Below are 115,343 nucleotides of genomic sequence, written 5' to 3'. Positions count from 1 at the left end.
CCCTTTAACGCCTGGCTGACGCTGCGCGGCGTGAAGACGCTGGGGATTCGCATGGAGCGCCACTGCGAGAACGCGCTGAAAATCGCCCGTTTCCTGGAAAGCCATCCGAAGATCACCCACGTCTGGTATCCGGGGCTTCCTTCGCACCCGCAGTATGAACTTGGCAGACGCCAGATGAGCCTGCCCGGCGGCATTATCAGCTTCGAAATCGCGGGTGGCCTGGAGGCTGGCAGACGCATGATCAATTCGGTAGAATTGTGCCTCCTCGCGGTCAGTCTCGGTGATACCGAAACCCTCATTCAGCACCCTGCGTCTATGACACATTCGCCTGTTGCGCCAGAGGAACGGCTTAAAGCAGGTATTACCGACGGGCTTATCCGTCTTTCTGTGGGTCTTGAAGATCCAGAAGATATTATTAACGACCTTGAACACGCCATCAGAAAGGCGACATTCTGACCATTACGGTCGGAGCTGGCCTGCGTCGGCTCCGGCTGTTGAGAATCAAGGCACAACGGCCTGGCTATACGCATCATCCTTCCCGGGGTGACGCGTATTTTGGGCAGGGGGCTCTATGCAGGACAACACATTACAATTAAGCAACAGTAAAGCGACCACCGCAGCGTTCTCAGGAAAACTACCGTTTACGAAATACGATTTTGGCTGGGTGCTGTTATGTATCGGCATGGCCATTGGCGCCGGAACGGTGCTAATGCCGGTACAGATTGGGCTAAAAGGAATTTGGGTCTTTATCACCGCGTTTATTATCGCCTACCCCGCAACCTATATCGTGCAGGATATTTACTTAAAGACGTTATCAGAAAGTGAAACCTGTAATGACTACACCGATATTATCAGTCATTACCTGGGGAAAAACTGGGGCGTCTTCCTCGGCGTAATCTACTTTTTGATGATTATCCACGGCATTTTTATCTACTCTTTATCCGTGGTTTTCGACAGCGCGTCGTACATTAAAACCTTCGGTCTGACCGATGCCGATCTCTCGCAGTCCATCCTCTATAAAGTGGCGATCTTCGCCGTACTGGTCGCTATCGCCTCCGGTGGAGAAAAGCTGCTGTTTAAAATCTCCGGCCCTATGGTGGTGGTGAAAGTAGGCATCATCCTGATCTTCGGTTTCGCGATGATTCCGCACTGGAACTTCAGCAATATTACGGCCTTCCCGCAGGCGTCGGTCTTCTTCCGCGATGTGCTGCTCACCGTCCCCTTCTGTTTTTTCTCGGCGGTGTTTATTCAGGTGCTGAACCCAATGAACATTGCCTACCGCAAACGAGAAGCCGACAGAGTGCTGGCGACGCGCATGGCCATTCGTACCCACCGCATCAGCTATATCACGCTGATTGCCGTGATCCTGTTCTTCTCGTTTTCGTTTACCTTCTCCATCAGCCACGAAGAAGCCGTTTCCGCCTTTGAGCAGAATATCTCCGCTCTGGCATTGGCTGCGCAGGTCATTCCCGGACAGATCATTCATTTCACCTCAACGGTACTGAATATCTTTGCGGTTCTCACCGCCTTCTTCGGTATTTACCTGGGTTTTCATGAAGCGATTAAGGGCATCATTCTCAACGTGCTGAGCCGGGTTATCGACGTGGAGAAGATCAATCCGCTGGTACTGACGCTTGGCATCTGTACCTTTATCGTTATCACGCTGGTCATTTGGGTATCGTTCCGCGTCTCGGTGCTGGTGTTCTTCCAGTTGGGCAGCCCGCTGTACGGCATTGTGTCGTGCATCATCCCTTTTTTCCTGATCTATAAAGTCACGCAACTGGAAAAACTGCGCGGCCTGAAAACCTGGCTGATTCTGCTGTATGGGATTTTGCTGTGCCTGTCGCCGCTCCTGAAGCTGATTGAATAACGCGTTCTGGGCGCCGTCGGCTCCTGGCGGCGCTTAACTTACCCCTTCCAGTTGGTAGCTGCGTATTTTATTCAGCACCGTCGTGTGCGAAACCCCCAACGCTTTTGCGATATGCCGGGAGGAGACATTCTCTTCCACCATCTGCTCAATCAGCTGCCGCTCAGCATGTTGCACCTGCTCTTTGAAGGGGCGGTCGGGATGCCCCGGCAACGCTTGTGACACCGTTGAAAGCCCCAAATCATCGCAGGTGATGACATCACTTTCTGACATCAGCATCAGACGGATAATGGTGTTCTCCAGTTCGCGAACGTTGCCCGGCCAGTGGTGGTGACGCAGTGACTCAAAACAGGCTTTGTCCAGTATCAGCCGCCGTTGAAACTCTTTGGCATATTTCTGTACAAAATGGCGAATCAGTAAAGTGATATCCGAAGGGCGCTCGCGCAACGGCGGAATCGTGAGTGTCAGTACGTTAATGCGATACCAGAGATCGGCGCGCAGCAGGCGCTGTTCGACCATCTCTTCCAGGTTCGCGTTGGTGGCGACAATAATACGCGCGTTAACCGGAATCACCTGCGCCCCGCCGACGCGGCGGATGCCGCCGTCCTGAAGCACCCGCAGCAGCTTGGCCTGTAAATTCAGCGGCATTTCGCCAAATTCATCAAGAAACAGCGTTCCCTTATCCGCCATTTCAAACAACCCTTTTTTCCCTCTGCCGTCCGCACCGCTGAACGCCCCTTTTTCATAACCAAAAAGTTCGCTCTCCATCAATGCCTCAGGCAGCGTTGAGCAGTTGACGGGGATAAATGGATAAAAGCGCCGCTGCCCGGAATTATGAATGGCGCGCGCCAGCAACTCTTTACCCGTGCCGGTCTCACCACGGATCAGGACGGTATATTTGCTGTCAGCGATTTTTAGCGCTTTTTCAATCAGCACCTGCATACTCTGGCTGCTACAGATAATGTCGGAGAAATAGCGCGGTCGCGTCAGTTCGGGCGTGGCCAGTTCAGAAAGATTCTCTGAGAGATAAGCGACATTAATAATGTCGGCATGTTGATTGAGGCAGGTCTGGACGCTGGAAATATCCTGCAAATGGCGGCACCAGGATTTAATCAGAATCCGACCCGGCGTGACCTTCATGGAGATAATATTAATATCGCGGCAGGAAAACTCCTTGAGGACATCCTCAACCATAGACAGACGATCGATTGTTTTAATATCCCAGCGTATCGTGACCACGTTGGCTCCAGATATTTCTGTGGCAATCAGAAATCTGCTTACATTCTAGTCGCTATGGGATAATGTTCTGCCGATGGACTCACATTGTGGAGCCAAAAAAGGAATATAAAAAAACCGGAGCACAAGGCTCCGGTTATGAGGCAATAACCAACAGTTATTGCTGTCGGTTCTCATCCTGATCGACGGCGAAACAGGCCACCAGTTGACCGCCGTAATCTTTAAGCTGCGGCTGCAACTGGGTGCAGGGGCCAAAGCGACGACGGCAACGGGCGTTGAAGGCGCAGCCCGGCGGCGGATTCAGCGGGCTTGGCAGCTCGCCGGTCAGCTTGATGCGCTCGCGGCGGTCATCCGGGTTCAAACGCGGCGTCGCGGAGAGCAGCGCCTGCGTATACGGATGGCGCGGGTTGGTAAAGATCTGCTCCTTCGTCCCTTTCTCCACGCAGCGGCCGAGATACATCACCATCACCTCATCGGCAATGTGTTCGACCACCGACAGGTCGTGCGAGATAAAGACGTAAGACAGCCCCAGCTCCTGCTGCAAATCCATCATCAGGTTCAACACCTGCGCGCGCACGGAAACGTCCAGCGCGGAGACCGGTTCATCGGCGATCACCACGTCCGGGTCAAGCATCAGACCGCGGGCGATAGCAATACGTTGACGCTGGCCGCCGGAAAACATGTGCGGGTAGCGATCGTAATGCTCGGTTTTAAGGCCGACTTTCGCCATCATCGCCAGCGCTTTTTCACGACGCTGCTCTTTGCTGAGCGAGGTGTTGATCAGCAGCGGCTCTTCCAGAATCTGCCCCACTTTCTTACGCGGGTTCAGCGAACCATACGGGTTCTGGAACACAATCTGGATTTTCTGCCGACGCAGTTTTTGCGCCTGCGGATCGTGCCTGAGCAGATCCTGCCCCTGATAATACAGTTCTCCGCCGGTCGGCGTTTCAATCATCGTCAGCAGGCGGCCCAGCGTGGATTTCCCGCAGCCGGACTCGCCCACGACCGCCAGCGTTTTACCGCGCTCAAGGGTGAACGATACGCCATCCAGCGCTTTTACCAGGCGCTCGGGCGCAAACAGCCCCTTCTTCACCGGGTAGTGTTTTTTCAGGTCGATAGCCTGCAACAGCGGCTGTTGCAAGGTGGCCTCGTGCGTACTCATAGTGTGGGCCTCCCGGCATCATCGAGTGGATAGTGGCATTTGGACTGGCGGCCGTCGCCGAGCAGATTCAGATCCGGCTCTTCGCTACGGCACTTATCCGTGGCATACGGGCAGCGCGGGTTCAACAGACAACCGTTCGGGCGGTCATATTTTCCCGGCACCACGCCCGGCAGCGACGCCAGGCGCGCTTTATCCTGCGCGAATTCCGGCAGTGCGCGCAGCAACGCCTGCGTATACGGATGACGCGGCGCGCGGAAGATATCGTGCGCCGCCCCTGTCTCTACCACCTGTCCGGCATACATTACGATGATTTTATGCGCGGCTTCCGCCACCAGCGCCAGATCGTGAGTAATCAGCACCAGCGCCATATTTTCTTTTTGCTGCAATTCCAGCAGCAGTTCGATGATTTGCGCCTGGATGGTCACGTCCAGCGCAGTGGTCGGTTCATCGGCAATCAGCAGTTTCGGACGACAGGCAATCGCCATGGCAATCATCACGCGCTGGCTCATCCCACCGGACAACTGGTGCGGATAGACATCCAGACGCGACGCCGGATCGGGAATCCCCACCTGAGTCAGCAGGTCAATCGCCCGCTGCCGACGGGTTTTCCTGTTGCCGCCCTGATGCACCTTAATCGCTTCCATAATCTGGAAACCTACGGTGTAGCACGGGTTCAGGCTGGTCATCGGGTCCTGGAAGATCATCGCCACTTCCGCGCCCACCAGGTTGCGGCGCTCTTTCTCAGAGATGCGCTGCAAGTCCTGGCCGTTGAATTCCAGTTTTTCCGCCATCACGCGGCCCGGGAAGTCAATCAGCCCCATAATCGCCAGCGAGCTAACCGATTTACCGGAGCCGGACTCGCCGACAATACCAACGACTTCGCCCTGATTTACGCTGTAGCTTACGCGGTCTACCGCGCGAAACGGCGTACCTTCGTCACCGAAGTGCACCGATAATTTATCTACGTTTAATAACGCCATCTCGAACCTCTTACTGCTTCAGTTTGGGATCGAGCGCGTCACGCAGACCGTCACCCATCAGGTTAAATGCCAGCACCGTCAGCAGGATCGCCAGACCCGGGAAGGTCACGACCCACCAGGCACTTTGTGCGAACTGCAACACGTCGGAGAGCATGGTGCCCCACTCCGGTGTCGGCGGCTGCGCACCCATGCCGAGGAAGCCCAGGGCGGCCATATCGAGAATGGCGTTAGAGAAACCGAGCGACGCCTGAACGATCAGCGGCGCAAGGCAGTTCGGGAAGATATTGACGAACATCTGGCGCATCGCGCCTGCGCCCGCCACGCGGGAAGCGGTAACGTAATCGCGGTTCACCTCCACCAGCACGGCGGCGCGGGTCAGACGCACGTAGTGCGGGAGCGCCACGAAGGTCAGCGCCAGCGCGGCGTTACCGATAGAGGGGCCAAAGATCGCCACCAGCACCAGCGCCAGCAGCAGGCTTGGCAGCGCCAGCATGATATCGACGACGCGCATGATGATGTTATCAACAATGCCGCCGAAGTAACCCGCGACCAGGCCGAGCACAATCCCCATCACCAGCGACAGCACCACCACCAGGCAGCCCACCAGCAGCGACAGACGTGCGCCATACATCAGGCGCGACAGCACATCGCGACCGACATCATCCGTTCCCAGCAGGTGCGCGATACTGCCGCCTTCCTGCCACGCAGGCGGCGCCAGCAGCACATCGCGGAACTGATCTGCCGGGTTATACGGCGCGATGACGTTCGCGAACACCGCAATCAGGATCATGATGACGACATACGCCAGACCGACAACCGCACCCTTGTTGCGTTTAAAATAGTGCCAGAACTCCTGCAACGGGGTCATCGGCACCGGTGCAGAGATAACTTTATTTTCAGTAACCTGTGACATGATGGCCCCTTACTTCTTATGACGAATACGCGGGTTCACCACGCCGTACAGCAGGTCGACCAGCAGGTTGACGAGAATAATCATCGTCGCTACCAGTAACACCCCGCCCTGTACAACCGGATAATCGCGTCGTTGCAGCGCATCAATCAGCCAACGGCCAAGGCCAGGCCACGAGAAGATGGTTTCGGTCAGGATCGCCCCTGCCAGCAGCGTCCCTACCTGCAAACCGATCACGGTCACGACCGGCAGCATCGCGTTACGCAGCGCGTGTACGATGATGACGCGCATCCTTGTGAGACCTTTGGCGCGCGCGGTACGGATATAATCTTCACCCAGCACTTCCAGCATGGAGGAGCGGGTCATACGCACGATAACCGCCAGCGGTATCGTACCGAGCACCATCGCAGGCAGGATCATGTGCGCGACAGCATCAATAAAGTTGCCCTCTTCGCCCCAGATAGCCGTGTCAATCAGCATAAAGCCGGTTAACGGATTGGAGTCATCAAGGAACACCATATCGCTGACGCGCCCGGAAACCGGCGTCAGGTTCCATTGCACCGATACCAGCATGATCAGCATCATGCCCCACCAGAAGATAGGCATAGAGTAACCGGTCAGCGCCAGGCCAACAGCGGTATGATCGAAAATGGAACCGCGCTTCACGGCGGCCAGCACGCCGACCGGAATCCCTACTGCGGTGGCGAAAATCATGGCGCAGACGCCAAGTTCCAGCGTCGCTTTAAAGCGAGGCACGAACTCGTCCCACACCGGCAAACGGCTTTTCAGCGAGATGCCCAAATCGCCATGCATCACCCCCCAGATGTAATGGAGGTACTGCTGCCACATCGGTTTATCCAGACCGAGTTCAGCCAGCAGTTGAGCATGACGCTCAGGAGAGATACCACGCTCACCTGCCATGATCATGACCGGATCGCCCGGGATCATATGGACGAAGGCAAAGGTGAGAAGGGTGATACCGATAAACGTGGGGATGACGAGTCCCAAACGTCGGAGGATGAACTGCAACATAACCCGGATTCTCTCTAATGACGCGCCGCCTGGTGACAGTGCGTCTGTATTGCTCACAAATCTTATCCCACGGCATACACCGCCGTGGGGTAAAGCATTACGCCGGGTGGCGATGCGCTTACCCGGCCTACGATCGTAGGTTCGTGCAAACGCAGCGCCGCCGGGCATGGGGTGCTCAGGCACCCCTGGCTTTTAATTATTCGACAGAGACGTTTTCGAAGTGGTGTTTGCCCAGAGGATCAACCACATAGCCTTTGACTTCTTTACGCACAGGTTCGTACACGGTGGAGTGAGCGATGATCAGCGCAGGCGCCTGGTCATGCATCACCACCTGAGCCTGTTTGTAGAGTTCAACACGCTTGTTGTGATCGTCAGTGGCGCGCGCCGGTTGAATCAAGTCTTCAAACGGCTTGTAGCACCAGCGAGAGTAGTTAGAACCGTCTTTCGCCGCAGCGCAGCTAAACAGGGTCGCGAAGAAGTTATCCGGGTCCCCGTTATCACCGGTCCAGCCCATCATCACCGCCTGATGTTCGCCTGACTTCGCACGCTTGAGGTATTCACCCCACTCGTAGGTGACAATCTTGGCCTGTACGCCAATCTTCGCCCAGTCAGCCTGAATCATCTCAGCCATACGGCGAGCGTTCGGGTTGTACGGACGCTGTACCGGCATCGCCCACAGTTCAACGGTGAAGCCTTTATCCTGGCCCGCTTCTTTCAGCAGCGCTTTGGCTTTTTCTGGATCGTAGTTGTAGTCTTTAACGTCGTCGTTATAGCCCCACATGGTCGGCGGAATCAGATTCTTGGCTTCAACGCCCGCGCCCTGATAAACCGCTTTAATGATCGCCTCTTTGTTCACCGCGTAGGTCAGCGCCTGACGGACTTTCACGTCATCAAACGGTTTCTTCTCGGTGTTGAAAGAGAGGTAGCCGACGTTCAGACCCGCCTGCTCCATCAGGTTGATGTTTTTGTCCTGCTTCATGCGCGCGATGTCCGCCGGGTTCGGGTACGGCATCACCTGGCACTCATTTTTCTGTAGCTTGGCGTAACGCACGGACGCGTCAGGCGTAATGGAGAACACCAGACGGTCGATCTGCGGCTTGGTGCCCCAGAAACCATCAAACGCTTTATACAGAATGCGGGAGTCTTTCTGGTACTGCAACAGCTGGAACGGCCCCGTACCGATTGGGTTCAGATCCACTTTCTCCGGAGTACCGGCTTTCAGCATGTTGTCAGCATATTCTTTAGAGAGGATGGAGGCGAAGTCCATCGCCAGGTCAGCGAGGAACGGCGCTTCTGGACGGGTCAGCACGAACTGAACGGTGCTATCGTCCACTTTCTTCACTTCGCTTATCAGGTCTGGCAGACCCATCCCTTCGAAGTATTCATAGCTGCCGCCAGACACTTTGTGGTACGGGTTTTCAGCATTTTTCTGACGATCGAACGAGAACACCACGTCATCGGCGTTGAAATCGCGCGTCGGTTTAAAGTCTTTGCTGTCCTGCCACTTCACGCCCTGACGCAGGTGGAAGGTGTAGGTTTTGCCGTCTTCGCTGACATCCCACTTTTCAGCGAGGCCTGGAATAACTTCGGTTGTACCGATTTTAAATTCCACCAGACGGTTATAGATAGGTACTGAGCTGGCGTCATAGGTGGTGCCGGAGGTAAACAGCTGCGGGTTGAAGCCTTCTGGAGAACCTTCTGAACAATAAACCAGAGTTTTAGCCTGTACACTTGCTGCGACGGTCATGGCCACCAGGCTCAGACCAAGCTTCAGCATCCCTGACTTCTTCAAGGAAATACTCATTCTTCTGCTCCAAATGTGATGTTGTTGTTTTACCCTTTGCAGTGGGTTTGCACCGCCTGGCCTTTTTTGTTTTTTACCCGGCCGGGTCGGCGTTAAGAGGATGGGGATTCCGTTCACATAAGCGCCTGAGTTGCAGTGCGGATTCTCCATGAAATGCCCCTCATGCCCTACAATCTGTCAACAGAATGTGAAAACGTCAATACAGGCAACCATGATTTACAACAACGGTGAGAATTCACAAACAAAGATTAAAAAAACTTCAAACGACTATTTTCAGCAGGGAAATTTGTGCTACTCCGTTAACACCAGAATTAATCGCTTCATATTTCGCAACATTTGGTGATTAACGTTTGTGCAGATTGTGAAAAATTTCTGACGAAATGCTGCATATCTGAGCGATTAATATCACGAACGCTAAAACGCACAGCGGAAAATGCTGGGCTCAGCCATAAGTAACGCAAAAAAAAATTTAAGCAAAGATAAAAAAAGACAATGGAATATGTCACAAAAACGTGAACAAACAGTGAGAAGTGATGCACATTTTTTGCCAATGGCGAAATCGCCGTAGGCCGGATAAGGCGCTTGCGCCGCCATCCGGCGTTACCGAAAATGAGCGACCGATCCTGCCTGATGGCGCAGGCCTACAATGCTGAGCCGTAGGCCGGATAAGGCGCCTGCGCCGCCATCCGGCATTGCCGAAAGTGGGCTACCAATCCTGCCTGATGGCGCTGCGCTTATCAGGCCTACAATGCTGAGCCGTAGGCCGGATAAGGCGCCTGCGCCGCCATCCGGCGTTACCGAAAGTGGGCGACCGATCCTGCCTGATGGCGCTTCGCTTATCAGGCCTACAATGCTGAATTCCAGGCAGCAAAAAGCCAGCCCGTAGGCTGGCTTTTCTGAATTGGTCGGTGATAGAGGATTCGAACCTCCGACCCCTTCGTCCCGAACGAAGTGCGCTACCAGGCTGCGCCAATCACCGAATGCGGGGCGCATCTTACTGCTCAGGTGCGCGCCCGTCAATCCCTTAGTTTGAAAATGCCATTCAATCGGCGAGAAAGTCAGCAGACCGCTTACTGCACCGCTGCATTCTGTTCAGCCGGAATATGGCACCAGTCGTTGTTTTTGTTAATTCCGCCATCTGGCGAGGTGTAGCCGAGACATCCCATCACCGTGTCATACAGCTCCACATGACGGCGCGGCGTTTTCATCGCCGCCGCCTGTTGCAGGCGCGCAAGCATCTGCGCATGCTGCGGGTTCTCCAGATACTTATCCGACATCCACACCAGCATTGGCACCCGGAACTGTTCTGGCGGCGCCATCTTGCGCGGCGTGCCGTGCAAATGCTCGCGCTCATTGATCGACTCGCCGTGATCGGCGGCGTAAAACACAATGGCTTTCTTATCGCGCAGCTGATCGAACACGCGGGTAATAAAGTGATCAACATAGCTCACCGAGTTATCGTAAGAGTTGATCATCTCCGCTTTTGTGCAGCCATCGTCAACGCCGACACACTCCGGCGTCCACTGCGCAAAACTGCGGGGATACCGCTGCGTATAGTTATAATGCGACCCTTTGGTATGCATTACGATCAGGTGTTTCCCGTCAGGGGTTTGCGCTAACGAACGCTGCATTTCATCCACCAGCAACATATCATCAACCGTCTTACCCCGGTTGCGCGGCTCTGCGCCGATTTGCTCGCGGTAGGCAATGTTATCCGCCATCGTATTGCTGTAGAACCACATTTCGCTCTGCATCGCATACAGATCGGCGCTAAACCCTAACTGCTTCAGCACCGCAAAAATGTTTTGCTCTTTCAGCGTACGCTGTGGATTCTCCGACGCGCCACCCTCGCGCACAAACATACAGCGCAGCGAAAGTTTGGTCGCGGTATCACACGACTCACCCCGGAACGCCGCGAGATTTTTTTCCTGCGCCAGCTTCGGCGTCGTGTTCCGCTCGTAGCCGAAGATGCCCATATGATCCCAACGCGTGGTTTCGCCGATGATAAACACAACATACGTGTCATCAATGCCTTCTGGCGCAACATAGGTAAACTTCTTCGCCGGGTTCATCAGCGAGTTATTATCCGACGACTCATCCACCTGCGCCCAGGCGTACAGCCCTAAAGCCGATAGCCAGTTCGACGGTAAATAAGAGTTCGCCACCACGCCGCCATAGCTCGGCAAATCGATACCCGTTGTTCGTTCAACACTCTTTTGCTGAACGTCGAGCAGACGAATCGGCGCCCACACCATCACCCCAGCCAGAACCACCGCCGCCACGCTGCGAACGCGCTGGCCCGGCGTGCGTAACTGCCGCAGCAGGGTGTAACGACAGCGGTTACTCCAGATAAAGACCAGCGGCAGAATGCTCACCGCCACCAGCCACAAAATGAAGTGCCAGCCGACGACCTCTTTCGATAAATCGATATCCGTGGTCATCACGGAGGCAATAATGCCGTAGCCGATCACCACGTTCAGGAGGGTCATGTAATAGCTGGCGCTCGCGGAGAAGAGCACCACCAGCGTAGCCAGAACCCGCCAGACGCGGCGACCAAACAGGGAAAGCAGACGGAGTAAGAAGAACGTGGCGAGAACCGTGGCCCCAAGTTCAACCACTGCCGAGAGGCCTTTCCAGACGGTAAATTCCTGCGCATAGCTGCCGAACCGGCGGTAAAACACTGCGCAATTCATAAACAGGCCGATATAGAGCGCAAGCAAGAAGCTCAGCTTCTGCTGCGTCATCGATTTAATGTATTTCATGCAAGCAAACCCTGGAAATCGGGATAAAAACCACCCGCAAAAGGCCATTCCAGACCGGGCAGGTGGATAAATGCGGTAACAGCAGATGTCAGACAGTCTACACGCGCGGGTATGTAGACCACAGGGAAGCGTAAAAGTGTCGGAAGAATAAGCAAGCGGCCCGGATATTTACAAAAATATCCAGGCCGGGAAGTGGTTAAATGATGAATAAAATCAGGCGTGAGCCTCTTTAAAGACGCGGCGCTGAGGCTGGCGAATCGTGGTCGAGAGCGCCAGAGAGAGGATCAGCAGAGCGAAAATAACGCAGAAGGTGACGTAGAACCCACCGAACAGCGAGGCGATAATCGACCCGCAAATACTGCCAATCCCAAAGCCCAGGTAAATCACGCCGTAGTTTTTCGCCAGGTTGTTCAGGCCGAAGAACTCGCTCACCAGCGACGGGAATACCGTGATCGTACCGCCGAAGTTAAAGGCGACGCAGGCAATCGCGGCAAAGAACGTCACATCATTCAGCGGCGCGAACAGTAACGCTGCCATCCCGACCAGCGAGACAACCTGACCGAGGGTAATCACGCGGATACGGGCGATTTTGTCAGACAGAATGCCCAGCACCAGGCGGCCTGACAGGTTAGCGATGGAAATCACCGTGACCGCGTTGGCCGCCGAAGCAACATCCATATGCGCCAGCCCCTGAGCAATGTCTTTCGCCACGCCGATGACATACAGACCGCTCATGCAGGCCGTCAGGAACATCACCGCCAGCATCCAGTACTGCGGTTTACGCATGGACTGCGCCAGGGTGAAGTCGTTTTCCACCACCCCGTTTACCGCTTTAACATCCTGATTCGGCGCGTCTTTCATCAGCGTTGAACCAAAGACAATCATCACCAGCACAATCGCGCCCCAGATCATAAATGTCTTTTCCAGACCGACCGCCGCCAGCAGCTGGCTGTCGATGAATTTGAAGCCGAGGCTACCGAGGCCATAAGAACCAATCGCGAAGGCGGAAATCAGCCCTTTACGTTCCGGGAACCATTTTACGCAGTTAGACAGCGTTAACAGGTATCCCGCCCCGTCCGCCAGGCCAACCAGCACCCCGGCGCTCAGCCACAGCATCATAAGGTTGTTGGAATGCGCCGTTAAAAAGAAGCCGATGCCCAGTAAAACACCTGACGCCATCGTGACGCGTTTTACGCCGAAACGTTCCTGTAATTTACCCGCCACGGAAGAGGAGATCGCCAGTCCCAGGCTCAACAAGCCAAATGAAAAGGCCACCTGGCTGACGGGTTCATCCAGTTTCGCAGAGAGCGCGCCATTAAACAGGCTCCAGGTGTAAACAGAACCTAACGCAAATTGTGTGATGATGGTGCCGATAAGCGTCAGCCAACGGGTACGCTGATAATCAGAAGTTTTCATGGCAGTCTTCCTGCATAAACAAAGGAGAAATTCACTGCCGACAACAATAACGAAGTGCTTTTTATGCAGGGGAAAAACGGCATGAAATGCCATCAGAGCGGAATGAAATGCCTGGATTGCGGAATGAATGACGAGACAAAGACTGCGTGGCGTGATTTTTTTAATGTCAGTTAGTACCTACTATCGCTGTACGTCTTGTTATTAAAGAGACTTAATTGTAAAAAACTTGTTTTTATTACGTGCGTATTCTCGTTAAAATCTGGCGCTAACGCCCAGGGTGTACAGATAGTCGCTATTACTTGCGCTGTTATCTGCCTGAGAGAGCGCCGCATACGCCGCGATATGCGGGTTCAGTAGCATATCCGCCCCCACCGTCACATCCAGCCAGTTGCCATTCTGATCCGCTGCCGTCATTCGACTCAGCCCCGACTGCGCTTTCCAGATGTTCTCGCCGTATTGCTGGTTATAGCTGATTTGCGCCCAGGGACGGATCTCGCCAAACTGCGAATTCACCCGCCAGCCCAACGTACTGACGCTGGCATGCCACAGAGGGTCGGTCAGCGCCTGCGCCGTCACGCTGTCGCCAAATTCATTAAACATCGAGGTGGTTGAGCCGTCGTAATGCAGGCTGGCGACCGGCCCGGTCGTCACGCGCCCGGCAAGCGGAAAATTCCAGCCCATGCTCATGCCGCTGGTCGCATCCAGTGGCGTTTGATCGGCCAGGCTCAGCACAGGGCCAGGCGCATTCTGGCTGGACCGAATCCGCTCCGCCAGAATATCGTTGTAACTTGGTTGGTGATCGCTGTCCCATGTATAGCGTTCTGTCGTATGACCCGATACGGCATCAGCGATATATTCTTGTTGCCAGGCATATGCTGTGTTAGTGAAAATTGCACAGACGATAACGCTCGCCAGGCAGCACCACACCTGGCGACCACTGCATTTTTTTATAATCATCAACGCGACTCCAGAGAAGAGCCGAATTCGGCGATATTATTGTCATTGTTTGGCGGTTCCAGGGCTTATTAGCCCTGTATTAAATATTGTCTTTTTAGCTGGCGCGTCAAGGCGGGCCGAATGAAATTTTTGCGGTAGTCAAAACAGCGAGGAAGAGTATGCAGCGTTGCGGATGGGTCAGTCAGGACCCACTATACATCGCCTATCACGACAAGGAGTGGGGCATTCCCGAAACCGACGGCAAAAAGCTGTTCGAGATGATCTGCCTTGAAGGCCAGCAGGCGGGGCTTTCCTGGATCACCGTGCTGAAGAAACGGGAAAACTATCGCGCAAACTTCCACCACTTTGATCCCGTCCGCGTCGCGGCGATGCAGGAAGACGACGTTGAGCGTCTGTTGCAGGATGCGGGCATTATTCGCCATCGGGGGAAAATTCAGGCCATCATCGGCAATGCCAGGGCGTATCTCGCGATGGAGCAAAATGGTGAACCGTTTGCTGAATTCGTCTGGTCTTTTGTCGAAAACCAGCCGCAGGTAACGCGAGCCGCCAGCCTGAGCGAGATCCCCACCTCAACCCCCGCGTCGGATGCGCTGGCAAAAGCGCTGAAAAAACGCGGCTTCAAGTTCGTCGGCACCACCATTTGCTACTCCTTTATGCAGGCGTGCGGGCTGGTCAACGACCATATCACGGGCTGTTTCTGCCATCCTGGAGGTCAGCATGATTCGCGAATCCCAGACTGACGATATGGCGTCAATTTTGACGCTCTGGATGGAAAGCACGATCTATGCCCACCCGTTTATCGAAGCGCGCTACTGGCGCGAAAGCGAACCGATAGTGCGTGACGTGTACCTGCCCGCCGCGCAGACCTGGGTGTGGGAAGAAGCAGGTTTACTGAAAGGCTTTGCCAGCGTGATGGAAGCGCGCTTTTTGGGCGCGCTGTTTGTCACGCCGGACGCGATCCGCCGCGGGATTGGCAAGGCGCTGGTGCAGCATGTTCAGCAGCGCTTTACCGCGCTCAGCCTGGAGGTTTACCAGAAAAATCAGTCGGCGGTGAATTTCTACCATGCGCTGGGTTTTCGTATCGAAGACAGCGCATGGCAGGAAGATACACAGCATCCGACATGGATTATGGGCTGGCAGGCGGATTAAACGCCGTAAGCGTCAGCGAAGGGCCGGTATACTTTTCAATCCACGCCAGCGCGGTGTTGCCCGCACAGCCGTTCCCCAGTCGCGAGCTGGGGAGATCTTTGGTCAACACGTTTACCGCGCCATTTTTACAGATGCCGCCAGCCGACACCTCTAAATCCGGCCATGCCCCTTCATGAATGCAGATAACGCCGGGTCTAATGCCCTCCGTCACCACCGCGCCCGCCAGAATTTGTCCTCGGTGATTCCAGACCCGCACCGTGTCGCCGTCGGCAATGCCCCGCGTCTGCGCATCCTGCGGATGCAGAGTAACCGGTTCGCGCCCCGCCACCGCATACTGTTCACGAAGCTGGCTGTAGTTAAGCTGGCTGTGCAGACGATGCGCCGGATGGGCGGACAGCACCTGTAGCTGACCGGGTTCGGCATTGCCGTGCCATTCGTCCGGCTCCAGCCACATTGGGTGTCCTGGGCAGTCCGCATAGCCGTAGTCCGCAATTCGTCGGGAGTAGATCTCTATCTTGCCGCTGTCCGTTTTCAGTGGATGCGCGTCGGGGTCGCGGCGGAAATCCGCAAAGCGGATAAACTGCGCGTTGGCCGCATTCTCCGGCATTTCAATCAGATCGTTGGCTTCCCAGAACTGTGCAAACGGCGGCAGCGTCACCTGCTGGCTGGCGCCGCGTTGCCCGGCGATGTTGTAGAAGGTTTCCAGCCACTCAAGTTCGCTTTTCCCTTCGGTAAAGCGCGCATGACCGCCCGTTTCCCAGCGCTCGCTCAGTTCGGCAAACACGTCAAAGTCATTACGGGCCTCATCACGCGGCGGCACAACCTGCTTCATCGGCACCAGATGCTGGTTGCTGTAGTCGCCGGTCATGGTTAAATCGTTACGTTCATAAGAGGTCGTGGCAGGTAACACGATATCGGCATGTTTCGCCGCAGCGGTCCAGAAACATTCGGAGATCACCACCAGTTCCGGCTTTTGCCAGGCGCGAATCAGACGGTTGGTATCCTGATGATGCGTAAAGTTCGCGCCACCGGCCCACCAGACGAAGCGGATATCCGGGAAATGGCGGTTCATACCGTTGTGCTGATAGGGCGCGCCGGGATTCTCCAGCGCCTCGACAATGCGCGCCACCGGAATTTTGTCTACCGCATCGGTGCCGCCTGGCAGACTGCCCTGCATTGAAGCCAGTACGGCGGCGCGGCGCGTCGGGTTTCCCCCGTTGGCGAAATGGTACGAGAGGCCAAAACCGCCGCCGGGCGTGCCAATTTGCCCTAACATGGCGGCAAGCGTTACCAGCATCCAGTGTTTTTGCTCGCCGAACTGCTGACGCTGCATCCCCCAGCCAGACATCAACATAGTGGTGTTTTTATGGAAGAGTTCCGCCAGTTCGTGAATTTTAGCGGCGGATATGCCGCAAATATCTGCGGCCCATTCCGCCGTTTTCGCCACGCCGTCGCTCACGCCCAGCAGATAGTCGGCGAATGTCTCGTAACCGGTCGTGCAGCGCGCCAGAAACGCGTCATCATGCCAGCCGTTTTTCACCAGCGTATGCGCAATCCCCAGCATCAGCGCCACGTCAGTCCCCATATGCGGGGCGATCCACTCCATCTTATCGCCAAAGAACGCCGCGCTTTCCGATCGCATTGGATCGATGCAGATCAGTCGTTTCCCGCTGTTGCGCAGCGCGGCAAAGTAAGCAATGCCCTGCTCATCCGACGCATTCCAGGCAATTTTTAGCGTATTCAAAGGGTTGGCGCTCCATAGCACCACCACGTCACTGTGTTCCAGCACAACCGGCCAGCTGGTCTGCTGCTGGTAGACTTCGTTTCCGCCCACCACATACGGCATGATGGCCTGCGCCGCCCCCGTGGAGTAATCCCCCAGATGCCCGGTATACCCGCCCGCCAGCGCCATATAACGCTGCAACAGGGTGGAAGCTTTATGCAGCACGCCATTCGAGCGCCAGCCATAAGAACCGGCAAAAATCGAGGACGGCCCATATGTTTCACGAATACGTTTGTGTTGGGTATGGATCAGATCCAGCGCCTCATCCCAACTCACCCGCACAAATTCATCCTGACCGCGCACGCCCTGTGGCTTCTCTGGCGAGGCGAGAAATCCTTTACGCACCATCGGGAAACGCACCCGGGTAGGGCTGTGAACCTGGTCGCGCACGACGGTTTGCAGGGAATTGAGATGCGAAGTGGGCAGCGCCCCGCGAGACGCGAGAATCGTCTCGCCGTCAGTGTCGACCCGGACAGGTCCCCAGTGGGCGGCGGTTAATACCGAATAGTGCGATGGTGCGTTGATCAAAATGCGCTCCTGAATGCGATGCAGGTGTGACGGCTTATTTATTATGCCGCTCAATGTTACTTACAAATTTAAGAGTCTTCCCTGGAATTTTCTTCATGTTCGCACGTCATAATCAACCGCCACCGTCGCTGTGGCGAAAAAATAAAAAAGTCATTAAGGAACTAAGATGAAAAAACGTGTTTTGGTCATTGCTGCTATCGTGAGCGGCGCCCTGGCAGTATCTGGCTGCACAACAAACCCTTACACCGGCGAGCGCGAAGCGGGTAAATCCGGCATTGGCGCGGGCATTGGTTCTCTGGTCGGCGCAGGCGTCGGCGCACTCTCCTCTTCCAAGAAAGATCGCGGCAAAGGCGCGCTGATTGGCGCAGCGGCAGGCGCGGCGCTGGGCGGCGGCGTTGGCTATTACATGGACGTACAGGAAGCGAAACTGCGTGACAAAATGCAGGGAACGGGCGTGAGCGTGACGCGAAGTGGCGATAACATCATCCTGAATATGCCGAATAACGTCACCTTCGACAGCAGCAGCGCAACCCTGAAACCGGCAGGCGCCAACACGCTGACCGGCGTGGCGATGGTGCTGAAAGAGTACAACAAAACCGCCGTTAACGTAGTGGGCTACACCGACAGTACCGGCGGGCAGGATCTGAACATGCGTCTGTCGCAGCAGCGCGCGGACTCCGTGGCCAGCGCGCTGCTCACCCAGGGCGTTGCCGCCAACCGCATCCGCACCAGCGGCATGGGCCCGGCGAACCCGATCGCCAGCAACAGCACCGCCGAAGGTAAAGCGCAAAACCGCCGCGTGGAAATCACCTTAAGTCCGTTGCAGTAATCGTTGTGCCGGGTGGCGGCTTCGCCTTATCCGGCCTACATTCTTATCCGGCATGAAGCGCTTGCCATCGTTGATTTTCGCGTTAAGGTGTTGTCACCAAATTCAGGGAAATCAGCGATGAGCAAATCAACACGGGCAACCATCAGCGATGTGGCGAAAGCCGCTAAAACCGGAAAAACCAGCATTTCACGCTACCTCAACGGTGAGAAGCATTTGCTGTCCGATGCCCTGCTGGCGCGCATTGAAAAAGCCATTGCCGAACTCGACTATCGCCCAAGCCTGATGGCCAGAGGCCTGAAACGCGGTCGTACCCGCCTGATTGGCCTGATCATCGCCGATATTACCAACCCCTATTCCGTTAACGTGTTGAGCGGCATTGAAGCCGCCTGCCGCGAGAAAGGGTTCACTCCCCTGGTCTGTAACACCAACAATGAGGTGGATCAGGAACTGCACTATCTGGATCTGCTGCGCAGCTACCAGGTGGAAGGCATCGTGGTGAACGCCGTCGGGATGCGCGAGGAGGGGCTGAACCGCCTGCAACAGTCGGCGCTGCCGATGGTTCTGATTGACCGTAAAATCCCTGATTTCGCCTGCGATGTCGTGGGTCTGGATAACACCCAGGCGGCAACAACCGCCACCGAACATCTCATTGAGCAAGGGTTCGAGGCGATCCTGTTTCTCAGCGAACCGCTCGGTATGGTCAATACCCGCCGCGAGCGCCTGAACGCATTTCGTGCGACGCTGGCGCGTTACCCTGGCGTGGTGGCGGAAAACGCCGAGGTGCCGCTGGCGGAAAATACGCAACTGGATAACACCCTGCGCCAGTTTCACCAGCAGCACCGGGGGATGCGCAAAGCCGTGATCTCCGCTAACGGCGCGCTCACATTGCAGGTCGCCCGTTCGCTCAAACGCATTGGTCTTAACTGGGGCAGCGACATCGGCCTGCTCGGTTTTGACGAACTGGAATGGGCAGAGCTGGCAGGCGTCGGCATCACCACGCTGAAACAGCCGACCTGGCAAATTGGTTTTGCCGCTGTCGAGCAGGTTGTACGCCGCATTGAAGGGGGCAGCGACGCGATTCACGAGCAGGTTTTCTCCGGCGAGCTGATCGTTCGCGGCTCCACCGCCCGCTAATTTTCCTTCGTGATGGTGATCATAATTTCGACACACTGCACTTTTCTTTGGAACCGGTTCCATCTAGCGTAATAGCAAGAGCGATAGATTTGGAGTTCCCATGCAAAGAAAAATTATGGTGGTCACCGCCGCCTATGGCTACGACCAGGTGCGTGCCGCAGGCGGGCAAACCGCGATGCTGCCCATCATTGCCGGAGCGGGGGCGGATGGCGTCGAGATTCGCCGTGAAATGTTCACTGACGCCGAGCTTAACGCGCTCCCGCTGCTGGCGGCCGCCATTGACATTTTCGGCCTGCTGGCCTGCTATTCCGCGCCGGAACCGCTGTTCCTGGAGGATGGCAGCCTCAACCCCCACCTTCCCGACCTGTTACAGGAAGCCCGTACGCTGCAAGCGCTGTGGCTGAAAGTGTCGCTGGGTCATTTTGAACGCCAGGATCAGCTCGACACCCTGCGTGACTGGCTGGAGAGCAGCGGCATGGCGCTGGTGGTGGAAAATGATCAAACCGCCTGCGGGAAATTGCGCCCGATGCAACGCTTCAATGCCGCCTGTCAGGTACAGAACCTGCCCATCAGACTGACGTTTGATATGGGGAACTGGCTGTGGGTAGGCGACTCGCCGGAAGACGCCGCACGTTACCTGGCGCCCGCCGTCGGCTATATCCACGTTAAAGCCGCCACGCCCCATCACGACAGTTTCCGCGCCGTTGCGCCGGATGACGCCGACCCCCGCTGGCTGGCGCTGCTGAACGCGCTGCCTGTTGATGTACCGCGCGGTATTGAGTTCCCACTGGAAGGGCAAGACTTGACGGCGGTGACTCGTCGCTACGTCGATTTGTTACGTGAGGAGTAACGCATGAAAAATTCTCTGGATGTCATCACGATTGGTGAAGCGATGGCGATGTTCGTCGCCACGCAAACGGGCGATCTCGCGGACGTAGACGCATTTATCAAACGCGTCGCCGGGGCCGAACTTAACGTAGCGACCGGCCTGGCGCGCCTGGGGTTAAACGTCGGCTGGGTAAGCCGCGTCGGTGATGACAGTTTTGGCCGTTTTGTCCTTAAGTCGCTTGAAAAAGAAGGGATTGATGCGCAGGGCGTCACGCTGGACGGACGTTACACAACCGGCTTTCAGCTTAAATCTAAAGTCGAAAATGGAACCGATCCCATTGTGGAATATTTCCGTAAAGGTTCCGCTGCAAGCCACCTTTCCGTGGACGATTACCACGATGCGTACTTCTCCGGCGCACGTCATCTGCACTTAAGCGGCGTTGCGGCGGCGCTTTCCGCCAGTTCTTATGAACTGCTGGCGCATACCGCCCGCACCATGAAAGCGCAGGGCAAAACGATTTCATTCGATCCGAATCTGCGCCCGGTGCTGTGGAAAAGCGAAGCCGAAATGGTGGAAAAACTTAACCGCCTCGCCTTCCAGGCTGACTGGGTGCTGCCCGGTCTGAAAGAGGGAATGATATTAACCGGACAGCAAACGCCTGAGGGCATTGCCGATTTTTATCTGCGCCACGGCGTGAAAGCGGTGGTGCTGAAAACCGGCGCGGATGGCGCCTGGTACAAAACCGCTGAGGGCGAGCAAGGCTGCGTCGCACCGGTGAAAGTGGACAATGTGGTCGATACGGTTGGTGCGGGCGATGGCTTTGCCGTGGGCGTGATCAGCGCCCTGCTGGAAGGCCGCACGCTGCATCAGGCAGTGACGCGAGGCAATAAAATTGGCGCGCTGGCGATTCAGGTTCAGGGCGACAGCGAAGGATTACCCACTCGTGAAGCGTTAGGCGAATAAACTTCACGCAATGATAACAGCCCCCTGTACCCTACATACAGCGGCGGCATAGTGACAGAGGCAGGCCTATGACAAGCTCAACAAATGCAGCAAAACGCTGGTGGTACATCATGCCTATCGTGTTCATCACGTACAGCCTGGCGTACCTGGATCGCGCAAACTTCAGCTTCGCTTCCGCAGCGGGGATTAACGAAGACCTCGGCATCACGAAAGGGATCTCCTCCCTGCTGGGCGCCCTGTTCTTCCTCGGTTATTTCTTCTTCCAGATCCCAGGCGCGGTGTACGCCGAGCGTCGCAGCGTACGTAAACTAATTTTTATCTGCCTGATTTTATGGGGGGCATGCGCATCGCTGACCGGGATGGTGAGTAATATCCCAATGCTTGCCGCCATCCGCTTTATTCTCGGCGTCGTGGAAGCGGCCGTTATGCCCGCCATGCTGATTTACATCAGCAACTGGTTCACAAAGTCAGAGCGTTCGCGCGCCAATACGTTCCTGATTCTCGGCAACCCGGTGACGGTGCTGTGGATGTCTGTGGTTTCAGGCTACCTGATTCAGGCGCTCGGCTGGCGTGAAATGTTCATTATTGAAGGCTTCCCCGCCATCATCTGGGCGTTCTTCTGGTGGGTGCTGGTGAAAGATAAACCGTCACAGGCCGGATGGCTGACGGAGTCAGAAAAAGCCGCGCTTCAGGCGCAGCTGGAAAAAGAGCAGCAGGGCATCAAAGCGGTACGCAATTACAGCGAGGCATTCCGCTCACGCAACGTCATCCTGCTGTGCATGCAGTATTTCACCTGGAGTATCGGGGTGTACGGGTTTGTTCTGTGGCTGCCGTCCATCATCCGCAGCGGCAGCGCGAATATGGGCATGGTGGAAGTCGGCTGGCTCTCTTCAGTGCCATACCTGGCGGCGACGATCGCGATGATCGTTGTCTCCTGGGCATCCGATAAACTGCAAAACCGTAAACTGTTCGTCTGGCCGCTGCTGTTGATTGCCGCCTTTGCCTTTATCGGCTCATGGGCCGTTGGCGCGAACAACTTCTGGCTCTCTTATACCCTGCTGGTTATCGCCGGTGCGGCGATGTATGCCCCTTATGGCCCATTCTTCGCCATTATTCCTGAAATGCTGCCGCGTAACGTCGCGGGCGGCGCAATGGCGCTGATCAACAGTATGGGCGCGCTGGGCTCTTTCTTTGGTTCATGGTTCGTCGGCTATCTCAACGGCGCAACCGGCAGCCCGGCCGCCTCGTACATTTTTATGGGGGTGGCGCTTTTCGCCTCAGTATGGCTAACTTTAATTGTTAAGCCTGCTAACAATCAGCAATTACCGATTGGCGCACGCCACGCTTAAACCTTAACTCACGGAGATCCGCATGAAGCCGTCCATTATTCTCTACAAAGCGTTACCTGACGATTTACTGCATCGCCTGGAAGAACATTTCACCGTCACGCAGGTGCCAAATCTTCGCCCGGAAACGGTAGAACAACACGCCCAGGCTTTCGCCAGCGCGGAAGGTTTGTTGGGCTCCAGCGAAACCGTCAATAGCGCACTGCTGGAGAAGATGCCGAAACTACGCGCGGCATCGACCGTCTCCGTGGGTTATGACAATTTTGATGTGGCTGCCCTCAACGCGCGCAGCGTATTGCTGATGCACACGCCGACCGTGCTGACGGAAACCGTTGCGGATACGGTAATGGCGCTGGTGCTAAGCACCGCCCGCCGCGTGGTGGAAGTGGCCGAACGCGTCAAAGTGGGGGAATGGACAAAAAGCATCGGGCCAGACTGGTTTGGCACTGATGTACACCACAAAACGCTGGGGATTGTCGGGATGGGGCGCATTGGTCTTGCGCTGGCGCAACGCGCCCACTTCGGCTTTAACATGCCGATTCTCTACAACGCCCGCCGCCATCATCCTGAGGCGGAAGAACGCTTCAACGCCCGGTACTGCGATCTGGACACCCTGTTACAGGCGGCGGATTTTGTCTGCCTGATCCTGCCGCTGACGGAAGAGACGCATCACCTGTTTGGCGCGGCGCAGTTTGCCAAAATGAAGTCCTCCGCCATTTTCATTAACGCAGGGCGCGGCCCGGTCGTGGATGAAAACGCGCTGATTGCCGCCCTGCAAAGCGGTGAAATTCATGCGGCGGGTCTGGATGTGTTTGAACAAGAACCGCTGCCGGTCAATTCGCCGCTGCTGTCGCTGCCGAACGTTGTGGCGCTGCCGCACATCGGCTCCGCCACCCATGAGACGCGCTACAACATGGCCGCCTGCGCGGTGGATAACTTAATTGATGCGTTACAAGGCAAGGTGGAGAAGAACTGCGTGAACCCGCAGGTCGCAGGATAATAAATGGCCGGGCGGCGGCGTTGCCCAGCCCGGCCTACAACGTTGCTTAGCCGTATGCCCGATCGACGCCAGCGCCATCGGGCATAAACAGCGTTACTGGATCGCGTTTACCGCAGTGGTCCAGGCCTGATTAAATGCCTGGTGCTGAGACGCCAGCGGCCCAATCAGCGTGTTGTACTGGCTGGCCTGCTGTGACGTCGGGAACTGAATGCCGTTCGCGACAAAGCTCACCTGCGTATCCTGCTGCGCCACAAAGTCGCCGACCTGCACCAGTTGCTGCGTGAAAATTTGCGCAGCCGGAATCAGCGGCTGTAACGCCTCCGAAGGCGCCGTCACCACTTTACTGTAAACCTGATCAAAGACCGGTTTCAGGTCGTCGGACTGTTTCAGCGCGCTGTGCGCGGCATCTGCCTGCAATTTCGCATTCTGCAACTGCTGACCCAGCACGCCCAGAGAACCATTTGCCTGACGCAGCGGCTCGCGCTGAGTGACATAGTCCTGAGGAACGCGGATCGCATTGACGCTATCCACAACCGGACGCAGACCGGAATCCATCGCCTGATTCACCTGCTGCGAATAGCCATACAGGATCGCATAATCAGACACGAACGGACCAAATTGTTTTTTCTGATCGGCGGTCAACGTCGGCAGACGCTCCCCGCTACGCATCGCAGTATTCTGCAGGAAATCAATAAACGCTTTACGCTGATCACCTTCTTTATCAAAACACCCGCTCAGGCTAACTACCATTAATAACGCCATAACAGGCGCAAACCAGCGAGAGCAGGACTTACCTGTCGCCATTTTAATACTCCTTTCACCCAAAAATGCGCACAACGATGCCGCGTGCCTGACGCTGACAAGGATAGTCCAGGACAGCCTTGCAAGATACCCTTTCTGCGTAATCTTGCCGTGGAATATTATACGAAGAAACGGCCAGCTTTTTTACGTGATAAAATTTTTGTTATCTTTACAATTGCGCGCCGTCGATCCGATATGTCGGCCTTTTTCAGATCCTTAGCCAACGCGCGATCCTGACCGGAATGCGCTGAAACGAATCCACTTCTTTGCCGCTTCCAACCGGCTTCACGTTTCCCGACTATTCTTAATGAGCTTCGATGAAATTCACGATCCCGCTGTGTGATTTATAGGAGTTCTCAATGGAATACAAAGATCCTATGTTTGAACTGCTGAGCAGTCTGGAACAAATTGTTTTTAAAGATGTATCGCAGACGATTATCCTGACAAACAAGCCCAACCCTTTTACAGAGTTTGAACAGTTACGAAGAGGAACCGGGCTAAAAACAGATGATTTTGCCCGGGCGATGGGCGTAACCGTTGCCATGGTGCAGGAATGGGAATCCAGACGGGTAAAACCGTCGAGTACCGAGTTAAATCTGATGCGCCTGATCCAGGCCAACCCAGGTTTAAGTAAGCAGTTGATGAAATAGATTATTGCCTGATTTTTTCGTTTAACGGTCCTGTTAAGGGGCCGTTTCCCGACAGACTTACCCGAAAGAAGTAAAATAAAAGTTGCATCCACAAGCGTTACATGAGTTAATGCGTCCAACGGTTTGACGTACAGACCATTAAAGCAGTTTAGTAAGGCAGTCCCCTTCAAGAGTTATCCGTTGATACCCCTCGTAGTGCGCATTTCCTTAACGCTTAAAAAATCTGTAAAGCACGCCATATCGCCGAAAGGCACACTTATTTTTTAAAAGGTAATACACTATGTCCGGTAAAATGACTGGTATCGTAAAATGGTTCAACGCTGATAAAGGCTTCGGCTTCATCACTCCTGACGATGGCTCCAAAGACGTGTTCGTACACTTCTCTGCTATCCAGAACGACGGTTACAAATCCCTGGATGAAGGTCAGAAAGTTTCCTTCACCATCGAAAGCGGCGCTAAAGGCCCGGCAGCTGGTAACGTAACCAGCCTGTAATCTTAGCTTTATAAGCTCAGAATTGAAGATCCCTGCCAATCGGCGGGGATTTTTTTTACCTTTTTCCCCATAAAAAAACCTGCCAGATGGCAGGTTTTTTTATTGCGACGAACTTACTGCAACAGGGAAATATCCGCTACTTGCAGGAACAGCTCGCGCAGTTTCGCCAGCATAGAGAGGCGGTTGATGCGCAGATCTTTGTCATCAACCATCACCATCACTTTTTCAAAGAACGTATCGACCGGTTCACGCAGCTCAGCCAGTTCGACTAACGCTTCCTGGTAACGACCTTCAGCAAACACGGGTTCAAGTTTGTCACGCAGAACCACAACTTGCAGAGCCAAAGCAATTTCCTCTGGTTCCTTCAACGTTGCCGCATTGACACGATCGTTCAGCACTTCGTCGGACTTCGCCAGAATGTTGGACACACGTTTGTTCGCCGCCGCCAGCGCGGAGGCTTCTTCCAGCGTGCGGAAGTGCGACACGGCCTTCATACGGGCATCGAAATCCGCCGGACGGGTCGGACGACGCGCCAGAACCGCCTGAATGGTGTCCACGGTGTAACCTTCGTCCTGATACCAGGCGCGGAAACGACCGAGCATAAAGTCGATAACGTCATCAACCACATTCGCGTTGGTCAGCTTGTCGCCGTACAGACGCGCCGCTTCTTCGGTCAGCGTTTGCAGATCCAGATTCAGGTTCTTCTCAACGATGATACGCAGCACGCCCAGCGCGGCACGACGCAGCGCGAACGGGTCTTTATCGCCTTTCGGATGCTGACCGATACCGAAGATACCCGCCAGCGTGTCCATCTTGTCGGCAATCGCCAGCGCGCAGGCAACCGGGTTAGACGGCAGGTCGTCACCGGCAAAGCGCGGCTGATACTGCTCGTTCAGCGCGACAGCCACATCTTCCGCTTCGCCGTCATGGCGCGCGTAGTGCATCCCCATGACGCCCTGCGTGTCGGTGAACTCAAAGACCATGTTGGTCATCAGGTCACATTTCGACAGCAGGCCCGCACGGGTGGCGTGGTTAACATCCGCGCCAATTTGTTCAGCAATCCAGCCCGCCAGCGCCTGAATACGGTCGGTCTTGTCGCGCAGCGTACCCAGCTGTTGCTGGAACAGCACGGTTTGCAGACGCGGCAGGTTATCTTCCAGACGTTTTTTACGGTCGGTATTGAAGAAGAACTCGGCATCTGCCAGACGCGGACGCACCACCTTCTCGTTACCGGAGATAATTTGCTGCGGATCTTTAGATTCGATGTTCGCCACGAAGATAAAGTTCGGCAGCAGTTTGCCGTCTGCGGCGTAAACCGGGAAGTATTTCTGGTCGCCCTTCATGGTGTAAACCAGCGCTTCAGACGGCACCGCGAGGAATTTCTCTTCGAATTTCGCCGTCAGCACCACCGGCCATTCCACCAGCGAAGTGACCTCTTCCAGCAGGCTCTCGCTCAGGTCAGCGTTACCGCCAATCTGACGCGCCGCTTCTTCTGCATCGGCTTTGATTTTCGCTTTACGCGCTTCGTAATCAGCAACAACTTTACCGCGCTCCAGCAGGATTTGCGGATACTGGTCAGCAGTGTCGATGGTGATTTCCGGCTCGCCCATAAAACGATGGCCGCGAATGACGCGATCGGACTGGATACCCAGAATCGTTGCCGGAATGAGCTTGTCGCCCAGCAGCAGCGTTACGGTGTGTACCGGACGCACGAAGTGAACGTCAGACGCGCCCCAGCGCATCAGTTTCGGAATCGGCAGTTTCGCCAGAGAGGTGGCAATCATGTTCGGCAGCAGCGCTTCTGCGCTTTCGCCTTTCACATGCGCGCGATACAGCAGCCATTCGCCTTTGTCTGTGGTCAGACGTTCAGCCTGGTCCACGGTGATGCCGCAACCTCGCGCCCAGCCTTCCGCCGCTTTGCTCGGTTTGCCTTCCGCGTCAAATGCCTGGGCAATCGCCGGGCCGCGTTTTTCAACTTCGCGATCGGGTTGAGAAGCAGCAAGATTCGCCACTTTCAGCGCCAGACGGCGCGGTGCGGCGAACCACTCTACGTTGCCGTGTGCGAGGCCAGCGTTATCCAGCTCCGCAGTAACGTTCGCAGCAAAGGACTCCGCCAGGCTGCGCAGGGCTTTTGGTGGCAGCTCTTCAGTGCCGATTTCCACCAGAAAAGTTTTCTCAGACATGGCCGCCTCTTATTTGTCTTTGTTGCACATCGGGAAGCCAAGGGCTTCACGGGAAGCGTAGTAAGCTTCTGCCACTGCTTTGGTCAGGGTGCGAATGCGCAGAATGTAGCGCTGACGCTCGGTAACGGAGATGGCTTTACGCGCATCCAGCAGGTTAAAGCTATGGGCGGCTTTCAGAATACGCTCGTAAGCAGGCAGCGGCAGCGGGTTTTCCAGCGCCAGCAGTTGCTGTGCTTCTTTCTCATACTGTTCGAAACAGGTGAACAGGAAATCCACATCGGCGTATTCGAAGTTGTAGGTGGATTGCTCCACTTCGTTCTGATGGAACACGTCGCCATAGGTGGTTTTACCCAGCGGGCCGTCGCTCCAGACCAGGTCGTAAACGCTGTCTACGCCCTGAATGTACATAGCCAGACGTTCCAGGCCGTAGGTGATCTCACCGGTAACCGGCTTACACTCCAGACCGCCAACCTGCTGGAAGTAGGTGAACTGAGTCACTTCCATGCCGTTCAGCCACACTTCCCAACCCAGACCCCAGGCGCCCAGCGTCGGGTTTTCCCAGTTATCTTCCACGAAACGGATATCGTGGATAGTCGGGTCCATCCCCAGCTCTTTCAGAGAACCGAGATACAGCTCCTGGATGTTATCCGGCGATGGCTTAATCACCACCTGGAACTGATAGTAGTGCTGTAAACGGTTCGGGTTTTCGCCATAGCGACCATCGGTCGGACGACGAGAAGGCTGCACATAGGCAGCCGCCATCGGCTCTGGCCCCAGCGCGCGCAGACAGGTCATTGGGTGAGAAGTCCCCGCGCCGACTTCCATGTCCAATGGTTGAACAATGGTGCAGCCCTGGCGAGCCCAGTAATCCTGTAAGGTCAGGATCAAGCCCTGGAAGGTCCTGGTATCAAACTTTTGCATATTATTTCGTGCTGGATACGTGTGGATTTAAAGGAAGGGATCAGTATACCCGCTGACCGCAAGATATACAGTACGAAACGGGAAAAAGGGGGAACTTAGCGCATGGAAAGATGTAAAAACTGCCCTTCTGCGTCAAAAGAGCAAACAAAACTCTCTTTGCGGAAAGTATTGCCGCGCATCTCATAGCTACCCTGGTATTGCTCAAAACCGGTCACATCAATTTTCTGCGTGCCGGTGTTATAACGCCGCGCCGCCTGCGCTTTGCACAATGCTTCCATATCCAGTGAGCGTTCCGGGTTTACGTTGACCTTCTGCGCCTTCTGAACCGGCTGCGCCGTCGTCGCGCATCCCACCAGCAGGAGGGTTAACAGCGCCGGAAAAACAGACTTCATCATCATTTTTATTACCGCCTTATTTGCCGGCCGCTCTTATTATTATTAAGGTTAGGGTTTACCCAAAAGACAGGCGCATTTTGCGAATCTCGCTGAGCCATCACAAGCTTTAGCGTAAAAACTCAGAATATTCCAGTGAGATACCGCGCCAATAAACAAGTCAGACCCTATTTAAAACGGAAGCAGAGGCACTGATGCAACCCAAAATATACTGGATTGATAATTTGCGAGGGATCGCCTGTTTAATGGTCGTAATGATCCACGCCACCACCTGGTACGTCACCAATGCGCAAAGCATCAATCCGTTTAGCTGGGATTTTGCCAATGTCCTGAACTCCGCCTCACGCGTCAGCGTACCGCTGTTTTTTATGATCTCGGGCTATCTCTTTTTTGGCGAACGTAGCGCCCAGCCGCGACATTTCCTGCGCATTGCGCTCTGCCTGCTGTTCTATAGCGCCGTTGCGTTGGTATATATCACCCTTTTTACGTCGATTAACGCAGAGCTATCGCTGAAAAACCTGCTGCAAAAACCGGTGTTCTACCACCTGTGGTTTTTCTTCGCGATCGCGGTGATCTACCTGGTATCGCCGTTAATACAGGTTAAAAACGTCAGCGGCAAAATGCTGCTGGTGCTGATGATCGTCATTGGCGTTGTCGCCAACCCCAATACCGTGTCGCAAAAAATCGGCGGATTTGAGTGGCTCCCCGTTAACCTGTATATCACCGGCGACACGTTTTACTACATCCTCTATGGCATGCTGGGTCGGGCGATTGGCATGATGGAGACACAAAAACGTTCGCTGACCTGGATAAGCGCCGCGCTTTTCATTACGGCGGTATTGATTATTTCGCGCGGAACGCTACATGAACTCAACTGGCGCGGAAATTTTGCCGATACCTGGTACGTCTATTGCGGCCCAATGGTGTTTATTTGCGCCGCGTCGCTGCTCACGCTGGTCAAAAATACCCTGAATACGCGCACGGTTCCCGGGCTGGCGCTGATTTCCCGCCACTCACTCGGTATTTACGGGTTTCACGCGCTGATAATCCATGCGCTACGGACGAATGGCGTGGAGTTTAAACGCTGGCCGCCGCTGGATATCGTATGGATTTTTACCCTCACCCTGGCCGGAAGTTTGCTGCTGTCGATATTGCTACAGAAGATTGATACGCGCAGGCTGGTCAGTTGACCGGCCCTTATTCGTCATCAGAATACGTGGCGTACATATCCGTACCCAACAGACTTACGCCCAGCCCCAGAAGGCACATCACTTTGACGGCGACCGGTAAATCAATATTCCATAGACCGACAAAAAGCATACCTGCGGCGAGAAGTAACAGATATTTGCACCGGGTGAGCAGACGCTCATTTCCCGTCGGCTCCTGGCGTATTAACAGGGGAAAGCCACTCATCACCATTATCGCAAAAAAATAGCCCTTGTCGCTCAACGAGTGGCAAGCAGGCCACAGTCCTGTCAGATAGACCAGCGCACCGCCCGCCAGCATGATTAAACCGGCCAGACGCTTCCTGCGCACAACCTTATCGTCCATATCACTCTCCTTATGCTTTGCCGATTCACATTAAGACAAGAAATAAGAATGGAAAAGACGATAACCGGACAATAACGTGAAAATCAGAAAACACACATATTGATTTCGATATATATCGAGGCAATCAATATGAAATAAGAATTCCTTCCGGCCACTGCCGGAAGGAATAGCGGATTAAGACATGAGCGGTAATAACTGCTGGTAAATGCGGCGGAACGTTTCGCGACGTTCAAGGTAACGCGCATGGCGTTCAGCATCAGGGAAATGAGCCTGCTCCAGCGGAAGTTGCGGTAATAAATCAGATAATGGTTGCTCTTTATTCATCGCAATTTGCGCCAGACGCGCGGCACCCAATGCCGGGCCTACATCTCCGCCGGTACGGTAATCAAGCTGTAGCCCGCTGATATCCGCCAGCATTTGTCGCCAGTATTCACTTCGCGCCCCGCCGCCGATCAGCGTCACACTGCCGGGTTTCACGCCACAGGCATGCACAACATCCATGCCATCCGCCAGCGCATAACCGACGCCTTCCAGCACCGCCCGCGCCAGCTCTGCGGGGCCATGCTGATGCGTAAGGCCAAAGAATACGCCCTTCGCCTGTGGATTATTATGCGGCGTGCGTTCGCCGGAAAGATAAGGCAGGAACCAGACGGCATCCGCGTTATCATCCGCCTGGCGTGCCGCGTCAATCAGCGCGGGAACAGACGCCTGACCGGTCAATTTTGCCGCCCAGTCCAGGCAGGATGCCGCGCTCAGCATGACGGACATCAAATGCCAGCGTTCGGGCAGCGCGTGGCAAAAACTGTGTACCGCACTTTCTGGTTTACTGAGAAAACCGTCGCTCACCGCAAAATAGACGCCTGATGTTCCCAGCGACAGCATGGCCTGACCCGCATTGATCATTCCCACGCCCACCGCGCCCGCCGCGTTATCTCCGCCCCCTGCAACAACAGGCACCGCAGGCATCCCCCAGGAGTGCGCCACCTCAGGCAACACCGTACCGGTGATGTCGCTGCCTTCGTACAGAGCGGGCATGTGCTCACGGGTTAGCTGACAAGCGTTGAGCATGATGTCGCTCCAGTCGCGCGCTGCGACATCCAGCCACATCGTTCCCGCCGCGTCCGACATATCGCTGGCAAAATCCCCCGTCATACGCAGACGCAGGTAATCTTTAGGTAGCAGCACCTTTGCAACCTGGCGGAAGATATCCGGCTCATGGCGCTGAACCCACAGCAGTTTTGGCGCGGTAAAGCCGGGCATCATCAGATTGCCGGTAATGGCGCGAGACTGCGGAACCTGCTGCTCAAGCAGCGCGCACTCTTCACCACAGCGTCCGTCATTCCATAAAATCGCCGGGCGTAGCACCTTCTGGTGTTTATCAAGCAACGTGGCACCGTGCATCTGCCCGGCAATCCCCAGCGCCTTTACATCACGCAATGAATGCTCTCGCCCCAGCGCTTTTACGGCGCGATCCGTCGCCAGCCACCACTGTTCGGGATCCTGCTCCGACCATAATGGATGCGGGCGAGAGACGGACAGTTTCTCCGTCTGCGAGGCCAGCACGTCTCCCTGCTCATTCAGCAGGATGGCTTTCACACCGGACGTGCCCAGATCTATCCCGATATACATCGTGACCACTCCTTTATCGATGCGCCGCGTTGGCTAAACGCGGCGCAATGGCGATTACTTGTCGAACAGATAATGATTCACCAGATTTTCCAGCAGTTCCTGATGGCCGCTTTGATGCACCGGCGCCAGATTACGCTGTTCAGCATAGTGCGCGACGTCGCTCAGGGATAACTGGCCTTTCAAAATTTGCTGGCCCAGTTCGCTATTCCAGCCGGAATAACGTTTCGCCACGCGTTTATCCAGTTCGCCATCTTCAATCATGCGCGCTGCCACTTTTAATGACAGCGCCATCGTGTCCATCGCGCCAATATGACCATAGAACAGATCGTATTTGTCGGTGCTCTGGCGACGAACCTTCGCGTCAAAGTTCAGGCCGCCGGTCGTGAAACCGCCCGCTTTCAGGATTTCATACATCACCAGCGCGTTCTCTTCGACGCTTACCGGGAACTGGTCGGTATCCCAGCCCAGCTGCGCATCGCCACGGTTGGCATCCACAGAACCAAAAATGCCCAGCGCAATGGCGGACGCAATCTCATGATGGAAAGAGTGGCCCGCCAGCGTAGCGTGGTTGGCTTCAATGTTCACCTTGATCTCTTTTTCCAGGCCGAACTGCTTGAGGAAGCCGTAAACCGTTGCCACATCGTAGTCATACTGGTGTTTTGTCGGCTCCTGCGGTTTTGGCTCGATCAGCAGCGTGCCCTGGAAACCTGTTTTATGTTTATGTTCCACCACCATCTGCATAAAGCGGCCAATCTGCTCGCGCTCCTGGCGCAGATCGGTATTCAGCAGGGTTTCATACCCTTCACGGCCCCCCCACAGAACGTAGTTTTCGCCGCCCAGTTTGTGCGTGGCGTTCATCGCGTTCACCACCTGCGTCGCCGCCCAACTGAAGACTTCCGGGTCCGGGTTCGTCGCCGCCCCGGCGCCGTAACGCGGGTTGGTAAAGCAGTTCGCGGTGCCCCATAACAGCTTCACGCCGCTCTGTTCTTGCTTCGACTCCAGCACATCGACCATCTGCGCAAAGTTGTTTTTATACTCTTTCAGCGAGGCGCCTTCCGGCGAAACATCCACATCGTGGAAGCAGTAGTAAGGCACGTTCAGCTTATGGAAAAATTCAAACGCCACATCCGCCTTGCGCTTCGCCAGCTCCAGCGCATCGCCGGGCTGTTGCCACGGACGGTTGAACGCGCCTACGCCAAACATATCCGCGCCGTTCCAGCAGAAGGTATGCCAGTAGCAGGCCGCAAAACGCAGATGATCTTCCATGCGTTTACCCAGTACGATTTCATCTGGATTATAATGGCGGAAAGCTAACGGATTAGTGCTTTTAGGGCCTTCATAACGAACACGATCGAGTTGGTCAAAATAAGCCTGCATAATGAACTCCATAATCAGGTAATACGGCGAGGGATGGGTAATGGCGTAATATTGGTTACTCGATTCACATTGCTCAATTATGTTATTTCACTCTGCTATTTAGATAATTCGTAAGTGTGCGCTGCCTCGCAAAATAAAAGTAACCGTCTGCAAAAAATGGTTATTCATCAACAACGAAATGTAACGGGCGTAATGCGTCATTAAAAGTACGATCTCGGTCATAATTCCCGAAATAAACCAAAAATCGTAACTGCAAGATAAAAATCTATAATTGCCTTCCGCGTATTAACTGCTAAAAATCTGCTACGTCTCACGCTGTGATTGTTACTTTTACCGCTGTTCCCTCTAACAAAAGGCATCACGATTATGAAGATAAAAAACATCTTACTCACCGTCTGCACTTCACTCCTGCTCGCCAGCATAACGGGACATGCCAAAGAAGTTAAAATTGGTATGGCTATCGATGACTTACGTCTGGAACGCTGGCAAAAAGATCGCGATATTTTCGTGAGCAAGGCCGAGTCCCTCGGCGCAAAAGTATTTGTACAATCTGCCAATGGTAATGAAGAAACCCAAATGTCGCAGATTGAAAACATGATCAACCGTGGCGTTGATGTTCTGGTCATTATTCCTTATAACGGGCAAGTATTAAGCAATGTCGTAAAAGAAGCGAAACAAGAAGGAATAAAAGTATTAGCGTACGACCGCATGATAAATGATGCCGACATCGATTTTTATATTTCTTTTGATAACGAAAGAGTCGGCGAATTACAGGCTCAGGCGTTGGTCGATAAAGTGCCTGAAGGGAATTATTTCCTGATGGGCGGCTCGCCGGTAGATAATAATGCAAAATTGTTCCGCGCCGGGCAAATGAAAGTATTAAAACCTTATATCGACTCAGGAAAAATTAACGTCGTCGGCGATCAATGGGTGGACGGATGGTTGCCTGAAAATGCGCTGAAAATTATGGAAAATGCGCTGACCGCAAACAATAACAAAATTGACGCGGTTGTCGCTTCCAATGACGCAACCGCAGGCGGTGCGATTCAGGCGCTCAGCGCTCAGGGATTATCGGGAAAAGTCGCTATTTCCGGTCAGGATGCCGACCTTGCGGGCATTAAACGTATTGTCGCAGGCACGCAGACCATGACGGTTTATAAACCCATCACGCTACTGGCGAATACCGCCGCCGAGATCGCCGTCGAGCTGGGTAACGGGCAACAACCTAAGGCCGACGCCACGCTGAATAACGGTCTGAAAGATGTCCCTTCCCGTCTGCTTACTCCAATTGATGTTAATAAAACCAATATTGACGAAACCGTGATTAAAGACGGGTTCCACAAAAAGAGTGATCTGTAAACGTTGCGCCCTCTACAACAGCGGAGGGCGTCAAACCCTCCATGCCGGGTTCTCGCATTGGCTTATGTGGAGTAGTTATGCCCTATCTACTTGAAATGAAAAACATTACCAAGACCTTCGGCGCAGTGAAGGCAGTTGATAACGTCAGCCTCAGGCTTAATGCCGGGGAAATCGTTTCATTGTGCGGTGAAAATGGTTCGGGTAAATCAACGTTAATGAAAGTGCTGTGCGGTATTTACCCTCATGGCTCTTATGAAGGTGAAATTCTGTTTGCGGGAGAAACACTGCAAGCCAGCCATATTCGTGATACCGAACGTAAGGGCATTGCTATTATTCACCAGGAGTTAGCGCTGGTTAAACACTTAACCGTGCTGGAAAATATCTTCCTGGGCAGCGAAATCACCCGTAACGGCATTCTTGATTACGACATGATGACGCTACGCTGCCAGAAGCTGTTAGATCAGGTCAGCTTGTCTATCTCACCGGATACCCGCGTGGGCGACCTGGGCCTGGGGCAACAACAGCTGGTAGAAATTGCCAAAGCGCTTAATAAACAAGTTCGGCTGCTGATTCTCGATGAGCCGACGGCCTCCCTCACGGAACAAGAAACCACCGTGCTGCTGGAAATTATTCGCGATCTGCAACAGCATGATATTGCGTGTATTTATATCTCACACAAGCTCAATGAAGTTAAAGCTATCTCGGACACAATCTGCGTGATCCGCGACGGCCAACATATTGGCACCCGCGCAGCCGCCGGAATGGAAGAAGACGATATCATCACCATGATGGTCGGTCGCGAGCTGACGGCGCTCTATCCTAATGAGCCACATGCTACCGGGGAGGAGATTTTGCGCGTTGAGCACCTTACCGCCTGGCACCCCGTCAACCGTCACATCAAACGCGTCAATGATGTCTCCTTTTCGCTGAAACGGGGCGAGATTCTCGGCATTGCAGGGCTGGTCGGCGCGGGCCGCACGGAGTTAGTGCAATGCCTGTTCGGCGTCTGGCCCGGGCGCTGGGAAGGAAAGGTCATGATCGATAATCAGGCCGTGGATATTCGTCATTGCCAGCAAGCGATCGCTCATGGCATTGCAATGGTGCCTGAAGACAGGAAACGCGACGGCATTGTGCCGGTTATGGCCGTCGGGAAAAATATCACGCTGGCGGCGCTCGATCGGTTCACCGGGAAGATAAGCCATCTTGACGATGCCGCAGAGCAAAAATGCATTCTGGAATCGCTGCAACGCCTGAAAGTGAAAACATCCTCGCCTGATTTAGCGATTGGGCGCCTTAGCGGCGGGAACCAACAAAAGGCCATACTGGCGCGCTGTCTCCTGCTGAACCCGCGTATTCTCATCCTCGATGAACCCACCCGAGGAATCGATATCGGCGCGAAATATGAAATCTACAAACTCATTAACCAGCTTGTTCAGCAAGGTATTGCTGTCATCGTCATCTCGTCGGAACTCCCCGAGGTTCTTGGATTAAGCGATCGCATCCTGGTGATGCACGAAGGAAAACTGAAAGCCAACCTGGTGAATCATAACCTGACTCAAGAACAGGTGATGGAAGCCGCATTGAGGAGCGAATATCATGTCGAAAAACAATCCGTCTGAAGTGAAACTCTCAGCCCCTCTGACGGGCGGTTTTCCTGGGTTAAAATCACTGAACCTACAGGTGTTCGTCATGATCGCGGCGATTATTGTGATCATGCTGTTCTTTACCTGGACCACGGAAGGCGCATACCTGAGCGCGCGCAACGTCTCCAACCTGCTTCGTCAGACGGCGATCACCGGTATTCTGGCCGTGGGGATGGTTTTCGTGATTATCTCTGCGGAAATCGACCTCTCCGTTGGCTCAATGATGGGGCTATTAGGCGGCGTCGCGGCAATCTGCGACGTCTGGCTGGGCTGGCCATTGCCGCTTACGATTGTTGTCACGCTGGCGCTGGGTTTACTGCTCGGCGCCTGGAACGGGTGGTGGGTCGCCTACCGGAAAGTCCCTTCGTTTATCGTCACCCTGGCCGGGATGCTGGCTTTCCGTGGCATTCTCATTGGCATCACGAATGGTACGACCGTCTCGCCCACCAGCTCGGCGATGTCGCAGATTGGTCAGAGCTACTTATCCAACGGTCTGGGCTTCACAATAGGCGCCATCAGCTTAATGGCGTTTATCGGCTGGCAATGGCGCGGGCGTATGCGTCGGCAGGCTCTGGCGCTTAGCACCCCGGCTTCTACTGCGGTAGTCGGTCGCCAGGCGCTGACCGCCGTCATTGTCCTGGGCGCAATCTGGCTGCTGAACGATTATCGCGGCGTTCCAACGCCCGTACTGCTGCTGGTATTCCTGCTGCTTGGCGGTATGTTTATGGCGACGCGAACGGCGTTTGGCCGGAGAATTTATGCGATTGGCGGCAATCTGGAAGCCGCTCGTCTCTCCGGCATTAACGTTGAGCGAACCAAACTGGCGGTTTTCGCCATCAACGGCCTGATGGTGGCGATTGCAGGGCTGATACTCAGTTCGCGCCTCGGCGCCGGATCGCCTTCCGCCGGGAACATTGCCGAACTGGACGCGATTGCCGCCTGCGTGATCGGCGGAACCAGCCTGGCGGGTGGCGTGGGTAGCGTCGCGGGCGCCGTCATGGGGGCGTTTATTATGGCCTCTCTTGATAACGGAATGAGTATGATGGACGTGCCCACATTCTGGCAGTACATCGTGAAAGGTGCGATCTTGTTACTGGCAGTATGGATGGACTCAGCAACTAAACGTCGTTCCTGAATTCCAGAAAAGGGGTCATGCTCAATGCCGGTCAACACGTACCGGCATTGTCCTTTATGACTGATTCAGCAGGGAAAGAACTATGTTTGAGAAACGCCACCGTATCACACTGTTATTTAATGCAAATAAAGCCTACGACCGTCAGGTAGTGGAAGGCGTGGGTGAATATTTACAGGCATCGCAATCGGAATGGGATATCTTCATTGAAGAAGACTTCCGCGCGCGAATTGATAACATCAAAGAGTGGTTGGGCGATGGCGTCATTGCCGACTACGATGACGATGACATTGCTCAGGCGCTTGCCGATGTGGATGTGCCCATTATCGGCGTCGGCGGTTCTTACCACCTTGCTGCACACTATCCATCCGTCCATTATATCGCCACCGATAACTACGCTCTGGTGGAAAGCGCCTTTCTGCACCTGAAAGAAAAAGGGATCAATCGCTTCGCCTTTTATGGCCTGCCCGCCTCCAGCGGCAAGCGCTGGGCGGCCGAGCGTGAATACGCATTCTGCCAACTGGTTGCACAAGAAAAATACCGTGGCGTGGTCTATCAGGGGCTGGAAACCGCACCGGAAAACTGGCAGCACGCGCAAAACCGATTGGCGGACTGGCTGCAAACCCTGCCGCCGCAAACCGGGATTATCGCCGTTACCGACGCCCGGGCGAGACATGTGCTGCAAGTTTGCGAGCATCTGCATATCCCGGTTCCCGAAAAGCTGTGCGTCATCGGTATTGATAACGAAGAACTGACCCGTTATCTGTCGCGGGTCGCGCTGTCATCGGTCGCTCAGGGAGCCAGGCAGATGGGCTATCAGGCAGCAAAACTGCTACACCGCCTGCTGGATAAGGAAGTGCTGCCGCTGCAACGTATTCTGGTTCCGCCTGTGCGCGTCGTTGAGCGTCGCTCGACGGACTACCGCTCATTGACCGACCCGGCCGTCATACAGGCGATGCATTTCATCCGTAACCATGCCTGCAAAGGTATTAAAGTCGATCAGGTGCTGGACGCGGTCGGTATCTCCCGCTCGAACCTGGAGAAACGGTTTAAAGAAGACGTCGGGGAGACCATTCACGCCGTTATTCATGCTGAAAAACTGGAAAAAGCGCGCAGCCTATTAATTTCAACCACGCTGCCGATTAACGAAATATCACAGATGTGCGGCTACCCATCCCTGCAATATTTCTATTCTGTTTTCAAAAAGGAGTATGACACGACGCCAAAAGAGTACCGCGATCGGTACAGTGAAGTGTTGTTGTAGCGGAGTCTTTTGTAGGCCCGGTAAGCGAAGCGCCACCGGGCGTTTGTGCCGGATGGCGGCGCAAGCGTCTTATCCGGCCTACAAAATCGGGTCATTACATATGCGCGGCGATTAAACGCTGGTTATCCTGATACATCGCGAACAGATAGTTGTTGTAGCTCTGCCCTTTCGTCGAATAACCCTTCAGCTTATGAATCATCGCGCTTGCGGTAACTTCCTGATCCGCCTTACGCAACTGGGCGCGAGACTTACGGAAAGACGAGTAAGCAGGATGCGTGTTCAGATTAATCACGTACGCGTTAACCGACTCTTTAACCGAGCCGAACTGCGAGTAACCTTTCACTTTACCCGGCGCATTGGTACAACGCCCTTTTCCGCATTTCATGCCGAACAGGTTATTGTTGTTGCGAGCCAGTTTAGAGGTTCCCCAGCCGCTTTCCGCCGCCGCCATCGTCGCAACCATACTGGTCGGGATGATGTCTACGCGTTCCAGCAAGGTATTCCACGGAATGTTACGCGTGTTGCCAGACCACTTTACCTTGTAGCGCGCTGCGATATCTTTCATACGCGTACGCTCAGAAGGCGACCAGCGGTTCTGATACTGTTTTGAAATCAGCCAGTTACGATCCGCAGTAATCGCAGCATTTTGACTGGTGATAAAAGGCATAACCGTCCGGAGAAACGCTTTTTTCCTTGGTGTTCCGGAAGGGTATTTTCGCAAATCAGGAAGTGAACTACTCTTTGCACTATTGCGAGAATACTCTTGTTTACTGCTTACCTGTTTATGACCTGTCTTGGTTACGTGGGACTTTTGACTCGTTGTTGTCGTGTGCGCCTTCGCCAGCACCTCACCCGAAAATACTACGGTGAGTAACATAAGAATCATTGCCCCATATCGTCGTATGGGCGTCAATATCATTAGGTCTCCTGGTCGGATTTATACATTCCAACGCCTTATATTTTTCAAAAAAATGAGAGATGAATCTCAAATCATATCAAAAATAACCGTCAAGAGCACCCCAAGGAATAGTCCAATTCCGAAACCCTGTCACGCAATAATGGCGAAGAACGCTATTAATACGAAGAAAATGTGGTGGTTATCGCAAAACATGGCTATTTTCTGCGCACGATCGCTCACCCTCGCGCCTCAGCCTGGCGGAATACGCCAGAGGGATGAGTTATCCGCTATCTTTCAACGGCATACTGGCTAAAATCGCAGCAATAAGGAAAGCGTAATGAAACTTACCGCTTTTGCGCTGGCGCTCATGCCCGGCATCGTATTCGCCTCATCATGGACATCTCAGGGATTCCCGCCCTTTACGGCGGAAGGTACGGGTAAGTTTGTCAGCCATGCCGCGTTGACGAAAGGTACGCGCCCTTTGACGCTGCATATTGACCAACAGTGCTGGCAACCTGCTGATGCCATAAAACTTAATCAGATGCTGTCGCTCAAACCGTGTGAAGGCACGCCGCCGCAGTGGCGACGGTTTAAAGACGGCGACTACTCGCTGGAGATTGATACCCGCTCCGGTACGCCAACGCTGACGCTGTCGATAAAAAGCACCGCCGATCCCGTCGCCAGCACGGTGCGCCAGTGCCCGACGTGGAACGGCTCGCCGCTGACCCTGGAGGTGAGTCACACCTTCCCGGAAGGCGCGATCGTGCGCGATTACTACAGCCAGCAAACCGCTACCGTTAAGAACGGTCAGATTACGCTACAACCCGGCGCGACCAGCAACGGGCTTTTGTTGCTTGAACGCGCGGAAACCAACGCGCCCGCCGCATTCAACTGGCATAACGCGACGGTCTACTTTGTGCTGACAGACCGTTTCCAGAACGGCGATCCGACGAATGACCAAAGCTATGGCCGCCACAAAGATGGCATGGAGGAGATTGGCACCTTTCATGGCGGCGATTTACGCGGACTGGCAAACAAGCTGGACTATCTGCAACACCTGGGGGTGAATGCCCTGTGGATCAGCGCGCCGTTCGAGCAAATCCACGGCTGGGTCGGCGGCGGTACGAAAGGGGATTTCCCGCATTATGCCTACCACGGCTATTACACCCAGGACTGGACCACGCTGGACGCCAATATGGGCAGCGAGGACGACCTTCGCGCGTTAGTCGATGGCGCACACCAGCGCGGCATCCGTATTCTGTTTGATGTGGTGATGAACCACACGGGCTACGCCACGCTGGCGGACATGCAGACATTCCGGTTTGGCGCGCTGTATCTGCAAGGCGATGAGCTGAAAAAGACGCTGGGCGAACGCTGGACTGACTGGAAGCCCGCCGCCGGGCAAAGCTGGCACAGCTTTAATGACTACATCAACTTCAGCGACAAAGCGGCATGGGAAGCATGGTGGGGGAAAGAATGGATTCGCACGGATATTGGCGATTATGACAATCCAGGCTTTGACGGTTTGACCATGTCGCTGGCCTTCCTGCCCGATATTAAAACGGAATCCACAACCCCTTCCGGCCTGCCGGTGTTCTATAAAAACAAACCGGATACCCATGCAAAAGCCATTGAGGGCTACACGCCGCGGGATTATCTGACCCACTGGCTCAGTCAGTGGGTGCGTGATTACGGCATCGACGGGTTCCGCGTAGATACCGCCAAACACGTCGAACTTCCGGCCTGGCAGCAGTTGAAAACCCAGGCCAGCGCGGCGTTGACCGAGTGGAAACAGGCCAACCCGGAAAAGACGCTGGACGACGCGCCTTTCTGGATGACTGGTGAAGCCTGGGGCCACGGCGTCATGCAGAGTGATTATTACCGCCACGGCTTTGATGCGATGATCAACTTTGACTACCAGGAGCAGGCGGCAAAAGCGGTCGATTGTCTGGCGGATATGGACGCCACCTGGCAGCAAATGGCAGAGAAATTACAGGATTTCAACGTGCTGAGTTATCTCTCCTCGCACGACACGCGCCTCTTTCGGGAAGGCGGCGATAAGGCCGCAGAGCTTCTGCTGCTGGCGCCCGGCGCCGTACAGATCTTTTATGGCGACGAATCCGCACGTCCCTTTGGCCCGACGGGTTCCGATCCGCTGCAAGGCACCCGTTCTGACATGAACTGGCAGGATATCAACGGTAAATCCGCCGCCACCGTTGCCCACTGGCAGCGAATCAGCCAGTTCCGCGCCAGACACCCCGCCATCGGCGCCGGTAAGCAAACCACGCTCTCGCTGAAGCAGGGGTACGGTTTTGTGCGCGAGCACGACGGCGATAAGGTCATGGTCGTCTGGGCGGGTCGCCCTTAATCCTGCCTGACGTCCGGCGTGCCCATCCGCCGGACGTCTCATCAAAACAAAACACCAGCCAGATAAAAATCTTCAGCATAAAGCATCACCCACGGCGTTAACGCCTGATTTGCACCCTGCCATAGGTAGCGCTATGGTTAGCCACTTTGATAATGAGTTCGACAGACCACCTGCTATGACATTCTCACTTTTTGGCGACAAATTTACCCGCCATTCAGGCATTACCCGCCTGATGGAAGACCTCAATGACGGCTTACGCACGCCCGGCGCAATCATGCTCGGCGGGGGTAATCCAGCGCAAATCCCGGAAATGCAGAATTACTTCCATTCGCTACTGGGCGAAATGCTGGAAAACGGCAAAGCCACTGATGCGCTTTGTAATTATGACGGTCCGCAGGGAAAAACGGAGCTACTGACAGCGCTCGCGTCGCTGCTGCGTGAGAATCTGGGTTGGGATATCGAACCACAGAATATTGCACTAACAAACGGCAGTCAGAGCGCGTTTTTCTACTTGTTTAATCTCTTCGCCGGACGCCGCGCCGACGGGACGACTAAAAAAGTGCTGTTCCCGCTGGCACCGGAATACATTGGTTATGCCGATTCCGGGCTGGAAGAGGATCTTTTCGTTTCCGCTCGCCCGAATATCGAGCTATTGCCGGAAGGTCAGTTCAAATACCACGTTGATTTTGAACATCTGCGCATCGGGGAAGAGACCGGCATGATCTGCGTGTCGCGCCCGACTAACCCAACAGGCAATGTGATTACCGACGAAGAGCTGATGAAGCTGGATACCCTTGCCAATCAGCACGGCATCCCGCTGGTGATCGATAACGCCTACGGCGTTCCCTTCCCGGGCATTATTTTCAGCGAAGCGCGCCCGCTGTGGAATCCGAATATCATCCTGTGCATGAGCCTCTCTAAACTGGGGCTGCCCGGCAGCCGCTGCGGCATCATTATCGCCAATGAAAAAATCATCACCGCCATCACCAATATGAACGGCATTATCAGCCTGTCACCTGGCGGTATTGGCCCGGCAATGATGTGCGAAATGATTAAGCGTAACGACCTGCTGCGCCTGTCGGAAACGGTAATAAAACCGTTCTACTACCAGCGCGTACTGGAGACAATCGCGACCATTCGCCGGTATTTACCGGAAAATCGCTGCCTGATCCATAAGCCGGAAGGCGCTATTTTCCTCTGGCTGTGGTTCAAAGATTTGCCGATTTCAACTGAATTGCTGTACCAGCGTCTGAAAGCACGCGGCGTATTGATGGTTCCCGGCGACTACTTCTTCCCGGGGCTGGACAAACCCTGGCCGCATACGCATCAGTGCATGCGGATGAACTACGTTCCCGATCCGCAAAAAATTGAGGCAGGGGTGAAAATTCTTGCTGAAGAGGTTGAGCGCGCCTGGCGCGAAGGCTGACAGCCCCCCCGGTCATCGCCTGACCGGGGTGACACTCAGACGGGTTGCGCGTGCAGTCGTTGTCGCTGCACGTTTTCCACATCAAGGCACTGCAACGCGTCAGTCGGGCAAGCCTCCACGCATGCCGGGCCCGTTTCACGGTGCCAGCAAAGATCGCATTTAATCGCCTGTACGCGTGAGGTTCGCGACACAACGTTCATCGCGCCGAACGGGCACGCCAGCATACAGCTTTTACACCCGATACAGCGCGCTTGTTCCACGAAGATGTGCCCATGATCGCGACGAATTGCCTGCGTTGGGCACACGTTCGCGCAGGGGGCATCTTCACACTGGCGACATGCCGCCGCCGTGGTAAACGCATCGTCTTTAATGACCCGGATGCGGGAGACAAATTCCCCGGACGACACCGCCGCACAGTCCTGGTTCTCCTGATGCGCCACTACGCAGGCAACCTCACAGGTACGACAGCCGATACATTTCGCCGCATCCGCCATGATAAATCGGTTCATTGCCCTCTCCACCTGCGTAAAACCCCAGAGTGCCAGAGAGGGCGCGATCGCTGCTTTGATCCGACGAGGGAAACGATTAAATTTTGTCAGATGCCCATCATCTTCCGGGCGCCTGCCTTAATCGCGCACGGTAAAACCCAACTCATTCGAGATCGCCTGCGCGGTGTCACGCAGGGGCTTGAGCAGATTCTTCTCGCCGATTTGCTTGAGCCGGGACGTCGAAAGCGAAATAGAGATGGCGTATGGCACCCGATGGTGAATATCAAACACCGGCACGGCAATGCAGGAAACGCCCAGCTCATTCTCTTCGCGATCCATCGCCATACCGCTTTCACGAATTTGCGCCAGCTCGTCATACATCGCCGGCAACCCGGTAATGGTGTTACGGGTCAACGGCTGGATCTGATCCTTGTGGCTTTCCCAATAGGTTTCCACATAGTCAGGATGGCCGAACGCCATGTAAATCTTCCCCATCGCAGAGCAATACAGCGGCATATGCTGACCGATATAGGCGCGGGTGCGCAGCATGCCGGTGGTCGGCTCCAGCTTATAGATCAGGATGGCATGATCGTCTTCACGGCTGGAGAAGTTGACGGTCTCGCCAGTAGCGATATTCAGCGTCTCAAGATGCGGCGCAGCCACATGAATGATATTCAGCGATGACAGGGCTTTCTGCCCGACAGCGATAAATTTAGTGGTCAGACGATAGCTTCCGGCGGCAGGCGCGGGGGTGACATACCCGCAGGACTGCAACCCCTGTAGCAGTCGATGCACGGTACTTTTGTTCAGCCCTGCCAGTTCAGACAAGTGCGCCAGCGGGCATCCGTTCGGGTAGTTACTGAGGATCTCAATCAGCATCAAACCACGGAACAGGCTCTGACTACCGGCTGGCCTCTCTTTTTCTTGCGTCATTTCGCTCTCTTTTATGCCCATCGCTTCCGCTCCCCTTTTCGTCGCGCTCTGATGGTAGCGCAAAGTGTGTTTCAGTTCACGATCTGAACCGAAAAAACACAACTATTTGATTTTGATGATTTTAAAAAATAGACCACCCCGTTGATCTGTCAAAATTTGATCGCTATATTTGAAATCAGATTTCGCATAGTGAAATTTAAAGATAAAAAAGCGGTCAAAAATAAACGGGAGAAGCAGGAATGAAAGTAACTTTTGAGCAGTTAAAAGAGGCGTTCAATCGGGTGCTGCTGGCGCGCGGCGTTGCGGTGGAAACGGCTGACGCCTGTGCAGAGATGTTTGCCCGTACTACAGAATCCGGCGTCTATTCGCATGGCGTGAATCGCTTTCCCCGTTTCATTCAGCAACTGGATAATGGCGACATCATTCCTGATGCCAGACCGCAGCGCATCACCAGCCTTGGCGCCATCGAGCAGTGGGATGCTCAGCGAGCCATCGGCAATCTGACGGCGAAAAAAATGATGGATCGCGCCATTGAACTGGCTTCCGACCACGGCATCGGCCTGGTGGCGTTACGCAATGCCAACCACTGGATGCGCGGCGGCAGCTACGGCTGGCAGGCGGCGGAAAAAGGCTACATCGGCATCTGCTGGACCAACTCTATCGCCGTGATGCCGCCGTGGGGGTCAAAAGAGTGCCGCATTGGCACGAACCCGCTGATCGTCGCCATCCCTTCATCGCCAATCACCATGATCGATATGTCGATGTCGATGTTCTCCTACGGCATGTTAGAGGTGAACCGGCTGGCGGGACGTGAGCTGCCGGTAGACGGCGGGTTCGACGATGAAGGAAATTTGACCAAAGAACCTGGCGTGATCGAAAAAAATCGCCGCATTTTGCCGATGGGCTACTGGAAAGGGTCAGGTCTGTCGATTGTGCTGGATATGATCGCCACCCTGCTTTCCGACGGCGCTTCCGTTGCCGAAGTTACCCAGGAAAACAGCGACGAATACGGCGTTTCGCAGATCTTCATCGCTATTGAGGTCGATAAGCTGATTGATGGCGCCACGCGCGATGCCAAACTCCAGCGCATTATGGATTTCGTCACCACCGCCGAGCGCGCCGATGAGAACGTGGCAATCCGTCTGCCAGGCCACGAATTTACCCGGCTGCGGGATGAGAATCGCCGCAACGGCATCACCGTCGATGACAGCGTATGGGCCAAAATCCAGGCGCTGTAAGGAGGCATAGCATGATATTTGGACATATCGCACAGCCCAATCCGTGTCGTCTGCCAGACGCGATTGAAAAGGCGCTCGATTTCTTACGCACCACCGACTTTCGCACGCTGAACCCTGGGGTGGTGGAAATCGACGGCAAAAATATTTTTGCCCAGATAATTGATTTAACCACCCGCACTGCGGCTGAAAACCGTCCAGAAGTTCATCGCCGTTATCTGGATATTCAGTTTCTCGCCTGGGGTGAAGAAAAAATAGGGGTTGCCATCGACACCGGTAATAACCAAATCAGCGAATCGTTATTAGAACAGCGCGATATTATTTTCTATCACGACAGTGAACATGAATCTTTCTTTGAAATGGTTCCGGGAAGCTACGCTATTTTTTTCCCGCAGGATGTTCATCGCCCTGGCTGCAATAAAACGGTCGCGACACCCATACGGAAAATCGTCGTTAAAGTGGCAATATCCGCTTTATAAAACGTTATCTTTGGAGCACAACATGAAAACGAACAATACCGGTTATATTATCGGTGCGTATCCCTGTGCACCCTCATTTCACCAAAAGAGTGAAGAGGAAGAGAAGGAATTCTGGCGGCAACTCTCCGATACTCCTGATATTCGTGGGCTGGAGCAACCCTGCCTTGAACATCTTCACCCACTCGGCGACGCGTGGTTATTGCGCCATACGCCAGGCAACTGGCAAATCGTCGTGACGGCGATTATGGAAACCATGCGCCGTCGCGGTGAAAACCGCGGCTTTGGGCTGGCCTCCAGCAATGAAGATCAGCGTCAGGCCTGTGTGGCGTACTATCGCCACCTTTACCAGAAGATCACGACAATCAACGCGGCAAGCGCCGGGAAAGTGATCGCGCTTGAGCTGCACGCCGCACCGCTGGCCGATAACCCAAACGTCGCGCAGGCAACGGACGCATTTGCCCGTTCAGTGAAAGAGATCGCTGGCTGGGACTGGCCGTGCGACCTGGTGCTGGAACACTGCGACGCGATGACCAGCGCCGCGCCGCGCAAAGGATTCCTGCCTCTGGACAACGTGCTGGAGGTAATTGCCGACTACGACATCAGCGTTTGCATTAACTGGGCGCGTTCCGCCATTGAAGGACGCAACACCACCCTGCCACTAACCCATACGCAGCAGGTAAAACAGGCCGGTAAACTCGGCGCGCTGATGTTCTCCGGTACAACGCAAAGCGGTGAATACGGCGAATGGCAGGATTTACATGCGCCTTTCGCGCCTTTCTGCCCTGACAGCATGATGACGCAAGAACATGCCCGTGAATTACTGACCTGCGCAGGAACAGACGTTCTGCAATTCATGGGTATTAAGTTACTGGAAATTAACGCTAATGCCGACGTCAGTCACCGCGTAGCGATATTACGCGACGGCATTACGGCATTAAATAACGCCAAATAATAAGACGTTGCCGGATGGCGGCGTAGGTCTGATAAGCAAAACGTCATCAGGCATTAAATAATTTACTTTTCATCGCCAGAATACTTACTTTACGAGAATACGAAGATGAATATGACCTCTCGCCCTACAGAAAAAGATATACCTCGTCAGCGTTGGCTGCGAATTATTCCGCCCATTCTGATTACCTGTATTATTTCTTATATGGACCGCGTGAATATTGCTTTCGCGATGCCTGGCGGAATGGATGCCGAATTAGGTATTTCCGCCACTATGGCCGGTCTGGCTGGCGGGATTTTCTTCATCGGCTATCTGTTCTTACAGGTTCCCGGCGGCAAAATCGCCGTTCACGGCAGCGGCAAGAAATTTATCGGCTGGTCGCTGGTTGCCTGGGCGGTCATTTCCGTCCTCACAGGCTTAATCACCAACCAGTATCAATTGCTTGCCCTGCGTTTCTTACTGGGTGTGGCGGAAGGCGGCATGCTGCCCGTCGTACTGACGATGATCAGCAACTGGTTCCCGGATGCTGAACGCGGTCGTGCGAACGCCATTGTGATTATGTTTGTGCCGATTGCCGGGATTATCACCGCCCCGCTCTCCGGCTGGATAATCACCGTACTCGACTGGCGCTGGCTGTTCATTATTGAAGGTCTGCTCTCTCTCGTCGTGCTGGTGCTGTGGGCGTACACCATTTATGACCGGCCGCAGGAAGCCCGCTGGATCTCCGGGGCGGAAAAAAACTATCTGGTGGAAACCCTCGCCGCAGAACAGAAAGCCATTGCCGGAAGCGAAGTCAAAAACGCCTCTCTCAGCGCGGTCCTTTCCGACAAAACCATGTGGCAACTTATCGCCCTGAACTTCTTCTATCAGACCGGGATTTACGGTTACACCCTCTGGCTGCCAACCATCCTCAAAGAGCTGACCCACAGCAGCATGGGGCAAGTCGGCATGCTCGCCATTTTGCCGTACGTCGGCGCGATCGCCGGGATGTTCCTGTTCTCTTTCCTATCCGACCGCACGGGTAAACGCAAACTGTTTGTCTGCCTGCCGCTGATTGGCTTCGCCCTGTGCATGTTCCTGTCGGTGGCGCTGAAAAACCAAATCTGGCTGGCCTATGCCGCGCTGGTCGGCTGCGGCTTCTTCCTGCAATCGGCGGCGGGCGTTTTCTGGACGATCCCGGCACGTCTGTTCAGCGCCGAGATGGCGGGCGGCGCACGCGGCGTTATCAACGCGCTTGGCAACCTCGGCGGCTTCTGCGGCCCCTACGCGGTTGGCGTACTGATCACGCTGTACAGCAAAGATGCGGGCGTCTATTGCCTGGCGATCTCCCTGGCGCTGGCCGCGCTGCTGGCGTTGTTGCTGCCCGCGAAATGCGATGCGGGTTCGACACCGGCAAAGACAATGAGTCCGCGTAAACACGCCGCGTAACACCATGCCCGGGGCGCAGCGCTTACCGGGCCTACAAAACCCGTAGGCCGGATAAGCGTGGCGCCATCCGGCAAAAATGAGACATGAAAGATGAGAGAGAAAGAGGCCTTCTGGCTGGGCATCGATTGTGGCGGTACTTATCTGAAAGCCGGTTTGTATGACGCCAAAGGTCATGAGCATGGGATCAACCGGCAGTCGTTACAGACGGCAACGCCACTGCCGGGTTACGCCGAACGCGACATGCACCAGCTCTGGCAACAGTGTGCAGCCACCATTACCGGGCTTTTGCAGCGTACAGGCATCTCCGGCGAGCAAATTAAAGGTGTCGGTATCTCCGCTCAGGGTAAAGGACTGTTTCTGCTCGACAGGCAGGAGCAGCCGCTGGGCAGCGCCATTCTCTCTTCCGACCGCCGGGCGCTGAAGATTGTCCAGCGCTGGCAGCAGGACGGCATTCCTGAACAGCTTTACCCCGTTACCCGTCAGACGCTATGGACCGGGCATCCCGCTTCTCTGCTGCGCTGGATTAAAGATAACGACCCTCAACGTTACGCACAAATTGGCTGCGTGATGATGGGGCATGACTATCTGCGCTGGCGCTTAACTGGCATAAAAGGGTGCGAAGAGAGCAACATTTCTGAGTCCAACCTCTACAACATGAGCAGCGGGCAGTATGACCCGCGCCTGACCCAATGGTTGGGCATCAGTGAAATCGACGATGCGCTGCCCCCCATTATGGGGTCAGCCGAAATATGCGGGGAGATCACTGCTCAGGCAGCCGCCATCACCGGTCTGAAGGCGGGCACGCCCGTCGTCGGCGGTCTGTTTGACGTGGTTTCCACCGCGCTCTGCGCCGGTATTGAAGATGAATTTACCCTCAACGCGGTGATGGGCACCTGGGCGGTGACCAGCGGGATCACCGAGGGGTTGCGCGACCACGAAGCGCACCCTTATGTCTATGGCCGCTACGTCAACGACGGGCAGTACATCGTTCACGAAGCCAGCCCTACCTCATCCGGCAATCTTGAATGGTTTACCGCCCAGTGGGGCGAACTCTCTTTTGACGAGATCAACCAGGCCGTCGCCAGCCTGCCGAAAGCGAGCGGCGAACTCTTTTTCCTGCCGTTTCTGTACGGCAGCAATGCCGGGCTGGAGATGACCTGCGGCTTTTACGGCATGCAGGCGCTGCATACCCGCGCGCATCTGCTACAGGCCATTTACGAAGGGGTGGTGTTCAGCCACATGACCCATCTCAACCGTATGCGCGAACGCTTTACTGAGGCGCACACCCTGCGCGTAACCGGCGGCCCGGCGCACTCCGACGTCTGGATGCAGATGCTGGCGGATGTCAGCGGCCTGCGCATCGAACTGCCGCAGGTTGAAGAGACCGGCTGCTTTGGCGCCGCGCTCGCCGCCCGCGTCGGCACCGGCGTATACCGCAGTTTCAGCGAGGCTCAGCACGCCTTACGGCACCCGGTACGCACGCTGATGCCCGACATGGCCGCGCACCGTCTTTATCAGCGCAAATACCACCAATACCAGGATTTGATTCAGGCATTACAGGGCTACCACGCCCGCATTAAGGAGCACGCATTATGAGCCGACCATTACTGCAACTGGCGCTCGACCACACCAACCTTCAGGCGGCGCTTCGCGATGTCGCCCTGTTACAGGACCACGTCGATATCGTTGAGGCTGGCACCATCCTCTGTTTAACCGAGGGGCTTGGCGCGGTGAAAGCGCTGCGCGCCCAGTGCCCGGATAAAATCATCGTTGCCGACTGGAAGGTGGCCGATGCGGGCGAAACGCTCGCGCAGCAGGCTTTTGCCGCAGGCGCCAACTGGATGACGATTATCTGTGCGGCACCGCTCGCCACGGTGGAGAAAGGCCATGCCGTCGCGCAATCCTGCGGCAGTGAAATTCAAATGGAGCTGTTCGGCAACTGGACGCTGGACGATGCCCGCGCGTGGTATCGCACCGGTGTGCGCCAGGCGATTTACCACCGTGGGCGCGACGCGCAGGCCAGCGGACAGCAGTGGGGAGACGCGGATCTGGCACGAATGAAGGCGCTTTCTGACATTGGCCTGGAGCTGTCGATTACCGGCGGCATTACGCCTGCCGATCTGCCGTTGTTTAAAGATATTCGCGTCAAAGCATTTATCGCCGGGCGCGCGCTGGCAGGGGCGGCGCATCCGGCACAGGTTGCTGCCGGGTTCCACGCGCAAATTAACGCCATCTGGGGAGAGCAGCATGCGTAATCATCCGTTAGGTATCTATGAAAAAGCGCTGGCAAAAGACCTCAGTTGGCCGGAGCGCCTGGTGCTGGCGAAAAGCTGCGGCTTTGACTTTGTCGAAATGTCGGTGGATGAGACCGACGAACGCCTGTCGCGCCTGGACTGGAGCCCCACGCAGCGGGCGTCGCTGGTGACCGCCATGCTGGAAACCGGCGTGGCCATCCCGTCAATGTGCCTGTCCGCGCATCGTCGCTTTCCCTTCGGCAGTCGCGATGAGGCCGTACGCCAGCGGGCGCACGACATCATGACCAAAGCGATTCACCTGGCGCGCGATCTGGGTATCCGCACCATTCAACTGGCGGGTTATGACGTCTATTACGAAGAACATGACGAAGGTACGCAACAACGCTTTGCCGAAGGGCTGGCGTGGGCGGTGGAGCAAGCCGCAGCGGCGCAGGTGATGCTGGCGGTGGAGATCATGGACACCGCCTTTATGAACTCCATCAGCAAATGGAAAAAATGGGACGCGCTGCTCGCCTCGCCGTGGTTTAGCGTTTACCCGGATGTCGGCAATCTCAGCGCCTGGGGCAACGACGTCGCCGCTGAGCTGAAGCTCGGTATTGACCGCATCGCCGCCATCCACCTGAAAGACACGCAGCCGGTGACAGAGAACAGCCCCGGTCAGTTCCGCGACGTGCCGTTCGGCGAAGGGTGCGTGGATTTTGTAGGCATCTTCAAAACGCTGCATGAGCTGAACTACCGTGGCGCGTTTTTGATTGAGATGTGGACGGAAAAGGCCAAAGAGCCGGTGCTGGAAATTATCCAGGCGCGGCGCTGGATAGAAGCGCGTATGCAGGAAGGAGGATTCACATGTTAGAGCAGTTAAAAGCCGAGGTGCTGGCAGCCAATCTGGCGCTTCCGGCACACCATCTGGTGACATTCACCTGGGGTAACGTCAGCGCCGTAGATGAAACGCGAAAACTGATGGTCATTAAACCTTCCGGCGTTGAATATGACGTCATGACCGCCGACGATATGGTGGTGGTGGAGATCGCCAGCGGCAAGGTCGTTGAAGGCAGCAAAAAGCCCTCGTCCGATACGCCGACGCATCTGGCGCTCTATCGTCGTTATCCGCAGATCGGCGGAATTGTGCATACCCATTCCCGCCATGCAACGATCTGGTCACAGGCGGGTCTTGACCTGCCCGCCTGGGGCACCACGCATGCCGACTATTTCTATGGCGCAATCCCCTGTACCCGGCTGATGACCGTGGAGGAAATTAAAGGGGAATACGAATACCAGACGGGCGAGGTAATCATCAAAACCTTTGAAGAACGCGGTCTGAACCCAATGCAGATCCCGGCGGTATTAGTCCACTCACACGGGCCATTCGCCTGGGGGAAAGACGCCGCTGACGCCGTGCATAACGCCGTGGTGCTTGAGGAGTGCGCCTATATGGGGCTGTTTTCGCGCCAGCTCACGCCGCAGCTACCGGATATGCAGCCAGAATTGCTCGACAAACATTATCTGCGTAAACACGGCGCGAACGCCTATTACGGGCAGTAAGACAATAAAAAAATCCCTGGGCGTAAAACGTCCAGGGTAAGAATCCGAAGGCGACATCACGCTACGGAATAAACGGTTACTGACCTCAGCGATATCGGTATTGATAATCTACATTGTCCACCACACTATAAAGCGGTTGAATATCATCCAGTGCCAGTATGTACCCACTTCCTTTCACGCAGACAATTGAATTCTTCGGTAGCCCCAGCAGACTTAATTTATTATTTAGATTTTTGACGACTTTAGATAAACGCTGCGTGGAAGCACATAATTCATTTTTTTCCCAAACGTTGATGAGTAATTCATCCTTTGAGACATATTGAGAACGTGCATTGACCAAAAGGTAAACAAACAGATGGAGCATTGTCCGATTAAAAAACACTCCACAGAAAGAGATGACGCTATCCATTTTATTAACCGGCAGCCGGAAAATTCGAGCTTCGTTAATATCAAGGAATATTTCCCTGCCAATCATAAATCCATGTAACTGATATTCCATACTTTAGATACTCACGTTGAGCTAAACCAGAGATACCTGCTCATGTTCACCTCCTCCTTGATTATTGTGTAAGCCTCAAGTGTAAAAAAAAGCAATTTATTTTCAATAGTTAACCGACACAACTCTTTTCCCACACCTTTCTGATGGGGTATAGGTTTAATAGCTGAAAAAAATATTTGTATAAATTAATGTAATTACTAAAGACAAACGATTAGCAGTATAAGCTAAATAGACAGGGCCGGTGCATGTGACAATTAAATATTATATATTTATCTCAAATTACAGTTAATAATGCTGCGCCGGGTTCCCAACGACCGAACAGCGGCTTCACTCTCTCCGGCAAATCTGCCCGATGGCGCTACGCTTATCGGGCCTACATGTGCGGTTTTCCGTAGGCCCGATAAGGCGAAGCCGCCATCCGGCAACGTGGTTATACGGCGCTTAAAACAGCCCCAGCGGTTTATCGGAATAGCTCACCAGCAAACATTTGGTTTGCTGATAATGCTCCAGCATCATTTTGTGGGTCTCGCGGCCAATCCCCGACTGCTTATAGCCGCCGAACGCAGCATGCGCCGGGTAAGCATGATAGCAGTTGGTCCATACGCGTCCCGCCTGAATACCGCGCCCCATTTTGTACGCCAGGTTGCCGTTACGACTCCAGACTCCGGCGCCAAGCCCGTACTGGGTGTCGTTAGCCAGTTCCAGCGCTTCCTCCATCGTCCTGAAGGTCGTCACCGCCAGCACCGGGCCAAAAATCTCCTCCTGGAAGACGCGCATATTGTTCTTACCAAACAGGATGGTCGGTTCGAGGTAATAGCCCTCTTTCAGCTCTCCTTCCAGCTGCTTGCGCCGCCCGCCGGTTAACACATCCGCGCCTTCTTTCTTACCGATATCAATGTAGTTGAGGATGGTTTCCAGTTGGCCCTGGGAGACCTGCGCGCCCATCTGCGTAACGCTGTCGAGCGGGTTACCGCTGCGAATGCTTTCGACGCGACGAATGGCCCGCTCCATAAAGCGCTCATAAATGGACTCCTGTACCAGCGCGCGGCTCGGGCAGGTACAAACTTCGCCCTGGTTAAAGGCAAACAGCGCAAAGCCCTCCAGCGCCTTGTCGAAAAACGCATCCTCTTCATCCATCACATCGGCGAAGAAAATATTGGGGGACTTACCGCCCAGCTCCAGCGTTACCGGGATAATGTTTTGTGTCGCGTACTGCATGATCTGTTGCCCGACTTCCGTCGAACCGGTAAACGCCACCTTCGCGATCCGCTTCGACGTCGCCAGATATTCGCCGATCTCTCCGCCCGCGCCGTTCACGACGTTGACCACGCCCGGCGGGAGCAGGTCGCCAACGATTTCCATCAGCAACAGAACCGAAAGCGGCGTCAGACGCGCAGGTTTGAGCACCACGCAGTTCCCCGCCGCCAGCGCCGGGGCCATTTTCCAGCTCGCCATCAGCAGCGGGAAGTTCCACGGGATGATCTGCCCCACCACGCCCAGAGGTTCATGGAAGTGATAGGCCACCATTTCGCTGTCAACTTCGCTGATACCGCCCTCTTGTGCGCGGATACAGGACGCAAAATAGCGGAAATGGTCGATCGCCAGCGGCACGTCGGCAGCGCTGGTTTCACGGATGGGTTTGCCGTTATCCCAGGTTTCCGCCGTTGCCAGCAGTTCCAGGTTTTGCTCCATGCGATCGGCAATCTTAAACAGAATTGCGGCGCGATCCTGCACGGACGTATGCGCCCACTGTTCTTTCACTTTATGCGCGGCATCCAGCGCCAGATCGATATCTTTTTTGCCGGAAGAGGCGACTTCACACAGCAGTTGCCCGGTCACCGGCGTCAGATTCTGGTAATACTCGCCGTCTACCGGTGCGACCCAGTCTCCGCCGATAAAGTTGTCGTAGCGGGCTTTTAATTTCAGAGGAAAACCATACTCGCCGGGCTGAATACGCGTTGAAGGGGGATTATTGGTCATGACCGTCTCCTTACTGTAGGGGTACTACAAAGGTTAGACGGGACTGGCGAAATCTTCGCCAGCCTTTTACTGCTTTACGACTGCGGTCACGATATAGACAAGCGGATGTTTAAGCCGTTTCACCTTACAGCACAGTGTAGGCCCGATAAGCGCAGCGCCATCGGGCATGACGCCGGAATGACACGATGCGTATATCCGGCAATCACTCAATTACATCGCCGCGTGGTAAATCGCCATGATCTCGTCGTGGGTCGCCTGAATAGGGTTGGTCAGGCCACAGGCGTCTTTCAGCGCATTGGTCGCCAGCACGGAAATATCTTCTTCTTTCACATTCAGGTCGCGCAGACCCGCTGGAATGTTGACCTGCTGCGCCAGCTGACGGATAGCGTCAATGCACGCTTTCGCGCCGTCGGCTTCACTCATCCCGGTTACATTAACGCCCATCGCAGCCGCACAGTCACGCAGACGGCCTGCCGCGACCTGGCTGTTAAATACCTGAACGTGCGGCAACAGCACCGCATTACATACGCCGTGCGGCAGATTGTAGAAGCCGCCGAGCTGGTGCGCCATCGCGTGGACATAGCCCAGAGAAGCATTGTTAAACGCCATACCAGCCAGGAATTGCGCATAGGCCATCGCTTCGCGCGCCTGCGCGTTGCTGCCCTCTTCCACGGCAATCGCCAGGTTTTCCGCAATCATAGAGATGGCTTTCAGCGCGCACGCATCAGTAATCGGCGTTGCGGCAATAGAAACATAGGCTTCAATGGCGTGGGTTAACGCATCCATGCCGGTCGCGGCGGTCAGCGATTTTGGCATCCCCATCATCAACGAAGAGTCATTCACGGAGAGCAGCGGCGTAACGTGTTTATCCACAATCGCCATCTTAATATGGCGCGCTTCGTCGGTAATGATGCAGAAGCGGGTCATTTCTGATGCCGTTCCCGCCGTCGTGTTGATAGCAACCATCGGTAGCTGAGGTTTCGCGGAGCGATCCACGCCTTCATAGTCGCGGATGTCGCCGCCGTTCGCCGCCACCAGCGCGATGCCTTTCGCGCAGTCGTGCGGGGAGCCGCCGCCCAGCGAAATTACGCTATCGCACCCGTGTTCTTTCAGGAGTTTCAGCCCGGCAGCCACGTTTTCGGTGGTCGGGTTCGGCTGCGTGCCATCATAAATAACGCTGAAAATATCGCGTTCCTGCAACGCTTTCTGAATATCTCCAGCCATGCCTAATGTTGTCAACATGCTATCCGTGACAATTAATGTACGGCGAAAACCATATTCCGCCATAGTATTCATTGCTTCTTTTAATGCACCAGCGCCGATTACATTCACGGAAGGAATAAAAAATGTTGAAGCAGCCATTGTACCATCCTTAATTACTGAAATAAGGCTGGCAGCATACGGATGAACCTGTCGTGAAAATATGATCGCTGTTGTTATTTTCCCATTATAAAATATAAAAAAGCACATTAGGTTCATCGCCTGCTGTGCTTTATATAATTCAAGAAAACAATTGTATTAATTCATTTTCTATTTTAATAATTCGTATCATTCTTTTGCCGGAAATAATAACGCATCGCGTAATAAATGATCGTTTCCGCGACGGCGCGTGAATCCTGTCCGGTCAAAATATTCCAGAATCTGAATGGCGAGTTTTCGTCCAACATTCAACCGATCGCGAAAATCAGCGGCGCAGGTCGAGCCTCTCTCCTGATCCAGTTCGCGGATCAGGTTCGCAAAAGCGACAATCCGATCGTTACGGTAATAACGATCTTTCACGATCGCGGTAATCATGCCCTGCTGTGCCGCCTGTCGCAGCACCTGCCGCATAACCTGCTCGTCCACGCCCTTTTCTTTCGCCAGATCGCGCACCCACCAGGGGTCATCGCCAAACAGCGGCTCAATGTTTTGCCAGACGGCCTGCTGCTCGTCGCTGAAACCGGCTTTGTGATCCGGTAAATGCAACCAGCCGTGGTGGCTGTGAATCACGCCGCTTTCACGCATACGGTCGATAAGCAGCAGCACCAGCGCTTCGTCTTCCATCGGGAGCGCCATACGCCGCAAACGCTCGCGCCCCGGGCCGGGCTCATCGCGATGGTGTTCGTGGTACATCGCGAGCGTATCCAGAATCTTACGCTGCCAGCGCGCGGCGACAGGGGCGTTCAACAGGCTGTAACCCGCCTGAATAAAACCATGCTGTTCAATAAGCTGGCGCATACCGTCGCCGTTGAGCTGCCGCGCCCACACGAAATCAGGAATATTCACCGCGCCGCGTTCGAGATGCGTCGCCAGCGCGGCGCTGTCATCCCTGGCGTTTTCCAGCGCCGACAGCCATTGCAGATATTCCGGTTTACGTTTACCGCGACGCGGCGAGTTGAGCGTCACCACACGTGCGCCAGCAAGCGTGGTACGGGCAGAAATATCGCGTAATACCAGCCGGTCGTTATCGGCAAGCCATAGCGGCGTATCGAACACCAGTTCCGCCAGCGTGTCCTCCAGCAGGGAAATACGTCCGGTGACATGGCTGGCGGCGTGGTGAATATGCAGCGGTTGCCATTGCACGAGCGGCGCAGCATGTTCTAACGAAACGATGACGCGTGAAAAGGCATCCGGCGGTACGTCAGAGAGAAGCCAGTCGCCACGGTTAAGCTGCTCTTTTTCCGCATCGCCCGCGATATTCAGCGCAATACGCTGTCCGGCATGAGCGTGTTCAGTCGCCTGATTCTGCGCATGCAGGCTGCGCACGCGCATGGGCTTATTCACACCGGTCAGCCACAGCGTATCGCCAACGTTCACTTCGCCGCTGAGCGCCGTACCGGTCACCACCAGCCCTGCGCCTTTCACCGTAAACGCGCGATCGATCGCCAGGCGAAAGCTCTGATGGCCGGGATGCGCGCGGCCCGTCAACTGCCGTAAATGCTCGCGCAATGCCTCAATACCGCGCCCTTCATTCGCGGCGGTGACAAACAGCGTCGCGTCGGCAAACCCGTAATGGCCCAGCGTCGCCAGAATCTCTTCCCGCACCTCTTCGATTCGCGCTTCGTCCACCCGGTCGGCTTTGGTCAGCGCAACCGTAAGCTGCGGATTGCCCGTCAGTTGTAAAATTTGCAGATGCTCGCGGGTCTGCGCCATCACGCCGTCATCGCAGGCGACAACCAGCAGCGCATGATCGATACCGCCCACGCCCGCCAGCATGTTGGAGAGAAACTTTTCATGACCGGGAACGTCGATAAATCCCAGTACGCGGCCATCCGGCTGCGGCCAGTAGGCATACCCCAGATCGATGGTCATACCGCGTTTTTTTTCTTCCGGCAGGCGATCGGCATTCACGCCGGTAATCGCCTGTAATAGCGTTGTTTTTCCGTGGTCAACGTGTCCGGCGGTTGCAATAATCATTTCAACATCATCTCCATAAACCGGGTCTCGTCTTCAAGGCAGCGGATATCCAGCCACAGGCGACCATCGTAAATTCGGCCAATGATCGGGACGGGCAGCGCGCGCCAGCGAGCCGCCAGCGCCTCAAGACGGCTTCCGCGCCCGTCATGCGGTGTAAAGGTCAGCGCCGCGCTGGGCAGCCGATCAACCGGCAGCGAACCGCTGCCAATCTGCGACAGGCAAGGCATCACGTTTACCGCGAACTCCGCGCTAAAGCGTGCGGCAAGCGCCGCCTGTAGCCGCTGCGCCTGCGCCTGAATCGCCGCTTCACTGCGGGTTAACAGCCGCAGCGTCGGCAGTTTCTCCGCCAGCGCTTCCGGGTGCAGATAAAGCCGCAGGGTTGCCTCCAGCGCCGCCAGCGTCATTTTGTCGGCACGCAGGGCCCGCTTCAGCGGGTGGCTTTGCAGTTGCGCAATCATCTCTTTCTTGCCGACAATGATCCCGGCCTGCGGCCCGCCCAGCAGCTTGTCGCCAGAGAAGCTGACCAAGCTGACACCTGCGGCAATCAGCTGCTGCGGCATCGGTTCTTTCGGCAAGCCGTACTGACTGAGATCCACCAGCGAACCGCTGCCCAGATCCGCCACCACCGGGATATCCAGCTCCAGCCCAATAGCGGCCAGCTCTGCCTCATCCACCGCTTTGGTGAAGCCTTCAATACTGTAATTACTGGTATGCACTTTCATCAACAGGCCGGTGTTTTCATTCACCGCCTGACGATAATCTTTCGCGTGAGTCCGGTTGGTGGTGCCTACTTCATGCAGCGTACAGCCCGCCTGACGCATCACATCAGGAATACGAAACGCGCCGCCAATCTCCACCAGTTCGCCACGCGATACCACCACCTCTTTACCGTTCGCCGTCGCCGCCAGCATCAGCAACACGGCCGCCGCGTTGTTGTTCACAATACAGGCGTCTTCCACCCCGGTAATGCGACATAACAGGTCCGCCAGCGCCCGATCGCGGTGCCCGCGCCCGGCGCCATCCAGATCATATTCCAGTGTGACCGGAGCGCGCATTGCCTGCGTCACCGCGTCAATCGCCTCTTCCGCCTGCTGCGCACGCCCCAGATTGGTGTGCAGCACCGTTCCCGTCAGGTTAATCACCGGACGCAGCGCGCTTTGCGCCTCTTTTGCCAGCCGGATATTCACCTCTTGCGCCCAGTTCTCGCACCACGCGGGCAGCGCCTGCGTATCGCGAATCGCTTCCCTTGCTTCATCCAACATCTGGCGAAGCAGATCCACCACCCTGGTGTGCCCGTGGGTGTCACGTAAAGAGAGAAAAGTGCTGTCACGCAGTAAGCGATCGATAGCAGGAAGCTGGCTGTAGAGTGAACGCGTTTCGGTTGTCATGAAAAAGGCCTGGCTGTTGGTGGCCCCCTCCGGTGCGGAGAGGGATATCGACATGAGGGGGATTGTACCGTGAGTTTGCTCAGGCGGACATAATACGCATCAAGCCTTTGGCGGTTCCGTGCGGGCAAAGCTTTCGCGTTGAAAGAGCGTTTCCACCAGTTTGACTAAGTGCGGTCTGTCCACGCACCAGCCCGGCGCCACGCGGCGGAAATTGAGGTAGCCCACGGCGCAGGCAATGGCGATGGTTGCCAGATTCACGGTATCGGTCTTAATCGTCCCGTCCACCAGATAGCCTTCCAGCACGTCCAGGCTACGGTTGATTTTCTCGCGCTGGCGCAACAGTTCCGTTTCAGACTGCTGCGCCGCCGGGCGCGCCTGCTCACGCACGGAAACCAGACCGGCATCCATAATGCCGTCCGCCAGCGCTTCAATCTGCCGTACTTTCAGTGAGGCCAGCGGTTCACGCGGAATCATCACCGGAGCAATATCCAGTAACTCAATATATTCGGCGATTATCGGGGAATCGAACCAGCACTCTCCCTTATCCGTCACCAGCGCGGGGACTTTGCCAAGCGGGTTGTACTGCGCCACGCCGTTTTCCGCGTTGTAGGGAAGTTCATTCACAAATTCGAAAGTGATGCCCTTTTCCAGCAATAAAACCGAAATCTTTCGCACAAAAGGGCTGGTATAGCTGCCGATGAGTTTCATGCCGTGTCCTTTTTGCCAACAAAAAATAAAGTGGTATCAATAAATCTTGCCTTAGTTTTGCCGGATGGCGGCGCAAGCGCCTTATCCGGTCTACACATTGCAGACATTGTTTCTGTCGGTCTGATAAGCATAGCGCCATCAGGCATTTTTACTAAAAAGCAGGTGACGACCCGCTTAATGATCCAAATAAAGATAGTGCATCCAGCTGGTCATGCGCAGTAACACCTTACGCATCACGGAGACATGGGCGAAGTGATCGGAGTAAACCGCAACCTGGGCGTAAATGCCGTCAGGCAGGGCATCCACATCGCTATTCGGCTCCAGCTCAATCAACGCAAGCACGCCGTCCATCCCCGGCGTTACGCTTAAGGACTGTAATGTTCCCTGCGCCTGGTAAGAACCGCCGGGCACGACCGGTAAAATACTCAACAACTTGCCCTGGAATACCTGGCCGGGCAGCGCATTGAACACCACTTCGGCCTCATCTCCCGCCTCAAGACGTAATAATGAGTTCTGCCGGAACTGGGCGACAATTTGCCGTTTTTGTTCGGGAATAAAAACCATTACCGGGCGCAGCGGCAGCGCGGCGGCATAGCTACCGGGCCGGATAAGCACCTGGGTCACATAGCCATTGCTCGGCGCGCGAATAACCGTCTGTTCAAGATTGTATTTCGCCTCGGCCAGTTGCGCCCGCAGGCTGACGATTTGCGACTGCTCGCCATCGACCATGCTGTCCAGTTGGCTCTGGATCTGCGTTTGCTCAGCAACAGAACCTTTTACCATCGCATCCTGCGCTAAATAGTTTTGCCGCGCGTTATCGATATCGCTTTCAGAAAACGGATTCACCCTCGCCTGACTGCCTTTCAGATAGCGCTGATAATCCTTATAGAGGCGGTCGCGTTCTGCGGACACCCGCGTGGTATTGGCCTGAGCCTCCGCTAATTGCGCCTTCAGGGTATGTATATTATGCGTGGCCGTGACCAGGTCAGCCTGTAACCTGTCGACCCGCGCCTGATACCGCACAGGATCGATTTTGAATAAAACATCGCCTTTTTTAATCAGCTGATTATTTTTATCCGTTACCTCACTCACAATACCTGTTACCTGCGGCGTAATGGGAATAGAAATAACCGCTTTCTGCGCCGTAAAAGTATAGGGGTGGTTATAGTTCATTAATAATATAAGTCCGCTAACTAAAAATACCCCGCCTAATGCCGCCGTGGAAAGTGTCCATTGATTCACCGGAATCCTGAATATTTTAAATACCGCCCAGGCTAATGCTACGTAGGTCAAAACAATCAACAGATCCATGATTAGCTCTCCGACGGGGGAATATCAGGGGACTGTACCTCAGCCAGCTTTCGCTCCAGCGCTTCCACACGTTTCGACAAGGCGATAAGTTCCGGGTCAGGCTCCGGTTCTGGCCCCGGCTCAGGTTCCTTTTCCTGCGGTGAAACATGCGCTTGCATGCCCCAGCCCCGTTCGGGCTGATAAAGCGTGGCCCAAATCCACAGAAACGGCCAAATAACATGCAGCGTAAACAGGCTGACCCAACCAGCAGTATGAATAGCATCAGCATGGGGGTGGTTTCGTTTTTTAGCGATCAGATAAGGGATGTCATGAATCATGATGATTCCATAAAAAATCACCAGAAAAACAAAGATCAATACTCCTAACGCGAAATAATTTAGAAACATACCTGCTCCGGCTTCACGCTAATAAGAGTGTTAAATGACAGGCGGCGTATTACGATTCCACCGATATTTTGAACATAATTCGAGTCCGCCATTTTCGCCATCAAACCAAAAGATAATTTTGCACGGCGAGAGGTTGCTCAATTACACATCAGAATGAAGCATGAGGCGGAATCTGCTTAAGATCACACCACACAGGTTTCGGATGAAAATATCTTGTGATTTAGATCACAAAAATTCAACAAACCCTCAAATCAAAAATGTGAAACAGTTCACATTTAAACGCTATTTCCATCGGTGATTCCGGGTTTGTTGTTTTTTTACACAGCTGTTTTGTGATCAATATCACATCAATAACCACCATCTACCCTATATTCATGTGATCTAAATCACACAACAAGCCAGCAACTGGACAGTTGAACGATTCAGTGCCAGATTTCGCACTATCTACAGGGTCCGGCTACCTCTGCCGCTACATTAACAAACCTCGGGCTTCGAGCCTGCGCGACAGCAAACATAAGAAGGGGTGTTTTTATGTCATCCGATATTAAGATCAAGGTGCAAAGCTTTGGTCGTTTCCTCAGCAATATGGTGATGCCAAATATCGGCGCGTTTATCGCGTGGGGTATTATCACCGCATTATTTATTCCAACAGGGTGGTTGCCTAACGAAACGCTGGCAAAGCTCGTTGGTCCGATGATCACCTACCTCCTGCCGCTGCTGATCGGTTATACCGGTGGTAAGCTGGTAGGCGGCGAGCGCGGCGGCGTGGTCGGTGCTATCACCACGATGGGCGTTATCGTCGGTGCGGACATGCCGATGTTCCTCGGCTCAATGATCGCAGGCCCGCTGGGCGGCTACTGCATCAAGAAATTCGATAGCTGGGTAGACGGTAAGATCAAATCCGGTTTCGAAATGCTGGTGAATAACTTCTCCGCTGGCATCATCGGGATGATCCTCGCGATTCTGGCGTTCCTCGGCATTGGCCCGGCGGTTGAAGTCCTGTCCAAACTGCTGGCAGCCGGCGTTAACTTCATGGTTGTCCATGATATGCTGCCGCTGGCGTCTATCTTCGTTGAACCGGCGAAAATCCTGTTCCTCAACAACGCGATCAACCACGGTATCTTCTCGCCGCTGGGTATTCAGCAGTCCCATGAGCTGGGTAAATCCATCTTCTTCCTGATCGAAGCTAACCCAGGCCCGGGTATGGGTATCCTGATGGCGTACATGTTCTTCGGTCGCGGAAGCGCAAAACAGTCTGCTGGCGGTGCGGCAATCATCCACTTCCTGGGCGGTATCCACGAAATTTACTTCCCGTACGTGCTGATGAACCCGCGTCTGATCCTGGCCGTTATCCTCGGCGGTATGACTGGCGTGTTTACGCTGACCATCCTGAACGGCGGTCTGGTTTCTCCGGCGTCTCCGGGTTCTATCCTGGCGGTACTGGCGATGACGCCAAAAGGCGCCTACTTCGCTAACATCACGGCGATTATCGCTGCTATGGCGGTCTCCTTCATCATTGCCTCCATTCTGCTGAAAACCAGCAAAGTGAAAGAAGATGATGATATCGACGCGGCAACCCGTCGCGTGCAGGACATGAAAGCGGAATCTAAAGGCGCATCCGCGCTGTCCGCTGGCGATGTGACCAACGACCTGAGCCATGTACGTAAAATCATCGTTGCCTGTGATGCCGGTATGGGTTCCAGCGCAATGGGTGCGGGCGTACTGCGTAAAAAAGTTCAGGATGCGGGTCTGAGCCAGATTTCCGTCACCAACAGCGCGATCAACAACCTGCCGCCGGATGTCGACCTGGTCATCACTCACCGTGACCTGACCGAGCGCGCCATGCGCCAGGTTCCGCAAGCGCAGCACATTTCGCTGACCAACTTCCTGGATAGCGGACTGTACACCAGCCTGACCGAACGTCTGGTTGCCGCGCAGCGCCACAACACCAACGAAGAGAAAGTACGCGATCATCTGAAAGACAGCTTTGATGAAGGGGATAACAACCTGTTCAAGCTGGGCGCAGAAAACATCTTCCTGGGTCGTAAAGCCGCCACTAAAGAAGAAGCCATTCGCTTTGCGGGCGAGCAACTGGTGAAAGGCGGTTATGTTGAGCCAGAATACATCGACGCCATGCTGGAACGTGAAAAACTGACCCCGACTTATCTGGGTGAGTCTATCGCCGTACCGCACGGCACCGTGGAAGCCAAAGACCGCGTGCTGAAAACCGGTGTGGTGTTCTGCCAGTACCCGGAAGGCGTTCGCTTCGGTGAAGAAGAAGACGATATCGCCCGCCTGGTCATTGGTATCGCGGCGCGTAACAACGAGCACATCCAGGTCATCACCAGCCTGACTAACGCGCTGGATGATGAGTCCGTGATCGAGCGTCTGGCGCATACCACCAGCGTGGATGAAGTGCTGGAACTGCTGGCCGGTCGTAAGTAAGTCCGTTGCCCGGTGGCGCTCGCGCTTACCGGGCCTACGATGTGCAGTTCCCGTAGGCCGGATAAGGCGTTTACGCCGCCATCCGGCATCATGTCCGGTGGCGCTGCTACCGGGCCTGCGGTGTACGGTTTCCTCTCCCGCAAGGGAGAGGGTTTGGGTGAGGGGGGAAGCCATGCGGTCCCTCACCCCAGCCCTCTCGGGTAAAAACATTAATGAAGGTTAACACTATGAAAGCATTACATTTTGGCGCAGGTAATATCGGTCGTGGATTTATCGGCAAACTGCTGGCTGACGCGGGGATACAACTGACGTTCGCGGATGTAAACCAGGTCGTGCTCGACGCCCTGAATGCCCGTCATAGCTATCAGGTTCATGTGGTGGGTGAAAATGAGCAGGTTGATACGGTTTCCGGCGTTAATGCCGTGAGCAGCATCAGCGATGACGTGGTTGAGCTGATTGCGCAGGTCGATTTGGTCACCACCGCCGTTGGGCCGGTGGTACTGGAACGCATTGCTCCGGCCATCGCCAAAGGCCTGGTTAAACGTAAAACGCAGGGGATTGAAGCGCCGCTTAACATCATTGCCTGCGAAAACATGGTGCGCGGCACCACGCAATTGAAAGGTCATGTGATGAACGCCCTGGCGGATGAAGACAAAGCCTGGGTTGAACAGCATGTCGGTTTTGTCGATTCCGCCGTCGACCGTATCGTGCCACCTTCTGCCTCCGCCACGAACGACCCGCTGGAAGTCACCGTGGAAACCTTCAGCGAGTGGATTGTCGATAAAACGCAGTTCAAAGGCGCGCTGCCAGATATTCCAGGTATGGAATTAACCGATAACCTGATGGCATTTGTCGAACGTAAACTCTTCACGCTGAACACCGGGCATGCTATAACCGCGTACCTCGGAAAATTAACCGGTCATCAGACCATCCGTGACGCGATTCTCGATGAGAAAATCCGCGCTGTGGTAAAAGGGGCGATGGAAGAGAGCGGCGCGGTGCTGATCAAACGCTACGGTTTTGATGCCGACAAACATGCGGCATACATTCAGAAAATCCTCGGTCGTTTTGAAAACCCGTATCTGAAAGATGACGTTGAGCGCGTTGGCCGCCAGCCGCTGCGTAAACTGAGTGCGGGCGACCGTCTGATCAAACCGCTACTGGGCACGCTGGAATACGGCCTGCCGCACGTTAACCTGGTCAACGGTATCGCTGCCGCGATGCACTTTACCAGCGAAGACGATCCGCAGGCCCAGGAACTGGCTGCGCTGATCGCAGAGAAAGGGCCGCAGGAAGCGCTGGCGCAAATTTCCGGGCTGGATGTAAACAGCGAAGTGGTAGCGGAGGCGGTTAACGCATACAACGCGACCAAATGAGGCAAAATACGGCGCAGGTCATCCTGCGCCCGAATGACAGATTGTCAGATATGCAGGCAATAATGGAACAAACCCAGGCCTTTGAAAACCGCGTGCTTGAGCGTCTGAATGCTGGCAAAACCGTACGAAGTTTCCTCATCACCGCCGTAGAGTTACTCACCGAGGCGGTGAATATTCTGGTACTTCAGGTGTTTCGCAAAGACGATTATGCGGTGAAATACGCAGTGGAACCGTTGCTCGACGGCGATGGACCGCTGGGCGATCTCTCGGTACGTCTGAAACTGATCTACGGTCTGGGGGTACTCAGTCGCCCTGAATACGAAGATGCGGAACTGCTGATGGCGCTGCGTGAAGAACTGAATCACGACGGTAATGAATATGCGTTCACCGACGACGAAATTCTCGGGCCGTTTGGCGAACTACACTGCGTGACGGCGTTACCGCCGCCGCCGCATTTTGAGACCTCTGACCCGGGTTTATACGCCATGCAAATTCAGCGCTACCAGCAAGCGGTACGCTCAACGATGGTGCTTTCCCTGACCGAGCTGATTTCTAAAATCAGCTTAAAAAAAGCCTTTCAAAAATAGACCGTCAACCACTTACTGTTTTTCTTCCGGCTGCGGCTGATAGAGCTGGCGATAATATTCCAGACGTTGCAGGTACATCTGCGCATTTGCCTTCGGCACCTCATCAGGAACCATATCGCGCGGCGGCGTTTTATTCAGATACTCCCGAAATGCCTGACTCGAAGCCATAAAATCTACAGCCTTATCAATAAGAAGCGGAACGTTGTCACCTATTTTAACCATGATGATATCTCCATGTATTCTCCGCGTCGGGGAATGCGCGGCCGCTAATTTTAGTTTAGGCTCAGACAGGGTTTTCTATTGAGGAAAACGTGCTTAATCGCAAACCACCATACAGAAACCGTTAACATCACGTTTTGTTTATTAAATAAGTATTAAATCAAGACGTTACACAATCAATTAGCATTATAATACTTGCCTTATTTGATTATTTTTATCCCATTAGTTGTGAATAATCCCGCTCTGCGCGCATACTATAGAAAATTCATCCTGGTTCCATCAGAAGCTATCCCATGAAAGAAGTCGAAAAAAACGAAATTAAACGTCTGAGCGATCGCCTGGACGCCATCCGCCACCAGCAGGCCTCGCTATCCCTTGTCGATGCCGCTGACAAATATGCCGAGCTGGAAAAAGAGAAAGCCACGCTGGAAGCCGAGATCGTGCGCCTGCGTGACGTTCACAGCCAGAAGCTGAGTAAAGAAGCGCAAAAGCTGATGAACCTGCCGTTTCGCCGCGCGATTACTAAAAAAGAACAGGCCGATATGGGCAAGCTGAAGAAAAGCGTGCGCGGTCTGGTTGTCGTCCACCCAATGACGGCATTAGGCCGTGAAATGGGTCTGAAAGAGATGACCGGTTTCGCAAAAACCGAGTTTTAACCTTCTGCCGGGTACGCACACGCTTGCCCGGCTCGCCTTTTCCCTCCCCTCCCTCAATTGGCCCAACCAATTATCCCTTAATCCGATCACTGGTTCACAGTTCATTAAAATTCACCTACACTAGCGTTGCCAATAAGCAACATTTGATTAACCATTCATTGTCATTACCCCTACATCCCAATATTGGCAGGGCCACTTTTACACATAATGTGACAAAGAGATGAGCAAAAGACTCATTGCATTATGCGTGTGACCCTCAGGAGACCTGCAATGAATCTCTGGCAACAAAACTACGATCCGGCCGGTAACATCTGGATTTCCAGCCTGATCGCATCGCTTCCGATCCTGTTCTTTTTCTTCGCGCTGATTAAGCTCAAGCTGAAAGGCTACATCGCCGCCTCCTGGACGGTCGCAATCGCGCTGGCTGTCGCGCTGCTGTTTTACAAAATGCCGGTGGATAACGCTCTGGCTGCGGTGGTGTATGGCTTCTTCTATGGTCTGTGGCCGATTGCCTGGATCATTATCGCCGCCGTCTTTGTCTATAAAATCTCTGTCAGAACCGGGCAATTCGACATCATCCGGTCATCAATATTGTCGATTACCCCTGACCAGCGTCTGCAAATGCTGATCGTCGGCTTTTCCTTCGGGGCATTCCTTGAAGGGGCAGCGGGCTTTGGCGCGCCAGTAGCGATTACTGCGGCTCTGCTAGTCGGCCTGGGCTTTAATCCGCTGTATGCGGCGGGTTTGTGCCTGATCGTCAACACCGCGCCAGTCGCGTTTGGCGCGATGGGGATTCCGATTCTGGTGGCCGGTCAGGTCACCGGGCTGGACAGCTTTGAGATCGGCCAGATGGTCGGCCGTCAACTGCCGTTCCTGACCATTATCGTACTGTTCTGGATTATGGCGATTATGGACGGCTGGCGCGGCGTGAAAGAGACCTGGCCTGCGGTGATGGTGGCGGGTGGTTCATTTGCTATCGCCCAGTACCTCAGCTCTAACTTTATCGGCCCGGAACTGCCGGACATCATCTCGTCGCTGGTCTCGCTGGTCTGTCTGACGCTGTTCCTGAAACGCTGGCAGCCGGTACGTATTTTCCGCTTTGGCGATATGGGCGCTTCACAGGTCGATCAGACGCTGGACCGCACCCATTACACGGTTGGTCAAATCGTTCGCGCATGGTCGCCGTTCCTGTTCCTGACAGCGACCGTTACCCTCTGGAGCGTCCCGCCGTTTAAAGCGATGTTTGCCCCAGGCGGCGCGCTGTACGACTGGGTGATTAATATTCCGGTTCCGCATCTCGATAAGCTGGTTGCCCGTATGCCGCCGGTGGTGCATGAAGCAACCGCCTACGCTGCGGTCTATAAGTTCGACTGGTTCTCCGCTACCGGTACGGCCATTCTGTTCGCTGCGCTGCTGTCCGTCGTCTGGCTGAAAATGAAACCGTCTGCCGCAATCCAGACATTTGGCAGCACGCTGAAAGAGTTAGCGCTGCCGATTTACTCCATCGGGATGGTACTGGCATTCGCGTTTATCTCTAACTACTCCGGGCTCTCCTCTACGCTGGCGTTAGCGCTGGCGCATACGGGCAGCGCCTTTACCTTCTTCTCGCCGTTCCTTGGCTGGCTGGGCGTATTCCTGACGGGGTCTGATACCTCATCAAACGCGCTGTTTGCCGCCCTGCAGGCGACGGCCGCCCAGCAAATCGGCGTCTCTGACGTGCTGATGGTGGCGGCGAATACCACCGGCGGCGTAACCGGTAAGATGATCTCTCCGCAGTCTATCGCCATTGCCTGTGCGGCAGTGGGTCTGGTAGGGAAAGAGTCCGACCTGTTCCGCTTTACCGTTAAACACAGCCTGATTTTCACCTGCATGGTGGGTGTGATTACCACACTTCAGGCCTATGTCTTAACCTGGATGATTCCGTGATTGTGATGCCAAAACGCCTGTCAGACGAGGTTGCCTCTCGTGTGCGGGCGCTGATTGAAGAACAACAGCTGGAGGCGGGTATGAAGTTGCCCGCCGAGCGCCAGCTGGCCGTACAACTGGGCGTGTCGCGCAATTCTCTGCGCGAGGCGCTGGCGAAACTGGTCAGTGAAGGCGTGCTGATAAGCCGCCGGGGCGGTGGAACGTTCGTTCGCTGGCAGCATGAAACCTGGTCCGAACAGAATATCGTTCAGCCGTTGAAAACGCTGATGGCGAACGACCCGGACTACAGCTTCGACATTCTGGAAGCCCGCCACGCCATTGAAGCCAGCACCGCCTGGCACGCCGCGATGCGCGCCACGCCCGCTGATAAAGAGAAAATTAAGCTCTGCTTCGACGCCACGCTCAGTGAAGACCCGGACCTCGCCTCCCAGGCGGATGTTCGCTTCCATCTCGCGATTGCGGAGGCCTCGCACAACGTCGTGCTGTTGCAGACCATGCGCGGCTTCTTTGATGTCCTGCAATCATCCGTGAAGCAGAGCCGCCAGCGTATGTATCTCGTTCCGCCGGTGTTTTCAAAACTGACGGAACAACATCAGGCGGTGATGGACGCCATTCTGGCCGGTGATGCCGACGGCGCACGTAAAGCCATGATGGCGCACCTCAGTTTCGTCCACACCACCATTAAACGATTTGATGAAGACCAGGCCCGCCAGGCGCGTATTACCCGCCTGCCCGGTGACCATAATGAGATTTCCAGGGAGAACAAAGCATGATCATTTCAGCAGCCAGCGATTATCGCGCCGCAGCCCAACGCATTCTGCCCCCTTTCTTGTTCCACTACATCGACGGCGGCGCCTATGCGGAATATACCCTGCGTCGTAACGTGGAAGACTTGTCAGAGGTGGCGCTCCGCCAGCGCGTGCTGAAGAATATGTCCGACCTGAGCCTGGAAACCACCCTGTTTAACGAAAAGCTGTCGATGCCGGTTGCACTGGCTCCGGTTGGCCTGTGCGGAATGTATGCGCGTCGCGGTGAAGTTCAGGCCGCCGCCGCCGCCGATGCGAAAGGGATTCCGTTTACCCTCTCCACCGTTTCTGTCTGCCCCATCGAGGAAGTCGCGCCGACGATTAAACGCCCGATGTGGTTCCAGCTGTACGTCCTGCGCGATCGCGGTTTTATGCGTAACGCGCTGGAGCGCGCCAAAGCGGCGGGCTGCTCCACGCTGGTCTTTACCGTCGATATGCCAACGCCTGGCGCGCGTTACCGTGACGCCCACTCCGGGATGAGCGGCCCGAATGCCGCCCTGCGCCGCTACTGGCAGGCTGCGACCCATCCGCAATGGGCCTGGGATGTCGGCCTGAACGGTCGTCCGCACGATCTGGGCAATATCTCTGCCTACCTCGGCAAACCGACCGGGCTGGAAGATTACATCGGCTGGCTGGCGAACAACTTCGATCCGTCGATTTCCTGGAAAGACCTGGAGTGGATCCGTGAATTCTGGGACGGCCCAATGGTGATCAAAGGGATCCTCGATCCCGAAGACGCCCGCGACGCGGTACGCTTTGGCGCTGACGGCATCGTGGTCTCTAACCACGGCGGCCGCCAGCTCGACGGCGTACTCTCCTCCGCCCGCGCCCTGCCCGCCATTGCCGACGCGGTGAAAGGCGATATCGCCATTCTGGCGGACAGCGGAATTCGTAATGGTCTGGACGTGGTACGCATGATTGCGCTTGGAGCCGATAGCGTACTGCTTGGCCGTGCGTATCTGTACGCGCTGGCGACGGCGGGTCAGGCTGGCGTGGCGAACCTGCTGGATCTGATCGAAAAAGAGATGAAGGTCGCCATGACGCTGACCGGCGCAAAATCAATCAGCGAGATCAGCCGTGATTCGCTGGTGCAGGAACTCGGTAAGTCTGTTCCGGCTGCGCTGGCGCCACTATCGCAGGGTGATGCGGCGTAGGCTGGATAAGGCGTCAGCCGCCATCCGACAATGTAATGTGCATCAGGGAGCCTGATGGCGCTACGCTTATCAGGCCTACTACAGGGTGAGGGTGAACGTATTTTCTGCTATTCTGCCCCCCGCACTTAAGGGGGCAGTTAAGCATGTTGAATATCGTATTATTCGAACCAGAAATCCCACCAAACACCGGCAATATTATTCGTCTTTGCGCCAATACCGGTTTTCGTCTGCATATTATCGAGCCGATGGGCTTCACATGGGATGATAAACGTCTGCGCCGCGCGGGGCTGGACTATCACGAGTTTGCCGCCGTACAGCGCCATCACGATTACGCCGCCTTTGTCGCCGCCGAAAACCCACTGCGTCTGTTTGCTCTGACCACCAAAGGCACCCCTGCCCATAGCGCGGTGAGCTATCAGGATGGGGACTACCTGATGTTTGGCCCGGAAACGCGCGGTTTACCGGCGACCATTCTCGACGCGCTGCCCGCAGAACAAAAAATTCGTATTCCAATGATGCCGGACAGCCGCAGCATGAACCTGTCGAACGCGGTGTCGGTCGTGGTGTATGAGGCATGGCGCCAGTTGGGGTATCCTGGCGCGGTATTGCGTAGTTGATTTTTGTCGGATGGCGGCTGACGCCCTATCCGACCTACGGATCTGGTAGGCCCGGTAAGCACAGCGCTACCGGGCATAAAGTCAGATGCCGTCGCCGTATTCGAACGTATGGTGAATCCCGTTAAAATGCTGATCCATATCCATTGACGGCTTATCGCTGTCGGGCTTGCCGACAATCCGCGCCGGAACGCCCGCTGCGGTGGTGTGTGGCGGTACAGGCTGCAAGACCACGGATCCCGCGCCAATCTTCGCGCCGCGCCCCACTTCGATATTGCCAAGGATCTTCGCCCCGGCGCCAATCATCACGCCTTCACGAATTTTGGGATGACGATCGCCGCTGGTTTTCCCGGTCCCGCCAAGCGTGACCGATTGCAGGATCGAGACATCGTTTTCGATTACCGCCGTTTCACCGACCACAATCCCCGTCGCGTGATCGAGCATAATGCCGCGTCCAATTTTCGCCGCCGGGTGAATATCGACCTGGAAGGTGACAGAAACCTGATTTTGCAGGAATATCGCCAGCGCGCGGCGGCCTTCATTCCATAACCAGTGGCCGATACGGTAGGCCTGGAGAGCATGGAAGCCTTTCAGATACAGAAGCGGCGTCGAGTATTTGTCTACCGCCGGGTCGCGGGTGCGTACCGCCTGAATATCACAGGCAGCAGAGGCGATCATTTCCGGGTCGGCGGCGTAGGCCTCTTCCACCACTTCACGGATGGCGATGGCAGGCATAATCGGAGACGCGAGTTTGTTCGCCAGCATATAGCTCAGCGCACTGCCCAGGTTTTCATGCTTGAGTAGCGTCGCGTGGTAGAAACTGGCCAGCATCGGCTCACAGTCCGCCAGAGCCCGGGCTTCGGCTTTAATATTGTTCCAGACGATATCCAGTTCTTCACATGACATTGCTGACTCCAGGTATCAGGCTAACGACCGGCCCGTTCTTCGCGGGCCGGGTCATTTAATAAAACAGATCCTTACGGCTAGTGGCGACTACGCTCGTCCTTGCGTGCACGACCTAATAACGTCAATGCTGCCTCGCGCGCGTTTTTTCCGCAATACAATACTTGATAAATTTCCTCGGTTATTGGCATTTCGACACCAAAACGGTGCGCCAACTCACGAACTTCTTTTGTATTACGGTAGCCTTCAACCACCTGACCAATTTCGTCCTGCGCACTCTGAACATCCATGCCCTGACCGAGCATCATGCCAAAACGACGGTTACGCGACTGGTTGTCGGTACAGGTCAGAACCAGGTCGCCCAGACCCGCCATTCCCATAAAGGTAGTCGGATCGGCCCCCAGCGCCGCGCCAAGACGCGACATCTCCGTCAGCCCACGCGTGATCAGCGCGGTACGTGCGTTTGCGCCAAAACCGATGCCGTCAGACATGCCTGCGCCAATCGCAATCACGTTTTTCACCGCACCGCCCAGCTGCACGCCGATGAAATCGGGGTTGCTGTAGACGCGAAAACTCTTACCGCAGTGCAAAAGTTCCTGCAAATCATCCGCGAAGGTTTCGTCCGTCGACGCCAGAGAAATTGCCGTCGGCAAACCCGCCGCCAGTTCTTTAGCGAACGTCGGGCCGGATATCACCGCCAGCGGGATGTCATCGCCCAGCGCTTCACGGGCGACATCCTGCAACAGGCGCCCCGTTTCCGCTTCCAGACCTTTGGTCGCCCAGACCAGGCGCGCATCAGGACGCATCAGCGGTTTAATCTGTCGCAGCACCTCGCCAAAGACATGGCTTGGCACCACCACCAGAATGTTACGGCTGGCCGCCAGCGCGGTGGCTAAGTCGCTTTCAAGGCGTAGCGTATCGGGAAAAGGCACATCAGGGAGGAACGCGACGTTGCAGCGGTCTCGCTCAAGGGTCGCGACATGTTTAGGATCGTGGCCCCACAGGACAACCTGGTGGCCGTTTCTCGCCAGGGTGATGGCAAGAGCGGTGCCGTACGAGCCAGCACCGATCACAGTCATTGAAGCATTACTTTGGTTCATCAGGCATCCTGATGTTCTTCAGTACCTTCGCCAGCTTGCTGCTGTAAATAGTTCATGAACAGCGCATCGAAGTTAACCGGCGCAAGATTCAGTTGCGGGAACGTGCCGCGTGAAACCAGGCTGGTGATGCATTCGCGGGCATACGGGAACAGAATGTTCGGGCAGTATGCACCCAGGCAATGCGCCATCTGAGTTCCTTCAATACCACTGATGGAGAAAATGCCGCCCTGCTGAACTTCGCACAGGAAAGCGGTTTCTTCGCCCAGGGAAGCCGTTACGGTAACACGCAGTACCACTTCGTATACGTCATCTGCCAGTTGAGTAGACGCCGTATCAAGATCAAGTTTAACCTCTGGCTGCCAATCTTTCTGGAAAACATGCGGCGCATTTGGCGCTTCGAAAGACACATCCTTGGTGTAGATACGTTGGATCTGGAAAGCCATTTCGGTGTTATTTTGTTCTGACATGTGTAGAAAACCCTTTAGTGTTGTCCTTAAAATACTTGCGGCATGTTTTAACGCAGCAGGGGATCCAGTCCACCACGTGCATCCAACGCATACAAGTCGTCACAGCCGCCAATGTGCTGTGCATCAATAAAAATCTGCGGAACCGTCGTGCGGCCACTACGCTTGATCATCTCTTCACGTTTTACGGCATCGCCGTCAATCGGAAGTTCCTGGAAACTCACACCCTTACTGCTCAACAGCGCTTTTGCACGATGGCAAAACGGGCAGGTTGCTTTGGTGTAGATCTCGATGTTGGCCATGACTTATCTCCCGTGTTGAGTAACGCGTTATTTCCCGCGCACTAATGGCAGGTTCTCACCGCTCCAGCCCGCAACGCCTTCTTTCAGCACAAAAACTTTCTCAAAGCCCGCTTTGATCAGTGCGTTTGCGGATTCCTGACACTGCATACCGGAACCATCAACCACGATCAGAGGCTTATCTTTGTGCTTTTCAAGCTCGCCAACGTTGTTGGCCTTGATTTCGCTCGGCAGCAGGTTAGTCGCGCCCGCGATATGGCCTTTGCGGAAGTCGTCACGCTGACGTAAATCCACCACAACGGCGTCTTCTTTGTTGATAAGACGCGTCGCTTCGCCGCGAGTAATAACCTTAACTTTAGACATCAGGCCTTTGAAAGTGGTGAACAACACCGCCACCAGTAGCGCAATCCAGGCGATACTCAGTATGGGATGGCGGCCAACAAATTGCATAATTTCTTGCATGGGGGGTAACAACTCCCGACTCAGTGATTAAAAAACCAGGAAAGGAGTATACCTGCGCGTTGGCGCAAATACAGCCAGAGCGTGCAATGGATTGCATTTTTGCGGGGCGCTACGGAAAAAAAACGTCGATCCGCGCCGTCCCCGGCTCGCTCTCTGCCCCATTCTTTGATCTTCTGAGGCTATTTTATCGATTCAGCTGTAGTAAAATTACGCAATTATTTTGTCTATTGAGTGTGAGGTTGTCGCAATGTCGGTTTCTAAAAAACCTATGGTACTGGTGATTCTGGATGGCTATGGCTACCGTGAAGACAGCCAGGATAACGCCATTTTGAATGCCAAAACCCCGGTAATGGATGCTCTGTGGGCAAAACGTCCGCATACCCTGATCGACGCTTCCGGTCTGGAAGTGGGTCTGCCGGACCGTCAGATGGGCAACTCCGAAGTGGGTCACGTTAACCTGGGCGCGGGCCGTATCGTGTATCAGGATCTGACGCGCCTGGATGTTGAAATTAAAGAACGTACCTTCTTCGCTAACCCGGTACTGACGGCGGCGGTCGATCAGGCGAAAAATACCGGTAAAGCCGTGCACATTATGGGCCTGCTGTCTGCGGGCGGCGTGCACAGCCACGAAGATCACATCATGGCGATGGTCGAACTGGCCGCAGAACGCGGCGCAGAGAAAATTTATCTGCACGCCTTCCTTGATGGCCGCGATACCCCGCCACGCAGCGCGGAATCCTCGCTGAAAAAATTCGAAGACAAGTTTGCCGCGCTGGGCAAAGGCCGCGTAGCGTCCATTATTGGTCGTTACTATGCAATGGACCGCGACAACCGCTGGGATCGCGTTGAGCAGGCCTATGACCTGATGACGCTGGCGCAGGGTGAGTTCCAGGCCGATACCGCCGTTGCTGGCCTGCTGGCCGCTTACGCGCGTGACGAAAACGACGAATTTGTGAAAGCGACTGTCATTCGTGCGGAAGGTCAGGCCGATGCCGCGATGGAAGACGGCGACACGCTGATTTTCATGAACTTCCGTGCTGACCGCGCCCGCGAAATTACCCGCGCGTTCGTGAATGCTGATTTCGACGGCTTCGCCCGTAAGAAAGTGGTTAATCTGAACTTCGTCATGCTGACCGAGTACGCCGCTGATATCAAAACCGCCGTGGCTTACCCACCGGCATCGCTGGCAAACACCTTCGGCGAGTGGATGGCGAAGAACGACAAAACCCAACTGCGCATTTCCGAAACGGAAAAATACGCCCACGTCACCTTCTTCTTCAACGGCGGCGTAGAAGAACCGTTTGCAGGCGAAGAACGCATCCTGATCAACTCGCCTAAAGTGGCGACCTACGATCTACAGCCGGAAATGAGTTCCGCAGAACTGACCGAAAAACTGGTTGCGGCTATCGGGAGCGGCAAGTATGACACCATCATCTGTAACTACCCGAACGGTGATATGGTCGGTCACACTGGCGTGATGGAAGCGGCGGTTAAAGCGGTTGAAGCGCTGGATCACTGTGTTGAGCAGGTTGCTAAAGCGGTTGAGTCCGTTGGCGGCCAACTGCTGATCACCGCAGACCACGGCAACGCCGAGCAGATGCGCGATCCATCCACTGGTCAGGCGCACACCGCGCATACCAACCTGCCGGTTCCGCTGATTTATGTCGGCGCGAAAAGCGTAAAAGCGGTCGAAGGCGGCAAACTTTCTGATATCGCACCGACGATGTTGACGCTGATGGGTATGGAAATCCCGAAAGAGATGACTGGTAAGCCGCTGTTCATCGTGGAATAATCCTTCCCCATGAGGGGAAAGGCGTTTAATTCCATTACACGGGCCGTGAAACCACGCAGGTTTTCAGTCAGGCCCATGATTTACGCCAGCGTGTTGAGCGCTGGCGTATTGTTGTGCGCCTTTTCCGCCCATGCGGATGACCGCGATCAGCTCAAATCCATCCAGGCGGATATCGCCGCCAAAGAGCGCGCCGTACGCCAGCAACAGCAGCAACGCTCCAGTTTGCTCGCACAGCTCAAAACGCAGGAAGAGGCCATCTCCGCCGCCGCGCGTAAACTGCGTGAAACCCAGAATACCCTTGCCCAGTTGAATAAGCAGATCGACGCAATGAACGCGTCTATCGCGAAGCTGGAACAACAAAAAGCCATTCAGGAACGCAGCCTTGCCGCGCAGCTGGATGCAGCGTTTCGCCAGGGCGAGCATACGGGGATTCAGCTCATTCTTAGCGGTGAAGAGAGCCAGCGCGGGCAGCGTTTACAGGCCTATTTCGGTTATCTGAACCAGGCGCGCCAGGACACCATTGCCGAACTGAAACAGACGCGTGAAGAGGTGGCGTCTCAGAAAGCGGCGCTGGAAGAGAAACAGAGCCAGCAACAGACGCTGCTGTATGAACAACGCGCCCAACAGGCGAAGCTGGAGCAGGCGCGTAATGAGCGTCAGAAAACGATCGCCGGTCTTGAGTCGTCAATCCAGCAGGGGCAACAGCAGTTAAGTGAATTGCGAGCGAACGAATCCCGCCTGCGCAACAGCATCGCGCGCGCAGAGGCGGCCGCCAAAGCCCGGGCGGAGCGAGAAGCCCGCGAAGCGCAGGCGGTGCGCAATCGTCAGCAGGAAGCCACCCGCAAAGGCACAACCTACAAACCAACCGAAAGCGAAAAATCGTTGATGTCCCGTACCGGCGGTCTGGGTTCACCGCGCGGCCAGGCATTCTGGCCTGTTCGCGGCCCAACGCTGCATCGTTATGGCGAACAGCTGCAAGGTGAGCTACGTTGGAAAGGGATGGTTATCGGTGCGTCTGAAGGTACTGAAGTCAAAGCAATTGCGGACGGTAGGGTGATTCTGGCGGACTGGTTGCAGGGCTACGGTCTGGTCGTCGTCGTGGAACACGGTAAAGGCGATATGAGCCTTTACGGGTATAACCAGAGCGCACTGGTCAGCGTTGGCACACAGGTTCGCGCAGGCCAGCCTATTGCGCTTGTAGGCAGCAGCGGCGGTCAGGGCCGACCGTCACTCTATTTCGAAATTCGTCGCCAGGGTCAGGCCGTCAATCCACAGCCGTGGTTGGGAAGATAAGTTTTGCCTCACTTTCGTCGCACAATACTCTCACTCGCCAGCCTGCTGGCATTCGCCTCCCCTGTTTTTGCTGGCAAACTCGCCATCGTAATCGACGATTTTGGTTATCGTCCGCACAATGAAAATCAGGTGCTGGCGATGCCGTCCGCCCTCTCCGTTGCCGTCCTGCCCAATGCCCCACATGCCCGTGAAATGGCAACCAAAGCGCACAACAGCGGGCATGAGGTGCTGATCCATCTGCCGATGGCGCCGCTGAGCAAGCAGCCGCTGGAGAAAGATACGCTGCGCCCGGAGATGAGCAGCGACGAAATTGAACGCATTATTCGCGATGCGGTGAATAAGGTGCCGTATGCCGTGGGTCTCAACAACCACATGGGCAGCGCGATGACCTCCAGCCTGTTTGGCATGCAAAAAGTGATGCAGGCGCTGGAGCGTTATAATCTTTACTTCCTCGACAGCATGACCATTGGCAACAGTCAGGCGATGCGTGCCGCCTCCGGGACGGGCGTGAAGGTGATTAAGCGCAAAGTGTTCCTTGATGATACGCAGAACGAAGCGGATATTCGTCGCCAGTTTAATCGCGCCATTGAGTTAGCCCGTCGCAACGGGTCCGCTATCGCGATTGGGCACCCGCATCCATCAACGGTGCGAGTCCTTCAGCAGATGGTCTATAACCTGCCTGCGGATATTACGCTGGTGCGTCCGAGCAGCCTGCTCAACGAGCCGCAGACAGATACCTCTACGCCAAATCTGACGCCGCCGAAAAACGGTACGCCGGATTCGCCGCGAAATCCGTTCCGCGGCGTGAAGGTGTGTAAATCGAAGAAACCGTTAGAACCTGTCTACGCCAGCCGGTTCTTTAGCGTGTTAAGCGAAAGCATTACGCAGAGCACGATGGTGAACTACTTCCGGCATCAGTGGCAAGGCTGGGGCAAGATCGCTGCCCCCCAGAACGCTAACGCGGATTAATCGCTTTACGGGCAACGCGGTGGTGCGAGGCCGTTTTATCACGCCACCGGTATAACCGACCCGACCACAACAGCGCCTGATAAGCCGCCTTCGCGCTTCGTATGTTAAGCATCATGCGCTTATACATGCCAGAGGCAAATATTTCGGCGATCATCCGCTGGCGAATAAGCGTGTCCTGCTCCTTACGCACCGCATGACACACCCGCAGCGCTTCCCAGGTAATTTGTTGCTTAAATTCAGGATAGACGGGAATGCGATCCGCATAATCACTATTCAACTTTTCTAATAAACGCGTGATTTTAATGTAGTGTCGCTGGTAATGCAGATTACGCTCACCTTGTCGTTTCAGGCGGCTAACAGACTGATCGTGAAGAAAATACTTATACAACGCCTGTTCGGTATAGCGTACGCGCGTGGCATTGAACATCACTTCCGTGGTCCACAGAATATCCTGATGATGTAATCCTGGAACAAAGCTAATCGCGTGTTTTTCAATAAGGGCGCGCCGATAAACGCCCATCCAGACAACATGCGTCCAGCGGCGTGAAGCCAGCCCCATACGCAGCCAGTCCGGGCCGGTTAATACCCCTGTCGACCGAATGCGATCCGTGGGGATGGATGGCCAGGTATGCCCCGTCTCAAGAATGCACCAGTCTGCATTACACTGCGCCACATCCAGGTCATCCTGTAGCGCCATGGTCATCAGCGTTTCATACATGTTCGGATACACCAAATCATCGGCATCGACAAAAGCAACGTAGTCGCCGGTCGCCGCGGCCAACCCCCGGTTGCGGGCCACGGACGCGCCTGCATTATCCTGATGCAACAGGTGAACATGTGAATAGGTATCGGCAAAATGCCTTGCGATATCAACGGAGTTGTCGGTAGACCCGTCGTTAACAATGATGATCTCCAGCGCATTCCATGTTTGTGCAATCAAAGATTCCATGCATGCCTGGAAGCTATTACCCGCATTGTATAACGGAATAATAACACTCAGTGTACTTGTGCTGCTTTTCATAGAATGGCCCGTCAGTCTTTAATACATTGGCCCTTTCTACCGTGCTTTCATTAAGAAATTATTAAGTCCAGTGGAGATGATGGTTAAGGCGCACAAAACACCCTACAGATGAGAAGCCTCACCATGTATACTACGCCTTCGTATTATACGTATTTAGAATACTTATCTTGAGGGAAGTGATGACCATCAGTAAGACACATGAAAAGGGCTATACGGTCTATTACAAAGAGGAAAATAAAGACCTTAAGTCCCTGATGGATAAGTATATGAATAACGAAATCAGTGGCAAACCGCTGAACAGCGGCAACGAATTCCGCAGCGTAGAACTTGTTGAATACCGGTCACGGAAGTTCATCATCAAAAACGATCGCGAAATAGACCCACGATTTGAGAAAAAGATTCAGAATTTTCTCTCCGGGCCTTTTTATTCTCGGCTGATCCAAAAACTGGACAGCCTGGCGCCACAAGTGCGTGCCTGTACCGCCGATCTCTACTGTGTGGCCGAGAAAACACGTTTTCGCCAGTGCTATGATGTGTATACCCTTCATGAATATATTGAAGGGGAGCCATTAAATGATATTAATGAAAGCAATAAAGAAGATATTAAGGCGTGTATTCAGCAACTGCACCGGGCAGGTCTGGCCTCCAATGATATTCATGCCGGAAACTTTATCCGCACACCTTCCGGGGAATTGCGCATCATCGACTTATCCTGCAAAGGAAGTCTGAAAATTTGCCAGGCAAATGATATTTTAGTATTACAAAATAAATACCATATGAATATTGAAGGTCAGGGTCTGGTTTATAAACTTATTCAGCTTAAAGAGAAATTCAGACGCTTATCCCGCAAGATGCGCGGAAAATAAAAACGCCATTTTACGGCCAGGTTCGGGAAAACCTGGCCGCCAGCAGGATGCTATCAGTCCCAGCTCAGAATCACTTTTCCTGACTGGCCTGAACGCATCGCATCAAAGCCTTTCTGGAACTCATCGATGGAGAAACGGTGGGTGATGATCGGAGACAGATCCAAGCCAGACTGAATCAGCGCCGCCATCTTATACCAGGTTTCAAACATCTCACGACCGTAAATACCTTTAATAAACAGCCCCTTGAAGATCACCTTCGTCCAGTCGATAGACATATCTGAAGGTGGAATCCCCAGCATCGCGATACGACCGCCGTGGTTCATGGTATCCAGCATGGCGCGAAACGCAGGCGGCGCACCGGACATCTCCAGGCCGACGTCAAACCCTTCGGTCATGCCCAGATTAGCCATCACGTCGGTCAGATTCTCTTTCGCGACATTCACCGTGTGGATGATGCCCATTTTACGCGCCAGTTCCAGACGGTACTCATTCACATCCGTGATCACGACATGACGCGCGCCCACATGTTTCGCTACCGCCGCCGCCATGATGCCGATCGGGCCGGCACCGGAAACCAGCACATCTTCACCGACCAGATCGAACGACAGCGCCGTGTGTACGGCATTGCCGAAGGGGTCGAAGATAGAGGCTAAATCATCGGAGATGTTATCCGGGATCTTAAAGGCGTTAAACGCCGGAAGTACCAGATATTCCGCAAAACAACCGGGACGGTTAACACCGACACCCAGAGTATTGCGGCACAAATGCGTACGGCCACCGCGACAGTTACGACAATGGCCGCAGGTAATATGGCCTTCGCCGGAAACGCGATCGCCAATCCTGAAGCCTTTAACTTCCTGACCGATACCGACCACCTCGCCGACATATTCATGCCCTACCACCATCGGAACCGGGATGGTTTTTTGCGACCATTCATCCCAGTTATAGATGTGAACGTCAGTGCCGCAGATGGCTGTTTTACGGATTTTAATCAGCAGATCGTTATGCCCGACTTCCGGTACCGGAACGTCAGTCATCCAGATGCCCTCTTCCGCTTTCAGTTTGGATAACGCTTTCATCTCACATCCTCAGGCAATAACGCCCAGTTGTTTACCAATACGTGTGAACGCCTCAACCGCACGCGTGATTTGCTCAGGGGTATGCGCCGCAGACATCTGGGTACGAATACGCGCCTGACCTTTCGGAACAACCGGATAGAAGAATCCGGTCACGTAAATCCCCTCTTTTTGCAGTTCTCGGGCAAATTGCTGCGCAACTACCGCATCACCCAGCATCACTGGAATAATAGCGTGATCGGCGCCAGCCAGCGTGAAGCCCGCAGCGGACATTTGCTCACGGAACTGACGCGCATTCGCCCACAGGCGATCGCGCAGCTCGCTCCCCGCCTCAACCATCTCCAGCACTTTAAGGGAGGCCGCAACAATGGCAGGCGCCAGGGAGTTAGAAAACAGATACGGACGGGAACGCTGACGCAGCCACTCTACCACCTCTTTACGCGCCGCCGTATAACCGCCAGATGCCCCACCCAGCGCTTTGCCTAACGTACCGGTAATGATGTCCACGCGTCCCATTACGTCACAGTATTCGTGAGAACCGCGACCGTTCTCCCCGACAAAACCGACAGCATGGGAGTCATCAACCATCACCAGCGCGCCGTAAATGTCTGCCAGGTCACAGACGCCTTTCAGGTTGGCGATAACGCCGTCCATCGAGAACACGCCGTCGGTGGCGATCAGCACATGACGAGCGCCAGCTTCACGGGCCTCTTTCAGACGCGCTTCCAGTTCCTGCATATCGTTGTTGGCATAGCGAAAACGCTTCGCTTTACACAGGCGAACGCCATCAATAATCGAGGCGTGGTTTAACGCATCCGAGATAATCGCATCTTCTGCGCCCAGCAGGGTTTCGAACAAGCCGCCGTTGGCGTCGAAGCAGGAAGAGTACAGAATAGCGTCTTCCATACCGAGGAAGTCCGCCAGTTTTTGCTCCAGCTGTTTATGGCTGTCCTGAGTGCCGCAGATAAAGCGCACTGAAGCCATGCCAAACCCGTGAGAATCCATTCCCGCTTTTGCTGCCGCAATCAGTTCGGGATGGTTAGCCAGCCCCAGGTAGTTGTTGGCGCAAAAGTTGATGACGTGGCTTCCGTCTGCCACGGTGATGTCCGCCTGCTGCGCAGACGTGATAATGCGCTCTTCTTTAAACAATCCTTCCGCACGGGCGGTTTCCAGATCGTTGGTTAACTGCTTATAAAAATCCCCACGCATTGCGATTCTCCAGACTGGGCAAATTTCAGCACATATTACCCAAAGCTATACATTGATACGAGATGACGCATCATCACTTCTTGAAAATGCAGCATAAATCACGCGTACCCGCACAGCTTATCGGTGAATGGCTGAAGCCTGGGCCGTGTAGTGATATGATAAGAAGTATTCGTGTCTGAGATTGTCTCTGACTCCATAATTCGAAGGTTACAGTTATGATCATCGTTACCGGCGGCGCGGGCTTTATCGGCAGCAACATCGTTAAGTCCCTGAATGATAAAGGCATCACCGATATCCTGGTGGTGGACAACCTGAAAGACGGCACCAAGTTCGTCAACCTGGTGGACCTGAATATTGCTGACTATATGGATAAGGAAGACTTCCTGATCCAGATTATGGCCGGAGAAGAGTTCGGCGATATCGAAGCGGTTTTCCACGAAGGCGCCTGCTCTTCCACCACCGAGTGGGACGGCAAGTATATGATGGACAACAACTATCAATACTCCAAAGAGCTGCTGCACTACTGCCTGGAACGTGACATTCCGTTCCTGTATGCCTCCTCTGCGGCAACTTACGGCGGTCGCACCTCTGACTTCATTGAGTCTCGGGAATATGAGAAACCGCTGAACGTTTACGGCTACTCTAAGTTCCTGTTCGACGAGTATGTACGCCAGATCCTGCCTGAAGCCAGCTCGCAGATTGTAGGTTTCCGCTATTTCAACGTTTACGGACCGCGTGAAGGCCATAAAGGCAGCATGGCGAGCGTCGCTTTCCATCTGAATACTCAGCTCAACAACGGTGAAACGCCGAAACTATTTGAAGGCAGCGAAAACTTCAAACGCGATTTTGTCTACGTCGGCGACGTGGCTGATGTAAACCTGTGGTTCTGGGAAAACGGCGTGTCCGGCATCTTTAACCTGGGCACCGGGCGCGCGGAATCCTTCCAGGCCGTGGCGGATGCCGCGCTGGCTTATCACAAGAAAAGCGACCTTGAGTACATTCCGTTCCCAGAAAAACTGAAAGGCCGTTACCAGGCGTTCACGCAGGCGGATCTGACCAATCTGCGCGCCGCAGGCTATGACAAACCGTTCAAGACCGTTGCCGAAGGCGTAACGGAGTATATGGCCTGGCTGAATCGCGACGCGTAAGAAGAAACATGAAAATACTGGTGATTGGTCCGTCCTGGGTAGGCGACATGATGATGTCGCAAAGTCTCTATCGCACGCTCAAGGCGCGCTATCCCCAGGCGATAATCGACGTGATGGCGCCCGCGTGGTGCCGCCCGTTATTGTCGCGTATGCCGGAGGTCAACGACGCGATCCCCATGCCGCTTGGCCACGGGGCGCTGGAAATTGGCGAGCGGCGCAAGCTCGGTCATCGTCTGCGTGAAAAGCGCTATGACCGCGCCTATGTTCTGCCGAATTCGTTTAAATCCGCACTCGTTCCTTTCTTTGCCGGCATTCCGCATCGCACCGGCTGGCGCGGCGAGATGCGCTACGGCCTGCTCAACGACGCGCGCGTGTTAGATAAAGAGGCCTGGCCATTAATGGTGGAACGCTATGTGGCACTGGCCTACGACAAAGGCGTTATGCGTACTGCCCAGGATCTGCCGCAGCCTCTGTTATGGCCGCAGCTACAGGTGAGCGAGGGCGAAAAGTCCCTCATCTGCAACGAATTTTCTCTTTCCGCTGAACGTCCGATGATCGGTTTTTGCCCCGGCGCGGAATTTGGCCCGGCGAAACGCTGGCCGCATTATCACTATGCGGAACTGGCAAAGCAGCTCATCGATGAAGGCCACCAGATCGTCTTGTTTGGCTCAGCAAAAGATCATGACGCCGGAAATGAAATTCTGGCTACACTGAATACTGAGCAGCAGGCCTGGTGCCGCAATCTGGCGGGAGAAACGCAGCTGGAACAAGCTGTTATCCTTCTATCTGCCTGCAAAGCCGTTGTCACGAATGACTCTGGTTTAATGCATGTCGCCGCTGCGCTGAACCGTCCGCTGGTCGCGCTGTACGGCCCCAGCAGCCCGGACTTTACTCCCCCACTTTCGCATAAAGCGCGGGTTATCCGTCTGATTACGGGTTATCACAAGGTGCGCAAAGGGGATGCTGCGGAAGGGTATCATCAGAGCCTGATTGACATCACGCCGACGCGTGTCCTGGAAGAACTCAATAGTCTGTTATTACAAGAGGAAGCCTGACGGATGCGGGTTCTGATAGTCAAAACATCATCAATGGGGGATGTGTTACACACATTGCCCGCACTGACTGACGCACAGCAAGTCATCCCGGGTATTCAGTTTGATTGGGTGGTAGAAGAAGGATTCGCGCAAATTCCATCCTGGCACGATGCTGTCAATCGCGTGATTCCCGTCGCTATTCGCCGTTGGCGTAAGGCCTGGTTTTCCGCGCCCATCAAAGCTGAACGTAAAGCCTTTCGCGATGCCGTACAGGCACAGCAATACGATGCGATTATTGATGCCCAGGGGCTGGTAAAAAGCGCTGCGCTGGTCACAAGACTGGGACGCGGCGTAAAGCACGGCATGGACTGGAGTACGGCCCGGGAGCCCCTGGCCAGCCTGTTTTACAACCGAAAGCATCACATCGCTAAAGCGCAGCATGCCGTTGAACGCACCCGCGAGCTGTTCGCCAAAAGCCTGGGGTACAGCAAGCCACAGTCCCAGGGCGATTATGCGATTGCGCAACATTTCCTGAGCAATCTGAATGCAGACGCAGGGCAATATGCGGTATTTTTACACGCGACCACCCGAGACGATAAGCACTGGCCGGAAGCAAACTGGCGAGATCTGATCGGCCAACTGCGTGATGCGGGTGTACGCATTAAGCTGCCCTGGGGTGCGACCCATGAAGAAGCACGGGCAAAAAGATTAGCGGAAGGATTTGATTATGTGGATGTTTTACCACGAATGAGTCTGGAAGAGGTCGCACGCGAGTTGGCGGGGGCAAAATTTGTAGTGTCCGTTGATACCGGGCTTAGCCATTTAACCGCCGCCCTTGATCGACCTAATATCACGCTGTATGGCCCGACCGATCCGGGACTGATTGGGGGATATGGGAAGAATCAGTGCGCGCAAAAGAGTCATTCAGGGAAGATGTCAACTCTGAGTGCGGATGCCGTCAAAGTATCATTGCTTGATTTTAATTTGCTATAACTTTTAAAGAGATTAATCATGCTTCGTGGACACACGTTTTCTCGCTTTATCCGCAGCACGCAAAATAATCCGTTTAACGTTATCTATTTTTTATTTTATGCCGGGTGCCTGACGACCCTGGCGATGCTGCTGATCAATCCAGACGAAGCTTTAAAAGTTTTTATTGCATGTGCGGTTCTGTCGCTACCGATTATCGGTAAACACAGCAAGTCACTTCTGAGTGATAAGAAAAACCTGCTGTTACCCGTGATGCTGCTGCTCTTCGGTTTAGTACAAATTATTTGGGTTGAGATCTTTAAAGAACCGGGCTCATCCTTTACTGGCGCTTATCGCTCATACCAGAACGGCGGTAAAGTGATGATCTTTGCCGCATTGATTGTCACAGCCCTGCAATCGCCAATCGCATGTGCGATGAAAGATCGTATAACCCGCTACTGGGTGATTGCGACGGCTGTTGGTTTGTATCTTTTTGCGGGTTATCAACTCCTCACCTCACCAGATCCGCTTAACTACCGTGTCGAACTGGGTTTTGAACATCCGACAGGAGCGGCTTATGCGTTGACGTTTGTCGCATTGCTTGCGTCCCAGGCCATCATCAACTTGCGGCTGAAGCATACAATCCTGCTCTATTTATTACACTTTTTGGTATCACTGGCGGTTATCACTATAACGCAAACCCGCGCCGCCATTCTGGTCTATCCGGTTCTGAGCATAGGGCTATTTTTCTTACACTATCGGCATAACCGTACCGTTTTGCTGCGTACGTTACTGGCCTTTATTGTTCTCGCGGGGCTGGCGGCAATCCCTTTAAAATCGGTGATTGAAAAGCGCTATAACAGCTTCGTAACCGATATGCATTCTTACAGTAAGAAGAACAGTAATACCTCGATTGGCGCCCGACTCGCGATGCAACGGGCGGGTATTGATGCTGGAAAAAACCACTACTGGGGCCAATCACTTGAACAACGCGATGCTGGAATGCGGGATTTTGCCCGACAGGATACCTCGTTAAGAGGAGCACTTGGGTTCGTCGACATCCATTTGCATAACGAATTCATTGATACTTTTTCTCTTAAAGGGATTTCTGGCGTCATCGCTCTGCTCTTTTTGTATCTGGCGATGTTTTTAAAAGCTTATACACAACGTAGCCCTCTGTTATTCATCATTTCCAGTGCTATAGTTATCTATGGTTTAAGCGACTTATTATTATACGCCAAAGGTGAAACTCTGAGCAGTATGCTGGCATTATGCGCGGCGATGATGCTGACACCAGGCACGATGAGAGAGTTATGCCATGATTAACGCTTCAGATTATTTGCTGAGCATTATTATACCGGCATACAACAATGCCGAATTCATTACGGATACGCTGGCGTCTTTACATCAGGGCATCACTAATGAGGTAGAAGTAATCATTATTAATGATGGCTCAACGGATTTGACTGAAGAACGCATAAATGCGTTTTATCGCGAACATCATTGCAACAACGTGAAATACATCTACCAGGAAAATCATGGTGTTGCGATTACCCGCAACGTCGGGCTTTCACATGCGACAGGGAAGTATATTGGCTTTGTTGACAGCGATGACATTATTAGCCCGGATTATTTTTCGGTTCTTCTCCCTAAATTAAGAGAAGAGAAATATGATATCGTTGAATTCAACTTAACCCGTGACATTAATAATCTCTATCAATGCCAAAAAGATAAGCCGGATGCAGTAAAACAGAGTGAAATCACGTTAACTGATGAAAATTTAACGCAGTTATTACCCACTTTCCGTGCGGGTCAATGGCACCTTGTAACAAAATTCTTTCGCCGTGACATTATTGGGCAAGACCGCTTTGAAGAACATCATCGTTATGAGGACATTATTTTTTGTCCATTTCAATACTTTAAATGCCATAAGATCTTAAAAATAGATAACAAGCTATATTATTATCGAATAAACGATCGGAGCATTACCGAGAATATTCTTGAAAATGATGCACAATATATTTTCTTCGCCATGCGTAAAATGTGTGACTATATAAAAGAAAATGATGAAAAACGAACTGTAGCCACATTAATGATCATTAACTGCTTCCTTGAAGGACGCAAGTTGCTGCGCAAGAAGAAAGGTTATTATCGCTACGAAGAAGATATGATCAGTGACATTCAAGATGCACTGACATGCTGTGATACAAGCATCGTTAAAAGAAAAGTTATTTATAAAATGAAGTACCCACACATTGATCGTTTTATTTCAAAAATACGATTTAAAGCCATAAACGCTTGCAAAATGTTATTTGTTAGCAAGGAAAGTTAATATGTTTGATAAAGTAGAAAGAATTCTTATTTGCAAGCTTAAGTTTTATGGCGATGTTCTGCTCATTACCCCTGTTATTGCCAGTCTCCAGGCACGTTATCCGCACGCAAAAATTGATCTTCTTCTTTATAAAGACACCAGGGCAATTTTAGCTGCTGATGAGAGAATCAACAACTTTTACCTTATTGAAAAAAAGAAAGGTCTGCTGGAAACCATTAAAAATTATATATCGGTACGCCGCCAGCTGAAAAAAAACCACTATGACCTTATTGTCAACTTAACCGAGCAATGGCCTATTGGCGCACTTATCGCTTCCCTACGCCGCCCCTCTATTGCCTTTAAAAGGGACAAGAAGCAGTGGAATTGCCTTTTTACAAAGGTCACACCAACAACCGGAACTCATATTGTTGAGCAAAACTTATCCATTCTAAAAGGCCTCGACTTTAGTGAAAGCGAGCTCAAAAAAGAGATGTTGCTCTGCTATCGCGAGAGTGACTATCAATATTTACTGACTCAGCTTCCCGCGCTTCCCACGCAAAAATACGTTGTGATTCAACCCACTGCAAGACAGTCGTTTAAGTGCTGGGATGACGAGAAATTTGCACATGTCATAGATTATTTGCAGCAACGCGGTCTGCATGTTTACCTGACCTGTGGGCCCGCAGTACAAGAACAGCAGCAGGTAGCGCGTATCGCCGGACTGTGTCAATCACCACCAGACCTGACGGTGGCAGGTAAAACGACTTTCCTGCAATTGGCGGCGTTAATCGATCATGCAGTACTGTATATCGGCGTGGACTCCGCCCCCATGCATATGGCTGCCGCATTAGGTACGCCGCAGGTATGTTTGTTTGGCGCCACAAATTATCAACAGTGGAAACCCTGGTCAGATAAAGCTGCGCTGATCTGGGCAGGTGATTATCATCCAATGCCGACCCGGGCAGAACTGGACAGATCCCGGAAATACCTGACCTGGATACCAGAACACGCAGTTATTGACGCTATCGACACTGTGCTCCATGATAGCAACCCGGTTGAAGGAAATGAGACAGCGTAAATGGATAATAAAACTAACGTAATTAATATTGCCTACTGCACAGATGCTAATTATCTGGAGTATGTTGCCGTATCCATTATGTCTGTCATAATGAATAACCCTGAGCAATCTCTCGCATTTTTTGTCTTTGTCTATGATGTCAGTGATGAAGATATTGCGAAGCTACAGTCGACCAGCAATAAAATTCAGGTTATCACGATCGATAAGGCTGATATTGAAAAATATAACAATGATTTTGCGATAAAACATCTCAATCGCTCAACTTATATGCGTCTGGCTGTGCCCCGTTTACTTAAAGACAAAGTAGAGCGTTTTATCTATCTTGATGCCGATACGCTATGCTTTGACTCACTCAGTGAGATTAATAGCGTTGATATTGATGATGTTGTTTGCGCCGTCAGCCATGACTCTCTCAACATTCATGATAATAAACACGCCCGGCGATTAGGGCTGAGCATCGATCACTATTTTAACGCTGGTTTCCTCTATATTAATGTCGCGAACTGGATTAAGCATGACATTGAGCATAAAGCAAATACCGTGTTATTTGAGCAAGGAAAATCATTGCCTTACTTTGATCAGGATGCCCTCAACATTGCAATGAATGGAAATATTACGTTTATTGATAACCGCTGGAATTTCCTGTTTAACTGGTTTACTGACGAACAGAAAGAAAATTTCTTCTATCACAGTGACACGCTGCCAAGAATCATTCATTTTACGGGCGGAAGAAAGCCGTGGTATAAAGAACATACGGGGCTGTCGCAACAGCTTTATGTTTTCTACCACCATTTCACGCCCTGGCGGAATGCAGAGTTACGCTCTTATGCCCCTCGCATGAGACCTACAGATTATCGGGTGTACTCCCGTCAGGCGGCAAAAAAAGGTAATTATTTTACCGCCATAAAATGGTACGCAAAGTACCTCAAAACCAAGATTCATTAAAAAAAGCTCCCCTCGGGGAGCTTTTTTACTTACCTTTGACTTTTTCGGCCAGATAGCCTATGTAGCTGATAATTGAAGAAATATATTTACCCTGTAGCCTTTCATGACGTGACTTCTTCTTATACTGCTTTGGCGTTCTGGCAGGCAACAACGGCACATTCGCCCATGGTGAAGCCTTCCATGCCTCCACAAAATACTGTGCAGACGGATAATTTGCCCAGGAATTCCAGGGTTTAGTTACCCCAATATAGTGAATAAGAATGGTATCTGCCGTTATATATTCTTTATAGCGTGATATATCTTTGCTTTTTAACTCTTGTTTTATACCATATATCGCATTGTAGATACGCGGTAAAAAGATCACTTTATTTAAGAAAAGAATATTTAAAACATCCTGATCGGGGAAAGAGAGTTTCTGATTTTTATCCAGGAGGATATCAAATGCAGCACCAATAAAGTTCTGCTCTTTCCACTTTTTAAGATTCGCATAGATCACACCAGAGTTAAAATAATCACTATTTTTCTCAATATCTCTGGCAGGACTATCATCGACGTCCCTTACTACCGCAGCAACATGCTCATCAAGGTTGAGATGACTCAATTCAACAAGTGAGCCTTTACATATCACGTCTGCATCAATGTACAGGAGTGAATCAACTTTTTCGCCTAAATATTCAAATGCGATAAAGCGGAAATACATTGCATGAGACCAGGCATTACCGCTGGGCAATACCTTTAGCCCCTCGGCATCCATAACATATATTGAGATGTTAGTAGAGAATTGCTGCGCCAGCATACTTATTTTCTGTTGATAATCATCATCCACATAATCAGTAAAAAGATGGAAATGGATATTGATGTCTTTATTATGTATCAACACTGACGTCATCGAAATCGCGGCGCCAAACATGAAATTTTTATCAACACCCCAGGCGATATTGAGCTGTGGACTTTCCCCGGCTGGTGCTTGATTAAAATCAAGTATCTTTTTTATAGACTGATGGCAATCAAAAATCATTCACTACACCTATTTAAATTTATTTTCAACAAGCCACTCAATGCACTTTAGCGCCGTGTAGCTTATTTTTAATGTACATTATATGGCTAAATATAGAACGAATATATTTTCGCTGTATCCTTTCATGGCGTGACTTACGCTTATATAATTTTGCCGTATTTGCATTGAGTAACGATTTTTCGGCCCATGCCGATTTTTTATAAGCCTCAATAAAGTACTTAGAAACCGGATAGTTAGCCCACGTATGCCACGGTTTTGTCACGCCGACATAATGAATTAATACCGTACTCTCAGTGATAAAGTCCTGATAACGATATTCATTTTTATTCTTCAGTTCCTGGTCTACGCCATAAATACAATTAAAATCACGCCTCAGCAGGATCACATGCCCAACAAATAAGATATTCAGGATATCCTGGTCAAAATAAAGCAGTTCTTTCTGACGCTCATGCAAAACTTCAAAGGCTTTGGATAACAGTTTTTTTTCTCTCCAGACATGGAGATTAGCGAATACCACCCCTGAATTAAAATAGTCACGAGCTAACTCAGGAATACCCAGTCTCTGCCCGGATTTTAAACGTACTCGATCAATATCATTAACAACAGCCGCATATTCTCCGGCAAAATGAATATCCGTCAGTTCCCGCAGCGAATTTTTACAAACGATATCGGCATCCAGATACAGCACAGAATCCAGTTCACGACTTAAATACTCGAACGCAAAATAGCGATAGTACATCGCATAGGTCCATGCTTTAGTACTCGGCAACTTGCGAAACGCCTCATTATCAAAAACTAAGACCGTTACCGTTGTACCATACATTTGCGTGAGTCGTTCCACGCTTTCCAGGTACTCATCATCAACATAGTCCGTCACAACATAGAAATGGATATCAATATCAGGGTTGTTCACCAACACTGATGTCATTGAAATTCCAGAGCCAAATAAAAAATTTCGATCTACACCATATGCAATATTCAACTTTTTGCTTTTCTGGTGTGTAGCGTTGTCGATAACCTTTTTTTGAATTATTACGTTTTCAAAATCAATGTTCATGATGAGATCACCTCAAACCCTGTATGTGATTTTATAACGCTTTTCTTATCGTTCTTTGTTTGATTTTTTGTGCTTTCGCCGCCGCTTGCTCAAGCAAACTGGCTTCCTTGCGAAGAATTTCACGCAGTGGCATCGAGAAATAAACGCGTAAAAAACGATAAATATCTCTCGAGGTCAGGCCAATTTCGAGTGAGGAGAAATAGAGTCCAATCAGATCCTTATCACGCCAGCGACGCGGCACCCGGCGACGAATTTGCGCGCGATGCAGATCAATCACGGAAAGTTTTATATCAGCCACATCAGCCGGTAATGGTTGCTGTAGTAAAAAATGGCAAATATAACAATCCCGATGATTCACCCCGCCACGATGCATTTTCCCCACCATCTCCGCCAGTCGGGTGATAATGGTTCGTTTTAAGGTGAGATCAGGACGTTCTTCACTCCACCTGGCGCAAAAGTCTTCAAGGCTTATTGCCGGCGAGAGATCTTCCGTGATGATAAACGATGTCCGCTGCAACGGATTAAACCCTTTTTGCCCAAACGCGACGCCGGTCATGGTATCAACATTCAGTGATTGCAGACGGTGAATAGCCAGCCACTCGCGATCCGCGCCAAGAACGGGCATACGCAAGGAAATGAGGTTTTTTAGCACTTCTTTCAGCGTGGTTCCGTGATGGTATTTCAGGAAATACCCTTTACCCATCATCTCAAAACGCAGCGTCCTCCGGGTCTCCAGAGCGCGGAAAACCTCTCCGTCCAGTTTCGTTACTTCGACAAACGGATCTTTACCTTGCCACTGCGTAGCGAATGGCTCTTTTAATTCAATCATTCTCAAAACCTAAAATGATATCAGCCGCTTTATCAGCCAGACTGTAGAGATCTTCTGTATCGGCAAAGTGTCTTGCATGACTTGCCCATTCACTTCGCTGCTCACCTTTCTCCAGCGCATCGCAGAGGGAAGCATTCAGGACTTCCTGTGCAAAAGGCTCCGGTATAACAACGCCACACTGCGCAGCATTGATATAGTGCGCATATCCACAAACTTCGGTGGTCAGCACGGGTAGCCCGGCGACAATCGCCTCTAATAATACGATTCCGGCCGCTTCCTGAACGGCAGGATGAAGCAGCAAATCAGCAGCAGACATCAGCGCTGAGATATCATCGCGCCCTGAAAAAAACTGCACCTGCTTCTCAATCCCTAGTTGACGCGCCTGGGCCTGATACCGGTCGGCCTTGTCTTGCCCGACAACCATCAATCGCGTACGTTGACGTATTGCTTCAGGTAAAGAAGCTACCGCCAGTAACGTTCTTGGTACGCCTTTGCGTTTAAAATCCGAACCTACCTGCAAAAGCAGGAACTGATCTAACCCAATGCCATTTTTTTCTCTGACAATCTGTCTGCTGTTTTCAGGTTGCTGGCTGTATTTCCTGTCCGGGTATATCCCTGGCGGCAAAATATGAAAACGGCGATCCTCAGTATGATAATGATGCTTAAAGTCACCGATTTGCTTATTTGTTAACATCAAAAGCTCGGTATGAGCACCTTGCTGGAAGGTCGCTTTTTCAAAAGCTGCATAGTGCTTATAACGACTGGTCAGCTTATAAAAGAAACCCTTTTCACGGGCGACTTTTTCCGCGTAGCACACATCTGCCGCATAATAGACATCAAGCCCGGGCATTTTATTAAACCCAACGACGCGATCGACGGGATGTTGGCTCAGGTAACTCTGAACCCACTGATAATACTGCTCATTTTTTCCATGATTAGTTCTGGCAGTCACCGGAACAAGGATAATTTCAAGGTCGGAGGGACGTTCGCCCTGCCACTGTTGAGTCAATACCTGAACATGATGGCCACGCGCCGCAACCGTATGCGCTATTCGCAGGAAATCACGCTGCAACCCGCCATAGGGAAAATATTTGTACAAACAAAAAGCAATGGTCATGCAATAATATCCGCGTTACGTCGCCAAACATCCCAGGCCAGGCAGGTAAAAGCGCCGTAATCCTTGTCTGCAAACAAAGACTACCCTCCATATTCCCGGCGCCCTGAAGGCTGATGGCTGCCTGAATTTGCGCAGTAGTATACCATTGATTAGCTCCCGAACCGAAATGAATGTTTTTTAAGCAAAAAGTTAATTTTTAATTTCAAAACAATAAGATGTAAACCATTACTACTGAAGGACAGAGCACAATTTCACGCGTTATTCGGCGTTAACAGCCTGTTTTGATGTATCTGGAGAAAAACACCTACCGCAAATAATGTATTGTCAATTCAGGTGTTTTAGTGCAACAAGGATAAAAATGATGGTAAAGCCCAGGCTAAATACATAGAATCCCCAGCACATCCATCAGTCAGCTATTTACTATGCTCGAATTGCTTTACACCGCCCTTCTCTACCTTATTCAGCCCTTGATCTGGATACGGCTTTGGGTGCGTGGACGTAAAGCGCCAGCCTACCGTAAACGCTGGGGCGAACGTTACGGTTTTTACCGTCATCCGCTTAAACCTGGCGGGATCATGCTGCATTCCGTCTCTGTGGGTGAAACACTGGCGGCAATTCCTTTAGTTCGCGCCCTGCGACACCGTTATCCTGATTTGCCGATTACCGTCACCACCATGACGCCTACCGGCTCAGAGCGCGTACAGTCTGCATTCGGCAGCGATGTTCAGCACGTCTATCTTCCTTATGATTTGCCCGATGCGCTCAACCGTTTCCTGAATAAAGTTGACCCTAAACTGGTGTTGATTATGGAAACCGAGCTCTGGCCGAACCTGATTGCCGCGCTGCATAAACGTCATATTCCGTTGGTTATCGCCAACGCGCGCCTTTCCGCCCGGTCGGCTGCTGGCTATACAAAGCTGGGGAAATTTGTTCGCAGACTGCTGCGCCGCATTACGCTAATCGCGGCGCAAAATGAAGAAGATGGCGCGCGTTTTATCGCGTTGGGTGCGAAAAATAACCAGCTCACCGTCACCGGCAGTCTGAAATTTGATATTTCCGTGACGCCACAGCTTGCTGCAAAAGCGGTTACACTGCGTCGCCAGTGGGCGCCGCACCGCCCGGTGTGGATCGCCACCAGTACGCATGACGGCGAAGAGAGCATTGTTATCGCCGCTCATCAGGCATTGCTGCATCAATTCCCTAACCTGTTGCTAATTCTGGTTCCTCGCCATCCAGAGCGGTTCCCGGATGCGATTAACCTCGTGCGCCAGGCAGGGCTCAGCTATACCACGCGTTCTTCAGGAGAGGTGCCGTCCGCCAGTACCCAGGTTGTTATTGGCGATACAATGGGCGAATTAATGCTACTGTATGGTATTGCGGATCTCGCATTTGTCGGCGGTTCGCTGGTTGAACGCGGAGGACATAACCCGCTGGAAGCTGCCGCACACGCGATACCGGTATTGATGGGTCCTCATACCTTTAACTTCAAAGATATTTGCGCCCGACTGGAGCAAGCAAGCGGGCTGATTACCGTAACCGATGCCACTACGCTGGTAAAAGAGGTTTCGTCTTTACTGACCGACGCGGATTATCGTAATTTCTACGGTCGACACGCCGTTGAAGTGCTGTACCAAAACCAGGGTGCGCTACAGCGTCTGTTACAACTGCTGGAACCTTACCTGCCACCGAAAACGCATTGAGGGCTGTCATGCAAAAACGGGCGATTTACCCAGGAACCTTCGATCCGATCACCAACGGCCATATTGATATCGTGACGCGCGCGACGCAGATGTTCGATCACGTTATCCTCGCCATTGCCGCCAGCCCCAGCAAAAAACCGATGTTTACCCTTGAAGAGCGTGTAGCGCTGGCGCAACAGGCGACGGCGCACCTCGGCAACGTGGAAGTCATGGGATTCAGCGATTTAATGGCCAACTTCGCGCGCATTCAGAAGGCCAATATTTTGATTCGCGGCTTGCGCGCCGTGGCTGATTTTGAATATGAAATGCAGCTGGCGCACATGAATCGCCATTTAATGCCGCAGCTTGAAAGCGTCTTCCTGATGCCTTCAAAAGAGTGGTCTTTTATCTCTTCTTCGCTGGTAAAAGAAGTGGCGCGCCATCAGGGCGACGTTACCCACTTCTTACCGGAGAACGTTCATCAGGCCCTGATGGATAAGCTGAAGTAAAACGCTTTTGCCGGATGGCGCGTCAGCGCGTTATCCGGCCTGCAATCCATCTTATTTCTGACACTGACGGCAGTAGAACGTCGCCCGTTGCGCGTGTTTAGTTGCAACGATCGGCGTACCGCAAACCCGGCACGGCTCCCCTTTACGTCCGTAAACCTGCAACTCCTGAGCAAAATAGCCCGGCTTACCGTCGCTTTGCAGAAAATCTTTCAACGTTGTACCACCCTGCTCAATGGAACGCAGTAAAACGGCCTTAATCACGCGGGCCAGCAGCTCACACTCAGCCTGCGATAATGACGACGCCAGACGGTCAGGATGGATGCTAGCCGCAAACAACGACTCGCTGGCGTAGATATTTCCCACGCCCACCACCAGTTTGTTATCCATCAGCCAGGGTTTAATTGCCGTTTTCTTCTTCGCACATTTCTGCTGCAAATAGGCTCCGTTAAAATCGTCGCTCAGCGGCTCCGGGCCGAGATGCGCCAGCACGTTATGCCCTTCCAGCTCTTTCGTCCACAGCCAGGCGCCAAAGCGGCGAGGATCGGTGTAGCGCAGGACTTTGCCATTGCTCATCACCAGATCAACGTGGTCATGTTTTTCAGCGGGAAGTTCTTCAGGAAGGATACGCAAACTGCCCGACATTCCCAGATGAATGATGATCCAGCCATCCGATAACTCCAGCAGCAAATATTTCGCGCGGCGTTGAACACTGAGTACGGGTTTATCGCTCAGGCGGTAGATCTCTTCCGATACCGGCCAGCGCAGACGTCCATTGCGCACATTAGCATGCAGAATGGTTGCCCCAACCAGATGTGGTTCAATACCGCGGCGGCTGGTTTCAACTTCAGGTAATTCAGGCATAACGTCTCCGGCTCTGTTTCAGGTCTCATTAATATGGGGACGGCCAGAAAACAAAAAACCCCGCCGAAGCGAGGTTTTTCACTACATCAAAGCGAGAATTATTTGATTTTCGCTTCTTTGTAGATAACGTGCTGACGGACAACTGGATCGAACTTTTTCAGTTCCAGTTTTTCCGGCTTAGTACGTTTGTTCTTCGTGGTGGTATAGAAGTGACCAGTACCAGCAGAAGAAACCAGCTTGATTTTCTCACGAATACCTTTAGCCATGATTTATTTCCTCTAAGTACTTAGTACTTTTCGCCACGGGCACGCAGTTCGGACAGAACTGTTTCGATGCCTTTCTTATCAATTACACGCATACCTTTAGCAGATACACGCAGGGTGACAAAACGCTTCTCGCTCTCAACCCAGAAACGGTGAGAGTGCAGGTTAGGCAGGAAACGGCGTTTAGTCGCGTTCAGTGCGTGGGAACGGTTGTTACCGGTCACCGGACGCTTGCCAGTAACTTGGCAGACTCGGGACATGTCTATTCTCCAAAAATCAAATTAGCTCGAGCTTCGTATGGGGTATTGGCGCCTCGTCAGGCTTCTCAGCCTGGTTATCGCAGTTCATTGTGAACTCTCGATTGCCAGGCCCAAATGCCAAACCCGAGATTCTCAAAGGTGGCGTAGTATACGCTGTGTAAGCGATGTGCTCAAGTCCCGAACAGACAAAGATCCCGATGGATCGCGCGAAGTGTTCTAAATCCAACCACGTTCGGCAAAAGAAACGTACTCTCCGCGCCCAATCACAAGGTGATCCAGTACTCGTATATCCATGAACTGACAACATTTTACGACACGTTCGGTGATGAGTTTATCCGCTTTGCTCGGTTCTGCACACCCCGAGGGGTGATTATGCGCAAGGATCACCGCAGAAGCATTTAATTTTATCGCCTCGCGGATAATCTCGCGCGGATGCACCTCGACATGATTCAGCGTGCCGGAAAAAAGACGGCTGTGTTTAATCACCCGGTGCCGGGCATCCAGAAAGATCACCAGGAAGATCTCCCGCTCTTCCCCCGCCAACTGGCTTTGCAGAAACTCACGCGTCATTTCCGGGCTCAACAACGCGTTTTCCTTCATCATGCGCGCCTTGTAATAGCGCCTTGCCAGTTCGGCAATCCCCTTAAGCTGCGCATACTTAGCGATACCGATACCTGTACCGCGAAATTGCGCGAAATCCGCAGACAGCAACCCATAGAGCGACCCACTGCGTTGCAGCGTTTCATGCGCCAGAGCCATCACATCTTTTCCTGGCACTCCTGTACGTAAAAAGAGCGCCAGCAGTTCAACATCCGTCAGCGAACCAATTCCTGACTTCAACATTTTTTCCCGGGGCATTAAACGTTCCGGCGCATCCATACGTTCACCTCCTTAAGCACGCCTCATGGTGGCATAGTTCCTGAGGTGAATCGACGCCCGTATTTCACTCCTGCGTAGCGCCTCGCAAAGTGAATTACGGGCAACTGCACGACGGGATTCAGGATTGTGATAAAATGTCCGCCTTCTGGTGCAATCCAACAGGAAAGATCATGATGAGCCTGGCTGGCAAAAAAATCGTTCTCGGCGTGAGCGGCGGCATTGCTGCCTATAAAGCCCCTGAACTGGTGCGTCGTTTACGCGAACGCGGCGCCGACGTCCGCGTGGCGATGACCGAAGCGGCAAAAGCCTTTATCACGCCCCTGAGCCTACAGGCGGTGTCGGGTTATCCCGTTTCTGACAGTCTGCTTGACCCTGCCGCAGAAGCCGCGATGGGCCATATTGAGCTGGGGAAATGGGCGGATTTAGTTATCCTCGCGCCAGCCACGGCAGATCTGATCGCTCGCGTCGCTGCCGGTATGGCCAACGATCTGGTTTCAACGATTTGTCTGGCGACACCCGCCCCGATTGCCGTGCTTCCGGCCATGAATCAGCAAATGTATCGCGCCGCCGCCACGCAACATAATCTGGATGTACTCGCGTCACGCGGAATGCTTATCTGGGGGCCGGACAGCGGCAGCCAGGCGTGTGGAGACGTGGGGCCAGGACGCATACTCGACCCGTTGACCATTGTGGATATGGCGGCAGCGCATTTCTCCCCTGTCAACGATCTGCAACATCTCAACATCATGATTACGGCGGGCCCGACGCGCGAGCCGCTCGATCCGGTGCGTTATATCTCTAACCACAGCTCCGGTAAGATGGGATTTGCCATTGCCGCCGCCGCCGCACGACGCGGCGCCAACGTTACGCTGGTTTCCGGCCCCGTTGCGCTGCCCACGCCACCTTTTGTTCAGCGCATTGATGTGATGACCGCGCTGGAAATGGAAGCGGCAGTCCAGGCAGCGGTTCAGAAGCAGCATATTTTCATCGGCTGTGCTGCGGTTGCTGATTACCGTGCAGCCGCCGTCGCCAGTGAAAAAATTAAGAAACAGGCGACGCAGGGCGATGAATTAACAGTAAAAATGGTCAAGAACCCTGATATTGTCGCCGGGGTCGCCGCACTCAAAGACAAGCGTCCTTATGTCGTTGGGTTTGCCGCGGAAACAAATAATGTGGAAGAATACGCCCGGCAAAAACGTATCCGCAAAAACCTTGATCTGATCTGCGCGAACGATGTTTCGCTTTCAACTCAAGGATTTAATAGCGACAGCAACGCATTACACCTTTTCTGGCAGGATGGAGATAAAGCCTTACCGCTCGAACGGAAAGCGCTCCTGGGCCAATTATTACTCGACGAGATCGTGACCCGTTATGATGAAAAAAATCGACGTTAAGATTCTGGACCCGCGCGTTGGGCAGCAATTTCCGCTTCCAACTTATGCCACCTCCGGCTCCGCCGGACTTGACCTGCGCGCCTGTCTCGATGACGCCGTAGAACTGGCGCCTGGCGCAACAACGCTGGTGCCGACCGGTCTGGCGATTCATATTGCCGATCCGTCTCTGGCGGCGGTAATGCTGCCACGTTCCGGCCTGGGCCATAAGCATGGTATTGTGCTCGGCAATCTGGTCGGCCTGATCGACTCTGACTATCAGGGTCAGTTAATGGTTTCCATCTGGAACCGTGGCCAGGACAGCTTTACCATTGAGCCAGGCGAACGTATTGCTCAGATGGTTTTCGTACCGGTTGTACAGGCCGAATTTAATCTGGTGGAAGAGTTTGAAGCCACCGACCGTGGTGAAGGCGGCTTCGGCCATTCTGGTCGCAAGTAAGACATTTACGCATCCTGATAACGACATAACATCGCCGCAAACGCTGAGTTTGCGGTCATAGTGTGGATGCTCGCCTGGCAAGTGCTTATTTTCAGGGGTATTTTGTAACATGGCAGAAAAACAAACTGCGAAAAGGAATCGTCGCGAAGAAATACTTCAGTCTCTGGCGCTGATGCTGGAATCCAGCGATGGAAGCCAACGCATCACAACAGCGAAACTGGCAGCCTCCGTCGGCGTTTCTGAAGCGGCGCTGTATCGCCATTTTCCCAGTAAGACTCGCATGTTCGATAGTCTGATTGAGTTTATCGAAGACAGTCTGATTACCCGTATCAATCTGATCTTAAAAGATGAGAAAGACACCAGCGCGCGTCTGCGTTTAATCGTGTTGTTGATTCTGGGCTTCGGCGAACGCAACCCAGGCCTGACGCGTATCCTCACCGGTCATGCGTTAATGTTTGAACAAGATCGCCTGCAAGGACGGATTAACCAGCTGTTTGAGCGCATTGAAGCGCAGCTGCGTCAGGTTCTGCGGGAAAAAAGAATGCGCGAAGGCGAAGGGTACGCCACGGATGAAACCCTGCTGGCAAGTCAGTTGCTGGCGTTTTGTGAAGGGATGTTGTCCCGCTTTGTACGCAGCGAGTTCAAATACCGCCCAACGGACGATTTCGACGCCCGCTGGCCGTTGGTTGCTGCGCAATTGCAGTAACAGCGTAGCCGGATGGCGGCGATGCCTTATCCGGCCTTACAGGCCCGGTAAGCGCTACGCCGCCGGGCAATTCACTTAAACCCCGTACGCTTCCCGATACGCGCGCACTGCCGCCAGATGTTCCGCCATCTCTGGTTTCTCTTCCAGATACGCAATCAGGTCTTTCAGCGTGATAATCGAGATCACCTGACACCCGTAATCGCGTTCCACTTCCTGAATCGCGGAAATCTCGCCACGGCCACGCTCCTGACGATCCAAAGAAATCAGCACCCCCGCCAGACTTGCGCCATTCGCCTGGATAATCTCCATCGATTCACGAATCGCAGTACCCGCAGTGATCACATCATCCACCAGCATCACGCGTCCCTGTAATGGGCTCCCGACCAGACTTCCGCCTTCACCGTGGTCTTTGGCTTCCTTACGGTTAAAGCAGTACGGCAGGTCTTTGTCATGGTGTTCCGCCAGTGCAACAGCGGTGGTCGTCGCAATCGGAATACCTTTATAGGCCGGACCAAACAGCAGATCGAAATCGATACCCGAATCCACCAACGCTTCGGCATAAAAACGTCCCAGCAGAGCCAGATCGCGCCCGGTATTAAACAGCCCGGCGTTGAAGAAATAGGGGCTTTTGCGCCCGGATTTCAGCGTAAATTCGCCAAACTTTAGTACCTGCTTGTTAAGCGCAAACTCAATAAACTGGCGCTGATACGGTTTCATGGATTCGCTCCTCATTTCACTTTATTACAGACAAAAAAAAGGCGACTCGCTGGTCGCCTTAAAATCAATTTTCTAACGCCGCTTTCTGCGTCGCTACAATGGATTCGATTCCCCCTCGGGCTAATGCCAACAAGGTAAGGAGTTCTTCGTGACTGAACGGCTCGCCTTCTGCCGTTCCCTGCACTTCAATAATTCGACCGTCTTCGGTCATTACCACGTTCATATCGGTTTCAGCCGCGGAGTCTTCAACGTACTCCAGATCGCAGAGCGCTTCACCATTCACGATGCCGACGGAAACCGCAGCCACCATCCCTTTCATCGGGTTGGTTTTCAGCTTACCGTTCGCAACCAGCTTGTTCAGCGCATCGGCCAGCGCAACACAAGCCCCGGAGATAGATGCAGTACGCGTACCGCCGTCCGCCTGGATCACATCGCAATCCAGAGTGATAGTAAACTCGCCAAGCGTTTTAAGATCGACAGCAGCGCGCAGCGCGCGGGCGATCAGACGCTGGATTTCCATCGTGCGGCCGCCCTGCTTGCCTTTCGCCGCTTCACGCGCGTTACGGGTATGCGTAGCGCGTGGCAACATGCCATATTCTGCGGTGATCCACCCCTGGCCCTGCCCTTTCAAAAAGCGCGGTACGCCTTCTTCGATGGATGCCGTGCACAGCACTTTGGTATCTCCAAATTCGACCAGCACCGAGCCTTCAGCGTGTTTTGTATAGTTACGGGTCAGGGTTACGGGACGCACCTGATTAGCGCTACGGCCTGCTGGACGCATATTGAGATCTCCGGCTTGAAACGAATGTGGCTGCGCATTATACGGACTTCCGGCGGTTATTCCTATCCTGACAAGGCATGGATGGCTATAATCCTTCCATCTCTCCTTTAAAAACAGGAACGTCTATGATCCGCAGTATGACCGCCTACGCCCGGCGTGAAATCAAGGGTGAATGGGGTAGCGCTACCTGGGAAATGCGCTCGGTAAACCAGCGTTATCTGGAAACGTATTTTCGTCTGCCGGAACAGTTCCGTAGCCTTGAACCTGTTGTACGCGAACGCATTCGTACACGCCTGACGCGCGGAAAAATCGAATGTACTTTACGCTTTGAACCCGATGCCAGCGCGCAAGGCGAACTCATTCTGAATGAGAAGCTGGCAAAGCAGCTCGTTGCCTCTGCGAACTGGGTCAAAATGCAGAGCGATGAAGGGGAAATCAACCCGGTAGATATCCTGCGTTGGCCGGGCGTCATGGCCGCCCAGGAACAGGATCTGGACGCGATTGCCGCAGAGATCCTCGCCGCGCTGGACGGGACGCTGGATGACTTCATTGTCGCCCGGGAAACCGAAGGTCAGGCTTTGAAAGCACTGATTGAGCAGCGTCTGGAAGGCGTCAGCGCTGAGGTAGTGAAAGTCCGCGCCCATATGCCGGAAATCCTGCAATGGCAGCGCGAACGTCTGGTAGCAAAACTGGAAGACGCACAGGTACAACTGGAAAATAACCGCCTGGAGCAAGAGCTGGTGCTGATGGCACAGCGCATTGACGTGGCAGAAGAGCTGGATCGTCTGGACGCGCACGTCAAAGAAACCTACAACATCCTGAAGAAAAAAGAGGCGGTTGGCCGTCGTCTGGACTTTATGATGCAGGAGTTCAACCGCGAGTCGAACACGCTGGCCTCCAAATCCATCAATGCTGATGTCACCAATTCTGCAATTGAGCTGAAAGTATTGATCGAGCAAATGCGCGAACAGATCCAGAACATCGAGTAAACCTCATTCCCACGTAGCCCGTCGCGATGCGATGGTGCTACGTGCTTCCTTTACACTCCGTACTGCCCTCGCCACTTTCGGATTATTTTTTCTTATCCATTTTCTAATCCATTAAAAATGAATAACGCATAAATAGCGGATGAATCGCAATAACCACATAAAATATAGTTATCAAAATTGCTTCACCTTAGAAAATCTCAATCGTGATATTACGCACAAATCGTTAGTCTCTGCCCTCAGTAAACCAGGGGGAAGACATGCTGTTACACGTTCTCTACTTAATTGGCATTACTGCCGAAGCCATGACCGGGGCGCTCGCTGCGGGTCGACGCCGCATGGATACATTTGGCGTAATTATCATTGCCACCGCGACAGCAATTGGCGGCGGTTCCGTTCGCGATATTCTGCTCGGTCACTATCCGCTCGGTTGGGTACAGCACCCTGAGTACGTGATTATTGTCGCTTCTGCTGCGGTTCTGACGACGATCGTCGCCCCTGTAATGCCTTACCTACGCAAACTGTTCCTTGTACTTGATGCGCTGGGCTTAGTGGTCTTTTCTATTATCGGCGCTCAGGTTGCGCTGGATATGGGGCATAGCCCGGTCATCGCTATTGTGGCGGCTGTCATTACCGGCGTATTTGGCGGCGTATTGCGTGACATGTTCTGCAAACGTATTCCGCTGGTCTTCCAGAAAGAGCTGTATGCTGGTGTTTCCTTTGCGTCTGCCGTGTTGTACATCGCGCTACAACACTACGTATCCAACCAAGACGTCGTGGTTATCTCCACGCTGGTTTTTGGCTTTACCGCTCGCTTGCTGGCGCTGCGTCTCAAACTTGGCCTGCCGGTGTTTTACTATCGCCACGAAGGTCACTAAGGGCTAAAGCCGTTAATATGCCGGGCAGCCAGCCAGTTGCCCAGCGCCCGTATTTCCGGGTTATCCCGCCACTGGATGACCCGCCTGGCGCGCCCCTCCCCTGTCGTCGGAAGCTGTTGCCAGTATCCTGCCGTGCGTGCCAGTAGCTGCCCCCATGAACGATCGCCGCTGGCCTTAAGCGCCGCCTGCGTTAACGGTATGCCCATCGCCATCACCCAGCGGATAAATGGCCGATGCCGCACCAGGTTAAACTGATGCCACAACTGCTTGCTTTTTTCTTTACTAAACCCAGGTGTCGCCTGTAGTTGTTCCTGCGTTAACGCGAGCCAGGAGAAAATATGCTCGAAACGATGCGCCTGGTGAAGCACACGCCATCCTGCCTCCCCCATCCCGTCAACCTCCAGCGCCTCCTTCGACCCCAGCCAGACCAGCCTGGCGATGAACTGCTCCTGGCATACCTCAGTCGCATAAAAACAGGTTAATGCGTTATAGCGATTCCCCGGCGGTGCGGGCTTATCCCGTTGAGTGCTACGCCAGACAACCTTATCAATACGCGGAATCCCCTGTCCGGCAAGGCTGACAAGAATGTGGTCACCTGGCGCAATGTCCCACTCCTCCCAACGCCTGACAGACCCTACATTTACGCGCTTCACCCGTTTATCATCCAGCATTACTGGCGCAAGCGACGCCACAACCGAGATTTTCCCGCTCTTGCCGACAGCAAACTGAACCCCGGTGACTTCAGCCACTTTTGCGACCGGAGGATACTTCCAGGCAACCAGCCAGTCGCCCTGCCCGGGCATCCAGTGTCTGGCCTCAGGTTCTTTACCCGTTCTTACCACGACCCCATCGGTAACGAACGGTAATCCCGTTGTCCACCATGCTGTACGCACGCGTTCAACATCATCAGCGCTTTTCACCGGTTGAGAATATTGTTGTGCAAAGCCAAATCCTGCCCCGGACAGTTGACGCAAGCGCTCAGGCATCGTTGCCGGGCCATCAGGCCATGCCCAGATGAAAACAGACAGCGACTGGAGCGACGAGGTGTTATTCTGGCGCATCATCATTCCGGCGACCTTCGAGCGGGCATTCATTCCTCCCATCTGCCGCTGAATATGGTTGTCGCGCAGCAAAAAAATCTCACCCTGCAACGTGCTATTGGCAAGCGCGCCTTTTGTGCTTTGCGGTACTGCGGGTATTAAACGCACCTTCTGCGTCCAGTCCTCGCCTTTAAGCCCGCTTCCCCGGCTAATCGCGCTGACCAGGCGCCCATCCCGGTATACGAGAGTAACCGCCACTCCATCCACTTTCGGTTGCACCCACAAATCGCTGCGCTTACGCATCCACTGCTGCACCGCCTGTTTGTCCGCAAGCTTTCGCACACCCGTATGCGGAACAGGATGGGGCAATGAGCCGCTCACTGGCGGCGCCAGTTCTGCCCCGGTATCACCGCCAAAGCAGCGTTGCCACTGCACCAATTGCGCGCTGAGCTGATCGTAAACACTATCGTCTACCGCACTAACCCCCTGCTGCCAGTAACTGTCGTTCCACTGGGCGAGCTGCTGCTGTAGCCGGGCGATTTCGTCATTCGCTCTGGCTGGCGACCAGTCAGGGCAAGCCGCCCATACCGGGAAATGCCACAGCAACAGACTCAGCACGATACTTTTCCCTCTTCTCATCAGTACCTCCGCTGTAGATTGCGGGCCAGGTATAACGCGGGGCGTCATCAAAACCGAGAGGCAAAAAGCGATCGTGCGAACACGCTTCCAGACATTTTCATTGATTGCAGTAACTACACGGTAAATCAGGAAACAGGTACGCAAAACGCAATAAACTGACGCAAAAAGTGTGACAAAGGCTACGTCACATAGCGGCGACGTGTATAATAAGCTCGTATGTAGGCTCTCTTTCGATAATCACATACATAAGATACTCATGGCTCAAGGCACGCTTTATATTGTTTCTGCCCCCAGTGGCGCGGGTAAATCCAGCCTGATTCAGGCGTTGTTAAAAACCCAACCGTTGTATGACACCCAGGTTTCTGTTTCACACACCACGCGCGCACCGCGTCCGGGTGAAGTGCATGGCGAGCATTATTTCTTTGTCGATCATCATGAGTTCAAAACCATGATTGGCAGAGATGCGTTTCTGGAGCACGCTGAAGTGTTTGGTAACTATTACGGCACATCGCGTGAAACCATTGAGCAAGTGCTGGCAACGGGTGTGGATGTTTTTCTGGATATCGACTGGCAGGGCGCACAGCAAATTCGTGAGAAGATGCCGCAAGCGCGCAGTATCTTTATTTTACCGCCGTCCAAAATTGAGCTGGACCGCCGCCTTCGCGGGCGCGGTCAGGATAGCGAAGAAGTAATCGCAAAACGTATGGCGCAAGCTGTTGCAGAAATGAGCCATTACGCCGAATATGATTACCTTATTGTGAATGATGATTTCGACACCGCCCTGGGCGATCTGAAAACCATTATTCGCGCCGAACGTCTGCGCATGAGCCGCCAAAAGCAGCGTCATGACGCTTTAATCAGCAAACTGTTGGCAGACTGAACCCACTTTCAGTATTATGCCCAGTCATTTCTTCACCTGTGGAGCATTTTAAATATGGCACGCGTAACTGTTCAGGACGCTGTAGAGAAAATTGGTAACCGTTTTGACCTGGTACTGGTCGCCGCGCGTCGCGCTCGTCAGATGCAGGTAGGCGGCAAGGATCCGCTTGTACCGGAAGAAAACGATAAAACTACCGTAATCGCGCTGCGCGAAATCGAAGAAGGTCTGATCAACAACCAGATCCTCGACGTCCGTGAGCGCCAGGAACAGCAAGAGCAGGAAGCCGCTGAATTACAAGCCGTTACCGCTATTGCTGAAGGCCGTCGTTAATCACAAAGCGGGTCGCCCTTGTATCTGTTTGAAAGCCTGAATCAACTGATTCAAAACTACCTGCCTGAAGACCAGATAAAACGTCTTCAGCAGGCGTATCTCGTTGCACGTGACGCTCACGAGGGTCAGACACGTTCAAGCGGTGAACCCTATATCACGCACCCGGTTGCGGTAGCCTGTATTCTGGCCGAGATGAAACTCGACTATGAAACGCTGATGGCTGCGCTGCTGCATGACGTGATTGAAGATACTCCTGCGACCTACCAGGACATGGAACAGCTTTTTGGTAAAAGCGTTGCAGAGCTGGTAGAAGGGGTATCCAAGCTTGATAAGCTTAAGTTCCGCGATAAGAAAGAAGCGCAGGCTGAAAACTTTCGCAAGATGATTATGGCGATGGTGCAGGATATCCGCGTCATTCTCATCAAACTTGCCGACCGCACTCACAACATGCGCACGCTGGGCTCATTACGCCCGGATAAACGTCGCCGCATCGCCCGTGAAACCCTTGAGATCTACAGTCCGCTGGCGCACCGTTTAGGTATTCATCACATTAAAACCGAGCTGGAAGAGCTGGGTTTTGAAGCGCTGTACCCAAACCGCTATCGCGTGATTAAAGAAGTGGTAAAAGCCGCTCGCGGCAACCGCAAAGAGATGATTCAAAAAATCCTCTCTGAGATCGAAGGACGTTTGCAGGAAGCAGGCATTCCGTGTCGCGTGAGCGGGCGTGAAAAGCATTTGTACTCTATCTACTGCAAAATGGTGCTCAAAGAGCAGCGTTTTCACTCCATCATGGACATCTACGCCTTTCGCGTGATCGTACATGATGCCGATACCTGCTATCGCGTACTCGGCCAGATGCACAGCCTGTATAAGCCGCGTCCGGGGCGCGTAAAAGACTATATCGCCATTCCAAAAGCGAACGGCTATCAGTCTTTACACACTTCGATGATCGGCCCGCACGGCGTTCCGGTTGAGGTACAGATCCGTACCGAAGACATGGACCAGATGGCGGAAATGGGGGTTGCGGCGCACTGGGCTTATAAAGAGCACGGTGAAACCAGCACCACCGCGCAAATCCGCGCTCAGCGCTGGATGCAAAGCCTGCTGGAGCTGCAACAGAGCGCCGGTAGCTCGTTTGAATTTATCGAGAGCGTTAAATCCGATCTCTTCCCGGATGAGATTTACGTTTTCACACCGGAAGGGCGCATTGTTGAGCTGCCTGCCGGTGCCACGCCGGTCGACTTCGCCTATGCCGTACATACCGATATCGGTCATGCCTGCGTAGGCGCGCGCGTCGACAGGCAGCCATACCCACTGTCACAGCCGCTTACCAGCGGTCAGACCGTCGAAATTATTACCGCCCCTGGCGCACGCCCGAATGCGGCATGGCTTAACTTTGTCGTCAGCTCAAAAGCTCGCGCCAAAATTCGCCAGTTGCTGAAGAACCTCAAGCGTGATGATTCCGTCAGCCTGGGGCGCCGTTTGCTCAACCATGCCCTCGGCGGCAGCCGTAAACTGGCTGAAATCCCGCAAGAGAACATCCAGCGCGAACTGGAGCGTATGAAGCTCGCAACGCTGGACGATCTGCTGGCGGAAATTGGTCTGGGCAATGCGATGAGCGTGGTGGTGGCGAAAAATCTTCAGCAAGGCGAAGCCGCCGCACCTGCCACAACGCAGTCCAATCATGGGCATTTGCCGATTAAAGGCGCGGATGGCGTGCTGATCACCTTTGCGAAGTGCTGCCGCCCGATTCCAGGCGACCCGATCATTGCGCACGTCAGCCCAGGTAAAGGGTTAGTGATCCACCATGAATCCTGCCGCAACATCCGTGGTTACCAGAAAGAGCCAGAGAAGTTTATGGCTGTGGAATGGGACAAAGAGACGGAGCAGGAGTTCATCACTGAAATTAAGGTGGATATGTTTAATCACCAGGGGGCGCTGGCCAACCTGACGGCGGCAATCAACACGACGACCTCCAATATTCAGAGTCTGAATACGGAAGAAAAGGATGGTCGCGTCTATAGCGCCTTTATTCGCCTCACCGCGCGTGACCGTGTTCATCTGGCGAATATCATGCGCAAAATCCGCGTGATGCCGGACGTGATAAAAGTCACCCGTAACCGAAACTAGTTTTATGAACTTACAGCGTTATGCGCGTATCTGCGAGATGCTCGCCAGGCGTCAGCCTGATCTGACGGTCTGCATGGAGCAGGTCCACAAACCTCATAATGTCTCGGCGATCATTCGCACCGCCGACGCAGTAGGCGTACACGAAGTTCACGCCGTCTGGCCGGGCAGCCGTATGCGCACCATGGCGTCGGCGGCAGCGGGCAGCAATAGCTGGGTACAGGTGAAAACCCACCGTACCATCGGCGATGCGGTCAGCCATTTGAAGGGCCGGGGCATGCAGGTTCTGGCGACTCATCTCTCTGATAAAGCCGTTGATTTCCGCGAAATCGATTACACGCGCCCAACCTGCATCCTGATGGGGCAGGAGAAAACCGGCATCACCCAGGAAGCCTTAGACCTGGCGGATCAGGACATCATCATCCCGATGATCGGCATGGTGCAGTCACTTAACGTTTCCGTCGCTTCCGCTCTGATTCTCTACGAAGCACAGCGCCAGCGGCAGAACGCCGGCATGTACCTGCGTGAAAACAGCATGCTGCCGGAAGACGAACAGCAGCGCCTGCTGTTTGAGGGCGGCTATCCGGTGCTGGCGAAAGTCGCCAAGCGCAAGGGCCTGCCCTACCCTCACGTAAACATGCAGGGTGAGATCGAGGCCGACGCCGCCTGGTGGTCCACGATGCAGGCAGCAGGGTAATCACATGAAAGGCCGTTTGCTGGATGCCATCCCGCTCAATTCCCTGACCGGCGTTGGCGCGGCACAAAGCAGCAAACTGGCAAAAATTGGCCTGCACACCGTGCAGGACCTCCTGTTGCACCTTCCCCTGCGTTATGAAGATCGCACCCATCTTTACCCGATTGGCGAACTGCTGCCGGGCATTTACGCCACTGTTGAAGGCGAAGTGCTGAACTGCAATATCACCTTCGGCGGTCGCAGGATGATGACCTGCCAGATTAGCGATGGCTCCGGCATTCTCACCATGCGCTTTTTCAACTTCAGCGCGGCAATGAAAAACAGCCTGGCGACCGGACGGCGCGTACTGGCCTATGGTGAAGCCAAACGCGGGAAGTACGGCGCGGAGATGATTCACCCAGAATACCGCGTGCAGGGCGATCTCAGCACGCCGGCGCTTCAGGAAACGCTCACGCCCGTTTATCCGACCACCGAAGGCATTAAGCAAGCCACGCTGCGTAAGCTCACCGACCAGGCGCTGGACCTGCTTGATACCTGCGCCATTGCCGAGCTTCTGCCGCCTGAACTTGCGCAAGGAATGACGAGCCTGCCGGAAGCCTTGCGCACGCTGCATCGCCCACCACCGTCGTTACAGCTTAGCGATCTGGAAACCGGGCAGCATCCGGCGCAGCGACGCCTGATTCTGGAAGAGCTACTGGCGCATAACCTGAGCATGCTGGCGCTGCGTGCCGGCGCGCAGCGTTTTCACGCCCAGCCGCTTAGCACGAACGATTCACTGAAGAATCAGCTGCTGGCCGCATTGCCGTTCAAACCAACGGGTGCGCAGGCGCGCGTGGTGGCGGAGATAGAACGCGACATGGCGCTCGATGTGCCAATGATGCGTCTGGTGCAGGGCGACGTCGGTTCCGGTAAAACGCTGGTCGCCGCACTGGCTGCGCTACGCGCCATTGCGCACGGCAAACAGGTGGCGTTGATGGCGCCGACAGAACTGCTGGCCGAGCAGCATGCCAGTAACTTCCGCAACTGGTTTGCACCGCTTGGTATTGAAGTGGGCTGGCTGGCAGGTAAACAGAAGGGAAAAGCGCGCCTGGCGCAGCAGGAAGCCATCGCCAGCGGGCAGGTACAGATGGTGGTCGGCACCCACGCGATTTTCCAGGAGCAGGTACAATTTAACGGGCTGGCGCTGGTGATTATCGATGAACAGCACCGCTTCGGCGTCCATCAACGTCTGGCGCTGTGGGAAAAAGGTCAGCAGCAGGGGTTCCACCCGCATCAGTTAATCATGACCGCAACGCCGATCCCCCGCACCCTGGCAATGACCGCCTATGCCGATCTCGATACCTCCGTGATTGATGAGCTACCGCCGGGTCGCACACCTGTCACTACCGTTGCCATCCCGGACACCCGTCGTAGCGATATTATCGATCGCGTCCGCAATGCCTGTACCCAGGAAGGCCGCCAGGTATACTGGGTCTGTACGTTGATTGAAGAGTCAGATTTGTTAGAAGCCCAGGCTGCGGAAGCGACATGGGAAGAGCTCAGGCTCGCCTTACCGGAGTTGAAGATTGGTCTGGTTCATGGGCGGATGAAACCCGCAGAGAAGCAGGCGGTGATGGCGGCCTTTAAGCAAGGTGAGCTGCACCTGCTGGTCGCGACAACGGTGATTGAAGTCGGGGTGGATGTCCCCAACGCCAGCCTGATGATTATCGAAAACCCGGAACGGTTAGGTCTGGCGCAATTACACCAGTTGCGTGGACGCGTGGGCCGTGGCGCGGTGGCCTCCCATTGCGTACTACTCTACAAATCACCGCTCTCGAAAACCGCACAGAAGCGCCTTCAGGTCTTACGGGACAGCAACGACGGCTTTGTGATTGCGCAAAAGGATTTAGAGATTCGCGGCCCCGGTGAACTGCTGGGCACGCGTCAGACGGGTAACGCCGAGTTCAAAGTGGCGGATTTGCTGCGCGATCAGGCCATTATCCCGGATGTTCAACGCATCGCCCGTCACATTCACGAACATTATCCGCAACAGGCAACCGCCCTGATTGAACGCTGGATGCCCGAAACCGAGCGTTATTCCAACGCCTGATAACCCCTGCCCGAGACCGTTTGTAAAATTTATAAATGCAATCGTTTGCTTTTACCATCTGGTCAGATAAAATCACCGTTTTTCCACCATGGGATTGCCTCTGATGTCTGTTAACACCGTCGAGTCGGCAAATGCGCAACCGGTTGCGCAGACGCAAAACAGCGAACTGATTTACCGCCTTGAAGATCGCCCGCCGCTCCCTCAAACCCTGTTTGCCGCCTGTCAGCACCTGCTGGCAATGTTCGTCGCGGTCATCACGCCAGCGCTGTTAATCTGCCAGGCGCTCGGTTTACCGGCACAAGATACTCAACACATTATCAGTATGTCGCTGTTCGCCTCCGGTGTGGCCTCAATTATTCAAATCAAAGCATGGGGGCCGGTCGGTTCAGGGTTGTTATCTATTCAGGGCACCAGTTTTAACTTCGTCGCCCCGCTGATTATGGGCGGCACCGCGCTGAAAACCGGCGGAGCGGACGTCCCCACCATGATGGCAGCGCTATTCGGCACGCTGATGCTGGCAAGCTGCACCGAGATGGTTCTCTCCCGCATACTGCATCTGGCGCGCCGCATTATCACACCGCTGGTCTCCGGCGTGGTGGTGATGATTATCGGTCTGTCGCTGATCCAGGTGGGTTTAACATCCATTGGCGGCGGCTATGCCGCAATGAGCGACAACACCTTTGGCGCGCCCAAAAACCTGATGCTGGCAGGCGTTGTACTGGCGCTGATCATCCTGCTTAACCGCCAGCGCAACCCCTACCTGCGCGTGGCCTCGCTGGTGATCGCGATGGCGGCAGGCTATCTGCTGGCCTGGTTTATGGGAATGCTGCCGGAAAACACCACACCGGCAACACAAGACTTAATCATGGTGCCCACGCCGCTGTACTACGGTCTGGGCATTGACTGGAACCTGCTGCTGCCGCTGATGCTGGTCTTTATGATCACCTCGCTGGAGACCATCGGCGATATCACCGCCACCTCCGATGTCTCCGAGCAGCCGGTCTCCGGGCCGCTGTATATGAAGCGTCTGAAAGGCGGCGTGCTGGCTAACGGCCTGAACTCTTTTGTTTCTGCCGTGTTCAATACCTTCCCCAACTCCTGTTTCGGGCAGAATAACGGCGTGATTCAGTTGACCGGCGTGGCCAGCCGCTATGTCGGCTTTGTGGTAGCGTTGATGCTGATCCTGCTCGGCCTGTTCCCGGCGGTAAGCGGCTTTGTGCAGCACATTCCTGAACCAGTGCTCGGCGGCGCCACGCTGGTGATGTTCGGCACCATCGCCGCTTCCGGCGTGCGTATCGTCTCCCGTGAACCGCTGAACCGCCGCGCTATCCTGATTATCGCGCTGTCGCTGGCTGTCGGCCTGGGCGTTTCTCAGCAGCCGCTGATCCTGCAATTTGCGCCAGACTGGGTGAAAAACCTGCTCTCCTCCGGCATTGCCGCTGGGGGCATCACCGCTATCGTTCTGAACCTGATTTTCCCGCCAGAGAAGCCGTAAGCGAAATGCGGCGATGATCGACAATCATCGCCGCTGTAACGCTCTTTCACCATTCCCGCCTTGAGGATTGCGCGTAAATCGTGCATAACTCAGATGTGTGCACTTCGCGGGATGGAAGACCATGAAATTTATTGGAAAGCTGATTCTCTACATATTGATTGCCCTTTTGGTGGTGATCCTCGGCCTCTATTTTCTGCTGCAAACCC

108 protein-coding genes and 1 tRNA gene (2 of these 109 running past the window's edge) are annotated in these 115,343 nt (G+C 53.9%); 60 read left to right on the top strand and 49 right to left on the bottom strand.

The annotated features are described in order from the left end of the window. Together megL and OGV67_RS01075 are read left to right on the top strand one after the other, a co-directional pair. Positions 1–456, top strand: partial view of a methionine gamma-lyase gene (gene megL, locus OGV67_RS01080; RefSeq protein WP_012135669.1) — the final stretch only. 741 nt of this gene lie to the left of the window's left edge; only the last 456 of its 1,197 coding nucleotides appear in the window; the start codon falls outside the window, past its left edge; its stop codon occupies positions 454–456. 115 nt (positions 457–571) lie between these two features. After that, positions 572–1,870: an aromatic amino acid transport family protein gene (locus OGV67_RS01075; RefSeq protein WP_012135671.1), complete on the top strand. Its 1,299-nt coding sequence runs from the start codon at positions 572–574 to the stop codon at positions 1,868–1,870. 33 nt (positions 1,871–1,903) lie between these two features. On the opposite strand, the gene OGV67_RS01070 is transcribed toward OGV67_RS01075, so the two are convergent. The 10 genes from OGV67_RS01070 to OGV67_RS01025 all read right to left on the bottom strand — a co-directional run bounded on the left by OGV67_RS01070 (position 1,904) and on the right by OGV67_RS01025 (position 14,126). Then, the gene (locus OGV67_RS01070; protein WP_058668255.1) at positions 1,904–3,106 is read right to left on the bottom strand and encodes a sigma-54 interaction domain-containing protein; all 1,203 of its coding nucleotides are present in this window, start codon (positions 3,104–3,106) and stop codon (positions 1,904–1,906) included. Positions 3,107–3,260: 154 nt separating this feature from the next. Continuing rightward, positions 3,261–4,265 (bottom strand): dipeptide ABC transporter ATP-binding subunit DppF, encoded by a 1,005-nt coding sequence (gene dppF / locus OGV67_RS01065; RefSeq protein ID WP_012135673.1) that lies wholly within the window; start codon positions 4,263–4,265, stop codon positions 3,261–3,263. Next, a complete protein-coding gene (dppD, locus tag OGV67_RS01060) occupies positions 4,262–5,245 on the bottom strand; it encodes a dipeptide ABC transporter ATP-binding protein (protein ID WP_012135675.1) in 984 nt (327 codons plus the stop codon). Before dppD ends, dppF begins: the two co-directional genes overlap by 4 nt. Before the next feature lie 10 nt (positions 5,246–5,255). Continuing rightward, the gene (dppC, locus tag OGV67_RS01055) at positions 5,256–6,158 is read right to left on the bottom strand and encodes a dipeptide ABC transporter permease DppC (RefSeq protein WP_012135676.1); all 903 of its coding nucleotides are present in this window, start codon (positions 6,156–6,158) and stop codon (positions 5,256–5,258) included. 9 nt (positions 6,159–6,167) lie between these two features. Then, on the bottom strand, positions 6,168–7,187 hold the full coding sequence (dppB, locus tag OGV67_RS01050) for a dipeptide ABC transporter permease DppB (protein ID WP_012135677.1): 1,020 nt from the start codon (positions 7,185–7,187) through the stop codon (positions 6,168–6,170). Between the two features lie 196 nt (positions 7,188–7,383). Next, positions 7,384–8,991 (bottom strand): dipeptide ABC transporter periplasmic-binding protein DppA, encoded by a 1,608-nt coding sequence (gene dppA, locus OGV67_RS01045; protein WP_012135678.1) that lies wholly within the window; start codon positions 8,989–8,991, stop codon positions 7,384–7,386. 902 nt (positions 8,992–9,893) lie between these two features. Then, a tRNA-Pro gene (locus OGV67_RS01040) sits at positions 9,894–9,970 on the bottom strand. Positions 9,971–10,061: 91 nt separating this feature from the next. Next, positions 10,062–11,753: a kdo(2)-lipid A phosphoethanolamine 7''-transferase gene (gene eptB, locus OGV67_RS01035; RefSeq protein ID WP_115614325.1), complete on the bottom strand. Its 1,692-nt coding sequence runs from the start codon at positions 11,751–11,753 to the stop codon at positions 10,062–10,064. 213 nt (positions 11,754–11,966) lie between these two features. After that, positions 11,967–13,169 (bottom strand): L-lactate MFS transporter, encoded by a 1,203-nt coding sequence (locus tag OGV67_RS01030; protein WP_115614324.1) that lies wholly within the window; start codon positions 13,167–13,169, stop codon positions 11,967–11,969. Positions 13,170–13,421: 252 nt separating this feature from the next. Continuing rightward, entirely contained in the window at positions 13,422–14,126 is a 705-nt protein-coding gene (locus tag OGV67_RS01025; protein ID WP_115180995.1) for an autotransporter outer membrane beta-barrel domain-containing protein, read from the bottom strand. A gap of 158 nt (positions 14,127–14,284) precedes the next feature. On the opposite strand from OGV67_RS01025, the gene tag reads away from it, so the two are divergent. Together tag and OGV67_RS01015 are read left to right on the top strand one after the other, a co-directional pair. After that, on the top strand, positions 14,285–14,866 hold the full coding sequence (tag, locus tag OGV67_RS01020; protein WP_012135682.1) for a DNA-3-methyladenine glycosylase I: 582 nt from the start codon (positions 14,285–14,287) through the stop codon (positions 14,864–14,866). Further along, positions 14,844–15,275, top strand: coding sequence for an N-acetyltransferase (locus OGV67_RS01015; RefSeq protein WP_115614323.1), 432 nt, complete (start codon positions 14,844–14,846; stop codon positions 15,273–15,275). Before tag ends, OGV67_RS01015 begins: the two co-directional genes overlap by 23 nt. On the opposite strand, the gene OGV67_RS01010 is transcribed toward OGV67_RS01015, so the two are convergent. After that, on the bottom strand, positions 15,253–17,586 hold the full coding sequence (locus tag OGV67_RS01010; RefSeq protein ID WP_115614322.1) for a molybdopterin guanine dinucleotide-containing S/N-oxide reductase: 2,334 nt from the start codon (positions 17,584–17,586) through the stop codon (positions 15,253–15,255). The genes OGV67_RS01015 and OGV67_RS01010 overlap by 23 nt on opposite strands. A 166-nt stretch (positions 17,587–17,752) precedes the next feature. Between OGV67_RS01010 and OGV67_RS01005 the strand changes: the two genes are divergently transcribed. From OGV67_RS01005 to ghrB, 6 genes are all read left to right on the top strand, one after another. Beyond that, complete coding sequence (locus OGV67_RS01005) at positions 17,753–18,415, top strand: OmpA family lipoprotein (protein ID WP_115614321.1); 663 nt, start codon at positions 17,753–17,755, stop codon at positions 18,413–18,415. 117 nt (positions 18,416–18,532) lie between these two features. After that, positions 18,533–19,549: a LacI family DNA-binding transcriptional regulator gene (locus OGV67_RS01000; RefSeq protein ID WP_071259408.1), complete on the top strand. Its 1,017-nt coding sequence runs from the start codon at positions 18,533–18,535 to the stop codon at positions 19,547–19,549. A gap of 100 nt (positions 19,550–19,649) precedes the next feature. Further along, the gene (locus OGV67_RS00995; RefSeq protein WP_047460363.1) at positions 19,650–20,399 is read left to right on the top strand and encodes a sugar phosphate isomerase/epimerase family protein; all 750 of its coding nucleotides are present in this window, start codon (positions 19,650–19,652) and stop codon (positions 20,397–20,399) included. A 3-nt stretch (positions 20,400–20,402) separates the two neighbouring features. Beyond that, on the top strand, positions 20,403–21,341 hold the full coding sequence (locus OGV67_RS00990; protein WP_115614319.1) for a sugar kinase: 939 nt from the start codon (positions 20,403–20,405) through the stop codon (positions 21,339–21,341). 68 nt (positions 21,342–21,409) lie between these two features. Further along, positions 21,410–22,690, top strand: a complete 1,281-nt coding sequence (locus OGV67_RS00985; RefSeq protein WP_049008241.1) for an MFS transporter — start codon at positions 21,410–21,412, stop codon at positions 22,688–22,690. A gap of 22 nt (positions 22,691–22,712) precedes the next feature. Then, positions 22,713–23,687, top strand: a complete 975-nt coding sequence (gene ghrB / locus OGV67_RS00980; protein ID WP_115614318.1) for a glyoxylate/hydroxypyruvate reductase GhrB — start codon at positions 22,713–22,715, stop codon at positions 23,685–23,687. Between the two features lie 93 nt (positions 23,688–23,780). Here the strand turns inward: ghrB and OGV67_RS00975 are convergent, their stop codons facing one another. Continuing rightward, entirely contained in the window at positions 23,781–24,491 is a 711-nt protein-coding gene (locus OGV67_RS00975) for a DUF3053 domain-containing protein (protein ID WP_024131051.1), read from the bottom strand. Between the two features lie 356 nt (positions 24,492–24,847). On the opposite strand from OGV67_RS00975, the gene OGV67_RS00970 reads away from it, so the two are divergent. Further along, the gene (locus tag OGV67_RS00970; RefSeq protein WP_058668263.1) at positions 24,848–25,138 is read left to right on the top strand and encodes an HTH-type transcriptional regulator; all 291 of its coding nucleotides are present in this window, start codon (positions 24,848–24,850) and stop codon (positions 25,136–25,138) included. A gap of 280 nt (positions 25,139–25,418) precedes the next feature. Further along, entirely contained in the window at positions 25,419–25,631 is a 213-nt protein-coding gene (gene cspE, locus OGV67_RS00965; protein WP_000014594.1) for a transcription antiterminator/RNA stability regulator CspE, read from the top strand. 113 nt (positions 25,632–25,744) lie between these two features. Here the strand turns inward: cspE and glyS are convergent, their stop codons facing one another. The 3 genes from glyS to OGV67_RS00950 form a co-directional block, all read right to left on the bottom strand. Then, on the bottom strand, positions 25,745–27,814 hold the full coding sequence (glyS, locus tag OGV67_RS00960; protein WP_058668264.1) for a glycine--tRNA ligase subunit beta: 2,070 nt from the start codon (positions 27,812–27,814) through the stop codon (positions 25,745–25,747). 9 nt (positions 27,815–27,823) lie between these two features. After that, positions 27,824–28,735, bottom strand: a complete 912-nt coding sequence (gene glyQ, locus OGV67_RS00955; RefSeq protein ID WP_001168544.1) for a glycine--tRNA ligase subunit alpha — start codon at positions 28,733–28,735, stop codon at positions 27,824–27,826. Positions 28,736–28,830: 95 nt separating this feature from the next. Beyond that, a complete protein-coding gene (locus tag OGV67_RS00950; protein WP_012135698.1) occupies positions 28,831–29,133 on the bottom strand; it encodes a YsaB family lipoprotein in 303 nt (100 codons plus the stop codon). A gap of 188 nt (positions 29,134–29,321) precedes the next feature. Between OGV67_RS00950 and OGV67_RS00945 the strand changes: the two genes are divergently transcribed. Next, positions 29,322–30,317, top strand: coding sequence for an acyltransferase (locus tag OGV67_RS00945; protein WP_071259249.1), 996 nt, complete (start codon positions 29,322–29,324; stop codon positions 30,315–30,317). A gap of 7 nt (positions 30,318–30,324) precedes the next feature. Here the strand turns inward: OGV67_RS00945 and OGV67_RS00940 are convergent, their stop codons facing one another. The 3 genes from OGV67_RS00940 to xylA form a co-directional block, all read right to left on the bottom strand. Then, positions 30,325–30,678 carry a YiaA/YiaB family inner membrane protein gene (locus OGV67_RS00940; protein WP_112001417.1) on the bottom strand — a complete coding sequence of 118 codons (354 nt, stop codon included), beginning with the start codon at positions 30,676–30,678 and terminating at the stop codon, positions 30,325–30,327. A gap of 174 nt (positions 30,679–30,852) precedes the next feature. Next, positions 30,853–32,307, bottom strand: coding sequence for a xylulokinase (gene xylB, locus OGV67_RS00935; RefSeq protein ID WP_112001416.1), 1,455 nt, complete (start codon positions 32,305–32,307; stop codon positions 30,853–30,855). Positions 32,308–32,361: 54 nt separating this feature from the next. Then, a complete protein-coding gene (gene xylA / locus OGV67_RS00930; RefSeq protein WP_024131052.1) occupies positions 32,362–33,684 on the bottom strand; it encodes a xylose isomerase in 1,323 nt (440 codons plus the stop codon). Positions 33,685–34,050: 366 nt separating this feature from the next. Here xylA and xylF point away from each other — a divergent pair, with 366 nt between their 5' ends. The 4 genes from xylF to xylR all read left to right on the top strand — a co-directional run bounded on the left by xylF (position 34,051) and on the right by xylR (position 39,082). Beyond that, positions 34,051–35,043, top strand: a complete 993-nt coding sequence (xylF, locus tag OGV67_RS00925; protein WP_115614317.1) for a D-xylose ABC transporter substrate-binding protein — start codon at positions 34,051–34,053, stop codon at positions 35,041–35,043. Between the two features lie 77 nt (positions 35,044–35,120). Then, positions 35,121–36,662 carry a xylose ABC transporter ATP-binding protein gene (locus OGV67_RS00920; protein ID WP_110493664.1) on the top strand — a complete coding sequence of 514 codons (1,542 nt, stop codon included), beginning with the start codon at positions 35,121–35,123 and terminating at the stop codon, positions 36,660–36,662. Further along, positions 36,640–37,821: a xylose ABC transporter permease XylH gene (gene xylH / locus OGV67_RS00915; RefSeq protein ID WP_012135705.1), complete on the top strand. Its 1,182-nt coding sequence runs from the start codon at positions 36,640–36,642 to the stop codon at positions 37,819–37,821. The genes OGV67_RS00920 and xylH overlap by 23 nt, the downstream gene beginning before the upstream one ends. 82 nt (positions 37,822–37,903) lie before the next feature. After that, on the top strand, positions 37,904–39,082 hold the full coding sequence (gene xylR / locus OGV67_RS00910) for a D-xylose utilization transcriptional activator XylR (RefSeq protein WP_012135707.1): 1,179 nt from the start codon (positions 37,904–37,906) through the stop codon (positions 39,080–39,082). Between the two features lie 94 nt (positions 39,083–39,176). Here xylR and OGV67_RS00905 read toward each other — a convergent pair whose 3' ends face one another. Further along, on the bottom strand, positions 39,177–40,001 hold the full coding sequence (locus tag OGV67_RS00905) for a protein bax (RefSeq protein WP_024131053.1): 825 nt from the start codon (positions 39,999–40,001) through the stop codon (positions 39,177–39,179). A gap of 316 nt (positions 40,002–40,317) precedes the next feature. Between OGV67_RS00905 and malS the strand changes: the two genes are divergently transcribed. Next, on the top strand, positions 40,318–42,348 hold the full coding sequence (malS, locus tag OGV67_RS00900; protein WP_115614316.1) for an alpha-amylase: 2,031 nt from the start codon (positions 40,318–40,320) through the stop codon (positions 42,346–42,348). 175 nt (positions 42,349–42,523) lie between these two features. Beyond that, a complete protein-coding gene (gene avtA / locus OGV67_RS00895) occupies positions 42,524–43,774 on the top strand; it encodes a valine--pyruvate transaminase (RefSeq protein WP_024131054.1) in 1,251 nt (416 codons plus the stop codon). A gap of 35 nt (positions 43,775–43,809) precedes the next feature. Here the strand turns inward: avtA and OGV67_RS00890 are convergent, their stop codons facing one another. Together OGV67_RS00890 and yiaJ are read right to left on the bottom strand one after the other, a co-directional pair. Next, positions 43,810–44,283 carry a 4Fe-4S dicluster domain-containing protein gene (locus OGV67_RS00890; RefSeq protein ID WP_012135712.1) on the bottom strand — a complete coding sequence of 158 codons (474 nt, stop codon included), beginning with the start codon at positions 44,281–44,283 and terminating at the stop codon, positions 43,810–43,812. A gap of 117 nt (positions 44,284–44,400) precedes the next feature. Then, a complete protein-coding gene (gene yiaJ / locus OGV67_RS00885; RefSeq protein WP_058668270.1) occupies positions 44,401–45,216 on the bottom strand; it encodes an IclR family transcriptional regulator YiaJ in 816 nt (271 codons plus the stop codon). Between the two features lie 218 nt (positions 45,217–45,434). On the opposite strand from yiaJ, the gene yiaK reads away from it, so the two are divergent. The 8 genes from yiaK (at position 45,435) to araD (ending at position 53,083) form a co-directional block, all read left to right on the top strand. Continuing rightward, positions 45,435–46,433 carry a 3-dehydro-L-gulonate 2-dehydrogenase gene (gene yiaK / locus OGV67_RS00880; RefSeq protein WP_286464843.1) on the top strand — a complete coding sequence of 333 codons (999 nt, stop codon included), beginning with the start codon at positions 45,435–45,437 and terminating at the stop codon, positions 46,431–46,433. 11 nt (positions 46,434–46,444) lie between these two features. After that, positions 46,445–46,909, top strand: a complete 465-nt coding sequence (locus OGV67_RS00875) for a YhcH/YjgK/YiaL family protein (protein WP_071259231.1) — start codon at positions 46,445–46,447, stop codon at positions 46,907–46,909. A 22-nt stretch (positions 46,910–46,931) separates the two neighbouring features. Next, positions 46,932–47,861 (top strand): DUF4862 family protein, encoded by a 930-nt coding sequence (locus OGV67_RS00870; protein ID WP_104868035.1) that lies wholly within the window; start codon positions 46,932–46,934, stop codon positions 47,859–47,861. A 105-nt stretch (positions 47,862–47,966) separates the two neighbouring features. After that, positions 47,967–49,286, top strand: coding sequence for an MFS transporter (locus OGV67_RS00865; protein WP_047460323.1), 1,320 nt, complete (start codon positions 47,967–47,969; stop codon positions 49,284–49,286). A gap of 90 nt (positions 49,287–49,376) precedes the next feature. After that, positions 49,377–50,882 (top strand): FGGY-family carbohydrate kinase, encoded by a 1,506-nt coding sequence (locus OGV67_RS00860; protein ID WP_286464842.1) that lies wholly within the window; start codon positions 49,377–49,379, stop codon positions 50,880–50,882. Next, complete coding sequence (gene ulaD, locus OGV67_RS00855; RefSeq protein WP_115614313.1) at positions 50,879–51,541, top strand: 3-keto-L-gulonate-6-phosphate decarboxylase UlaD; 663 nt, start codon at positions 50,879–50,881, stop codon at positions 51,539–51,541. The genes OGV67_RS00860 and ulaD overlap by 4 nt, the downstream gene beginning before the upstream one ends. Next, positions 51,534–52,394 (top strand): L-ribulose-5-phosphate 3-epimerase, encoded by an 861-nt coding sequence (locus tag OGV67_RS00850; protein WP_112001412.1) that lies wholly within the window; start codon positions 51,534–51,536, stop codon positions 52,392–52,394. The genes ulaD and OGV67_RS00850 overlap by 8 nt, the downstream gene beginning before the upstream one ends. Further along, positions 52,388–53,083, top strand: coding sequence for an L-ribulose-5-phosphate 4-epimerase (gene araD / locus OGV67_RS00845; protein WP_012135722.1), 696 nt, complete (start codon positions 52,388–52,390; stop codon positions 53,081–53,083). The genes OGV67_RS00850 and araD overlap by 7 nt, the downstream gene beginning before the upstream one ends. Before the next feature lie 85 nt (positions 53,084–53,168). Here the strand turns inward: araD and OGV67_RS00840 are convergent, their stop codons facing one another. From OGV67_RS00840 to OGV67_RS00805, 8 genes are all read right to left on the bottom strand, one after another. Then, positions 53,169–53,582, bottom strand: a complete 414-nt coding sequence (locus OGV67_RS00840) for a winged helix-turn-helix domain-containing protein (RefSeq protein ID WP_012135723.1) — start codon at positions 53,580–53,582, stop codon at positions 53,169–53,171. Positions 53,583–54,023: 441 nt separating this feature from the next. After that, on the bottom strand, positions 54,024–55,562 hold the full coding sequence (gene aldB, locus OGV67_RS00835; protein ID WP_115614312.1) for an aldehyde dehydrogenase AldB: 1,539 nt from the start codon (positions 55,560–55,562) through the stop codon (positions 54,024–54,026). A gap of 210 nt (positions 55,563–55,772) precedes the next feature. Continuing rightward, positions 55,773–56,924: an L-threonine dehydrogenase gene (yiaY, locus tag OGV67_RS00830; protein ID WP_049011073.1), complete on the bottom strand. Its 1,152-nt coding sequence runs from the start codon at positions 56,922–56,924 to the stop codon at positions 55,773–55,775. Between the two features lie 186 nt (positions 56,925–57,110). Continuing rightward, complete coding sequence (selB, locus tag OGV67_RS00825) at positions 57,111–58,958, bottom strand: selenocysteine-specific translation elongation factor (RefSeq protein WP_115614311.1); 1,848 nt, start codon at positions 58,956–58,958, stop codon at positions 57,111–57,113. After that, the gene (gene selA / locus OGV67_RS00820) at positions 58,955–60,346 is read right to left on the bottom strand and encodes an L-seryl-tRNA(Sec) selenium transferase (RefSeq protein WP_115614310.1); all 1,392 of its coding nucleotides are present in this window, start codon (positions 60,344–60,346) and stop codon (positions 58,955–58,957) included. Before selA ends, selB begins: the two co-directional genes overlap by 4 nt. Positions 60,347–60,445: 99 nt before the next feature. Further along, the gene (locus tag OGV67_RS00815) at positions 60,446–61,054 is read right to left on the bottom strand and encodes a glutathione S-transferase (RefSeq protein ID WP_115614309.1); all 609 of its coding nucleotides are present in this window, start codon (positions 61,052–61,054) and stop codon (positions 60,446–60,448) included. 174 nt (positions 61,055–61,228) lie between these two features. Beyond that, complete coding sequence (locus OGV67_RS00810; RefSeq protein WP_012135732.1) at positions 61,229–62,365, bottom strand: HlyD family secretion protein; 1,137 nt, start codon at positions 62,363–62,365, stop codon at positions 61,229–61,231. A gap of 2 nt (positions 62,366–62,367) precedes the next feature. After that, the gene (locus OGV67_RS00805; RefSeq protein WP_071259218.1) at positions 62,368–62,751 is read right to left on the bottom strand and encodes a DUF3302 domain-containing protein; all 384 of its coding nucleotides are present in this window, start codon (positions 62,749–62,751) and stop codon (positions 62,368–62,370) included. 531 nt (positions 62,752–63,282) lie between these two features. On the opposite strand from OGV67_RS00805, the gene mtlA reads away from it, so the two are divergent. The 3 genes from mtlA (at position 63,283) to mtlR (ending at position 67,159) form a co-directional block, all read left to right on the top strand. Continuing rightward, entirely contained in the window at positions 63,283–65,196 is a 1,914-nt protein-coding gene (mtlA, locus tag OGV67_RS00800) for a PTS mannitol transporter subunit IICBA (protein WP_012135735.1), read from the top strand. 227 nt (positions 65,197–65,423) lie between these two features. After that, positions 65,424–66,572, top strand: coding sequence for a mannitol-1-phosphate 5-dehydrogenase (mtlD, locus tag OGV67_RS00795; RefSeq protein WP_104868029.1), 1,149 nt, complete (start codon positions 65,424–65,426; stop codon positions 66,570–66,572). Beyond that, a complete protein-coding gene (mtlR, locus tag OGV67_RS00790) occupies positions 66,569–67,159 on the top strand; it encodes a mannitol operon repressor MtlR (RefSeq protein WP_012135737.1) in 591 nt (196 codons plus the stop codon). The genes mtlD and mtlR overlap by 4 nt, the downstream gene beginning before the upstream one ends. Positions 67,160–67,171: 12 nt before the next feature. Here the strand turns inward: mtlR and OGV67_RS00785 are convergent, their stop codons facing one another. Beyond that, the gene (locus OGV67_RS00785; protein ID WP_012135738.1) at positions 67,172–67,381 is read right to left on the bottom strand and encodes a hypothetical protein; all 210 of its coding nucleotides are present in this window, start codon (positions 67,379–67,381) and stop codon (positions 67,172–67,174) included. A gap of 290 nt (positions 67,382–67,671) precedes the next feature. On the opposite strand from OGV67_RS00785, the gene OGV67_RS00780 reads away from it, so the two are divergent. From OGV67_RS00780 to trmL, 5 genes are all read left to right on the top strand, one after another. Then, entirely contained in the window at positions 67,672–68,034 is a 363-nt protein-coding gene (locus tag OGV67_RS00780; protein ID WP_012135739.1) for a YibL family ribosome-associated protein, read from the top strand. Between the two features lie 270 nt (positions 68,035–68,304). Next, positions 68,305–69,960, top strand: coding sequence for an L-lactate permease (lldP, locus tag OGV67_RS00775; protein WP_047460287.1), 1,656 nt, complete (start codon positions 68,305–68,307; stop codon positions 69,958–69,960). Further along, positions 69,957–70,733, top strand: a complete 777-nt coding sequence (gene lldR / locus OGV67_RS00770; protein ID WP_115614307.1) for a transcriptional regulator LldR — start codon at positions 69,957–69,959, stop codon at positions 70,731–70,733. The genes lldP and lldR overlap by 4 nt, the downstream gene beginning before the upstream one ends. Continuing rightward, on the top strand, positions 70,730–71,920 hold the full coding sequence (gene lldD / locus OGV67_RS00765) for a quinone-dependent L-lactate dehydrogenase (RefSeq protein ID WP_047460285.1): 1,191 nt from the start codon (positions 70,730–70,732) through the stop codon (positions 71,918–71,920). The genes lldR and lldD overlap by 4 nt, the downstream gene beginning before the upstream one ends. A gap of 143 nt (positions 71,921–72,063) precedes the next feature. Continuing rightward, on the top strand, positions 72,064–72,537 hold the full coding sequence (gene trmL, locus OGV67_RS00760) for a tRNA (uridine(34)/cytosine(34)/5-carboxymethylaminomethyluridine(34)-2'-O)-methyltransferase TrmL (RefSeq protein WP_115614306.1): 474 nt from the start codon (positions 72,064–72,066) through the stop codon (positions 72,535–72,537). An 81-nt stretch (positions 72,538–72,618) separates the two neighbouring features. On the opposite strand, the gene cysE is transcribed toward trmL, so the two are convergent. The 5 genes from cysE to OGV67_RS00735 form a co-directional block, all read right to left on the bottom strand. Continuing rightward, on the bottom strand, positions 72,619–73,440 hold the full coding sequence (gene cysE / locus OGV67_RS00755; RefSeq protein WP_012135745.1) for a serine O-acetyltransferase: 822 nt from the start codon (positions 73,438–73,440) through the stop codon (positions 72,619–72,621). A 77-nt stretch (positions 73,441–73,517) separates the two neighbouring features. Beyond that, a complete protein-coding gene (gene gpsA / locus OGV67_RS00750) occupies positions 73,518–74,537 on the bottom strand; it encodes an NAD(P)H-dependent glycerol-3-phosphate dehydrogenase (protein WP_115614305.1) in 1,020 nt (339 codons plus the stop codon). Next, complete coding sequence (secB, locus tag OGV67_RS00745; RefSeq protein WP_003024155.1) at positions 74,537–75,004, bottom strand: protein-export chaperone SecB; 468 nt, start codon at positions 75,002–75,004, stop codon at positions 74,537–74,539. The genes gpsA and secB overlap by 1 nt, the downstream gene beginning before the upstream one ends. Before the next feature lie 47 nt (positions 75,005–75,051). Continuing rightward, positions 75,052–75,303, bottom strand: a complete 252-nt coding sequence (gene grxC / locus OGV67_RS00740) for a glutaredoxin 3 (RefSeq protein ID WP_047358806.1) — start codon at positions 75,301–75,303, stop codon at positions 75,052–75,054. A gap of 27 nt (positions 75,304–75,330) precedes the next feature. After that, positions 75,331–75,762 carry a rhodanese-like domain-containing protein gene (locus tag OGV67_RS00735; RefSeq protein ID WP_012135748.1) on the bottom strand — a complete coding sequence of 144 codons (432 nt, stop codon included), beginning with the start codon at positions 75,760–75,762 and terminating at the stop codon, positions 75,331–75,333. A gap of 247 nt (positions 75,763–76,009) precedes the next feature. On the opposite strand from OGV67_RS00735, the gene gpmM reads away from it, so the two are divergent. From gpmM to OGV67_RS00720, 3 genes are read left to right on the top strand one after another with little or no spacing between them, the layout of a single operon-like run. Beyond that, positions 76,010–77,554, top strand: a complete 1,545-nt coding sequence (gpmM, locus tag OGV67_RS00730; protein WP_024131059.1) for a 2,3-bisphosphoglycerate-independent phosphoglycerate mutase — start codon at positions 76,010–76,012, stop codon at positions 77,552–77,554. Between the two features lie 33 nt (positions 77,555–77,587). Next, on the top strand, positions 77,588–78,847 hold the full coding sequence (envC, locus tag OGV67_RS00725) for a murein hydrolase activator EnvC (protein WP_230012564.1): 1,260 nt from the start codon (positions 77,588–77,590) through the stop codon (positions 78,845–78,847). A 3-nt stretch (positions 78,848–78,850) separates the two neighbouring features. Further along, the gene (locus OGV67_RS00720; protein ID WP_024131060.1) at positions 78,851–79,816 is read left to right on the top strand and encodes a divergent polysaccharide deacetylase family protein; all 966 of its coding nucleotides are present in this window, start codon (positions 78,851–78,853) and stop codon (positions 79,814–79,816) included. Here the strand turns inward: OGV67_RS00720 and OGV67_RS00715 are convergent. Further along, positions 79,803–80,837, bottom strand: coding sequence for a glycosyltransferase (locus OGV67_RS00715; protein WP_115614304.1), 1,035 nt, complete (start codon positions 80,835–80,837; stop codon positions 79,803–79,805). The two genes, OGV67_RS00720 and OGV67_RS00715, sit on opposite strands and share 14 nt — an antisense overlap. A gap of 179 nt (positions 80,838–81,016) precedes the next feature. Between OGV67_RS00715 and rfaY the strand changes: the two genes are divergently transcribed. Further along, a complete protein-coding gene (gene rfaY / locus OGV67_RS00710; RefSeq protein ID WP_115180970.1) occupies positions 81,017–81,703 on the top strand; it encodes a lipopolysaccharide core heptose(II) kinase RfaY in 687 nt (228 codons plus the stop codon). A gap of 53 nt (positions 81,704–81,756) precedes the next feature. On the opposite strand, the gene tdh is transcribed toward rfaY, so the two are convergent. Further along, positions 81,757–82,782, bottom strand: coding sequence for an L-threonine 3-dehydrogenase (gene tdh / locus OGV67_RS00705; RefSeq protein WP_012135756.1), 1,026 nt, complete (start codon positions 82,780–82,782; stop codon positions 81,757–81,759). Between the two features lie 9 nt (positions 82,783–82,791). Further along, positions 82,792–83,988: a glycine C-acetyltransferase gene (gene kbl / locus OGV67_RS00700; protein ID WP_012135757.1), complete on the bottom strand. Its 1,197-nt coding sequence runs from the start codon at positions 83,986–83,988 to the stop codon at positions 82,792–82,794. A 215-nt stretch (positions 83,989–84,203) separates the two neighbouring features. Between kbl and rfaD the strand changes: the two genes are divergently transcribed. The 7 genes from rfaD to OGV67_RS00665 are packed head-to-tail and all read left to right on the top strand — an operon-like array spanning position 84,204 to position 91,473. Next, entirely contained in the window at positions 84,204–85,136 is a 933-nt protein-coding gene (gene rfaD / locus OGV67_RS00695) for an ADP-glyceromanno-heptose 6-epimerase (protein WP_012135758.1), read from the top strand. Positions 85,137–85,144: 8 nt separating this feature from the next. After that, positions 85,145–86,191 carry an ADP-heptose--LPS heptosyltransferase RfaF gene (gene rfaF / locus OGV67_RS00690; protein ID WP_058668282.1) on the top strand — a complete coding sequence of 349 codons (1,047 nt, stop codon included), beginning with the start codon at positions 85,145–85,147 and terminating at the stop codon, positions 86,189–86,191. Between the two features lie 3 nt (positions 86,192–86,194). Then, a complete protein-coding gene (gene rfaC, locus OGV67_RS00685; RefSeq protein ID WP_115614303.1) occupies positions 86,195–87,163 on the top strand; it encodes a lipopolysaccharide heptosyltransferase RfaC in 969 nt (322 codons plus the stop codon). Positions 87,164–87,181: 18 nt separating this feature from the next. Continuing rightward, positions 87,182–88,465 carry an O-antigen ligase family protein gene (locus tag OGV67_RS00680; protein ID WP_181421280.1) on the top strand — a complete coding sequence of 428 codons (1,284 nt, stop codon included), beginning with the start codon at positions 87,182–87,184 and terminating at the stop codon, positions 88,463–88,465. After that, the gene (locus tag OGV67_RS00675) at positions 88,458–89,471 is read left to right on the top strand and encodes a glycosyltransferase family 2 protein (protein ID WP_012135762.1); all 1,014 of its coding nucleotides are present in this window, start codon (positions 88,458–88,460) and stop codon (positions 89,469–89,471) included. The genes OGV67_RS00680 and OGV67_RS00675 overlap by 8 nt, the downstream gene beginning before the upstream one ends. 1 nt (position 89,472) lies before the next feature. Next, positions 89,473–90,528, top strand: a complete 1,056-nt coding sequence (gene rfaQ / locus OGV67_RS00670) for a lipopolysaccharide core heptosyltransferase RfaQ (RefSeq protein ID WP_112001405.1) — start codon at positions 89,473–89,475, stop codon at positions 90,526–90,528. Next, complete coding sequence (locus OGV67_RS00665; RefSeq protein WP_115614302.1) at positions 90,529–91,473, top strand: glycosyltransferase family 8 protein; 945 nt, start codon at positions 90,529–90,531, stop codon at positions 91,471–91,473. It abuts the gene before it with no gap. Positions 91,474–91,498: 25 nt separating this feature from the next. Here the strand turns inward: OGV67_RS00665 and OGV67_RS00660 are convergent, their stop codons facing one another. From OGV67_RS00660 to OGV67_RS00645, 4 genes are read right to left on the bottom strand one after another with little or no spacing between them, the layout of a single operon-like run. Beyond that, positions 91,499–92,491: a glycosyltransferase family 8 protein gene (locus tag OGV67_RS00660; protein ID WP_058668285.1), complete on the bottom strand. Its 993-nt coding sequence runs from the start codon at positions 92,489–92,491 to the stop codon at positions 91,499–91,501. Positions 92,492–92,528: 37 nt separating this feature from the next. Then, on the bottom strand, positions 92,529–93,548 hold the full coding sequence (locus OGV67_RS00655) for a glycosyltransferase family 8 protein (protein WP_012135766.1): 1,020 nt from the start codon (positions 93,546–93,548) through the stop codon (positions 92,529–92,531). 31 nt (positions 93,549–93,579) lie between these two features. Further along, positions 93,580–94,377 carry a lipopolysaccharide core heptose(I) kinase RfaP gene (rfaP, locus tag OGV67_RS00650; RefSeq protein ID WP_047460260.1) on the bottom strand — a complete coding sequence of 266 codons (798 nt, stop codon included), beginning with the start codon at positions 94,375–94,377 and terminating at the stop codon, positions 93,580–93,582. Then, a complete protein-coding gene (locus OGV67_RS00645) occupies positions 94,370–95,494 on the bottom strand; it encodes a glycosyltransferase family 4 protein (protein WP_047460257.1) in 1,125 nt (374 codons plus the stop codon). The genes rfaP and OGV67_RS00645 overlap by 8 nt, the downstream gene beginning before the upstream one ends. 422 nt (positions 95,495–95,916) lie before the next feature. Here OGV67_RS00645 and waaA point away from each other — a divergent pair, with 422 nt between their 5' ends. Both waaA and coaD read left to right on the top strand, forming a co-directional pair. Beyond that, on the top strand, positions 95,917–97,194 hold the full coding sequence (gene waaA, locus OGV67_RS00640; protein WP_012135770.1) for a lipid IV(A) 3-deoxy-D-manno-octulosonic acid transferase: 1,278 nt from the start codon (positions 95,917–95,919) through the stop codon (positions 97,192–97,194). Positions 97,195–97,202: 8 nt separating this feature from the next. After that, positions 97,203–97,682, top strand: a complete 480-nt coding sequence (gene coaD / locus OGV67_RS00635; protein WP_115180965.1) for a pantetheine-phosphate adenylyltransferase — start codon at positions 97,203–97,205, stop codon at positions 97,680–97,682. Positions 97,683–97,733: 51 nt separating this feature from the next. On the opposite strand, the gene mutM is transcribed toward coaD, so the two are convergent. The 4 genes from mutM to radC form a co-directional block, all read right to left on the bottom strand. Further along, a complete protein-coding gene (gene mutM, locus OGV67_RS00630; RefSeq protein WP_115614301.1) occupies positions 97,734–98,543 on the bottom strand; it encodes a bifunctional DNA-formamidopyrimidine glycosylase/DNA-(apurinic or apyrimidinic site) lyase in 810 nt (269 codons plus the stop codon). Positions 98,544–98,641: 98 nt separating this feature from the next. Beyond that, on the bottom strand, positions 98,642–98,809 hold the full coding sequence (rpmG, locus tag OGV67_RS00625) for a 50S ribosomal protein L33 (protein ID WP_001051798.1): 168 nt from the start codon (positions 98,807–98,809) through the stop codon (positions 98,642–98,644). 20 nt (positions 98,810–98,829) lie between these two features. Then, entirely contained in the window at positions 98,830–99,066 is a 237-nt protein-coding gene (gene rpmB, locus OGV67_RS00620; RefSeq protein ID WP_003024071.1) for a 50S ribosomal protein L28, read from the bottom strand. A gap of 216 nt (positions 99,067–99,282) precedes the next feature. Further along, positions 99,283–99,945 carry a RadC family protein gene (gene radC / locus OGV67_RS00615; RefSeq protein ID WP_047460249.1) on the bottom strand — a complete coding sequence of 221 codons (663 nt, stop codon included), beginning with the start codon at positions 99,943–99,945 and terminating at the stop codon, positions 99,283–99,285. 173 nt (positions 99,946–100,118) lie between these two features. Between radC and coaBC the strand changes: the two genes are divergently transcribed. The 3 genes from coaBC to slmA all read left to right on the top strand — a co-directional run bounded on the left by coaBC (position 100,119) and on the right by slmA (position 102,481). Then, positions 100,119–101,339: a bifunctional phosphopantothenoylcysteine decarboxylase/phosphopantothenate--cysteine ligase CoaBC gene (gene coaBC, locus OGV67_RS00610; protein ID WP_115615312.1), complete on the top strand. Its 1,221-nt coding sequence runs from the start codon at positions 100,119–100,121 to the stop codon at positions 101,337–101,339. Beyond that, positions 101,317–101,775, top strand: coding sequence for a dUTP diphosphatase (gene dut, locus OGV67_RS00605; protein ID WP_006687626.1), 459 nt, complete (start codon positions 101,317–101,319; stop codon positions 101,773–101,775). Before coaBC ends, dut begins: the two co-directional genes overlap by 23 nt. A gap of 109 nt (positions 101,776–101,884) precedes the next feature. Beyond that, on the top strand, positions 101,885–102,481 hold the full coding sequence (gene slmA / locus OGV67_RS00600; RefSeq protein ID WP_012135776.1) for a nucleoid occlusion factor SlmA: 597 nt from the start codon (positions 101,885–101,887) through the stop codon (positions 102,479–102,481). 75 nt (positions 102,482–102,556) lie between these two features. Here slmA and pyrE read toward each other — a convergent pair whose 3' ends face one another. Next, the gene (gene pyrE, locus OGV67_RS00595) at positions 102,557–103,198 is read right to left on the bottom strand and encodes an orotate phosphoribosyltransferase (protein ID WP_024131063.1); all 642 of its coding nucleotides are present in this window, start codon (positions 103,196–103,198) and stop codon (positions 102,557–102,559) included. Between the two features lie 64 nt (positions 103,199–103,262). Then, a complete protein-coding gene (gene rph, locus OGV67_RS00590; protein ID WP_012135779.1) occupies positions 103,263–103,979 on the bottom strand; it encodes a ribonuclease PH in 717 nt (238 codons plus the stop codon). Between the two features lie 125 nt (positions 103,980–104,104). Between rph and OGV67_RS00585 the strand changes: the two genes are divergently transcribed. Further along, positions 104,105–104,968, top strand: a complete 864-nt coding sequence (locus OGV67_RS00585; protein WP_012135780.1) for a YicC/YloC family endoribonuclease — start codon at positions 104,105–104,107, stop codon at positions 104,966–104,968. A 257-nt stretch (positions 104,969–105,225) separates the two neighbouring features. Then, positions 105,226–105,843 (top strand): trimeric intracellular cation channel family protein, encoded by a 618-nt coding sequence (locus tag OGV67_RS00580; RefSeq protein WP_012135781.1) that lies wholly within the window; start codon positions 105,226–105,228, stop codon positions 105,841–105,843. On the opposite strand, the gene ligB is transcribed toward OGV67_RS00580, so the two are convergent. Next, positions 105,840–107,522, bottom strand: coding sequence for an NAD-dependent DNA ligase LigB (gene ligB / locus OGV67_RS00575; RefSeq protein ID WP_115614300.1), 1,683 nt, complete (start codon positions 107,520–107,522; stop codon positions 105,840–105,842). The genes OGV67_RS00580 and ligB overlap by 4 nt on opposite strands. Positions 107,523–107,778: 256 nt before the next feature. On the opposite strand from ligB, the gene gmk reads away from it, so the two are divergent. The 7 genes from gmk to OGV67_RS00540 form a co-directional block, all read left to right on the top strand. Beyond that, the gene (gene gmk / locus OGV67_RS00570) at positions 107,779–108,402 is read left to right on the top strand and encodes a guanylate kinase (protein WP_012135783.1); all 624 of its coding nucleotides are present in this window, start codon (positions 107,779–107,781) and stop codon (positions 108,400–108,402) included. Between the two features lie 54 nt (positions 108,403–108,456). Continuing rightward, a complete protein-coding gene (rpoZ, locus tag OGV67_RS00565) occupies positions 108,457–108,732 on the top strand; it encodes a DNA-directed RNA polymerase subunit omega (RefSeq protein WP_000135058.1) in 276 nt (91 codons plus the stop codon). Between the two features lie 18 nt (positions 108,733–108,750). After that, positions 108,751–110,862: a bifunctional GTP diphosphokinase/guanosine-3',5'-bis pyrophosphate 3'-pyrophosphohydrolase gene (gene spoT, locus OGV67_RS00560; protein ID WP_012135784.1), complete on the top strand. Its 2,112-nt coding sequence runs from the start codon at positions 108,751–108,753 to the stop codon at positions 110,860–110,862. A 4-nt stretch (positions 110,863–110,866) separates the two neighbouring features. Next, complete coding sequence (gene trmH / locus OGV67_RS00555; protein WP_049011031.1) at positions 110,867–111,556, top strand: tRNA (guanosine(18)-2'-O)-methyltransferase TrmH; 690 nt, start codon at positions 110,867–110,869, stop codon at positions 111,554–111,556. Positions 111,557–111,560: 4 nt separating this feature from the next. After that, positions 111,561–113,642, top strand: a complete 2,082-nt coding sequence (gene recG, locus OGV67_RS00550) for an ATP-dependent DNA helicase RecG (protein WP_200003553.1) — start codon at positions 111,561–111,563, stop codon at positions 113,640–113,642. 103 nt (positions 113,643–113,745) lie between these two features. Then, on the top strand, positions 113,746–115,137 hold the full coding sequence (xanP, locus tag OGV67_RS00545) for a xanthine/proton symporter XanP (RefSeq protein WP_024131065.1): 1,392 nt from the start codon (positions 113,746–113,748) through the stop codon (positions 115,135–115,137). Between the two features lie 121 nt (positions 115,138–115,258). Beyond that, a protein-coding gene (locus tag OGV67_RS00540) for an AsmA family protein (protein WP_049008087.1) crosses the window boundary here: on the top strand, positions 115,259–115,343 show its beginning. The gene runs 1,625 nt beyond the window's last position; 85 of the gene's 1,710 nt are visible here — the first part of the coding sequence; its start codon is at positions 115,259–115,261; its stop codon lies off the right edge, out of view.

Source organism: Citrobacter sp. CK188 (assembly GCF_030333525.1).
Taxonomy (GTDB): domain Bacteria; phylum Pseudomonadota; class Gammaproteobacteria; order Enterobacterales; family Enterobacteriaceae; genus Citrobacter_B; species Citrobacter_B koseri.
The sequence above is the reverse complement of the archived record's forward strand: the minus strand, read 5'-3'. Positions and strand labels throughout refer to the sequence as shown.

What these genes read in the sequence shown, in the direction of transcription:
- OGV67_RS00580 (WP_012135781.1), top strand. Translation starts at nt 105,226, where the DNA reads ATGCTGTTACACGTTCTCTACTTAATTGGCATTACTGCCGAAGCCATG.
- cysE (WP_012135745.1), bottom strand. Translation starts at nt 73,440, where the DNA reads ATGTCATGTGAAGAACTGGATATCGTCTGGAACAATATTAAAGCCGAA.
- OGV67_RS00860 (WP_286464842.1), top strand. Translation starts at nt 49,377, where the DNA reads ATGAGAGAGAAAGAGGCCTTCTGGCTGGGCATCGATTGTGGCGGTACT.
- mtlD (WP_104868029.1), top strand. Translation starts at nt 65,424, where the DNA reads ATGAAAGCATTACATTTTGGCGCAGGTAATATCGGTCGTGGATTTATC.
- OGV67_RS00585 (WP_012135780.1), top strand. Translation starts at nt 104,105, where the DNA reads ATGATCCGCAGTATGACCGCCTACGCCCGGCGTGAAATCAAGGGTGAA.
- tdh (WP_012135756.1), bottom strand. Translation starts at nt 82,782, where the DNA reads ATGAAAGCGTTATCCAAACTGAAAGCGGAAGAGGGCATCTGGATGACT.
- OGV67_RS00945 (WP_071259249.1), top strand. Translation starts at nt 29,322, where the DNA reads ATGCAACCCAAAATATACTGGATTGATAATTTGCGAGGGATCGCCTGT.
- OGV67_RS00970 (WP_058668263.1), top strand. Translation starts at nt 24,848, where the DNA reads ATGGAATACAAAGATCCTATGTTTGAACTGCTGAGCAGTCTGGAACAA.
- dppC (WP_012135676.1), bottom strand. Translation starts at nt 6,158, where the DNA reads ATGTCACAGGTTACTGAAAATAAAGTTATCTCTGCACCGGTGCCGATG.
- OGV67_RS00810 (WP_012135732.1), bottom strand. Translation starts at nt 62,365, where the DNA reads ATGGATCTGTTGATTGTTTTGACCTACGTAGCATTAGCCTGGGCGGTA.
- OGV67_RS00995 (WP_047460363.1), top strand. Translation starts at nt 19,650, where the DNA reads ATGCAAAGAAAAATTATGGTGGTCACCGCCGCCTATGGCTACGACCAG.
- OGV67_RS00780 (WP_012135739.1), top strand. Translation starts at nt 67,672, where the DNA reads ATGAAAGAAGTCGAAAAAAACGAAATTAAACGTCTGAGCGATCGCCTG.
- OGV67_RS00870 (WP_104868035.1), top strand. Translation starts at nt 46,932, where the DNA reads ATGAAAACGAACAATACCGGTTATATTATCGGTGCGTATCCCTGTGCA.
- OGV67_RS01015 (WP_115614323.1), top strand. Translation starts at nt 14,844, where the DNA reads ATGATTCGCGAATCCCAGACTGACGATATGGCGTCAATTTTGACGCTC.
- rpoZ (WP_000135058.1), top strand. Translation starts at nt 108,457, where the DNA reads ATGGCACGCGTAACTGTTCAGGACGCTGTAGAGAAAATTGGTAACCGT.
- dppF (WP_012135673.1), bottom strand. Translation starts at nt 4,265, where the DNA reads ATGAGTACGCACGAGGCCACCTTGCAACAGCCGCTGTTGCAGGCTATC.
- xanP (WP_024131065.1), top strand. Translation starts at nt 113,746, where the DNA reads ATGTCTGTTAACACCGTCGAGTCGGCAAATGCGCAACCGGTTGCGCAG.
- xylH (WP_012135705.1), top strand. Translation starts at nt 36,640, where the DNA reads ATGTCGAAAAACAATCCGTCTGAAGTGAAACTCTCAGCCCCTCTGACG.
- glyQ (WP_001168544.1), bottom strand. Translation starts at nt 28,735, where the DNA reads ATGCAAAAGTTTGATACCAGGACCTTCCAGGGCTTGATCCTGACCTTA.
- mtlA (WP_012135735.1), top strand. Translation starts at nt 63,283, where the DNA reads ATGTCATCCGATATTAAGATCAAGGTGCAAAGCTTTGGTCGTTTCCTC.
- rph (WP_012135779.1), bottom strand. Translation starts at nt 103,979, where the DNA reads ATGCGTCCAGCAGGCCGTAGCGCTAATCAGGTGCGTCCCGTAACCCTG.
- lldD (WP_047460285.1), top strand. Translation starts at nt 70,730, where the DNA reads ATGATCATTTCAGCAGCCAGCGATTATCGCGCCGCAGCCCAACGCATT.
- OGV67_RS00645 (WP_047460257.1), bottom strand. Translation starts at nt 95,494, where the DNA reads ATGACCATTGCTTTTTGTTTGTACAAATATTTTCCCTATGGCGGGTTG.
- trmH (WP_049011031.1), top strand. Translation starts at nt 110,867, where the DNA reads ATGAACTTACAGCGTTATGCGCGTATCTGCGAGATGCTCGCCAGGCGT.
- gpmM (WP_024131059.1), top strand. Translation starts at nt 76,010, where the DNA reads ATGTCGGTTTCTAAAAAACCTATGGTACTGGTGATTCTGGATGGCTAT.
- waaA (WP_012135770.1), top strand. Translation starts at nt 95,917, where the DNA reads ATGCTCGAATTGCTTTACACCGCCCTTCTCTACCTTATTCAGCCCTTG.
- xylA (WP_024131052.1), bottom strand. Translation starts at nt 33,684, where the DNA reads ATGCAGGCTTATTTTGACCAACTCGATCGTGTTCGTTATGAAGGCCCT.
- OGV67_RS01025 (WP_115180995.1), bottom strand. Translation starts at nt 14,126, where the DNA reads ATGATTATAAAAAAATGCAGTGGTCGCCAGGTGTGGTGCTGCCTGGCG.
- OGV67_RS00905 (WP_024131053.1), bottom strand. Translation starts at nt 40,001, where the DNA reads ATGATATTGACGCCCATACGACGATATGGGGCAATGATTCTTATGTTA.
- OGV67_RS00840 (WP_012135723.1), bottom strand. Translation starts at nt 53,582, where the DNA reads ATGGAATATCAGTTACATGGATTTATGATTGGCAGGGAAATATTCCTT.
- OGV67_RS00985 (WP_049008241.1), top strand. Translation starts at nt 21,410, where the DNA reads ATGACAAGCTCAACAAATGCAGCAAAACGCTGGTGGTACATCATGCCT.
- ulaD (WP_115614313.1), top strand. Translation starts at nt 50,879, where the DNA reads ATGAGCCGACCATTACTGCAACTGGCGCTCGACCACACCAACCTTCAG.
- recG (WP_200003553.1), top strand. Translation starts at nt 111,561, where the DNA reads ATGAAAGGCCGTTTGCTGGATGCCATCCCGCTCAATTCCCTGACCGGC.
- OGV67_RS00815 (WP_115614309.1), bottom strand. Translation starts at nt 61,054, where the DNA reads ATGAAACTCATCGGCAGCTATACCAGCCCTTTTGTGCGAAAGATTTCG.
- OGV67_RS01000 (WP_071259408.1), top strand. Translation starts at nt 18,533, where the DNA reads ATGAGCAAATCAACACGGGCAACCATCAGCGATGTGGCGAAAGCCGCT.
- OGV67_RS00675 (WP_012135762.1), top strand. Translation starts at nt 88,458, where the DNA reads ATGATTAACGCTTCAGATTATTTGCTGAGCATTATTATACCGGCATAC.
- mtlR (WP_012135737.1), top strand. Translation starts at nt 66,569, where the DNA reads ATGAGGCAAAATACGGCGCAGGTCATCCTGCGCCCGAATGACAGATTG.
- radC (WP_047460249.1), bottom strand. Translation starts at nt 99,945, where the DNA reads ATGGATGCGCCGGAACGTTTAATGCCCCGGGAAAAAATGTTGAAGTCA.
- OGV67_RS00680 (WP_181421280.1), top strand. Translation starts at nt 87,182, where the DNA reads ATGCTTCGTGGACACACGTTTTCTCGCTTTATCCGCAGCACGCAAAAT.
- OGV67_RS00975 (WP_024131051.1), bottom strand. Translation starts at nt 24,491, where the DNA reads ATGGCGACAGGTAAGTCCTGCTCTCGCTGGTTTGCGCCTGTTATGGCG.
- OGV67_RS01030 (WP_115614324.1), bottom strand. Translation starts at nt 13,169, where the DNA reads ATGAAAACTTCTGATTATCAGCGTACCCGTTGGCTGACGCTTATCGGC.
- OGV67_RS00660 (WP_058668285.1), bottom strand. Translation starts at nt 92,491, where the DNA reads ATGATTTTTGATTGCCATCAGTCTATAAAAAAGATACTTGATTTTAAT.
- OGV67_RS00785 (WP_012135738.1), bottom strand. Translation starts at nt 67,381, where the DNA reads ATGGTTAAAATAGGTGACAACGTTCCGCTTCTTATTGATAAGGCTGTA.
- rfaY (WP_115180970.1), top strand. Translation starts at nt 81,017, where the DNA reads ATGACCATCAGTAAGACACATGAAAAGGGCTATACGGTCTATTACAAA.
- OGV67_RS00715 (WP_115614304.1), bottom strand. Translation starts at nt 80,837, where the DNA reads ATGAAAAGCAGCACAAGTACACTGAGTGTTATTATTCCGTTATACAAT.
- araD (WP_012135722.1), top strand. Translation starts at nt 52,388, where the DNA reads ATGTTAGAGCAGTTAAAAGCCGAGGTGCTGGCAGCCAATCTGGCGCTT.
- selA (WP_115614310.1), bottom strand. Translation starts at nt 60,346, where the DNA reads ATGACAACCGAAACGCGTTCACTCTACAGCCAGCTTCCTGCTATCGAT.
- gpsA (WP_115614305.1), bottom strand. Translation starts at nt 74,537, where the DNA reads ATGAACCAAAGTAATGCTTCAATGACTGTGATCGGTGCTGGCTCGTAC.
- aldB (WP_115614312.1), bottom strand. Translation starts at nt 55,562, where the DNA reads ATGACCAATAATCCCCCTTCAACGCGTATTCAGCCCGGCGAGTATGGT.
- kbl (WP_012135757.1), bottom strand. Translation starts at nt 83,988, where the DNA reads ATGCGTGGGGATTTTTATAAGCAGTTAACCAACGATCTGGAAACCGCC.
- dppD (WP_012135675.1), bottom strand. Translation starts at nt 5,245, where the DNA reads ATGGCGTTATTAAACGTAGATAAATTATCGGTGCACTTCGGTGACGAA.
- OGV67_RS00805 (WP_071259218.1), bottom strand. Translation starts at nt 62,751, where the DNA reads ATGTTTCTAAATTATTTCGCGTTAGGAGTATTGATCTTTGTTTTTCTG.
- OGV67_RS00990 (WP_115614319.1), top strand. Translation starts at nt 20,403, where the DNA reads ATGAAAAATTCTCTGGATGTCATCACGATTGGTGAAGCGATGGCGATG.
- OGV67_RS01005 (WP_115614321.1), top strand. Translation starts at nt 17,753, where the DNA reads ATGAAAAAACGTGTTTTGGTCATTGCTGCTATCGTGAGCGGCGCCCTG.
- cspE (WP_000014594.1), top strand. Translation starts at nt 25,419, where the DNA reads ATGTCCGGTAAAATGACTGGTATCGTAAAATGGTTCAACGCTGATAAA.
- slmA (WP_012135776.1), top strand. Translation starts at nt 101,885, where the DNA reads ATGGCAGAAAAACAAACTGCGAAAAGGAATCGTCGCGAAGAAATACTT.
- OGV67_RS00950 (WP_012135698.1), bottom strand. Translation starts at nt 29,133, where the DNA reads ATGATGATGAAGTCTGTTTTTCCGGCGCTGTTAACCCTCCTGCTGGTG.
- OGV67_RS00890 (WP_012135712.1), bottom strand. Translation starts at nt 44,283, where the DNA reads ATGAACCGATTTATCATGGCGGATGCGGCGAAATGTATCGGCTGTCGT.
- xylR (WP_012135707.1), top strand. Translation starts at nt 37,904, where the DNA reads ATGTTTGAGAAACGCCACCGTATCACACTGTTATTTAATGCAAATAAA.
- rfaF (WP_058668282.1), top strand. Translation starts at nt 85,145, where the DNA reads ATGAAAATACTGGTGATTGGTCCGTCCTGGGTAGGCGACATGATGATG.
- xylB (WP_112001416.1), bottom strand. Translation starts at nt 32,307, where the DNA reads ATGTATATCGGGATAGATCTGGGCACGTCCGGTGTGAAAGCCATCCTG.
- tag (WP_012135682.1), top strand. Translation starts at nt 14,285, where the DNA reads ATGCAGCGTTGCGGATGGGTCAGTCAGGACCCACTATACATCGCCTAT.
- rfaD (WP_012135758.1), top strand. Translation starts at nt 84,204, where the DNA reads ATGATCATCGTTACCGGCGGCGCGGGCTTTATCGGCAGCAACATCGTT.
- avtA (WP_024131054.1), top strand. Translation starts at nt 42,524, where the DNA reads ATGACATTCTCACTTTTTGGCGACAAATTTACCCGCCATTCAGGCATT.
- lldP (WP_047460287.1), top strand. Translation starts at nt 68,305, where the DNA reads ATGAATCTCTGGCAACAAAACTACGATCCGGCCGGTAACATCTGGATT.
- dppA (WP_012135678.1), bottom strand. Translation starts at nt 8,991, where the DNA reads ATGAGTATTTCCTTGAAGAAGTCAGGGATGCTGAAGCTTGGTCTGAGC.
- ligB (WP_115614300.1), bottom strand. Translation starts at nt 107,522, where the DNA reads ATGAGAAGAGGGAAAAGTATCGTGCTGAGTCTGTTGCTGTGGCATTTC.
- rfaQ (WP_112001405.1), top strand. Translation starts at nt 89,473, where the DNA reads ATGTTTGATAAAGTAGAAAGAATTCTTATTTGCAAGCTTAAGTTTTAT.
- OGV67_RS00655 (WP_012135766.1), bottom strand. Translation starts at nt 93,548, where the DNA reads ATGAACATTGATTTTGAAAACGTAATAATTCAAAAAAAGGTTATCGAC.
- OGV67_RS00865 (WP_047460323.1), top strand. Translation starts at nt 47,967, where the DNA reads ATGAATATGACCTCTCGCCCTACAGAAAAAGATATACCTCGTCAGCGT.
- pyrE (WP_024131063.1), bottom strand. Translation starts at nt 103,198, where the DNA reads ATGAAACCGTATCAGCGCCAGTTTATTGAGTTTGCGCTTAACAAGCAG.
- grxC (WP_047358806.1), bottom strand. Translation starts at nt 75,303, where the DNA reads ATGGCCAACATCGAGATCTACACCAAAGCAACCTGCCCGTTTTGCCAT.
- glyS (WP_058668264.1), bottom strand. Translation starts at nt 27,814, where the DNA reads ATGTCTGAGAAAACTTTTCTGGTGGAAATCGGCACTGAAGAGCTGCCA.
- rpmB (WP_003024071.1), bottom strand. Translation starts at nt 99,066, where the DNA reads ATGTCCCGAGTCTGCCAAGTTACTGGCAAGCGTCCGGTGACCGGTAAC.
- yiaK (WP_286464843.1), top strand. Translation starts at nt 45,435, where the DNA reads ATGAAAGTAACTTTTGAGCAGTTAAAAGAGGCGTTCAATCGGGTGCTG.
- secB (WP_003024155.1), bottom strand. Translation starts at nt 75,004, where the DNA reads ATGTCAGAACAAAATAACACCGAAATGGCTTTCCAGATCCAACGTATC.
- OGV67_RS01075 (WP_012135671.1), top strand. Translation starts at nt 572, where the DNA reads ATGCAGGACAACACATTACAATTAAGCAACAGTAAAGCGACCACCGCA.
- OGV67_RS00735 (WP_012135748.1), bottom strand. Translation starts at nt 75,762, where the DNA reads ATGCAAGAAATTATGCAATTTGTTGGCCGCCATCCCATACTGAGTATC.
- xylF (WP_115614317.1), top strand. Translation starts at nt 34,051, where the DNA reads ATGAAGATAAAAAACATCTTACTCACCGTCTGCACTTCACTCCTGCTC.
- coaD (WP_115180965.1), top strand. Translation starts at nt 97,203, where the DNA reads ATGCAAAAACGGGCGATTTACCCAGGAACCTTCGATCCGATCACCAAC.
- OGV67_RS00920 (WP_110493664.1), top strand. Translation starts at nt 35,121, where the DNA reads ATGCCCTATCTACTTGAAATGAAAAACATTACCAAGACCTTCGGCGCA.
- rfaP (WP_047460260.1), bottom strand. Translation starts at nt 94,377, where the DNA reads ATGATTGAATTAAAAGAGCCATTCGCTACGCAGTGGCAAGGTAAAGAT.
- yiaJ (WP_058668270.1), bottom strand. Translation starts at nt 45,216, where the DNA reads ATGGGCATAAAAGAGAGCGAAATGACGCAAGAAAAAGAGAGGCCAGCC.
- OGV67_RS00875 (WP_071259231.1), top strand. Translation starts at nt 46,445, where the DNA reads ATGATATTTGGACATATCGCACAGCCCAATCCGTGTCGTCTGCCAGAC.
- OGV67_RS00665 (WP_115614302.1), top strand. Translation starts at nt 90,529, where the DNA reads ATGGATAATAAAACTAACGTAATTAATATTGCCTACTGCACAGATGCT.
- rpmG (WP_001051798.1), bottom strand. Translation starts at nt 98,809, where the DNA reads ATGGCTAAAGGTATTCGTGAGAAAATCAAGCTGGTTTCTTCTGCTGGT.
- gmk (WP_012135783.1), top strand. Translation starts at nt 107,779, where the DNA reads ATGGCTCAAGGCACGCTTTATATTGTTTCTGCCCCCAGTGGCGCGGGT.
- rfaC (WP_115614303.1), top strand. Translation starts at nt 86,195, where the DNA reads ATGCGGGTTCTGATAGTCAAAACATCATCAATGGGGGATGTGTTACAC.
- OGV67_RS00850 (WP_112001412.1), top strand. Translation starts at nt 51,534, where the DNA reads ATGCGTAATCATCCGTTAGGTATCTATGAAAAAGCGCTGGCAAAAGAC.
- ghrB (WP_115614318.1), top strand. Translation starts at nt 22,713, where the DNA reads ATGAAGCCGTCCATTATTCTCTACAAAGCGTTACCTGACGATTTACTG.
- trmL (WP_115614306.1), top strand. Translation starts at nt 72,064, where the DNA reads ATGTTGAATATCGTATTATTCGAACCAGAAATCCCACCAAACACCGGC.
- dut (WP_006687626.1), top strand. Translation starts at nt 101,317, where the DNA reads ATGATGAAAAAAATCGACGTTAAGATTCTGGACCCGCGCGTTGGGCAG.
- mutM (WP_115614301.1), bottom strand. Translation starts at nt 98,543, where the DNA reads ATGCCTGAATTACCTGAAGTTGAAACCAGCCGCCGCGGTATTGAACCA.
- selB (WP_115614311.1), bottom strand. Translation starts at nt 58,958, where the DNA reads ATGATTATTGCAACCGCCGGACACGTTGACCACGGAAAAACAACGCTA.
- eptB (WP_115614325.1), bottom strand. Translation starts at nt 11,753, where the DNA reads ATGAAATACATTAAATCGATGACGCAGCAGAAGCTGAGCTTCTTGCTT.
- malS (WP_115614316.1), top strand. Translation starts at nt 40,318, where the DNA reads ATGAAACTTACCGCTTTTGCGCTGGCGCTCATGCCCGGCATCGTATTC.
- dppB (WP_012135677.1), bottom strand. Translation starts at nt 7,187, where the DNA reads ATGTTGCAGTTCATCCTCCGACGTTTGGGACTCGTCATCCCCACGTTT.
- coaBC (WP_115615312.1), top strand. Translation starts at nt 100,119, where the DNA reads ATGAGCCTGGCTGGCAAAAAAATCGTTCTCGGCGTGAGCGGCGGCATT.
- yiaY (WP_049011073.1), bottom strand. Translation starts at nt 56,924, where the DNA reads ATGGCTGCTTCAACATTTTTTATTCCTTCCGTGAATGTAATCGGCGCT.
- OGV67_RS00940 (WP_112001417.1), bottom strand. Translation starts at nt 30,678, where the DNA reads ATGGACGATAAGGTTGTGCGCAGGAAGCGTCTGGCCGGTTTAATCATG.